Annotated in this window: 114 protein-coding genes, 1 tRNA gene and 1 pseudogene (2 of these 116 only partly in view); 55 read left to right on the forward strand and 61 right to left on the reverse strand. The window is 53.8% G+C overall.

Features of this window, described 5'->3' with window-relative positions; all coding sequences use genetic code 11:
- From ACHZBS_RS15430 to ACHZBS_RS15440, 3 genes are all read left to right on the forward strand, one after another.
- Positions 1–1,709, forward strand: the 3' portion of a protein-coding gene (locus tag ACHZBS_RS15430) for an ATP-binding cassette domain-containing protein (RefSeq protein WP_319407413.1). It extends 397 nt beyond the left edge of the window; 1,709 of the gene's 2,106 nt are visible here — the last part of the coding sequence; its start codon lies off the left edge, out of view; the stop codon is at positions 1,707–1,709.
- Positions 1,710–1,928: 219 nt separating this feature from the next.
- Positions 1,929–3,101 carry an ABC transporter substrate-binding protein gene (locus ACHZBS_RS15435; RefSeq protein WP_319407414.1) on the forward strand — a complete coding sequence of 391 codons (1,173 nt, stop codon included), beginning with the start codon at positions 1,929–1,931 and terminating at the stop codon, positions 3,099–3,101.
- A gap of 238 nt (positions 3,102–3,339) precedes the next feature.
- Positions 3,340–4,119 (forward strand): SPOR domain-containing protein, encoded by a 780-nt coding sequence (locus ACHZBS_RS15440; protein ID WP_319407415.1) that lies wholly within the window; start codon positions 3,340–3,342, stop codon positions 4,117–4,119.
- A 54-nt stretch (positions 4,120–4,173) separates the two neighbouring features.
- Here ACHZBS_RS15440 and ACHZBS_RS15445 read toward each other — a convergent pair whose 3' ends face one another.
- The 3 genes from ACHZBS_RS15445 to ACHZBS_RS15455 are packed head-to-tail and all read right to left on the reverse strand — an operon-like array spanning position 4,174 to position 6,761.
- Positions 4,174–5,064: an amino acid ABC transporter permease gene (locus ACHZBS_RS15445; protein WP_319407416.1), complete on the reverse strand. Its 891-nt coding sequence runs from the start codon at positions 5,062–5,064 to the stop codon at positions 4,174–4,176.
- Positions 5,061–5,885 carry a transporter substrate-binding domain-containing protein gene (locus ACHZBS_RS15450; RefSeq protein ID WP_319407417.1) on the reverse strand — a complete coding sequence of 275 codons (825 nt, stop codon included), beginning with the start codon at positions 5,883–5,885 and terminating at the stop codon, positions 5,061–5,063. The genes ACHZBS_RS15445 and ACHZBS_RS15450 overlap by 4 nt, the downstream gene beginning before the upstream one ends.
- A gap of 54 nt (positions 5,886–5,939) precedes the next feature.
- Positions 5,940–6,761: an amino acid ABC transporter permease gene (locus ACHZBS_RS15455; protein WP_319407418.1), complete on the reverse strand. Its 822-nt coding sequence runs from the start codon at positions 6,759–6,761 to the stop codon at positions 5,940–5,942.
- Between the two features lie 519 nt (positions 6,762–7,280).
- Here ACHZBS_RS15455 and ACHZBS_RS15460 point away from each other — a divergent pair.
- Positions 7,281–7,643 carry a DVU0772 family protein gene (locus ACHZBS_RS15460; RefSeq protein ID WP_319407419.1) on the forward strand — a complete coding sequence of 121 codons (363 nt, stop codon included), beginning with the start codon at positions 7,281–7,283 and terminating at the stop codon, positions 7,641–7,643.
- A gap of 264 nt (positions 7,644–7,907) precedes the next feature.
- On the opposite strand, the gene ACHZBS_RS15465 is transcribed toward ACHZBS_RS15460, so the two are convergent.
- Complete coding sequence (locus tag ACHZBS_RS15465) at positions 7,908–8,111, reverse strand: DUF2892 domain-containing protein (protein ID WP_319407420.1); 204 nt, start codon at positions 8,109–8,111, stop codon at positions 7,908–7,910.
- 264 nt (positions 8,112–8,375) lie between these two features.
- Here ACHZBS_RS15465 and ACHZBS_RS15470 point away from each other — a divergent pair, with 264 nt between their 5' ends.
- The 3 genes from ACHZBS_RS15470 to ACHZBS_RS15480 all read left to right on the forward strand — a co-directional run bounded on the left by ACHZBS_RS15470 (position 8,376) and on the right by ACHZBS_RS15480 (position 10,313).
- Positions 8,376–8,837 carry a ferritin family protein gene (locus ACHZBS_RS15470; protein WP_319407421.1) on the forward strand — a complete coding sequence of 154 codons (462 nt, stop codon included), beginning with the start codon at positions 8,376–8,378 and terminating at the stop codon, positions 8,835–8,837.
- A 97-nt stretch (positions 8,838–8,934) separates the two neighbouring features.
- A complete protein-coding gene (locus tag ACHZBS_RS15475; protein WP_319407422.1) occupies positions 8,935–9,747 on the forward strand; it encodes a ZIP family metal transporter in 813 nt (270 codons plus the stop codon).
- A 203-nt stretch (positions 9,748–9,950) separates the two neighbouring features.
- On the forward strand, positions 9,951–10,313 hold the full coding sequence (locus ACHZBS_RS15480) for a universal stress protein (protein ID WP_319407423.1): 363 nt from the start codon (positions 9,951–9,953) through the stop codon (positions 10,311–10,313).
- Here the strand turns inward: ACHZBS_RS15480 and ACHZBS_RS15485 are convergent.
- The 6 genes from ACHZBS_RS15485 to ACHZBS_RS15510 form a co-directional block, all read right to left on the reverse strand.
- On the reverse strand, positions 10,291–11,205 hold the full coding sequence (locus ACHZBS_RS15485; RefSeq protein ID WP_319407424.1) for an aminoglycoside phosphotransferase family protein: 915 nt from the start codon (positions 11,203–11,205) through the stop codon (positions 10,291–10,293). The two genes, ACHZBS_RS15480 and ACHZBS_RS15485, sit on opposite strands and share 23 nt — an antisense overlap.
- 144 nt (positions 11,206–11,349) lie before the next feature.
- The gene (locus tag ACHZBS_RS15490; protein WP_319407425.1) at positions 11,350–11,895 is read right to left on the reverse strand and encodes an acyl-CoA thioesterase; all 546 of its coding nucleotides are present in this window, start codon (positions 11,893–11,895) and stop codon (positions 11,350–11,352) included.
- Positions 11,895–13,502, reverse strand: coding sequence for an FAD-dependent oxidoreductase (locus ACHZBS_RS15495; protein WP_319407426.1), 1,608 nt, complete (start codon positions 13,500–13,502; stop codon positions 11,895–11,897). Before ACHZBS_RS15495 ends, ACHZBS_RS15490 begins: the two co-directional genes overlap by 1 nt.
- A 16-nt stretch (positions 13,503–13,518) precedes the next feature.
- Positions 13,519–14,205 carry a rubredoxin-like domain-containing protein gene (locus ACHZBS_RS15500; protein WP_319407427.1) on the reverse strand — a complete coding sequence of 229 codons (687 nt, stop codon included), beginning with the start codon at positions 14,203–14,205 and terminating at the stop codon, positions 13,519–13,521.
- Positions 14,206–14,250: 45 nt separating this feature from the next.
- The gene (locus tag ACHZBS_RS15505; RefSeq protein WP_319407428.1) at positions 14,251–15,429 is read right to left on the reverse strand and encodes a citrate/2-methylcitrate synthase; all 1,179 of its coding nucleotides are present in this window, start codon (positions 15,427–15,429) and stop codon (positions 14,251–14,253) included.
- 290 nt (positions 15,430–15,719) lie between these two features.
- Entirely contained in the window at positions 15,720–16,145 is a 426-nt protein-coding gene (locus ACHZBS_RS15510; RefSeq protein WP_394707995.1) for a transcriptional repressor, read from the reverse strand.
- 401 nt (positions 16,146–16,546) lie between these two features.
- On the opposite strand from ACHZBS_RS15510, the gene ACHZBS_RS15515 reads away from it, so the two are divergent.
- Genes ACHZBS_RS15515 through nqrF form a run of 6 tightly spaced genes read left to right on the forward strand, consistent with a single transcriptional unit; the run spans position 16,547 to position 22,393 of the window.
- A complete protein-coding gene (locus tag ACHZBS_RS15515) occupies positions 16,547–17,890 on the forward strand; it encodes a 4Fe-4S dicluster domain-containing protein (RefSeq protein ID WP_319407430.1) in 1,344 nt (447 codons plus the stop codon).
- A gap of 51 nt (positions 17,891–17,941) precedes the next feature.
- A complete protein-coding gene (locus ACHZBS_RS15520; protein WP_319407431.1) occupies positions 17,942–19,138 on the forward strand; it encodes an NADH:ubiquinone reductase (Na(+)-transporting) subunit B in 1,197 nt (398 codons plus the stop codon).
- The gene (locus ACHZBS_RS15525) at positions 19,131–19,841 is read left to right on the forward strand and encodes an FMN-binding protein (RefSeq protein ID WP_319407432.1); all 711 of its coding nucleotides are present in this window, start codon (positions 19,131–19,133) and stop codon (positions 19,839–19,841) included. Before ACHZBS_RS15520 ends, ACHZBS_RS15525 begins: the two co-directional genes overlap by 8 nt.
- Before the next feature lie 39 nt (positions 19,842–19,880).
- Positions 19,881–20,498: an NADH:ubiquinone reductase (Na(+)-transporting) subunit D gene (locus ACHZBS_RS15530; protein WP_319407433.1), complete on the forward strand. Its 618-nt coding sequence runs from the start codon at positions 19,881–19,883 to the stop codon at positions 20,496–20,498.
- 35 nt (positions 20,499–20,533) lie between these two features.
- Entirely contained in the window at positions 20,534–21,142 is a 609-nt protein-coding gene (nqrE, locus tag ACHZBS_RS15535) for an NADH:ubiquinone reductase (Na(+)-transporting) subunit E (protein WP_319407434.1), read from the forward strand.
- 27 nt (positions 21,143–21,169) lie between these two features.
- Positions 21,170–22,393: an NADH:ubiquinone reductase (Na(+)-transporting) subunit F gene (gene nqrF / locus ACHZBS_RS15540; RefSeq protein WP_319407435.1), complete on the forward strand. Its 1,224-nt coding sequence runs from the start codon at positions 21,170–21,172 to the stop codon at positions 22,391–22,393.
- Between the two features lie 24 nt (positions 22,394–22,417).
- Here nqrF and ACHZBS_RS15545 read toward each other — a convergent pair whose 3' ends face one another.
- The 3 genes from ACHZBS_RS15545 to ACHZBS_RS15555 form a co-directional block, all read right to left on the reverse strand.
- Positions 22,418–24,364 carry an aldehyde dehydrogenase family protein gene (locus tag ACHZBS_RS15545; RefSeq protein ID WP_319407436.1) on the reverse strand — a complete coding sequence of 649 codons (1,947 nt, stop codon included), beginning with the start codon at positions 24,362–24,364 and terminating at the stop codon, positions 22,418–22,420.
- Positions 24,361–25,773 (reverse strand): GMC family oxidoreductase, encoded by a 1,413-nt coding sequence (locus tag ACHZBS_RS15550; RefSeq protein WP_319407437.1) that lies wholly within the window; start codon positions 25,771–25,773, stop codon positions 24,361–24,363. The genes ACHZBS_RS15545 and ACHZBS_RS15550 overlap by 4 nt, the downstream gene beginning before the upstream one ends.
- A gap of 112 nt (positions 25,774–25,885) precedes the next feature.
- Positions 25,886–27,109, reverse strand: coding sequence for an alanine racemase (locus ACHZBS_RS15555; protein ID WP_319407438.1), 1,224 nt, complete (start codon positions 27,107–27,109; stop codon positions 25,886–25,888).
- Positions 27,110–27,497: 388 nt separating this feature from the next.
- On the opposite strand from ACHZBS_RS15555, the gene ACHZBS_RS15560 reads away from it, so the two are divergent.
- Positions 27,498–28,160 carry a TetR/AcrR family transcriptional regulator gene (locus tag ACHZBS_RS15560; RefSeq protein WP_319407439.1) on the forward strand — a complete coding sequence of 221 codons (663 nt, stop codon included), beginning with the start codon at positions 27,498–27,500 and terminating at the stop codon, positions 28,158–28,160.
- 26 nt (positions 28,161–28,186) lie between these two features.
- Here the strand turns inward: ACHZBS_RS15560 and ACHZBS_RS15565 are convergent, their stop codons facing one another.
- Together ACHZBS_RS15565 and ACHZBS_RS15570 are read right to left on the reverse strand one after the other, a co-directional pair.
- A complete protein-coding gene (locus tag ACHZBS_RS15565) occupies positions 28,187–28,519 on the reverse strand; it encodes a ferredoxin-thioredoxin reductase catalytic domain-containing protein (RefSeq protein ID WP_319407440.1) in 333 nt (110 codons plus the stop codon).
- Positions 28,519–28,773 (reverse strand): glutaredoxin family protein, encoded by a 255-nt coding sequence (locus ACHZBS_RS15570; RefSeq protein ID WP_319407441.1) that lies wholly within the window; start codon positions 28,771–28,773, stop codon positions 28,519–28,521. Before ACHZBS_RS15570 ends, ACHZBS_RS15565 begins: the two co-directional genes overlap by 1 nt.
- Before the next feature lie 547 nt (positions 28,774–29,320).
- Between ACHZBS_RS15570 and cooS the strand changes: the two genes are divergently transcribed.
- Positions 29,321–31,294, forward strand: a complete 1,974-nt coding sequence (cooS, locus tag ACHZBS_RS15575; protein WP_319407442.1) for an anaerobic carbon-monoxide dehydrogenase catalytic subunit — start codon at positions 29,321–29,323, stop codon at positions 31,292–31,294.
- Positions 31,295–31,384: 90 nt separating this feature from the next.
- Here the strand turns inward: cooS and ACHZBS_RS15580 are convergent, their stop codons facing one another.
- From ACHZBS_RS15580 to ACHZBS_RS15600, 5 genes are all read right to left on the reverse strand, one after another.
- Entirely contained in the window at positions 31,385–32,734 is a 1,350-nt protein-coding gene (locus tag ACHZBS_RS15580; RefSeq protein ID WP_319407443.1) for a sigma 54-interacting transcriptional regulator, read from the reverse strand.
- 225 nt (positions 32,735–32,959) lie between these two features.
- A complete protein-coding gene (locus tag ACHZBS_RS15585; protein WP_319407444.1) occupies positions 32,960–33,772 on the reverse strand; it encodes a TIGR02757 family protein in 813 nt (270 codons plus the stop codon).
- A complete protein-coding gene (locus ACHZBS_RS15590; protein WP_319407445.1) occupies positions 33,760–34,560 on the reverse strand; it encodes a 4Fe-4S dicluster domain-containing protein in 801 nt (266 codons plus the stop codon). The genes ACHZBS_RS15585 and ACHZBS_RS15590 overlap by 13 nt, the downstream gene beginning before the upstream one ends.
- A gap of 120 nt (positions 34,561–34,680) precedes the next feature.
- On the reverse strand, positions 34,681–35,748 hold the full coding sequence (locus ACHZBS_RS15595; protein WP_319407446.1) for a molybdopterin-binding protein: 1,068 nt from the start codon (positions 35,746–35,748) through the stop codon (positions 34,681–34,683).
- A gap of 30 nt (positions 35,749–35,778) precedes the next feature.
- Entirely contained in the window at positions 35,779–36,390 is a 612-nt protein-coding gene (locus ACHZBS_RS15600; protein ID WP_319407333.1) for an FmdE family protein, read from the reverse strand.
- Positions 36,391–36,817: 427 nt separating this feature from the next.
- Here ACHZBS_RS15600 and ACHZBS_RS15605 point away from each other — a divergent pair, with 427 nt between their 5' ends.
- From ACHZBS_RS15605 to ACHZBS_RS15615, 3 genes are all read left to right on the forward strand, one after another.
- Complete coding sequence (locus ACHZBS_RS15605; protein WP_319407447.1) at positions 36,818–38,239, forward strand: cytochrome c biogenesis protein ResB; 1,422 nt, start codon at positions 36,818–36,820, stop codon at positions 38,237–38,239.
- Between the two features lie 52 nt (positions 38,240–38,291).
- Positions 38,292–39,131, forward strand: coding sequence for a c-type cytochrome biogenesis protein CcsB (gene ccsB, locus ACHZBS_RS15610; RefSeq protein WP_319407448.1), 840 nt, complete (start codon positions 38,292–38,294; stop codon positions 39,129–39,131).
- 170 nt (positions 39,132–39,301) lie between these two features.
- Positions 39,302–39,760, forward strand: coding sequence for an AsnC family transcriptional regulator (locus ACHZBS_RS15615; RefSeq protein ID WP_319407449.1), 459 nt, complete (start codon positions 39,302–39,304; stop codon positions 39,758–39,760).
- Between the two features lie 41 nt (positions 39,761–39,801).
- Here ACHZBS_RS15615 and ACHZBS_RS15620 read toward each other — a convergent pair whose 3' ends face one another.
- Positions 39,802–40,206, reverse strand: coding sequence for a response regulator (locus tag ACHZBS_RS15620; protein ID WP_319407450.1), 405 nt, complete (start codon positions 40,204–40,206; stop codon positions 39,802–39,804).
- Positions 40,207–40,430: 224 nt separating this feature from the next.
- Positions 40,431–41,174, reverse strand: coding sequence for a DNA/RNA nuclease SfsA (sfsA, locus tag ACHZBS_RS15625; RefSeq protein ID WP_319407451.1), 744 nt, complete (start codon positions 41,172–41,174; stop codon positions 40,431–40,433).
- A gap of 246 nt (positions 41,175–41,420) precedes the next feature.
- Between sfsA and ACHZBS_RS15630 the strand changes: the two genes are divergently transcribed.
- Positions 41,421–43,115, forward strand: a complete 1,695-nt coding sequence (locus ACHZBS_RS15630; RefSeq protein WP_319407452.1) for an acyl-CoA dehydrogenase — start codon at positions 41,421–41,423, stop codon at positions 43,113–43,115.
- 241 nt (positions 43,116–43,356) lie between these two features.
- Here the strand turns inward: ACHZBS_RS15630 and ACHZBS_RS15635 are convergent, their stop codons facing one another.
- Positions 43,357–43,773 (reverse strand): YkgJ family cysteine cluster protein, encoded by a 417-nt coding sequence (locus tag ACHZBS_RS15635; protein ID WP_319407453.1) that lies wholly within the window; start codon positions 43,771–43,773, stop codon positions 43,357–43,359.
- A 216-nt stretch (positions 43,774–43,989) separates the two neighbouring features.
- Positions 43,990–44,502, reverse strand: a complete 513-nt coding sequence (locus tag ACHZBS_RS15640; RefSeq protein ID WP_319407454.1) for a periplasmic heavy metal sensor — start codon at positions 44,500–44,502, stop codon at positions 43,990–43,992.
- A gap of 595 nt (positions 44,503–45,097) precedes the next feature.
- On the opposite strand from ACHZBS_RS15640, the gene ACHZBS_RS15645 reads away from it, so the two are divergent.
- From ACHZBS_RS15645 to nadA, 8 genes are all read left to right on the forward strand, one after another.
- Positions 45,098–46,006: a hypothetical protein gene (locus ACHZBS_RS15645; RefSeq protein ID WP_394707996.1), complete on the forward strand. Its 909-nt coding sequence runs from the start codon at positions 45,098–45,100 to the stop codon at positions 46,004–46,006.
- The gene (locus ACHZBS_RS15650; RefSeq protein ID WP_319407456.1) at positions 45,958–46,764 is read left to right on the forward strand and encodes an ATP-binding protein; all 807 of its coding nucleotides are present in this window, start codon (positions 45,958–45,960) and stop codon (positions 46,762–46,764) included. The genes ACHZBS_RS15645 and ACHZBS_RS15650 overlap by 49 nt, the downstream gene beginning before the upstream one ends.
- Positions 46,764–48,131, forward strand: coding sequence for a sigma-54 dependent transcriptional regulator (locus ACHZBS_RS15655; protein WP_319407457.1), 1,368 nt, complete (start codon positions 46,764–46,766; stop codon positions 48,129–48,131). Before ACHZBS_RS15650 ends, ACHZBS_RS15655 begins: the two co-directional genes overlap by 1 nt.
- A gap of 270 nt (positions 48,132–48,401) precedes the next feature.
- Complete coding sequence (locus ACHZBS_RS15660; protein WP_319407458.1) at positions 48,402–50,489, forward strand: response regulator; 2,088 nt, start codon at positions 48,402–48,404, stop codon at positions 50,487–50,489.
- Positions 50,486–50,803, forward strand: a complete 318-nt coding sequence (locus tag ACHZBS_RS15665) for an Hpt domain-containing protein (RefSeq protein ID WP_319407459.1) — start codon at positions 50,486–50,488, stop codon at positions 50,801–50,803. The genes ACHZBS_RS15660 and ACHZBS_RS15665 overlap by 4 nt, the downstream gene beginning before the upstream one ends.
- A gap of 89 nt (positions 50,804–50,892) precedes the next feature.
- Complete coding sequence (locus tag ACHZBS_RS15670) at positions 50,893–51,810, forward strand: hypothetical protein (protein WP_319407460.1); 918 nt, start codon at positions 50,893–50,895, stop codon at positions 51,808–51,810.
- A 105-nt stretch (positions 51,811–51,915) separates the two neighbouring features.
- Positions 51,916–52,608, forward strand: a complete 693-nt coding sequence (locus ACHZBS_RS15675) for an outer membrane lipoprotein carrier protein LolA (RefSeq protein ID WP_319407461.1) — start codon at positions 51,916–51,918, stop codon at positions 52,606–52,608.
- Positions 52,609–52,618: 10 nt separating this feature from the next.
- A complete protein-coding gene (nadA, locus tag ACHZBS_RS15680) occupies positions 52,619–53,515 on the forward strand; it encodes a quinolinate synthase NadA (protein ID WP_319407462.1) in 897 nt (298 codons plus the stop codon).
- A 158-nt stretch (positions 53,516–53,673) separates the two neighbouring features.
- Here the strand turns inward: nadA and ACHZBS_RS15685 are convergent, their stop codons facing one another.
- From ACHZBS_RS15685 to radA, 3 genes are all read right to left on the reverse strand, one after another.
- On the reverse strand, positions 53,674–54,417 hold the full coding sequence (locus tag ACHZBS_RS15685) for a YebC/PmpR family DNA-binding transcriptional regulator (RefSeq protein ID WP_319407463.1): 744 nt from the start codon (positions 54,415–54,417) through the stop codon (positions 53,674–53,676).
- Positions 54,418–54,475: 58 nt separating this feature from the next.
- The gene (locus tag ACHZBS_RS15690; protein WP_319407464.1) at positions 54,476–55,078 is read right to left on the reverse strand and encodes an RlmE family RNA methyltransferase; all 603 of its coding nucleotides are present in this window, start codon (positions 55,076–55,078) and stop codon (positions 54,476–54,478) included.
- A 164-nt stretch (positions 55,079–55,242) separates the two neighbouring features.
- Positions 55,243–56,607, reverse strand: coding sequence for a DNA repair protein RadA (radA, locus tag ACHZBS_RS15695; protein ID WP_319407465.1), 1,365 nt, complete (start codon positions 56,605–56,607; stop codon positions 55,243–55,245).
- Positions 56,608–56,747: 140 nt separating this feature from the next.
- On the opposite strand from radA, the gene ACHZBS_RS15700 reads away from it, so the two are divergent.
- The 4 genes from ACHZBS_RS15700 to ACHZBS_RS15715 all read left to right on the forward strand — a co-directional run bounded on the left by ACHZBS_RS15700 (position 56,748) and on the right by ACHZBS_RS15715 (position 58,914).
- Positions 56,748–57,539: a histidinol-phosphatase HisJ family protein gene (locus ACHZBS_RS15700; RefSeq protein ID WP_319407466.1), complete on the forward strand. Its 792-nt coding sequence runs from the start codon at positions 56,748–56,750 to the stop codon at positions 57,537–57,539.
- 82 nt (positions 57,540–57,621) lie between these two features.
- Complete coding sequence (locus ACHZBS_RS15705; RefSeq protein WP_319407467.1) at positions 57,622–58,515, forward strand: lytic murein transglycosylase; 894 nt, start codon at positions 57,622–57,624, stop codon at positions 58,513–58,515.
- A 6-nt stretch (positions 58,516–58,521) separates the two neighbouring features.
- Positions 58,522–58,740: a PLDc N-terminal domain-containing protein gene (locus ACHZBS_RS15710; RefSeq protein ID WP_319407468.1), complete on the forward strand. Its 219-nt coding sequence runs from the start codon at positions 58,522–58,524 to the stop codon at positions 58,738–58,740.
- 99 nt (positions 58,741–58,839) lie between these two features.
- A tRNA-Glu gene (locus tag ACHZBS_RS15715) sits at positions 58,840–58,914 on the forward strand.
- A 111-nt stretch (positions 58,915–59,025) separates the two neighbouring features.
- Here ACHZBS_RS15715 and ACHZBS_RS15720 read toward each other — a convergent pair.
- The 4 genes from ACHZBS_RS15720 to ACHZBS_RS15735 all read right to left on the reverse strand — a co-directional run bounded on the left by ACHZBS_RS15720 (position 59,026) and on the right by ACHZBS_RS15735 (position 63,174).
- Positions 59,026–60,276, reverse strand: a complete 1,251-nt coding sequence (locus ACHZBS_RS15720) for a site-specific integrase (RefSeq protein ID WP_319407469.1) — start codon at positions 60,274–60,276, stop codon at positions 59,026–59,028.
- 358 nt (positions 60,277–60,634) lie between these two features.
- The gene (locus tag ACHZBS_RS15725) at positions 60,635–62,311 is read right to left on the reverse strand and encodes a bifunctional DNA primase/polymerase (protein WP_319407470.1); all 1,677 of its coding nucleotides are present in this window, start codon (positions 62,309–62,311) and stop codon (positions 60,635–60,637) included.
- Positions 62,312–62,436: 125 nt separating this feature from the next.
- On the reverse strand, positions 62,437–62,634 hold the full coding sequence (locus tag ACHZBS_RS15730; RefSeq protein WP_319407471.1) for a helix-turn-helix transcriptional regulator: 198 nt from the start codon (positions 62,632–62,634) through the stop codon (positions 62,437–62,439).
- Positions 62,635–62,688: 54 nt separating this feature from the next.
- Positions 62,689–63,174, reverse strand: coding sequence for a MerR family transcriptional regulator (locus ACHZBS_RS15735; RefSeq protein WP_319407472.1), 486 nt, complete (start codon positions 63,172–63,174; stop codon positions 62,689–62,691).
- Positions 63,175–63,539: 365 nt separating this feature from the next.
- Here ACHZBS_RS15735 and ACHZBS_RS15740 point away from each other — a divergent pair, with 365 nt between their 5' ends.
- The 3 genes from ACHZBS_RS15740 to ACHZBS_RS15750 are packed head-to-tail and all read left to right on the forward strand — an operon-like array spanning position 63,540 to position 66,146.
- A complete protein-coding gene (locus ACHZBS_RS15740; RefSeq protein ID WP_394707997.1) occupies positions 63,540–63,824 on the forward strand; it encodes a type II toxin-antitoxin system HigB family toxin in 285 nt (94 codons plus the stop codon).
- A gap of 10 nt (positions 63,825–63,834) precedes the next feature.
- Positions 63,835–65,043: an ImmA/IrrE family metallo-endopeptidase gene (locus ACHZBS_RS15745; protein ID WP_319407473.1), complete on the forward strand. Its 1,209-nt coding sequence runs from the start codon at positions 63,835–63,837 to the stop codon at positions 65,041–65,043.
- An 8-nt stretch (positions 65,044–65,051) separates the two neighbouring features.
- A complete protein-coding gene (locus tag ACHZBS_RS15750) occupies positions 65,052–66,146 on the forward strand; it encodes a beta family protein (RefSeq protein WP_319407474.1) in 1,095 nt (364 codons plus the stop codon).
- Here the strand turns inward: ACHZBS_RS15750 and ACHZBS_RS15755 are convergent.
- Together ACHZBS_RS15755 and ACHZBS_RS15760 are read right to left on the reverse strand one after the other, a co-directional pair.
- The gene (locus ACHZBS_RS15755; RefSeq protein ID WP_319407475.1) at positions 66,103–66,684 is read right to left on the reverse strand and encodes a sce7726 family protein; all 582 of its coding nucleotides are present in this window, start codon (positions 66,682–66,684) and stop codon (positions 66,103–66,105) included. The genes ACHZBS_RS15750 and ACHZBS_RS15755 overlap by 44 nt on opposite strands.
- 498 nt (positions 66,685–67,182) lie before the next feature.
- The gene (locus ACHZBS_RS15760) at positions 67,183–67,515 is read right to left on the reverse strand and encodes a hypothetical protein (RefSeq protein WP_319407476.1); all 333 of its coding nucleotides are present in this window, start codon (positions 67,513–67,515) and stop codon (positions 67,183–67,185) included.
- A 162-nt stretch (positions 67,516–67,677) separates the two neighbouring features.
- Between ACHZBS_RS15760 and ACHZBS_RS15765 the strand changes: the two genes are divergently transcribed.
- Entirely contained in the window at positions 67,678–67,857 is a 180-nt protein-coding gene (locus tag ACHZBS_RS15765; protein ID WP_319409090.1) for a hypothetical protein, read from the forward strand.
- On the opposite strand, the gene ACHZBS_RS15770 is transcribed toward ACHZBS_RS15765, so the two are convergent.
- The gene (locus tag ACHZBS_RS15770; RefSeq protein ID WP_319407477.1) at positions 67,818–69,119 is read right to left on the reverse strand and encodes an N-acetylmuramoyl-L-alanine amidase; all 1,302 of its coding nucleotides are present in this window, start codon (positions 69,117–69,119) and stop codon (positions 67,818–67,820) included. The genes ACHZBS_RS15765 and ACHZBS_RS15770 overlap by 40 nt on opposite strands.
- Before the next feature lie 464 nt (positions 69,120–69,583).
- Between ACHZBS_RS15770 and ACHZBS_RS15775 the strand changes: the two genes are divergently transcribed.
- From ACHZBS_RS15775 to ACHZBS_RS15785, 3 genes are all read left to right on the forward strand, one after another.
- Complete coding sequence (locus tag ACHZBS_RS15775; RefSeq protein ID WP_319407478.1) at positions 69,584–69,823, forward strand: hypothetical protein; 240 nt, start codon at positions 69,584–69,586, stop codon at positions 69,821–69,823.
- A gap of 1,439 nt (positions 69,824–71,262) precedes the next feature.
- A complete protein-coding gene (locus ACHZBS_RS15780) occupies positions 71,263–72,144 on the forward strand; it encodes an alpha/beta hydrolase (protein WP_319407479.1) in 882 nt (293 codons plus the stop codon).
- Positions 72,145–72,205: 61 nt separating this feature from the next.
- Positions 72,206–72,628 carry a YbhB/YbcL family Raf kinase inhibitor-like protein gene (locus tag ACHZBS_RS15785; RefSeq protein WP_319407480.1) on the forward strand — a complete coding sequence of 141 codons (423 nt, stop codon included), beginning with the start codon at positions 72,206–72,208 and terminating at the stop codon, positions 72,626–72,628.
- A gap of 51 nt (positions 72,629–72,679) precedes the next feature.
- On the opposite strand, the gene ACHZBS_RS15790 is transcribed toward ACHZBS_RS15785, so the two are convergent.
- The 3 genes from ACHZBS_RS15790 to ACHZBS_RS15800 form a co-directional block, all read right to left on the reverse strand.
- Positions 72,680–73,333: a TetR/AcrR family transcriptional regulator gene (locus ACHZBS_RS15790; RefSeq protein WP_319407481.1), complete on the reverse strand. Its 654-nt coding sequence runs from the start codon at positions 73,331–73,333 to the stop codon at positions 72,680–72,682.
- 528 nt (positions 73,334–73,861) lie between these two features.
- Entirely contained in the window at positions 73,862–74,188 is a 327-nt protein-coding gene (locus ACHZBS_RS15795) for a PilZ domain-containing protein (RefSeq protein WP_319407482.1), read from the reverse strand.
- A complete protein-coding gene (locus tag ACHZBS_RS15800; protein WP_319407483.1) occupies positions 74,185–74,469 on the reverse strand; it encodes an integration host factor subunit alpha in 285 nt (94 codons plus the stop codon). The genes ACHZBS_RS15795 and ACHZBS_RS15800 overlap by 4 nt, the downstream gene beginning before the upstream one ends.
- A gap of 229 nt (positions 74,470–74,698) precedes the next feature.
- Between ACHZBS_RS15800 and ACHZBS_RS15805 the strand changes: the two genes are divergently transcribed.
- The 7 genes and pseudogenes from ACHZBS_RS15805 to ACHZBS_RS15835 all read left to right on the forward strand — a co-directional run bounded on the left by ACHZBS_RS15805 (position 74,699) and on the right by ACHZBS_RS15835 (position 80,026).
- The gene (locus tag ACHZBS_RS15805; RefSeq protein WP_319407484.1) at positions 74,699–75,115 is read left to right on the forward strand and encodes an HNH endonuclease; all 417 of its coding nucleotides are present in this window, start codon (positions 74,699–74,701) and stop codon (positions 75,113–75,115) included.
- A 207-nt stretch (positions 75,116–75,322) separates the two neighbouring features.
- Positions 75,323–77,071 carry a transposase gene (locus tag ACHZBS_RS15810; RefSeq protein ID WP_319404994.1) on the forward strand — a complete coding sequence of 583 codons (1,749 nt, stop codon included), beginning with the start codon at positions 75,323–75,325 and terminating at the stop codon, positions 77,069–77,071.
- A gap of 57 nt (positions 77,072–77,128) precedes the next feature.
- Entirely contained in the window at positions 77,129–77,827 is a 699-nt protein-coding gene (locus ACHZBS_RS15815; protein ID WP_319407485.1) for a methyltransferase domain-containing protein, read from the forward strand.
- A gap of 77 nt (positions 77,828–77,904) precedes the next feature.
- Positions 77,905–78,117, forward strand: coding sequence for a hypothetical protein (locus ACHZBS_RS15820; protein ID WP_319407486.1), 213 nt, complete (start codon positions 77,905–77,907; stop codon positions 78,115–78,117).
- Between the two features lie 187 nt (positions 78,118–78,304).
- Entirely contained in the window at positions 78,305–78,862 is a 558-nt protein-coding gene (locus tag ACHZBS_RS15825) for a hypothetical protein (protein ID WP_319407487.1), read from the forward strand.
- Positions 78,863–78,996: 134 nt separating this feature from the next.
- Positions 78,997–79,182, forward strand: a pseudogene (locus ACHZBS_RS15830) (histidine kinase dimerization/phospho-acceptor domain-containing protein); the annotation flags it as partial.
- Between the two features lie 271 nt (positions 79,183–79,453).
- Positions 79,454–80,026 (forward strand): ATP-binding protein, encoded by a 573-nt coding sequence (locus ACHZBS_RS15835; RefSeq protein ID WP_319407488.1) that lies wholly within the window; start codon positions 79,454–79,456, stop codon positions 80,024–80,026.
- 128 nt (positions 80,027–80,154) lie between these two features.
- Here the strand turns inward: ACHZBS_RS15835 and murJ are convergent, their stop codons facing one another.
- Both murJ and ACHZBS_RS15845 read right to left on the reverse strand, forming a co-directional pair.
- Positions 80,155–81,717, reverse strand: a complete 1,563-nt coding sequence (gene murJ, locus ACHZBS_RS15840) for a murein biosynthesis integral membrane protein MurJ (RefSeq protein WP_319407489.1) — start codon at positions 81,715–81,717, stop codon at positions 80,155–80,157.
- A 527-nt stretch (positions 81,718–82,244) separates the two neighbouring features.
- Positions 82,245–82,586 carry a hypothetical protein gene (locus ACHZBS_RS15845; protein ID WP_319407490.1) on the reverse strand — a complete coding sequence of 114 codons (342 nt, stop codon included), beginning with the start codon at positions 82,584–82,586 and terminating at the stop codon, positions 82,245–82,247.
- 161 nt (positions 82,587–82,747) lie between these two features.
- On the opposite strand from ACHZBS_RS15845, the gene ACHZBS_RS15850 reads away from it, so the two are divergent.
- Positions 82,748–82,987, forward strand: a complete 240-nt coding sequence (locus ACHZBS_RS15850) for a hypothetical protein (protein WP_319407491.1) — start codon at positions 82,748–82,750, stop codon at positions 82,985–82,987.
- 95 nt (positions 82,988–83,082) lie between these two features.
- Here ACHZBS_RS15850 and ACHZBS_RS15855 read toward each other — a convergent pair whose 3' ends face one another.
- From ACHZBS_RS15855 to ACHZBS_RS15865, 3 genes are all read right to left on the reverse strand, one after another.
- A complete protein-coding gene (locus ACHZBS_RS15855; RefSeq protein ID WP_394707998.1) occupies positions 83,083–83,193 on the reverse strand; it encodes a hypothetical protein in 111 nt (36 codons plus the stop codon).
- 161 nt (positions 83,194–83,354) lie between these two features.
- Positions 83,355–83,696 carry a hypothetical protein gene (locus tag ACHZBS_RS15860; protein ID WP_319407492.1) on the reverse strand — a complete coding sequence of 114 codons (342 nt, stop codon included), beginning with the start codon at positions 83,694–83,696 and terminating at the stop codon, positions 83,355–83,357.
- Positions 83,697–84,153: 457 nt separating this feature from the next.
- The gene (locus tag ACHZBS_RS15865; protein ID WP_319407493.1) at positions 84,154–84,417 is read right to left on the reverse strand and encodes a hypothetical protein; all 264 of its coding nucleotides are present in this window, start codon (positions 84,415–84,417) and stop codon (positions 84,154–84,156) included.
- Between the two features lie 222 nt (positions 84,418–84,639).
- Between ACHZBS_RS15865 and ACHZBS_RS15870 the strand changes: the two genes are divergently transcribed.
- On the forward strand, positions 84,640–85,338 hold the full coding sequence (locus ACHZBS_RS15870; RefSeq protein WP_319407494.1) for a spermidine synthase: 699 nt from the start codon (positions 84,640–84,642) through the stop codon (positions 85,336–85,338).
- 180 nt (positions 85,339–85,518) lie between these two features.
- Here ACHZBS_RS15870 and ACHZBS_RS15875 read toward each other — a convergent pair whose 3' ends face one another.
- The 3 genes from ACHZBS_RS15875 to ACHZBS_RS15885 all read right to left on the reverse strand — a co-directional run bounded on the left by ACHZBS_RS15875 (position 85,519) and on the right by ACHZBS_RS15885 (position 88,015).
- Positions 85,519–85,728 carry a hypothetical protein gene (locus ACHZBS_RS15875; RefSeq protein WP_319407495.1) on the reverse strand — a complete coding sequence of 70 codons (210 nt, stop codon included), beginning with the start codon at positions 85,726–85,728 and terminating at the stop codon, positions 85,519–85,521.
- Between the two features lie 112 nt (positions 85,729–85,840).
- Positions 85,841–86,929: a P1 family peptidase gene (locus tag ACHZBS_RS15880; RefSeq protein ID WP_319407496.1), complete on the reverse strand. Its 1,089-nt coding sequence runs from the start codon at positions 86,927–86,929 to the stop codon at positions 85,841–85,843.
- 63 nt (positions 86,930–86,992) lie between these two features.
- Positions 86,993–88,015, reverse strand: coding sequence for a type II asparaginase (locus tag ACHZBS_RS15885; protein ID WP_319407497.1), 1,023 nt, complete (start codon positions 88,013–88,015; stop codon positions 86,993–86,995).
- 624 nt (positions 88,016–88,639) lie between these two features.
- Between ACHZBS_RS15885 and ACHZBS_RS15890 the strand changes: the two genes are divergently transcribed.
- On the forward strand, positions 88,640–91,252 hold the full coding sequence (locus ACHZBS_RS15890; RefSeq protein WP_319407498.1) for a DUF1566 domain-containing protein: 2,613 nt from the start codon (positions 88,640–88,642) through the stop codon (positions 91,250–91,252).
- 175 nt (positions 91,253–91,427) lie between these two features.
- Positions 91,428–91,916, forward strand: coding sequence for a cytochrome c3 family protein (locus tag ACHZBS_RS15895; RefSeq protein ID WP_319407499.1), 489 nt, complete (start codon positions 91,428–91,430; stop codon positions 91,914–91,916).
- A gap of 80 nt (positions 91,917–91,996) precedes the next feature.
- Here ACHZBS_RS15895 and ACHZBS_RS15900 read toward each other — a convergent pair whose 3' ends face one another.
- The 5 genes from ACHZBS_RS15900 to ACHZBS_RS15920 all read right to left on the reverse strand — a co-directional run bounded on the left by ACHZBS_RS15900 (position 91,997) and on the right by ACHZBS_RS15920 (position 98,569).
- The gene (locus ACHZBS_RS15900) at positions 91,997–92,686 is read right to left on the reverse strand and encodes a DUF554 domain-containing protein (RefSeq protein WP_319407500.1); all 690 of its coding nucleotides are present in this window, start codon (positions 92,684–92,686) and stop codon (positions 91,997–91,999) included.
- Between the two features lie 265 nt (positions 92,687–92,951).
- Positions 92,952–93,587 carry a TetR/AcrR family transcriptional regulator gene (locus tag ACHZBS_RS15905; RefSeq protein WP_319407501.1) on the reverse strand — a complete coding sequence of 212 codons (636 nt, stop codon included), beginning with the start codon at positions 93,585–93,587 and terminating at the stop codon, positions 92,952–92,954.
- Between the two features lie 310 nt (positions 93,588–93,897).
- Complete coding sequence (locus tag ACHZBS_RS15910) at positions 93,898–95,883, reverse strand: RNB domain-containing ribonuclease (protein WP_319407502.1); 1,986 nt, start codon at positions 95,881–95,883, stop codon at positions 93,898–93,900.
- 159 nt (positions 95,884–96,042) lie between these two features.
- Positions 96,043–96,312 (reverse strand): HU family DNA-binding protein, encoded by a 270-nt coding sequence (locus ACHZBS_RS15915; protein WP_319407503.1) that lies wholly within the window; start codon positions 96,310–96,312, stop codon positions 96,043–96,045.
- Between the two features lie 388 nt (positions 96,313–96,700).
- The gene (locus ACHZBS_RS15920) at positions 96,701–98,569 is read right to left on the reverse strand and encodes a FapA family protein (protein ID WP_319407504.1); all 1,869 of its coding nucleotides are present in this window, start codon (positions 98,567–98,569) and stop codon (positions 96,701–96,703) included.
- A 529-nt stretch (positions 98,570–99,098) separates the two neighbouring features.
- Here ACHZBS_RS15920 and ACHZBS_RS15925 point away from each other — a divergent pair.
- Positions 99,099–99,383, forward strand: coding sequence for a hypothetical protein (locus tag ACHZBS_RS15925; RefSeq protein WP_319407505.1), 285 nt, complete (start codon positions 99,099–99,101; stop codon positions 99,381–99,383).
- A gap of 39 nt (positions 99,384–99,422) precedes the next feature.
- Here the strand turns inward: ACHZBS_RS15925 and ACHZBS_RS15930 are convergent, their stop codons facing one another.
- Together ACHZBS_RS15930 and ACHZBS_RS15935 are read right to left on the reverse strand one after the other, a co-directional pair.
- Positions 99,423–99,962: a gamma carbonic anhydrase family protein gene (locus tag ACHZBS_RS15930; protein WP_319407506.1), complete on the reverse strand. Its 540-nt coding sequence runs from the start codon at positions 99,960–99,962 to the stop codon at positions 99,423–99,425.
- A gap of 69 nt (positions 99,963–100,031) precedes the next feature.
- Positions 100,032–100,439 (reverse strand): NFACT RNA binding domain-containing protein, encoded by a 408-nt coding sequence (locus ACHZBS_RS15935; protein ID WP_319407507.1) that lies wholly within the window; start codon positions 100,437–100,439, stop codon positions 100,032–100,034.
- A gap of 195 nt (positions 100,440–100,634) precedes the next feature.
- Between ACHZBS_RS15935 and ACHZBS_RS15940 the strand changes: the two genes are divergently transcribed.
- Positions 100,635–101,366, forward strand: a complete 732-nt coding sequence (locus ACHZBS_RS15940; protein WP_319407508.1) for a hypothetical protein — start codon at positions 100,635–100,637, stop codon at positions 101,364–101,366.
- Between the two features lie 83 nt (positions 101,367–101,449).
- Here the strand turns inward: ACHZBS_RS15940 and ACHZBS_RS15945 are convergent, their stop codons facing one another.
- Genes ACHZBS_RS15945 through ACHZBS_RS15960 form a run of 4 tightly spaced genes read right to left on the reverse strand, consistent with a single transcriptional unit; the run spans position 101,450 to position 104,139 of the window.
- Positions 101,450–102,445: an ABC transporter substrate-binding protein gene (locus ACHZBS_RS15945; RefSeq protein WP_319407509.1), complete on the reverse strand. Its 996-nt coding sequence runs from the start codon at positions 102,443–102,445 to the stop codon at positions 101,450–101,452.
- 27 nt (positions 102,446–102,472) lie between these two features.
- Positions 102,473–103,222 (reverse strand): ABC transporter permease subunit, encoded by a 750-nt coding sequence (locus tag ACHZBS_RS15950; protein ID WP_319407510.1) that lies wholly within the window; start codon positions 103,220–103,222, stop codon positions 102,473–102,475.
- Entirely contained in the window at positions 103,212–103,982 is a 771-nt protein-coding gene (locus tag ACHZBS_RS15955; RefSeq protein ID WP_319407511.1) for an ABC transporter ATP-binding protein, read from the reverse strand. The genes ACHZBS_RS15950 and ACHZBS_RS15955 overlap by 11 nt, the downstream gene beginning before the upstream one ends.
- A gap of 22 nt (positions 103,983–104,004) precedes the next feature.
- On the reverse strand, positions 104,005–104,139 hold the full coding sequence (locus ACHZBS_RS15960; protein WP_394707999.1) for a hypothetical protein: 135 nt from the start codon (positions 104,137–104,139) through the stop codon (positions 104,005–104,007).
- Between ACHZBS_RS15960 and ACHZBS_RS15965 the strand changes: the two genes are divergently transcribed.
- The 4 genes from ACHZBS_RS15965 to ACHZBS_RS15980 are packed head-to-tail and all read left to right on the forward strand — an operon-like array spanning position 104,140 to position 108,357.
- Positions 104,140–106,911 carry a YdbH domain-containing protein gene (locus ACHZBS_RS15965; RefSeq protein ID WP_319407512.1) on the forward strand — a complete coding sequence of 924 codons (2,772 nt, stop codon included), beginning with the start codon at positions 104,140–104,142 and terminating at the stop codon, positions 106,909–106,911.
- Positions 106,912–106,926: 15 nt separating this feature from the next.
- Complete coding sequence (locus tag ACHZBS_RS15970; RefSeq protein ID WP_319407513.1) at positions 106,927–107,139, forward strand: hypothetical protein; 213 nt, start codon at positions 106,927–106,929, stop codon at positions 107,137–107,139.
- A gap of 46 nt (positions 107,140–107,185) precedes the next feature.
- Positions 107,186–107,557, forward strand: coding sequence for a YdbL family protein (locus tag ACHZBS_RS15975; protein WP_319407514.1), 372 nt, complete (start codon positions 107,186–107,188; stop codon positions 107,555–107,557).
- Positions 107,542–108,357, forward strand: a complete 816-nt coding sequence (locus tag ACHZBS_RS15980; RefSeq protein WP_319407515.1) for an alpha/beta hydrolase — start codon at positions 107,542–107,544, stop codon at positions 108,355–108,357. Before ACHZBS_RS15975 ends, ACHZBS_RS15980 begins: the two co-directional genes overlap by 16 nt.
- 71 nt (positions 108,358–108,428) lie before the next feature.
- Here ACHZBS_RS15980 and ACHZBS_RS15985 read toward each other — a convergent pair whose 3' ends face one another.
- From ACHZBS_RS15985 to ACHZBS_RS16005, 5 genes are all read right to left on the reverse strand, one after another.
- Entirely contained in the window at positions 108,429–108,722 is a 294-nt protein-coding gene (locus tag ACHZBS_RS15985; RefSeq protein ID WP_319407516.1) for a hypothetical protein, read from the reverse strand.
- A 117-nt stretch (positions 108,723–108,839) separates the two neighbouring features.
- The gene (locus ACHZBS_RS15990; protein WP_319407517.1) at positions 108,840–109,493 is read right to left on the reverse strand and encodes a lactate utilization protein; all 654 of its coding nucleotides are present in this window, start codon (positions 109,491–109,493) and stop codon (positions 108,840–108,842) included.
- Positions 109,494–109,951: 458 nt separating this feature from the next.
- Complete coding sequence (locus ACHZBS_RS15995) at positions 109,952–110,320, reverse strand: STAS domain-containing protein (protein ID WP_319407518.1); 369 nt, start codon at positions 110,318–110,320, stop codon at positions 109,952–109,954.
- An 18-nt stretch (positions 110,321–110,338) separates the two neighbouring features.
- Positions 110,339–112,405, reverse strand: a complete 2,067-nt coding sequence (locus tag ACHZBS_RS16000) for a SpoIIE family protein phosphatase (protein ID WP_319409091.1) — start codon at positions 112,403–112,405, stop codon at positions 110,339–110,341.
- A gap of 79 nt (positions 112,406–112,484) precedes the next feature.
- Positions 112,485–112,988 carry the 3' portion of a transporter substrate-binding domain-containing protein gene (locus ACHZBS_RS16005; protein ID WP_319407519.1) on the reverse strand. 261 nt of this gene lie beyond the right edge of the window, so 504 of the gene's 765 nt are visible here — the last part of the coding sequence; the start codon falls outside the window, past its right edge; its stop codon occupies positions 112,485–112,487.

Here is a 112,988-nt window from a genome sequence, read left to right on the forward strand (position 1 = left end):
GCCGGGACCAGGCGGCAGGGACCCTGTCCGGCGGCGAGCAGCAGATGCTGGCCATGGGGCGAGCACTGATGGCCCGGCCGCGACTGCTGCTGCTGGATGAACCCAGCCTGGGCCTTGCCCCTTTGATCACCGATGAGATCTTTGCGATCATCCACCAGCTGTCGCGTTCCGGCGTGACCATCCTGCTGGTGGAGCAGAATGCCGCCCGAGCGCTGTCGGCCTCCCATAAGGCTTTTCTGATGGCCGGCGGACGCATCGTTCAGCAAGGAAGCAGCCAGGATCTGCTCGTCGACCCAAGGCTGCGCGCCGCCTTCCTGGGCGCCGCCAGCGAAGAGAAACCAGCGGCCAGCCGGCTGGGGGCAGCCGGTCTGACCAACATCCGTTTGGAGAAACCCGACATGCATCGACACACTTTTATGCCCGATTTCCCCGATGACCAGGCATTGGCCGCCCACCAGCTCAACGGGCTGCGGTGGACCGTCCGCCACGCCTTTGAAGGCTCCAGTTTCTACCGCCAGCGCCTGGAAGCGGCAGGGGTCACCCCCGCGTCCATCCGGAGCCTTGACGATCTCAGGCGGATGCCGTTTACCACCGCCGACGATCTGCGCGAGTTTTATCCGTTTCCCCTGCGAGCGGTTCCCTTTGAGCAGATCGTGCGTATACACGCCAGTTCGGGCACCACCGGTAAGCGCAAGATCATCGGCTACACCCAGAAAGACCTGGACGACTGGATTCATTTTTTTGCGCGCTGCTATGAAATGGCCGGCGTTACCCCCCTGGACCGGGTGCAGATTGCCGTGGGCTACGGCATCTGGACGGCCGGCATGGGCTTTCAGCTGGGATGCGAGAAGGTCGGTGCCATGGCTGTTCCGGTAGGGCCGGGCAATATCGATATGCACCTCCAGTTCATGCAGGATGTCCGCTCGACGGTTTTTTGCAGCACGGCCTCCATGGCCCTGCTCATGGCCGAGGAGATTCATCGTCGCGGCATCGCCGATAAAATCAACATCCGCAAAATCATTTACGGTTCCGAGCGCAGCTCACGATCCATGCGTCGCAAGATATCCGAACTCTTCGGCGGCGCCGAGCTCTTCGACATCACCGGCCTCACCGAACTATACGGCCCCGGCACCGGCATCGAGTGTGCCGATCATGACTGCATCCATTACTGGGGAGATTACTACATTATGGAAATCATCGACCCGGAAACGCTTCAGCCCATGCCGGACGGCGAGTGGGGGGAAATGGTGGTCACCTCCTTGTGTAAGGAAGCGGCGCCGTTGATCCGCTACCGGACCCGGGACATCACCCGCATCATCCCCGGCAAATGTACCTGCGGCTCGGTCATGCCCCGCCACTCCCGCATCAAGGGCCGCAGCGACGACACCATTAAATTCCGGGGCGTCAACATCTACCCCTCCACCATCGATACCATTCTCTCGGCGATTCCGGGACTGGGCTCCGAATACCAGATTGTCCTGACCCGCGACAGCTCATCCGGGAAGGATTCCATGAAACTGGTCATCGAAAGGGGGCAGGCCGTGGATGCCGGCCGGACGGCGGAGCTGGTTCATGAAACCATCTACCAGGTAAAAAGGCAGTTGCTGGTATCCATCGATGTCGAACTGGTGGATTATGGCGAGCTGCCTCGCACGGAGCGTAAGAGCCAGCGGGTGTTTGACAGCCGAATCACGGACGAAATCGTTTGATGTTTATTCATAACCGGTGTCTTACGGTCCATATCGGCGTCCTCCCATGTTTCAGATCTTCGCCGTAGCGCTGCTACGCCTCCGGTCTGAAACATGCTGCGGCCTTGATCTGAACCGTAATCCACCAATTCTGAACAAACATCAGTTTATACTGATTTTGGATTTTATCGGAGGCGCAAGGCCTTCTTAAACTGAATCACAATGGAAAAGGAGGAGAAGATGAAACGGATGACTCGACTGGCGGCTATAGTTGTTGCTTTGATGATGTTTTTTTTCGGGGGTAGCGCTGCTGCCAAGGATACGATCAAGATCGGTGCCTTTTTCGACCTGTCCGGTCCGGCGGCCTTCATCGGCACGCCCACCAAGCTGGTGGCCGATATGGTGGTGGATAAGATCAACAAGGAGGGCGGTGTCAACGGCACACCCATCGAGCTGATCGTCGGCGACACCGAGGGCGACCCGGCCAAGGCCGTCAACATCGCCAAAAAGTTTATCTACAAGGACAAGGTGGCCGCTATCATAGGTCCCACTCGCACCGGCACCGGCATGGCGGTCAAGAAGATCATTCATGAGGGCAAGATTCCGACCTTCATGACTGTGGGCGGCGACCCGGTGATCATGGGGGGAGAGAAACTGGGCCCCTTCGATTGGGTGTTCAAATCACCTCAGCGATCATCGGTGGCCGTGAAGCGCCTCTACATGTACCTGAAATACAAGGCTCTCACCAAAATCGCTCTGCTCACCGCATCGGACGGCTTCGGCAAGGACGGTGTGCGCTGGCTGACCACGCTGGCCCCCGACTTCGGCATCGAGGTGGTGGCCCAGGAAGCTTTCGGCCCCAAAGACACCGACATGACCGCCCAGTTGACCAACGTCAAAAACGCCGGGCCCCAGGCTATCGTGGTCTGGACGATCGGCCCGGCCGGATCCATCGTCTCTAAAAACAAGGCCCAGCTGGGCATCGACTTGCCCCTGTTCCAATGCCACGGCCTGCCCGATCCCAAATATATCGAACTGGCCGGCAAGGCCTCCGAAGGCGACCGTATGCCGGCCACCAAGTTGATGGTCGCGGATGCTCTGCCCGACAGCGATCCCCAGAAGCCGGTCATCAAGGAGTTCGTCCGGCTCTACACGGATGTCTACGGCTACGACAAGCAGTTTCCCATCAATACCCACTCCGGATATGCCTGGGACGCCATCATGATCGTGGCCAACGCCATGAAAAAGGCCGGTATCAAGGCTAACGATCTGCGGGCGGCCATTGAGCAGACCAAAGGTTATGTGGGTGTCTCCGGCGTATATAATCTCACTCCGGAAGACCACAATGGCCTGGATGTGGATTCCATGGTAATCGTCCAGGTCCAGGACGGAAAATTCGTGATGGCGGAGTAGTCGTCGCCATTAGGCGTGTAATTCAAACCGGGCGACCCTACGTGGACGTCCGGTTCTACTTGAGACCAACCGGATGATGGCGATCCGCACCATTCTTGCCTTTTCGGCTGCCGGTGGTCGTTGATTGCCCCAAGGCTGCGTGGGGTGTTCGTGGTTGACCCGCCCTGCATGCGTTTGCATCGGTGCAGGCGACGATTTGATGACGGGTTACCTACTGGATCTATAGGAGGTGTCGGCGTTGAAACGAGCGCATTTTCTAAAAAACCAAAGGGGCTCGATGGTGTGGGTGGAATTGATCATCCTGATTGTGGTGATCGTCCTTGCCGTGGTCGCGATTCAGTTTTTCCCGAGACCTCCGGCACCGGCGCCACCACCTGCCGTGGTCAGAGTTAAAATACCGCCCATGCCGGTTCCCAAGGCCGATCCGATACCCCAGATGCCGCAACCACCAGCCACCGAATCAGAAGTCATTGCATCCTTATTGAATGATGATAAAGTGCCGGCGCCTATACCTGCGGGTGATCCTGAAGCCGCCCCTCCGGGCCAGGCGCCGACAGGGCAGGCATTAACTGAAGATGCACAAATAGGGCACGCGACACCATCGGATAAGGCCGCAACCACGGTTGAGAAGCCGGGACCGGAAGACCTTTCGGTGAATGAGGAGCAATCCGTAACCGTTGATCCAACTGGCGACGCTGATGTGGAGGAGGCAGCCCCAACTGCGGACATGCCGGTGGCGAAACCCTCGCCGGCCGGAACGGTCACAGAAAACGAGACTCGATTCACCATCCAGGTTGGAGCCTATCGCACCAAGGCGTATGCGGAAAACAACGCCGCAGAATTGAAACGGCTTGGTTACCCCTCCTTGATCGTCAAATTGATGGATGAGAACGTGAAACTCTTGTATTTGGTTCGCTTTGGCCGTTTTCAGACCCGCGAAGAAGCGGTCGCGGCGGCGGACGCATTTAAGGAGAAGGAGAAGATACCGGCGGTTGTCGTTCGTGCGAAAGCCCTTTAGAATACCCTATGGTAATTGATCATTCGAAATCGGATGGCCTGCGATTCTCTTTTTTCATACCGCCCGTGTCTCTTTCTTCAGATGCCACTCGAACCGCTCCACCAGCAAAGAGCAGATCAGGCAAAGCACGAAGTAGATGGCCAGGATGGTGATCCATACCTCGAAGGTGAGGAAGGTGGCGGCCATCAGTTCCATGCCCTGGAAGGTCAGTTCCTGGATGGAGATCACCGAGACGATGGCCGAATCCTTGATGGTGGAGATGAACTGGCCGGCCAGGGGCGGCATGATCCGCCGCAAGGCCTGGGGAAAGATGATGTGGCGCAGCTGCTGGGCCCGGCTGAAGCCCAGGCCGGATGAGGCCTCCCACTGGCCCTTGTTGATGGACTGGATGCCCGCGCGGATGATTTCGGTGATGTAGGCGCCTTCGTAAACCGCCAGAGCCACGGTGCCGGAGATGAACATCGGCACGCGGGAGGGTTCGGCCATGAGCAGGCGCAGGATCCCGGTTAGGGGGCCGCCGTCCATGAGTGTTGCCCGGCTGATGCCGATGGCGGGCAGGAGGCGGTCCCCGATAAAATAGTAGAATATGAAGATCCACACCAATACCGGAATATTGCGGATCAACTCCACGTAACCGGTCCCGATCATGCGGCGGTAGCGGCTGCAGCTGGTTCTGAACAGCCCCATGACCGTGCCGATGATCATGGCCAGCAGGGTGGCCCAGATGCTCAACCGCAGGGTAACCATTACTCCCTGGAGGATCAGGCCGGGTACCCAGCGGCCGCTTTCGGCATCCAGGCGCAGCAGGTACTGGGGAATGGCCGGCCAGTTCCATCGGTATTGGGCCTGCACGGTGGTATGATAGAGCAGCCACACCACGGCGGCCCCGATCCCGGTCAACAGGATCAGGTCCGTGGCGGTGATTCTGATCTTTTTTCCGATCACTGGAGTTGAGATTCCCAGTCTTTGGTTTCAAACCAGTAGGTCTTGCGTTCTTTCAGCCAGCCTTCGGCATCCACGTAACCGATCCAGTTGTTGAAATAATTCAAGGTATCCACATCACCCTTTTTCACGGCAAATCCGATGGGCTCCCGCGTAAATGTGCCCTGGATGGGCAGAAAGAGCTTGTCCGGGTATTTGATGGCCTGGAAGGCCGGTGTGGGGGCCGAGCCGACCACGGCGTGCACACGGCCGTTGATGACCTCCTGGTAGGCCTGGGCCTCGTCGTCGAACATGCGAATTTCCGCGTTGGGCAGGTATTTCTTGGTGGCGGTGACCGCGGTGGACCCCAGGCGGGCCGCAATGATGACGCCGGGCTTGTTGAACGCCTCGATGCCCGTCATGCCGGCGGCCATCTTCTTGCTGGCCACTATGGACATTCCCGTAAAATCATAAGGATTGGTGAAGTTGACCTTCAGGTTCCGGCTGGGCAGGATGCCCATGCCGCCGATGATGACGTCGAACTTGCCGGTAAGCAGCGCCGGGATGATGCCGGACCACTTGGTGGGAACGAATTCGATCTTGACGCCCATATCTTCGGCCAGGCGTGTGGCCACGTCGATTTCAAAACCGATCAGTTTTCCGGTTTTGTCCTTCATGGCCCAGGGCACGAAGGTGGACATGCCCACTCGCAGCACCCCGCGCTGGATCACCTGCTCCACAACACTGTCCTGGCTTTCGGCGGCATTTGCGCCGGGGAGGCCGGCCAGGGTGAAAACCAGAACGGTCAGGAAAATCATTCGGGTCACACGTGTCACGATTTTCATACTTACGCTCCTTTCCTTAATTGAAAATGATTTTCAGGGTCACACCCAAACATCTCAACCTGTCAGCGCCAGCCGTTTTTCCATGGCCTGGGCGGCCAGTGACAGGGACAGGGTCAATATCAGGTAGATGGCCGCGATGGTAAACCAGAGTTCGAAAACCAGATAGGTCTCCGCGATGATCTCCTGGCCCTTCATCGTCAGATCGTAGATAGCGATGGTGCTGACCAGCGCGGAGTCTTTGATCAGGGAGACGGCCTGGCTGACCAGCGGCGGGGTCATGTGCCGAAGGGCCTGGGGCAGCACCACCTGCCGGTAGGTGTGCAGCCGGCCCAGGCCGATGCTTTTGGCTGCTTCCCATTGGCCCTGGGGAATGGCCAGGATGCCGGCGCGGATGATTTCCGAGGCATACGCCCCTTCGAACAGGCTCAGCGCCAGAACCGCCGAGGCAAAGCGGCTGAGATCCACCATGGGCGAAAATACGAAGTAGATAAAAAACAGCTGGACCAGCAGGGGGGTGTTGCGGATTAACTCCAGGTAGGCCCGGGCAATGGCCCGGGCAGCAAAGGATCCGGATAAGCGGCAGACCGCCGTGATCAGGCCGAGCAGGCTGGAGAAAACCAGCGAGACGGCAGAAACCTTCAGCGTTACTATCAGCCCCTTGAGCAGGGGACCGGCCAGAAAATGGCCTTGCGAAAAGGTGTACAGATAACGAGGTACCCGGTACCACTGCCAATTGTAACCCAATCCCGCACCGCTTGCATAGACGAACCAGACGAGCAGGCCGGCGGTGACCATCACCCGAAACCAGTCGAAGGCGACTTGCTTCCAGCTATGTCGGGAACTGTCGTCCGGAATGAGGAAATCACAAGCGTTCATGGAATAATTAAAAACTCAATGCGTCGAACGGATGATGGCTTTTGAGGCGGTCAACGAAAGCCTTCCGGCTTCTGTCTCTTCTCACCTCGGATACTGAGCCGTGTGAATTGGTTTTGTTTGATTTGCCAATTAAAATGCACCATTTTTCGCAAAATGCAAGCTTTAGCGGGGGATGGATTATGAATGTATGCCAAAAAAGGTATCATTAGCCCGCATCTTGAAGAATGTGCTTCATGTATTATTATTAATTGATACATAAATGTATCGCTATGTGGCATGTGGACATTAAGGCTGTCGGCCTTGTCAGGGGCCTTATGCCGATTGCGGTCCCCAGAAACCGTGCGGGATGAATCGTAACTATCATTAAAAATTGATGTATTTTCTGTTTTTGGCGATCATTTCAACGTGCGGGCGGGATTGGCATGTTTCTGGCTGTTATATCTGCCAAATGGACGGATAGTAACAATCCTTAATCCCACCGGCCGGATGCCGGGTAAAAAAACCACCAGGAGTACAGACATGATGAACCTTGAGGAAATCAAAAGCAATTCGGATCTGGTCAATTCGATCGACTGGGAAATGACCCCTGAAGAGGCGGTTCGCCTTTACCTGGAGTGGGGAAACAACTGGGCTCGGGGTAATTACGTGATCCGCTCGAAAGATGATGTGTCCCACTATTTTGTGGTCAATACCTGGAAAGATGAGCCGGTGATTTATTTTATCCGCCGGAACAGTGACGAAGCGGTGGAACTGGCTAAGATCAAGATGCCCGGAGACCTAAAAAAACGTTACCTGCATTCTCAAGGCAGGCACAAAGGCGTGTGGGCCCTGGAAGGCGAGGTCAAATCCTGGCTCAAAAAAAAGCTCGACGTGCATTCGTAAGGGGTGTCGAAAAACGTTGCGCGCGCGGGCAATACACTACTAAACCCGGCACAATGGCGCAGTTAATGTTTGCCCCATGAATCTTTTTAGCCGTATACCAGCGCCCAAAAGCCTCTCAGGCCTGTGAAGAGAGTTATTCTTTTTCTGAGGCCGGTATTTTTTTCCAAGAACACCGGTTTTTTTTATGGCAGCACCTAAAACCGCCGCCGTCCTGTCCCGGAATACATCAACAATAAATCGAGATATCGTGAATTGCCTTTGCTTTTAATCGAAGGCTTTGCCCGGTTTTATTCCCAAGGGTTTAAGGATTTTCACCAGCGGGCAGAAGCCGGTGAAACTGGACTGCAGGAGATTGGCCCCCACAAAAGCGGTGAACCACAGCCAGTAGGCACTATGAATTTGAGACAACAATAATGATATTAAAATCATCGCCCCTGCAACAGCCAATACAACGCGGTCAATGGTCACGGTTAACCTCCAATCGGTTTTCGAGTATTTGTTTGTGGGCTAAAGAGATCCGGAAGCATCGAACTGTTACAATTTTTTTGTAGCACGCCGTTTCCCCAATAATCGCTCAACGCAGGATAAAAAACAATGGCATGTTAGTTGCTTTTTTAGTATGTCTATCGGTAACTGCCGATTGGGTTGAGTCAGTTTTCCGCGCATGAAAGATGTCACCCGGGTATTTGTTCTCGTTCCATCGATTACCATTTTCCGTATCAAGGGGGTAACATGAATTTCAATTCCTTCGAAGAGATCCTCGATTTTGCCATCGAAAATGAGAAACGGGCGGTCAGTTTCTACCAGAAACTGGTGGATAAGGAAACTTTTCCGGCATCCAAACAAACTCTTGCCGAGTTTGTTGAAGAGGAGAGGAAGCACCAGGCGCTCCTGGAAGAGTTCAAAAAAGGCAACCGGACCGTGGTGGAGTACAAATACGTATGGATTCCGGATATCAAGCGCAGCGACTACATTGTTGACATGGAGTACGAGCCGGGGATGGACTTTGCTGAAATTCTCCGGCTGGCCATGAAGCGCGAGGAAAAGGCCCTGCGCCTTTACAATGCACTGGCCACAAAAACCGACGACGCGGCGTGCATCAAGCTGTTTAAAATGCTGGCCCAGGAAGAGGCCAAGCATAAGCAGACGTTCGAGACCTTATACGACGACCACATGGCGGCCTTGGGGGATTGATGTCAACGGCGCCTCATCGCGGGATGCCGTCGTGGGCCTGCGGCAAAACCGAGATGGGTGTTTGCCGGACGGTATGCCAGCGTTTCGGAGAATCGATATGATTGACTATATCTCCCGGTTCAACCCCATTACCCAGGCTTTGCTGGCCACCCTGTTCACCTGGGGGGTGACTTCCCTGGGTGCCGGCATCGTGGTGTTTACCAAGCGGGTCAGCCCGCTGCTGATGGATACCTCTTTAGGGTTTGCCGGCGGAGTGATGATTGCCGCCAGTTACTGGTCCCTGCTGGCCCCTTCCATCGAGATGGCCGAGGAGGCCGGCACGATCCCGTGGCTGCCGGCAGCCGTCGGCTTTTTAGGCGGTGCCCTGTTTATGCGCCTGGTGGACATGGTGCTGCCTCACCTGCACCTGGGGCTTCCCACCAGCGAGGCCGAGGGGCCTAAAACCTCCTGGCAACGGTCGACCCTGCTGGTGCTGGCCATCACCCTGCACAATATCCCGGAAGGTTTGGCGGTCGGCGTTGCGTTTGGCGCCGTGGCATCCGGTGTGGGTTCGGCCACGGTGGGCGCCGCCGTCGCCCTGGCCATCGGCATCGGTCTTCAGAATTTCCCCGAAGGTATGGCGGTGTCCCTTCCCCTGAGACGAGAGGGCATGTCCAGGAGCAAAGCCCTTTGGTATGGCCAGTTGTCCGGCATGGTGGAACCGGTGGCCGGTGTGTTGGGGGCGGCGGCGGTGATGTTCTTCTACCCGATGCTTCCCTATGCCCTGGCATTTGCCGCCGGAGCCATGATTTTCGTGGTGATCGAAGAGGTGATTCCCGAATCCCAGCGGGGCAATAACGGAGACATCGCCAGCATGGGTACCGTGCTGGGTTTTACCACCATGATGGTTCTGGATGTGGCTCTGGGTTGAAGTGAGCTTCAATTCCGTATGATTCGAAACCCGCCGGTGGATCGGCGATGACACCTGAATAGGAGTGACAATATGCTGCCTCAAATCAAAAATATTCTCTATGCCACCGATATGTCTGAAAATGCACGCTACGCATACAATTACGCCGCCAGCCTGGACAGCAATACGGTGCGCGTATTACCATTCTGCATGTCATCGAGAAGTTGTCTGCAGAAACCTTTCTCCAGATTCAGGGATACGTGGGCGAAGAGAAATGGAAAAAGCTTCAGGAGGAAAAGCAGGCCGACTTCATTTCCACCCTTAAGGGCCGGCTGAACAACTTCTGTGATGAAATCAGCAGCGAGGTGGATGCCTGCACCTTTCAGGTGGACAAGATTCTCGTGAAAGAGGGCATTGCTGCCGACGAGATTCTTCATCAGGCCGAACTTAACGATGCAGACCTCATCGTTATGGGCACTCGGGGTTTTGGCATGTTTAAGGAAGCACTCATGGGCGGCACGGCGCGCCGGGTGGTGAGAAGAAGCACCATTCCGGTGATGGTGATCAGGCTGCCCGAGAAAGGATAGATTTCAGATCCTGCCGGTGCTCCAGTAGAAGGGACATATAGTCGGCTTCCAGTCGGATCATCGGCTGGTCATTTTTGCGCATCCATTCGCTGAGCCAGGCAAAGCGGATGGCCAGCACCAGGTCATGCAGCGTGTTCCAGCTCTCATGGGAAAAGATTTCCGCTTCTCTCAGCCGGCTGATCAGCCGGCGTGCGAAAGGACCGGCCAGGCTCTGCGGATGTTCCATTCCCAGGCATCCCAACAGGTTGGCCAGATCATAGGCTTCCGGTTTGATACCGCAGAATTCCCAGTCGATGACCGCCCGGATAGACCGTTTACCCCAGATGATGTTGATGGGGTGAAGGTCTCCATGGCAGAAACGGATGGGGAGACGGTCACGCTCGGGAAAGAACCGTTTTTCCAGATGATCCATGAAAGGGCGATAGCGTTCGGCGACTGTTTGATTGCGTTGAGAAAGCGTGGCAAAAAGGTCTCGGATATAGGCGCAAATAGAAAAGGGCGGCGTATTGAAAACCGCAGGATTTCGAGAGCTGATGGCATGGAGACCAATGAGAAATCCTGCGACCGCATCACCCCGCCAGCCGTCCATGACATAGGCGGGCCGATCCAGAACCACACCTCCCACATAAGGGCACAACTGCCACAGGCCATGGGCGATCAAGGGGATGAATTCTCCGTGGACATCCGGCAGGTAGAAACCCGCCTGCTGAAGCCCTTGGTCTGACAGCTCCTTGAGGACGCCGGCGATCCGACGCTTGCGGCCGTAGATTATCGAGGGGATCTTTTCCAGAACAAACAGTTGGCTGTCGGCAGTCTCCACGACACTTCGCCAGACGGTGCGTTCCGGACTGCCGGCAAGGGGAAGATCAGGCCGAAAACTGACGACGCTCATTTTCCATTGCCGGGAGACTGCCGCCAACAGGTCCGTTTCATTCAGCTGAGGTTGCAAAGGAGCTGATGAATCGCGTTTGGTTGATCTTTTACTATTTCGGAATCACCCGCCGATCTATCAGTGGCATGGTGTTCGTCTAATCGATTATTCCTGAGGTGCATGGCAGGCTTCCGGGTCGGTTCGGCAGGAGGTTTCGCGGGTTTTTTCAGCCAGGCGCACCCGGCGCCGGGCCTGAGCCTGACGGTTGCGTCGCTGTTCTTCATCGGTTTCCAGCATCAATGGGGGCACCGGCCGGGGGCGGAACTGGTCGTCCAGGGCCACAAAGGTCAGGTAGGCGGACGCCGTATGGCGGACTTCGCCGGTTTTCAGGTCTTCGGTCTCCACGCGCACCCCCACCTCCATCGATGTGCTGCCCACCAGGTTCAGGCTGGCCTTGAGACTGAGTAGATTGCCGATAAAGGCCGGGTTGTGAAAATCCAGACGGTCGATGGACGCGGTGACCACGTTGCAGCGGGTGTGCCGCAGGGCCACCACCCCGGCGGCGTCATCGATGTGCTTCATAACCACGCCGCCGTGGACGATGCCTGCCGGGTTGGCATCCTGGGGCTGCATCATGTGTGACATGGTCACCCGGCTTTCTCCTGCGGTTTTGGGCGGGTACGGGACGCCGTTTTTCGAACACCCGGTCATTATTTTTTCCAGTATGGATTGATGATGTCTTCGAAAATGGCCAGGGCCGCTTCGGAACCATAGCCCGCGGCGGTGACGATCTGTTTGAAGCCGCCAGCCACATCTCCGGCCACATAGATGCCCGGGACGTTGGTTCTAAACTCCTTGTGTTTGATGTAGCCTTCCTCGGAGAGTTCCAGCCCCACTTTTTTGGCCAGTTCCACGGCCGGATCGTAACCGATGGCCAAAAAGACGCCGTCGGCCGGTTTGGTGGCCGTCTCACCGGTGGTGTTGTTCAGCAGTACCACCTCCGTGACCCGGTTTTCTCCCCGGATCTCCTTGACCTCGGTGTTGAAGAGGATGGGGATGTTGCTGTCGATCAGTTTTTGAACCAGCACTTCCTGGGCTTTGAGGCGGTCCTGCCGGTGGACCAGGGTAACGGCCACGCCCATGTTGTGCAGGTGCAGGGCCTCGGTGGCGGCACTGTTGCCGCCGCCTACCATGAAGACCCGTTTGCCCTTGAACAGCGGCCCGTCACAGGTGGCGCAGTAGCTGACCCCGCGGCCGGAGAAGCGCTCTTCTCCCGGCACTCCCAGATGCCGGTGGGAGGCGCCGGTGGCGATGAGCACGGCCCGGGTTTTGAATTTTCTCCGTGAGGTCTGGACAATGTGCGGTTCGCCGGGGATGATGTCCACCACCTCTTCGCCGGGGAAGATCTGCACATATTCCAGGGCATGGGTGACCATGATGTCCACCAGGGTCTTGCCGCCCACCTCCTTCATGCCGGGGTAGTTTTCCACCACGGGGGTCAGGGCCACCTGTCCGCCCAGGACACCCTTTTCCACGACCACGGATTTCAGGCCGCTGCGGGCTGCATAGATACCGGCGGTGAGTCCGGCAGGACCGCCGCCGATGATCACCAGCTGGCACTCCACCTCCTCCGCGTCACTCTCGGGGATGAAGATGGTCTGCTGCTCCATCTTATCCAGGGAGGCCATGAACAGCTCTTCGGTCTGGGCGCCCAGGGCGGTGAGCACATCGTTGGCAAAGGTCTGGGGTACCGAGTGGGCCCCGTACTGATCGGCCAGTTCGGCGTTGGCCTGAATATCGATGATCTCCAGGGAAATCATCTCCGGTCTGGCCACAGCGGCCTTGAGGGCATTCAATGCCTGCTGGGGGCAGTAGGGGCAGGATGCGCTGACGAAGACTTTCAGATGGCGGGGCTGATCTATTTTTTTCAGTACACCCATGGCCGCCTCGTTCAGGTCGCTCTTGCCGGTGCCGATGCGCAGCAGGACTTCCAGGAATATTCGACCTTCTTCGCCTAATGGTGCGCCCAGCCAGCGGACATGGTAGCGTCCCGGGTCGAAGACCAGGGTGGGCGAGTGATCGATGCCCATCTCTTGAGCCTTCTTATGGTTCAGGTCGAATTCCCGCAGAACGATCTTATCGGTCAATTGCCGGAAAAAACGCAGTGCCTGGCGGGCGGCATCGTTGAAGACGTCGTTTTTCCCTACCTGGGTGAACAGAAAAATGGGTATTTCATGTTTAAGGCCGCTGAGAATACGGGTCAGCTCCATCTGGACCTGCTGCATCTGTGATTCGTCGATATCATGTGCCTGACTCATGGTGTAAATCTCCTTATCAGTCTCTGAAAACCAGCTTGCCGCCGTACCAGCCGGCGGTACTTGCCGCTCCCAGCATAATAAGGTTGATCATGAAAAAGGCAACCCGGGACGGCTGGGGGGTGGTGATCACCGCCGGGTTGACCAGCAACCAGATGAACAGAAACCAGGCGGTGACCGTGACGATGATGCCGCAGGCGATCTTTACGATAAAGACATCGGTGATGGCGCCGTTGAAGCGGTTCTGCCAGTCCACCCAGCCGGAAAACAGCACCAGCGGCATGGAAAGGGCTACCACACCCAGGTTGTACGTGGCCGCGCTGGCCATGCCTTTGATGCTGAACAGGGCCGACAGGAAAATGAACAGGATGGATACGGGCAGCAGGCCGTTGGGGATATGGACGGTTATGGGATGCCCGTGGAACCTGGTCATCATGTCGAACAGCCCGCGGTAGCGCGAATCCTTGAATGGGGAAACGGGTTCGGGTTCGGCAGGTGCAGCCGCTGCCGCCGGTTCGGATATTTCCGGGAAATCCGCCGCCGATCGGGTTTCGGGCGTTGCGGGTGGAGCCGGCTTCGGCGCCGGGGCCTCTGGTTCGGTGACGTCGATGAATTTACTTTTGGGGGCCCCGCAGACCGGACATTTCTCAGGGGGTTCATCGCCGGTGTGAATGTAGCCGCAGACTGTGCATTTCCATTTTTTCATCTTGAGTGTCAAGCCTCTCTTTAGCCTTGGGTGAATGTGGGGGTGTTATCGCTGATCCATGGGAACGAACGCGCATTCGTCGGGTCCGCAGTAGTCGCCGACATAGTCGGACTCCGGTCGGTACAAGGTGGGTTTGGCCGCGGCTCCGCCGAACTGCTCTTCGATCACATGGGCCGACCATCCGGCGATCCGGGAGATGGCGAAGATGGGAGAAAACAGATCAACGGCGATACCCATATAATAGTATAGGGAGGCGCTGTAAAAATCGACATTGACGAAAATGTCCTTGCCTTTTTTCTTCTTGAAGGCGGCTTTGCCCTTGACCTCCAGTGCCTTGGACAGATCGTACCAGCGGGTGTCTCCGGACCGTTTCCCAAGGGAGAGGGACATGGGTTCGAGGATGCGCGCCCGGGGGTCGTCGACCTGGTAGACGGCATGGCCCAGCCCCATGATCACACCGCCGGTGTCGAGGATGTTGGCGACGTAATCGTCGACTTTGTCCACTTCGCCGATTTCCAGCAGCATCTGCATTACCCGCGTGTTGGCGCCTCCGTGAAGGGGGCCGGAGAGGGAGCCGACGGCGGCGGCTACCGCCGCGTAAAGGTGGGCCTTGGTTGAGGCCACTTCCCGCGCGGCAAAGGTGGATGCATTGAAGGAGTGTTCGGCGTGGAGCACCAGGCCCGTGTCCATAAAGCCGGCCAACTCGTCATCGGGCACCTCACCGTTGAGCATGTAAAGGAAATTGGCCGCCTGGTTCAGGCCCGGGTCCGGGGCGATGGGGTCCTTCCCGTTGCGAATCCGGTCCCAGGCCGCCACGACGGTGGCGAACCGGGCAATCAGGCGCACGGCCATGCGGGTCGCGCTGTCGATGTCTGTCCGGCGGAGGTCGGGGTCATAGTTCGCCATCATGGGGACGGCGGCCTGGAGCACATCCATGGGGAGCGCATTTTTGGGCATGGCTTTCATGGCGGAAAGAATTTCATCGGGAACCGCCCGCTGGTCGGCGATCTGTCGTTTGAAGCCCGACAGTTCCTCCTGGTTGGGAAGCCGCTCGAACAGCAGCAGGTAGGCCACCTCCTCGAATGAGATTTTACCGGCCAGTTCCTTGACCCGGTATCCCCGGTAGACCAGCTTGCCTTCTGCACCCTTGACATCGCTGATCTTCGTACTGGCGATGGTTACGCCCCTTAATCCTGTGTTGACAACTGGTTTGCATGCTTCCATGGGTCACCTCTTTTAGGTCTGGGGTGAAAGAATAATTATTACGGAGTGTCGGGCCGGATATTCTCAGATGGGAGATTCAAATTACATGCCAGGGACGATGTCGGTCGTTGCCCGCCGGCCTCTCTCTTATAAGATCCTTTTTCGGCGGGATCGGCGGGTGTTGCAGGCGTTATCTTTGCCTTCCGCACCGGAATCTGATGTCAAACTTGTCTCATGTTTCTGTTGATACAGGACTGTATCTTAGTACAACTGTTTGGAATAAAAAAGATAATTTGAGCCGTGGATCCGAACTAACTGGCCGCTTGTCGCCGGTTCTGTTGCCGGGAGCACTGGGGGCACAGTCCGGTGAATTCCAGATTGTGGCCGATGATTTCATAGACCGTGGTGCCGTAGAGATCATCCTCCAGTTCGTTGAGCGGTGCGATGGGTGCATCGTCAACACGGCCGCAGCCGACGCATCGGATATGGTAATGCTTTTTAGGAATGCCGTCGTAGCGTTTCATGGCGCCGGAGAGCTCCAACCGCTGGATTTCACCCAATTCGCAAAGCACATCGAGGTTTCGATAAATGGTGCCCAGGCTGATTCGGGGCAGCCGTTTTCGTACTCGTTCGTAAATTTCATCTGCGGCCGGATGGTCGTTGGTTCTGCGGATCTCTTCCAGAATGACCCGTCGCTGTCGAGTCATTCTTGTCTTTTTATCCAATTCCACGCCCATGATCTCCAAAATAAGGTCTGATCTTTTCCTAAGATGAAATCGAGCATATGTCAAGGGGAGCCGTTCTCCTGTGCCACGTGATCGCATGCCACTCTTCCACTTTTTGATTCAGACCCGGGAGGGACTGCCGGCTTGCAGAACCGTGTAAATCATGTCAAAATAAATATTCAGGTTTTTACAGGATAACCCGGAACACTGTAGGACGCCATCCTCATGGAGGCGCCGTTACGGTATGAATTTTGCTGTCGGTTGTATGTTCGATATGTGCGCGACCATCGGACGATGGTGGATAAATTAGTGTCAAGGATCCTGAATCTGCACTGAATTCTTTACCCCAACTACCGAGCTGACCGGATAAATTTTCAAATTTGCACCCTGTGTGCCCTAACCAAGGTTAAGCGATGAACGCCATACGCCTGAAAAAGGGGTTTTCGATCCGAATTGCCGGAGCCCCCGGACGGCAACTGCACCTGCTGGATACGCCCCATCATGTGGGCATGATTCCCGAACACATCCCTTTTATCAAACCCCGGCTGCTGGTTGAAGAGGGCGATCCGGTGGCCGTCGGCACCCCCCTTTTCGAAGACAAACGCAATACCCGCATCCGTTTTCTTTCTCCCGGCGGGGGGCAGGTGACGCGCATCGCGTTCGGTCCACGGCGGATTATCCGGGAGATCATGATCACGTTGGACAAGAATGAACCCTATGAAGCCTTTGATGTGCCTACGGTCGAACAACTGGATGAAATGCCGCGGCAGGCATTGGTGGACAACCTGCTTAACGGCGGGATGTGGCCGTTTTTCAAAGCGCTGCCCTTCATGGATCTGGCCGACCCCGACACGGTCCCGCCGGCCATCATTGTGCGCTTGGGGGACGACGAGCCCTTTGGACCGGACCCGGTGGTATACCTTAAAGACCGGGAAGACCAGTTCAGCCTCGGCATCGATTTGCTCAACAAACTGTGCGACCGGGTGGTGATCAACCTGACCGGTGACGAAGCGGCCGTCTCATCTTTGCCCGACCCGTCCGTCATTCATCGGTTTACAGGCTGCTATCCGTCGGGCAACCCCAGTGTGCAGCTTTACCGGATACGGACCGGACCGGAGCAGAACCGATCCTGGTTCATCGACGGCCAGGATGTGATTCTGCTGGGCGACTATTTCCGGACCGGCCGCTATCCCGTGCAGCGCATCATGACGGTGGGCGGGAGTCTTGCACCCGCCGCCGTGCATGTATCGACCCGGACGGGTGTGCCTTTGCGGCACCTATGCAGCCATGGTCCTGCCGGCAAACCGGCCGCCCGATATATCACGGGGGGTGTGTTCACCGGGTTTGCCGGCAGTCCCGACAGCTTCATGGGGTTTTACCAGAACGCCCTGAACCTGGTCGACGACGGTGACCGGGAGGAATTTTTCGGCTTCATCCGGCCGGGCGCCCTCAAACCCAGCTACTCCACGGCGTTTCTGTCCGCCTTTCATCGCAAGCCCTTCCCCATGGATTGCGGGCAGCACGGGGAGGTGCGGGCCTGCGTCAACTGCGGCACCTGCGCCACCATCTGCCCGGTGGACATCCTGCCCCAGTTCACCATGAAATGCCTGGTGGCCGACGAGGTGGAAGAGGCCCTGGCTCATGGCCTGCTCGACTGCGCCGAATGCGGGCTGTGCACCTATGCCTGTCCGTCGAAGATCCAGCTGCGAGACGTGTTTCGATCGGCCAAAGCCCAATATTACAAGGAGATCGCCTGATCCCCGCCACCCTGATACGGGCGATGACGACCTGCTGCCAGAGAATGGAAAATGATGAAAGCCCTCAAACGCCTGTTTAACACCACCCGGCCGTACTTTGAATCCGGTGGACGGCTGGAAAAACTGCACCCCCTGTTCGATGCCATCGAAACGGTCGCCTTTGCACCGGCGCTGACCACCACGGCCGACGCCCACGTGCGGGACAGCCTGGACCTCAAGCGATTCATGACTTTCGTGATCATTTCCCTGATGCCGCCCTTTTTCTATGGCATTTACAACACCGGTTACCAGTCCGGACTGGCATCGGGTCTGGATCCGGGGATGGTCCCGGTGATGATGCGGGGGGCGTGGGTGGTGCTGCCCATGCTCATGGTTTCTTATGCCGTCGGACTGTTCTGGGAACTTCTTTTCGCCTCGGTGCGGGGCCACCATATCAGTGAGGGTTTCCTGGTGACCGGCCTGCTCTTTCCCATGACCCTGCCGCCCACCACCCCCTTGTGGCAAGTGGCTGCGGGGATCTCCTTCGGCGTGGTGATCGGTAAGGAGATTTTCGGCGGCACAGGAAGGAATATCCTCAACCCGGCGCTGACCGGCCGGGCTTTCCTCTTTTTCGCCTATCCGGCCAATATGTCCGGTGACCGGGTCTGGACCGTGGTCCAGCAGACCGGTCAGCAGGCCGTGGATGCGCTGACAGCAGCCACCCCCCTGGCCCTGGCGCCCCTGGCGGCCTCCGGAGGGTCGGTGGCCCGCATTCTCACTGATGCCGGCTATACATTCCAGCGGCTGTTCATCGGAAATCTTCCGGGCAGTGTGGGCGAAACCTCGGCCCTGATGATTCTGCTGGGAGCCATTTTTCTGGTGCTGACCGGAGTGGGCAACTACCGGATCATGGTAGGCGGCATCCTCGGTGTGCTGGCCGTGGCGTATCCGGGGTATCTGATCAATCTGTCCTCCGGCGGAGAGGCAGCCCGCATGTTCTCCGTGCATCCGGCCTGGCACCTGGTCATGGGCGGCTTTGCCTTCGGTATTGTGTACATGGCCACGGATCCGGTGTCGGCGCCAGGTATGAACCTCTCCCGGTGGATCTACGGATTTGCCATCGGGGCGCTGACCGTGATGATCCGGGTGTTCAACCCGGCTTACCCGGAAGGGGTGATGCTGGCCATCTTGTTTATGAACCTCTTTGCCCCGCTGATCGACCATTTCGTTATCAAGGCGCGGTTGAGAAAAAGGGTGCCCAATGTCTGATCAATTGAAATCCATCGCTTTTACCGTCGCGATCGCCCTGGTGTGCAGCCTGCTGCTCACCGGCGCCGCCACCGGGCTCAAGGATCGGAAATTGCGCAATGTGGCCGTGGATCGGGAGAAAAACATATTGAAGGCCGTGGGACTCCTTAATCCGGATCAGCCTCAGACAGTTGCCCAGATCGAGCAGCTCTATCAGGAAAAGATCCGCTGCTATGCCATGAACGGCGCCGGCCGGATCGTGGCTGGCGATTCGGTTACAGACGGCTTGCCGGTCTGCTTCTACGTCAAGGGCAACCAGCCGGCCGCCTACATCCTGCCGGTGGATTCCCGCGGTCTGTGGGGCAAGATCCACGGCTACATGGCCATCGAAAGCGACGGCAAGACCGTGGCCGGCTTTTCCGTATACAGCCACAACGAGACGCCCGGACTGGGAGGCGAGATTGAAAAACCCTGGTTTCAGAAGAACTTCGTGGGCAAACAGATCGTGGATGGGGCGGGAAAATTTGCCGCCGTGGGTATCGCCAAGGGGAAGGTGGCCGACGCCATTCCGGCGGATCGCCAGGCCAACTATGTGGACGGCATCTCCGGCGCCACGCTCACCGGTAAATATTTAACCGGCGGTTTGAAGGATGTCCTGTCGGAATACGAGCCGTTGTCCAAGCAGTTCCGCACCGGCCGGGTGGTTCTGCCAGCGGGCAGCTGATAAACTAATAAGCCTATACCCTTAATTGGATCCATTGCCATGAAATTGACCCAATCGCCGACATTCAAGGCCTTTGCCGAACCGGTGGTCAAGAACAACCCGGTGTTCATTCAGAGTCTGGGCATCTGTTCGGCCCTGGCTGTTACGGTGCAGCTGAATACCGCCATCGTCATGGCCCTGGCCATGACCTTCGTCACGGCCTTTTCCAGCCTGACCATTTCAGCCATGCGCCACGTGATTCCTAGGAACGTGCGCATGATCGTGGAACTTTCAGTGATCGCCTCGCTGGTGATTCTTGCCGACGAGGTGCTGCGGGCGTTTTTTTACGATATCAGCAAACAGCTCTCCGTGTTTGTAGGGCTTATCATTACCAACTGCATCGTCATGGGGCGTGCGGAAACCTTTGCATTGGGCAACCCCCCGGTAAAATCCTTCATGGATGGGCTGGGCAACGGCGCCGGATACGGATCGGTGCTGGTGACCGTGGCCTTTATCCGCGAGCTTTTCGGTGCCGGCAAACTCTTCGGGTTTTCCGTGGTTCCGCAGGTTTTTTACGACCATGGATACATGAACATGGGCTTCATGCAGCTGGCACCGGCGGCGTTTATCATTATCGGTCTGCTGGTGTGGCTGCAGAAAAGCCTGATGAGAAGATAATTTTTACGGTCGGATGCGGCCGGGGAATGACACGTATGGAAAATCTGATCGGCCTGTTTCTCAATTCGGTATTCGTGGGCAACATCCTGCTCTCCTATTTTCTGGGGATGTGCTCTTTTGTGGCGGTATCCAAGAACATGGACACGGCCATCGGGCTGGGTTTTGCCGTGGTGTTCGTGCTCTCCATCACCGCCCCGGTGAACTGGCTGGTCTTCCACTTCCTGCTTTCGCCCGGGGCGCTGCGCTGGGTCGGCCTGGAAACCGTTGACTTGAGCTTTTTAAAATTCATCACCTTTATCGCCGTGATTGCCGCCATCGTGCAGATGGTCGAGATGGTGATCGATCGCTATTCACCGGCGCTTTACATGGCATTGGGCGTGTTCTTGCCGCTGATTGCGGTCAACTGCGCCATCTTAGGCGCGTCGCTCTTTATGGTGGAGCGCGACTACACCTTTATCGAAACGGTGGTTTTCGGTTTCGGCTCCGGTGTGGGCTGGCTCATGGCTATTGTTTCCATGGCTGCCATTCGCATCAAGATGCGCTACGCCAATGTTCCTGAAGGGCTGGAAGGATTCGGCATCACCATGATCATGACCGGACTGATGGCCATGGGATTCATGCTGTTTTCGGGAATCACCCTGTGAGAGCCAGTTTGTAAGAAGGAGAGACCGTTGATATATCTTACCGCAACCACTGTTTTTCTCGCAGTGATTCTCATCCTTGTGGGGCTGCTGCTTTTTGTTGAGGGCAGGGTGGTCCAGAAGGGGAACAACCGGGTCATCATCAACGACGACGAGGAAAAGAGCATCGATGCGCCGTCGGGCAGGACGCTTCTGTCCGCGCTGTCGGCCAACGGCATCTTTATCCCCTCCGGCTGCGGCGGCGGCGGAGCGTGCGGCATGTGCAAGTGCAAGGTGGAGGAGGGCTCAAGGGGGGTGCTGCCCACCGAACTGGCCCATCTGTCCCGCAAGGAGAGAAAAGACAATATCCGCCTGGCCTGTCAGATGAAGGTCAAGGAGGACCTGAAGATCCGCATCCCCGATGAGATCTTATCCGTGAAAAAATATACGGCCACGGTGGTTTCCAACGAGAACGTGGCCACCTTCATCAAGGACCTGGTGTTGGAACTGAATGATGATGAACACCTGAATTTCACGGCCGGGGCCTACATCCAGATCGACATCCCGCAATACGAGATCCCGTTCGAGCATTTCCGGATCCGGGTGGCCGAACGTTACCGGCCCGACTGGGATCGATTCAATCTGTGGGGGCTGCGGGGCAAGAATCTGGAGCCGGTGTTCCGGGCTTATTCGCTGGCCAATCCGCCATTGGAAGATACCCGGCTGCGTTTCACCATCCGCATCGCCACCCCGCCGCCGGGAGCGAAGGACCTGCCGCCGGGGACCGGTTCCACCTACATCTTCGACCTCAAACCCGGGGATAAGGTGACCCTGAGCGGGCCGTTCGGTGAGTTTGCCGTCAAGGATACCGACCGGGAGATGTGCTTCGTGGGTGGCGGCGCCGGGATGGCGCCCCTGCGCAGCCAGATCCTTGACCAACTTCTGGGAGTGAAAACCGACCGCAGGTTGTCATTCTGGTACGGCGCCCGCTCCAAACTGGAACTGTTCTTCGATCAGGAGTTCAAGGGGCTGGCCGAAAAACACCCCAATTTTTCCTATCACGTGGCCCTGTCCAACCCCATGCCCGAGGACCAATGGGAGGGGATGACCGGTTACATCCACCAGCGCCTGCATGACACGTATCTGGCCACGCACAAGGACCCCACGGAGATCGAATATTACCTGTGCGGGCCGCCCATGATGGTTCAGGCCGTCGAAGACATGCTGGACAGCCTGGGGGTGGATCCGGAGATGATCGCCTACGATAAGTTCTAATGATCCGGCATCCGTGGCGGCGGGCTATTCCTTTTTTCCGAGTTTCTTGACGTATCCCTCCAGTTTGAGCCCACTGACGGCGGCTTTGATTAATGACCATATCCCCGGTGAGTAGATATTGGTGGTCAATTCGGTGAACAGCTGAAACTTGCGTCGGGTGTAGGGGAACCAGTTTGCCTCCATCTTGCCGCTGTTTTTGTCTACGAGGATCGATTTGATGTTGGCAAAACAGTAAAATCCGAATTCTCCTTTGTACCGTCCGATGCCGCTTTTCTTGGACCCGCCGAAAGGCAGGGCGTGGTTGCCTTCGGTGAGCATGACGTTGTTGATGGAGACGTTGCCCGTCACGATGGCCCGGGCCACCCGGTCCGCCCGCTGCCGATCCGCCGACCAGACGCTGGCGGACAGGCCGAAGTCATCGCTGTTGGCCAGCCGGACGGCTTCGGCTTCATCGTGAAAAGCGAAGATGGGCAGGACCGGGCCGAAGATCTCCTCCCGATTGAGCAGCATATCGTCGCTGCTGTCTTCCACCAGGATCGGCGGGATGGCCGCCGAAGCGCCGTCCCACTCCCCGCCGGTCAGCAGGGTCGCCCCTTTTTCCCGGGCATCTTCGATCTGCCTGGCAATCACTTTAACCTGGGCACTCGTGGTCATGGGGCCGATGTCCGACCCCCCGTCGCTGTCGGTTCCCCGAGTCAATTTTAGTGTTTCGCGCACCAGGATGGCCTTGAACGCCTCGTAGATGCCGTCCTGAACATAGAGCTTCTCCACGGAGGTGCAGGACTGGCCGGTATTGGTGAAGGCGCCCCAGATGGCTCCGGCCGCCGCCCGCTCTAAATTGGCGTCCTCAAAAACGATCATGGGGTCTTTTCCCCCCATTTCCAGTTCCACCGGAATCAGCTGCTCCGCCGCCTGCGCCATGATCTGGCGGCCGGCTCGCTGGCTGCCGATGAAGAAGATCTTGTCCGGGCGCCGGTCGATGAGCATCCGGCCCAAATTCCTCCCGGGACCATATACCACCTGGACCCAGGCGGGATCGAAACCGGTTTGTGCGAGCAGTTCTTCCACCAGCCCTTTTAGCGGGGTGGCGCTGGAGGGTTTGTAAATGATCGCATTGCCCACCGCGAAGGCAAGGGTGATGGGAACGATGGCCTGATAGAAGGGATAGTTCCAGGGAGAGATGATCAGCGTGGTGCCCACCGGCTCGAAGTAAATTTTCGACTGCTTGCCCATCAGGGCGAATGGGGTGGGCACCTTCCGGTCCTTGAGTACCTTGAGGGCATTTTTCTCCAGATAATCCAGATGGTCCAGCGTGCCGAAAATTTCGGCTGTCAGGGCATCGGTCCGTGATTTGCCGGTATCCGCCTGGATACGATCCAGAATTTCGGCCTGACGGGCGATGATGATTGCCTTCAGCCGGGTGATGAATTCCAGCCGCTTCTTCACGCCCCAGGACAGAATCTCGGGCTGAGCCTGCCGGGCGCGGGCAAATATCCTTGCGACATCCGGTTCCTCGGGATTCTCGTAAGCGATATCCGGTTGTGGGTTTTCCGACGGTGCATCATCATGGGCCATGACCAGCCGTGCGTTCCATCCGATAATGTCGAATACCTTCTTGCCCTGGTATTCTTCACCGGTCAGGTTGGAGTAATAAAGGCTCATGACCATGCCCCTGACGCCGAGGTCGATGGTTCTCAAGGCGCTGCCCAGAAAGCCGGGAGCCAGTGAGTTTTTCGCGCAGGCGGTCATCAGGAGCCGGATCAGCCATGTGGGGGAAAATCGGAAGAGTGTTAGGAGCAGCCGCAATCCGCCTAAATCATCGCTGGTCAGGCTTGACGCCATGCAGTCCACATGGTCGATGCATCCGGTACGGGAAAAGGACGGGGAGACATCCGTGCCGGGCAGGATCACATCGCCCGCCTTGATCAGTCCGCGAAGCTGTTGCGGGTTGAAGTATTTTGATATTTTCATCGGTTGGCATCCTTTAACAATTGTGCAGCCGCCTTCTTGGAAAGGGCCATAATGGTCAGTGATGGGTTGATGCCCGGAGCGTTGGGGAAGATGCTGGAGTCTGCGCAAAAGATGTTTTTAAATCCGTGGAGGCAAAAGTCGGGATCCACGACCGAGCGGTTCGGGTCCGTTCCCATGCCGCACCCGCCCATCAGATGCAGGCCGATGCCCATGGTGCCGTGGATTACTTCCTTGGCCCCGGTGGCATTAAAGATTTCATCGATGACGGTCAGCCCTTTGTGATAGCGTATCAGATCTTCCTTGTTTTGCCGTTTGACGATGATTGTCTTGCCCTTGCGGTTGACCCTGATGCGGCCGGGCTGGGTATCCCGGGTGCACACCTCGATGCAGGCGAAATGGGACAGCCGCTCCATGGTCCGGTGATGCCGCCGGCCGAATCCGCTGAGGAGCAATGCGATGGCCGCCGGGCCGGCGTAAACGTTCTCCAGTTTGAAGCCGTTTTTCCTGAAACCCGCATCATCTGACTTGAAGGCCTGAAATGCGCCCAGATGAGACATGACCGGTTGGTCGTAGACACCGAAGTTCATGTACTGGGGGTGACAGAAGAAGTTATGGCCCACGGCGGGCAGTCGTTTGCCCAAACCTGAATTCAGCAGTAAACGGCTGTTGCCGATAGCCCCGGAGGCCAGGACCAGGTTGCGGGCCCGGTAGGTGGTGACGCCGCCGTCGGGTGTCTGGCAGGTGACGCTGATTGCGTTGGCTGACGAATCGATTTTCAGGGCTTCGGTTTCCGCCCGCAGTTCGAGCCCCAGTTCCAACGCTTTTTTCAGAACGGTTTCCGGGGTGCTCTGCTTACTTCCGATGCGGCAGCCGTTGAGACATTCGATGCAACAATTGCCTGCCTCGTAATTGCAATCTTTTTGTGCCCGCCGTAGAGGGGCCAGCTGGTATCCCAGGCGCTGAAAGCCCTGTTCGAAAATGTCCGCGTTGCGGTTCCGGTACTCGCTGGGGATGGTCTGGATGGCAATTTCCGCTTCGGCTTTTTCGTACCAGGGCACCATGGCTTTCTCATTGAAGTCGTCGACCCCCGAGTCCCTGCGCCAGCTGTCAAAGGCATCCTCGTCAAACCGGTCCACCAGAGCCTGGTTGACTATGGATCCGCCGCCCACCACCTTAGGGCGCAAAAACACCAGCCTGGCGTCCGTACCCAGTTCCAGTCCTCCTGACCAGTAGAGTTGGGCGGTACCATCCAGGTCATTGCGGGGATAGGTTTTGCGGGTGTATTGTTTGCCCGCCTCGACCATCAGGCATCTGGCGCCGGCCCGGCAGAGTTCATGGGCGATAAAGGGGCCCGAGATTCCGGCGCCGACAAGGATATAGTCATAAAAAGGTGAGTGAGTGGGGGTCACGATGGGGTCCTCCGGGTATTAAAAAAGGGTTCAAGGGCTCAAGGGTTTACGTTTCGACCCTCCAATGGTTTAATTTGCCGTATTCCTCTTGCCGGTGGATAAGCCTGCTCGATTAAAGAAAGGCAAAGCCCTGTCCCCGGTACGTTTTGACCCTGTCAACAATCTTTTTATCTTTGACCAGGAGCAGATGATTGAACCGCTCGCACAGCTCGCCGGCTTTGGCGTGCTGAAAAAAGACAGGATCGCCGATGTCGAACGGCGGGGCGCCGGCGGGCAGTTTCAAGGGCGTCTGCACCTCGCCGGCACCTTCAATGCCGATATATCTCAGTCCTGGAGGCATCACCGGCCAAGGCAGTTTATTCCGGCCGATTTCACCGGAGGCCACGTAGCCCCCGCCCAGGCAAGTGACCATTCCCGGCGCCGGCGTACGGACTACCTGGAGGGCGAAAAAGGCCGCCGGCTGAAAGGCAACCTCCTGGAAATGCCGGAACAAGCCGGGTGCGAAAAAGGCCGAACCCGCGGTGACTTCCGTTACGGAACTGTCCATGGCCGTTGCTTTTAAGCTGCCGCTGCCGCCGCCGTTGACGATGTCGATGGCACTGCCTGACGCCTTGAGGGCATGAATAATGCCTTTCCGCCGCGCCATCAATTCCGCCATGGAGCGTTGCTTCACTTTGCGCAGCAGGGCGTTTTTCAGCCGCTGGCCGGGGACGCTGTCGTTTACCGAGGCAATCTGCGCTTCGTACCCCATGACGGCCGTGATTTTGACGCCCTCAAGACCGGCCCCCCGGCGGGCCAGTTGGACGGCCTGGTCGGCCTGGCGCAGCGGGCTTCGTCGGACCCCAAGGTGGATGGCATGGCCGACAGGGCGGAAGGACATGTCGATCTCCAGACAGGCTTGCAGAACCACTCCCGAACGCCGACCGGCCTCTGCGAGGCATCGCAGGTGCTCCAGGGAGTCTACCACCAGAGATATTTGGATCCCTTTTCGAGTGACTTCCGCCATCAGATCCATGTCAGACGGTTGGACGGTGGGATAGGCCACGATAATGTCGTCGAAACCGTGGTCGGCCAGAAAGGCGCCCTCTTCGACGGTGAAGGCCAAGATTCCCTTGAAGGTACTGCCGCCCTTTTCAAATACCCGTCGAATCAGATCCAGGCAGCGGATGGATTTCGAGGCCACCCGGATGGTTTTGCCGCTTCGTTTCTGGGTGCCGGCTACATAGGCCACGTTGGCGTCAAAGCAGTCAAGGTCGACCCATGCGAGCGGCAGGCGCTGGCCTTTGATGAGGTTGCGATAGAAAAGATAGTCACGGGTGGGATTCCCGGTCATCATTCATTCTCCTGATAGAAGGATCGATTTTCTATGGCAGAGCTTTAAAAAAATAACCGAAGCGGTAGTTTATCCGGCGAAACCCGTATTCAGGCGATTTCCGGATACCGGATCCGGTCCGGCAGAACCGCGGTCGAACTCATTACGACCGCATAAAATTAAATGAATCGAAATGGAAAGTGATTGCTCACTCACTGTAACTACTTTGAAATGTTTCCAGCAGGTTGTCAAGAAAAAATTCACACCGAACTCAGGTTGACGATATCAAACGCTTGACTTCATGCGGGTGAGTGAGTAGTCATTCACCAATAGATCGTTGAATTAGGTGGCTATTTATTTAACCGGGTTTTCGGTTGCGCTACCAATGGGTAAACAGGACCGTCGGCGAATCATGGAAAAATACCACAAAGAGACGTTTTCGCGGATTCCCGCGGAAAAGCAACTGCGAATTCTGGATACGGCGGTGGCCGAATTTGCCGCCAAAGGATTTCCCGGCGCCAATATCAACGTGATTGCCAAAAAGGCCGGGATCAGCATCGGGGCCATGTATAAATACTTCGGTTCCAAGGAAGATCTCTTTCTCACGATCATTGAGCGGGCCCACGGCTTGCTGGAAGGGGTGCTGGACGACATCGAGCGGTCACCGGGCGATATTTTTGATAAAATTGAAAAAATGGTGCGGGCCGCCCAGACATACGCCAGAAAATTTCCTGAACTGCACCAGATCTATCTGGACATGACCTCCGAGGGCCTGTCCCACATGTCCAGGAAACTGTCCGGAAAGATGGAAAGTATTTCGGCGCAATTCTACGAAACCTTGATCCAACACGCAATGGCGCAGGGAACCATTGACGGCCGGTTAAACCCGCGCGTGACCGCGTTGTGCATCGACAACCTGATCCTCATGCTTCAGTTTTCCTACACGTCGGACTATTTTAAGGAGCGGATGAAACTTTTTCTCGGATCCGATGCACTGACCGACGACGAGAAAATCGTCCGTGGCGTCATGGGCTTTATCAGGGGAGGACTGCTGGCGCAGAGCCGGCTGATATGATCTCATACCGGCTGGCTCGCCAGGCGTTAGAAAAACATTTTTTCAGGCGGCCGTCGTTCGGGCACGTATTCCTGCTCAATTTTTCCTTCGTTCCATTCTTTGGAAACGTAGAGGTTGCAGTAGCATGAGCCAAATTCGGCCACATCGGGCTGCCGGTAATCGCAGGGGCAGATGATGTCCCGGTCATTGTCCCGGTTGCCGGAGGCCAGTCTGCAGGGGCAGACCATGTAGCCGTAGCGGTCTCTGTTTACCAGCAACGCCTCAAGCAGTTCCATTACCCGCTCATGGTTGTTGCTGAAATAATATCCTTTTGGCTCCTGGACCTTTTTCAGTTTTTCGTAAAGTTCACCGGCATCCATCACAATCCCAGCGCCTCCTTGATTTTATCTTCCTTGTAGCCGACGATGACATCGTCACCGATGATAACGGTGGGAAATGAACATCGGGGGTTGAATTTTTTCACATCGGCAAGAATAGCCTTACGTTCATCGCCATCCAAGAGATCCACATCAACGAATTCATATTTGACCGTGCATTCGTCCAGAAGACGTTTGGTGGATTTGCAATGGCTGCATGTGCTCAGCGAGAAGACCTTCACAGGCTTGTCAGTCATGGTCGTTTCCTTTCCATGGATAAGGGGGTGAATGTGCTTATCGTCCCCGGTTCCATCAACAAATAGCAAGGGTGAAAAGCCTTACATTAAAGATCCGACGGAGGGTGGTCAAGGGAAATCACTCAAACCGGACCACAATATTGCCATCGGTTATTGGCGAGTCTTCCATGATCGAGCAGGCTCGTCACGGCCGAACCGCATCGGGCGGGCCAATTCCAGGGTGGTCAATAGCCTTTTCCCGAACATTTTTTTTAAAATATAAAAAGATGACTCATTGATTCATGACACCCCGCCATGGGCAATTTTTCCTTTCAACGTTTTAAAGGCAAAAAAATGAATCAGTGCTTGACAGGCGATCAAATATTATTTATTGCAAACAGTAATCATTCCTGTTAAGAATGATAAGAATGTCAGTGCACCTGAATCGCTGTTTACCACAACTTGATTTCACAGGATACATGCGTTTCCTTAATTTACATGCCAATGAGGCGTTCATAATAACCGTGATCGAATAACCCACACGTAATCTTTCCACGAAGGAGGGAACATGGTCGAGAAGAAAGCAATCACAACCAAGAAGGAATTTGAAATCAAGGACTTTACAATCTGCGAGGCCACTCAGCAGATGCTTGAAAAGGCGCGCCGTGACGGCGTGGAAACGGCATTTGACAGAGCCGCCAATATGAAAGCCTGCCCCATCGGGGCGGATTCAGCCTGTTGTAAAAACTGTTCCATGGGACCCTGCCGGCTCAATTCAAAAGATCCCTACGGCAAGGTCGGGGTCTGTGGTGCCACCATCGATACGATTCAGGCCCGCAATTTTGCCCGCATGGTGGCAACGGGCGCGGCGGCCCATACGGATCATGGCATGGCCATGGTGGATCTTTTCCGTGAGGTCGTCAACGGTCATATCACGGAGTACCGGATTAAGGATGTCGGCAAACTTGAAGCCGTCGCCCAATCCATTGGCATTGAGACCGAGAATCGCAGCGTGAAGGAAATCGCCACCGACCTATACAAAGAGTTGGAACGAACCTATACCCAAGTAGAAGGAGAGATCCCCTTTGCCAAACGTGTGCCTGAAAAAACCCTGGAAACCTGGAGAAAGCTCGGTATTGTTCCACGGGGCGCCATGCGGGAAATCATGGAGTTGATGCATCGCACGCATATCGGTGTGGATCAGCACTACGAGAATATTACCAAACAGAGCAGCCGCACCGCGCTGGCGGATGGATGGGGTGGATCCATGGTGGCAACGGAGATTTCCGACATCCTTTTCGGGACTCCCACCCCGGTCGCGGTGGATGTCAACATGGGCGTTCTCAAAGAAGACCACGTCAATGTTATCATTCACGGTCATGAGCCTAACATGTTTGAATCCATGCTGGTCTCTGTCAATGAACCCACCCTTGTTCAGGCGGCCAAGGAGGCGGGTGCCCAAGGGATCAATCTCGTGGGAATGTGTTGTTCAGGTGCCGAGATGATGTCACGGCACGGCGTGCCCCATGCCGGCAACTTCATGTCCACAGAGGCGATCCTGGTGACCGGGGCTGTCGACGTCATGTGTGTGGACATTCAATGCATCAAGCAAGGGCTGGTGAGCGTAGCCGACTGCTACGGTACGCCGCTGATTACCACCAACACCCGGGCCCATATCGAAGGGGCCACCCATATCGAATTTAACGATCATGATCCTCAAAAATGTACCGATGATGTGGTTATCAAAGCGATCAACCGGTTCAAAAACCGGTCAAAGGCAATTGAAATTCCCAATATTCGCAATACGGGAATTCACGGGTTCTCCCATGAATACATCAATTACATGCTGGGTGGGTCGTTTAGGGGCTCTTATACCCCGTTGAACGAAAATATCATCAACGGCCGCATTCGTGGCGTGGCCGGTGTCGTGGGCTGTACCAACCCGAGAATTAAGCAGGATTGGGCCCATGTGGAACTGGTTAAGGAACTCATCAAGAATGATGTCCTCGTGCTTCAGACCGGATGTTCCCAAATCTCCCTGGCAAAAGAAGGCTTGTGCACGCCCGAGGCGTCCTACCTGGCCGGACCGGGATTGAGGGAAGTGTGTGAAACCGTCGGAATGCCGCCGGTTCTTGGCATGGGATCCTGTGTGGACAACAGCCGAATCCTTATCGCGGCTTCCGAAATGGTAAGGGTGGGTGGACTCGGCACGAGTATCGCCGACTTGCCGGCCGTCGGTGCCGCTCCGGAATGGATGAGCGAAAAAGCCATATCCATTGGTCAATATTTCGTCGCTTCCGGTGTTTTTACCGTGTTCGGCGTTACCTTCCCGATCGTCAAGGAGACTAAATTCCACAAGCTGCTGTTCGAAGGTCTCGAGCAGCAGGGACTGGGCAAGTGGGGGTTTAGTGCCGATCCTTACGAGATGGCCAAGATGATGATTGCTCACATCGACAAGAAGCGCAAAGCCCTGGGTATCGACAAGGCCAGAGAGCGCGTACTCATGGATATGTCCGACCGGCGAGAAATCGAAGCCGCTTAACGGTCAATCCCATTTGAAACCAGAAAACGGGGCTCGATATCGAGCCCCGTTTTTCATGGCAGCAGATAGCTTTTCAGGGGCGCGGCGGGATTAATCGCCGGTTCGTCCATGGGGATGATCCCCCAGAAACCGGTACAAGGTGGCACGGCCGACTCCCAGAATTTTTGCGGCCCGGGCCTTGTTGCCGCCTGTCTTCGTCAGCGCCGCCTCGACCCTCTCCGCGTCCAGTTTTCGCTGCGGACCCCGTTTTGGCTTTTCGAATATGATATCCTTCAGCTCCAGGGGCAGGTCTTCGGGTCGGATCACCTTTCCCTTGCAGCGAACAATGGCGAATTGAACGGCGTTTTGAAGCTCCCTCACGTTTCCCGGCCAGGCATAATCCATAAGCATGTTCAGGGCTTCCTGTGAAATACGGGCTGGCCGCTGTCCTTGGAACACCGGTGCTTTGGACAAAAAATGGTCCACCAGCAGGGGGATGTCGGATTTGCGTTCGCGGATGGGCGGGATGTGGATGGGAATGACGTTGAGACGGTAGAACAGGTCTTCCCGAAAGCTTCCCTTTTTTACCTCCTTTTTGAGATCCTTGTTGGTGGCGCTGACTACGCGCACATCTACCGATACGGTTTTTTCGCCACCGACTTTCTCGAAAGTGCCTTCCTGGAGAAATCGTAGCAATTTGACTTGAAGCAACTTGGGCAGTTCGGCAATTTCATCCAGAAGGATGGTACCCTTGTTGGCCAGTTCGAATCGGCCTTTTTTGTCCCGGATAGCACCGGAAAAGGCTCCTTTGACATGGCCGAACAGTTCGCTTTCAATCAGGCCCTCGGGCAGTGCGCCGCAGTTGATGGGCACAAACGGGTTGCCGGCGCGTAGGCTTTCGCTGTGAATGGCATTGGCCACCAGTTCCTTGCCGGTGCCGGTTTCGCCGAAGATGTGGACGGGGTAGTCGTAGCCGGAAACATCCTTGATCTGCCGGAACACCTCGACCATCTTGCTGTCGCAGCCGATAATGTTGGAAAATCCTGTCATTTCCTTGGCTTTGACTCTCAGTTCGAAAAGGTCCGTGACATCCCGGAAGGTCGCCAGCACCCCGACTTCCCTGTCGTTTTCATCGCGCATCATGGTGGCCGTCATTTCAAGCCGGCGCGGGTCCCCACCACGGGTGATGATGTTGATCGGATACTCGGCGGTATCGAGAAAGATTGGCTGGTTGCCGCAAAAGGAACATCGGCTGCCGCAAAAGGGCCCGCCCAGGGCTTCATGGCAATCTTTGCCGACGACATCTTCCCGGCGATATCCAGTGATCTCTTCGGCCCGTTTGTTGAAGTAAAAAATGCGCCGACTCAAGTCATGGGCGATGATGCCATCTTTCATATTATCCAGAATCCGTTCCAGGTTTTTCGGATTGGACAATATGTTGTCGATAGTCAGCGCGCTCATTTTCGCTCTAAATTAAGTCTGAGAAAAGAAATACGGGAAATCGAAGTGGCGCCCGCCTATGGCCGGGCTTCCTGCGATAAGCGAGCGTAAGATAGCACCAATGGTCGAAATGTTCAACCAAAATGGGATGGAGCAACACGCGACAGTCGGAGGTAACGCCTATAAAAGAGAGAGGAGACGATTTGTCGACAGGCAGTGACGCCAGGCTAATAGATCCAGGTGCGGTCAAGGTTGCCGGCGGGGCAGACTGTCCATATTCAGGTCCGAACGGATGCCCAGACGGGTCAGGGAGAAGTCGAACCGGACAGGATCCTCGGCGCAGATGGCCTTGAACCCGGCAGTGACCTCAAGGGCGGTGCGCATGTCAGCCTGAAGTCGATGGGTAAAGCCGAGGCGGCGGCCGACGGTGTGCATGTGGGTATCCAGCGGAACGATGAGCTCGGACGGGGCCACGCACCGCCACCCGCCGGGATCTACACGATCCGCACGGACCATCCAGCGCAGATAGAGATGCAGACGTTTGCAGGCGCTGGTTTTGCCGGGATCCGGCAGCAGGTGCCCGGGACTGCGGCGGCCGCGGGTCAGCTGACCGAAAAAATGGGCCAGGGCAGGAAGCAGATTTTTCCGATCCGGCGTCAGGCCGGCGGCGAGACCCTTTTCCAGGCTGCCGAACTGCCGCACCACCCGGCCCGCACCATACAGCAGGACCGCCATCTGGTCTCCGTCCGCAAAGCGATGCCGGAAGCCGGAGAAGGTCTGCTGCATGGTTTTCAGTGTGCTGCGAGTGATGAAGCGGTGCGGAGACGGTCCGATTTTTTCAAGAACCGCCGATACGCTTTTCAGGATCTGAACCACCCGGCCATAGGCCAGGCACGATGCCACCAGGCCGACGATCTCCCGCTCCTGCACATCCTCCCAGGCATAGAGGAACTCAAGCGGGTCCGGGTGGACATAATCGCGTTGATGATATTGCCGGTAGACCTGTTCCAGAATTTCCGCCAAGGCCCGTCGACTTATGCCGGATGTCAAACCGACCATTTTTTTGAGAACTCGTCGATATCCGCATCGGTGAGCAACTGAGCAAAGCGCTGACCCCGGGTGCTGTGTGCTTTGTAGAATGCCAGAAAATCGCCGATCATGCGAACTACGGTTTCCGGGTCGTGAATGCCCGGCAGTTCCCTGGCCAGACGAGGATGGCGGCCCAGCTTTCCGCCGATCAGCACCCGGTAGCCTTTTTTACCCGTTTTCAGCGTATCGGTGGGACAGACGGCTATGCAGCTGCCGCAGTGGACGCAGCGCTTATCGTCGATGGCGGTGGCTTCGCCGGATTCAGACAGCACCATTGCATCTTCCTTGCAGGCACTGGCGCAGGCACCACAGCTGCTGCAGGGGATCTCCGTGAACGCGGGCGTTGCCGCACCGAGGATGCCCACATCTTTGATCTGGGGCTGGGAGCAGGCATTGGGGCAGTCGGCGATGCTGATGCGAAATTCATGGTGAAACTTCAGATCGCCCTGTACCCGTGACCTTAAAAATCCCAGCAGGTCGGCATCGGCCATGATCCGTTCAATCTTTTCCACCAGTTCCTCGCTGGCCATTGTCCGATGGGGGCATCCGCTGCTGCCGAAGCAGGCATCCACCTGGTAACCGTTGACCTCGCGGCTCATTTTCTTGAGGTAGTGGGCCTGGGTGGCTTTGACATCGGAGAGGGTCACGCCGGTTTTGCCGTTTTCGGCGGCTTCCTTTTCCACCCGCGTGCGAACTTTTTTCCGAACGAAAAAAGGCACCTTTTTTAAGGCTGCTTCGGCTTCGTCAGTCCATTTCATAATCGATGAGTCTCCTGTACCCATCCTCCAACTGCAGCCATAGCAGCGCGGCGTCACGAGAATGCGGTGATGCGAGAACACTTCCCCGGGCCGCCGGATGTGGTTCTTGGAAAAACAGGATCAGCCGGTTTTTCCCATCGGGCATGCCGGATAACGGCATACGGTGCAGTTCAGGCACAACCCGCCGACGGCGAAGCGGGCCAGGTCCCGTTCATCGAGCCTTTCACCGGCCAGCAGCCGGGGCAGCACCAGATCGAAAATGGTGATCTGGTGGTACAGCCCGCAGGCCGGGATGCCCACGATGGGCATCTCCTTTTTGTAGGCCAGCTGGAACATGGCGCCGGGCAGCACCGCCGCCCCGTAGTGAAGCGTGTCCACCCCGGCCAGGCGGATGCCGTGGCGGGTGACGTCGTCCGGGTCCACCGACATGCCGCCGGTGGTGATGATCATGTCCGTATCGGCCGCGGCAAAGCGGCGAATCGTGTCGGCGATCCGTTCGGGGTCGTCGGGCAGGATCGCGGTTTCCTGCAGGGTTGCCCCGAAGGCGGAAAGCTTTTTTTCGACGATGGCCTCGAAGCGGTCTTCGATCAGCCCGTCATAGACTTCGCTGCCGGTGACCACCAGGCGGACGATTTTACGATGGTAAGCCTTGACGCTGAAAAGGGGGCCCCGCGCTGTGGCCAGGGCCACCGCCCGGTCCAGGACCTGCCGTTCGATCACCAGGGGAATGGCCCGGGTACCGGCCACGATCTGGCCTTGGGATACGGGCACGTTGTCGTGCATGGCGGCGCACATGACGTCGGGGATCAGATTGAAATCCACCAGGGCACCGGTGTCGATTTTCAGCAATCCGGTGTAGGCGGCCTTCAGCTGAAGCTTGCCTTCGCTGGGCTGCCGGCCGAAGGTAATGCCGGGGCCGGCCAGGGCCGTGGCCAGCTCCACCACGGCATCGTCCTCGTGGACCTGGTCCCCATTCAGGTCGAGGACGTACAGGTGCCGCTTGCCCAGCCGCATGAGCCGGCAGACGTCCTGCTCCCGGACCTTGTGTCCGCGCCGAAAAGACGGGCCTTTGAACTCGCCCGGGCGAATCTCCGTGATGTCATGCGCCAGGCGTGTGCCGACGGCTTCTTCAACGTTGATCTTGGTCATGCCGCCATTGGACTGGCGGGCGTGGTGGGACTGGCACATGGTCGATGTCCTTTGCGATAGCGGTCGATGTTAAGCGATTTTCAGATGGGTATGGCCTTCCAGCGGCCGATAATAGGTTCCGTAAGCGCAGGGGCGGCAGAGTATCCGGTCTCCCACCAGCACCTCCTTTTTGTCCCGGACCATGGCCCCGCACGACGCGCAGCGGATCTTGAAGCGGGAGGGGCCGGGCATATCGTGGATGGGCACATCCACCCAGACCGGCATGACGGTGAACAGGACGTCATCGGCCATGTTTATATAGGCATCGAGTTGCTGCCGCCGGACATCGTCGATGCCCGGCGCGTAAACATGGGCCAGGTCCCGGGAGGACTCGGTGGAGACGATGCGGAAAGCCTTGCCGGTTTCCAGGTTGACGAAGGTGGCGGCCATGATGCCGTTGTCCACGAATTTGAGCGAGCGGCGGCCCAGCCTGGCGCCGGTGACGTAGGCGATGGCATCGGCGGCGCAGCGGTCGATCTCCACATAAACGATGAGTTTTTTAATCTGGGGCAGCTGGCTGGGATCGTCCAGACCGATAAGACTGCACCCCAGCATGGCCATGCGCACCCCCACCACCTGGCCGGGACACAGGTGGCCGTGAGACCGGGCCGAACCTTCCAGCAGGGTGTTGAAATCGTCCATAACCATTCTCCGATTTTTGATTATGTCTGCTTTAACATAGCCGGAGGCCAAATAAAACCTTTTTAACTGCCGGATGTCAATATTCGGAACATTTGATTCAGGTCAATGGTCAGGTGTTACGGAAAGGATATTCTGAAAACCGGTGATCGGGTCGCCGTTGACCATTATCAGGGTGTAGGAACATATGCCCAGTATGTAAGTTTGCACTTTTTTAACCTGACATTTTCTGTCAAAATAGCATTCCGGTTCACGGGTGACGCTTTACATTGCCGGTTAAGGGAATTATTTTTCCGATTAGACTTAAAACAGGCCTGCCAATAGCCGGAAGTCGGTCCTTGTCCGTCGTTTTCTTTGAAACCGATGGCGGTCGACCCGATGCAGGCGGCACCCGGCCCGATTTATTGTTGTCCATCAGGAGGAGTCTTTTTTGAAGAACGCGAACCCGCTGTGGAAATTTTTCTGTTCCGTCAAGCTGACTATTGTACTGCTGCTCTCTCTGGCACTCACCTCCATCATCGGCACCGTCATTCCTCAGAATGAAAGTCCGGATGCTTATCTTCATGCCTACGGGGCCTTTCGATACCAACTGCTCAGCACCCTGGGTATTTTGGATATGTACCATTCCTGGTGGTTCCAGGGTCTGCTTTTGCTGTTGACCATCAATATCGTGGTTTGTTCCATCGAGAGGCTCAGTGGCAGTTGGAAGCTGATTTTTACCCGGAGTCCCAAAGTTCGTCCCGAACGGTTTACCAGTCGATCGGACGCCCGGACGCTGACCGACAAACGGAATGCCGAGGAACTGGTTGCGGTCTATGAGCCGATTGTTGCCCGCCGGTACCGTTATTGTAAGGTTACCCGCTCGAATGAAGGGGCGGTAATTTATGGTGAAAAGGGCCGACTGTCGCGTTTGGGCGTCTATATCGTTCATCTGAGCGTGATTTTATTGCTTATCGGCGGCTTGGTGGGATCTTTTTTCGGCTTCGCGGGATATGTCAATATCGCCGAAGGAGAAGCCACGGATACCATCCGCATCCGCAATACGGGGCAGATTCACCGCCTGGATTTTCAAATCCGGTGCGATGACTTCAACCTGACCCTATACGACACCGGGGCACCCAAGGAATACCGATCCGCCTTGACCCTTTTGGAAGGCGGCCAGGTGGTGAAACAGAAAGATATCATCGTCAATGATCCCCTGCGCTATCGGGGCATCAATATTTTTCAGTCCAGCTACGGAAAGCTGCCTCCCGAAAAGATTCCCCGGCAAGAAACCCCGGCCCCGGGGCCGGCGGAGGCCTATACCCTCAATTTCACCAGCCGTGCGTCGGGGATGAGCTACACCCTGACGGCCAAGGTGGGCATCCCCGTGAATATCCCCGAAGGATTGGGCAAGTTTATCCTCATGGCTTTTGAAGCCGATGCGACCTTTCGCGGGATGGACGTCGGGGCGGCCCTCAAAGGAATTCTCACCCCTGCTGAGGGGGAACCGGCGGAAGTGCTGCTGCCCCTGAAGTTTGCCAATTTCGACAAAATGCGAGGTGGCGATGTGATCGTCTCTGTGGCCAATCAGCCGCAGGAAAAATTTGCGCCCCAGCAGTCCGCCGAAGAGCGTTATTACACGGGCCTGCAGGTGACCCGCGATCCCGGTGTGTGGATGGTCTATACCGGATTTATCTTGATGATCGCCGGCTGTTTCGTGACCTTTTACCTGTCCCACCAGCAGGTGTGCATTGTGGTCGAACAGCTTCGCAAAAATAGCCGGGTGACATTTGCCGGCACCACCAACCGGAACAAACTGGCCATGAAGAATACCATCGAGAAGATTTTCACAGCCATGACCGAGAGTTGATCCCACTGGCCGCTAATGGCTTTTTGATTGAAAAAGGAGTTCAACATTGCCCATGAGCAGTTCACAGTTACTCTCCATTTCGACCTTTGTTTTTGCCCTGGCCGCATTTTTTTATGTGGCGGCGCTGATTTTTAAAACGCCCCGATTGACCCTGCCGGCGCGCTGGGCTGTTGTGGCGGCGGTGGTGACCACCACAGGGGGAGTCCTGCTGCGCTGGGTGGAGTCCTACCAAATGGGAATCGGGCACGCCCCGTTGTCCAACCTCTACGAGTCCCTGGTTTTTTTTGCCTGGACTGCAGGTGTGATTTATCTCTTTGTCGAGTTAAAATACAAAAACGCGCTGATCGGAGCCTTTGTTACGCCGATTGCCTTCCTGGCCATGGCGTACGCGTCCATGTCACCCAATATTAGCGACCGTATCCAACCCCTGGTGCCGGCCCTGAAAAGCAACTGGCTTATCGCTCATGTGGCTGCCTGCTTTTTTGGTTATGCTGCATTTGCCGTCGCATTCGGGATGAGTATCATGTATTTGATCAAGGCGAGTGATCCGGAGAAAGTTAAGGGGATTATCGGCCATATCCCCAGACTGGATGTATTGGATGAACTCACCCACCGGATGGTGCTGTTCGGTTTCCTCTTTCTCACCGTCGGGATTATCACCGGCGCGGTGTGGGCCAACTCGGCCTGGGGCACTTACTGGTCCTGGGATCCCAAGGAGACCTGGTCCCTGATCACCTGGTTTGTCTATGCGACATTGCTGCACGCGCGCCTTATGCGCGGCTGGGAGGGAAAGCAGATCGCCTATCTATCTATTCTGGGGTTTTCGGCAGTGCTGTTCACCTATTTCGGCGTCAATTTGCTGCCGGGGTTGCACAGCTATGGAAAGGTATAGTGCGATTCTATCCAGAGATGGCATCTGGCGGCCCAGGCCGGCGTTCTCGCGCTTTCGCGATCCTCGACGTAGCACTGCTACGCCTGCGGTCGCGAAAACTCTGCGGCCTTGGCCTGAACCACAATCTACCATCTCTGAATAGAAACGATTGGTGAAGGGAAGGCGTTGGTATGGCCATAGAGATTGACAAGTTGGACAAAACGATTCTCAATCGCATTCAGACCCGATTCCCATTGGCCCCTCGGCCCTTCGAATCCATTGCTCAGGAGCTGGGCACGACGGAGACAGAGGTGTTGAACCGGGTGGCCCGGCTTAAGGAAATGGGTATTATCCGGCGGATCGGCGGAAATTTTGTGCCGGGAAAGGTGGGATTCGTGAGTACTCTGTGTACGGCCCAGGTACCCGAAGAGAAAGTAGAGTTATTTACCCAAACGGTGAATACATTTTCCGGGGTGACCCACAATTACCTTCGGGAAAATTCATTCAACGTGTGGTTCACGTTTATCGCGCCTTCCATGGATGTGATCCGAAACAACCTGGCTAGGATTGCCGAAAAAACAGGGGTCAAGCGGATCCTCAACCTGCCCGCCACGCATGTCTTCAAGATCAAAGCGAAGTTTGATCTTTAGCGGCCTTCGCGATTCCGTCTTCGGTCGGCTAGTGGGATCGATTATGAACCGCCGTTGAGAATGCGTTGAATCTTGGTGGAGAGGTCGGCAATCTGGTAGGGTTTCTGGATGACTGAACTGGGCTGCGTGTCGCCGAATTGGCGGGTCACCTGGTCGGCGGCCAGCCCGCTGGCAATGATGATCGGCAGTTTGGGGCTTAGCGTCCGCAACTGCTTGAAAGCCGCCTGGCCGTCCATGCCGGGCATGGTCAGATCCAGGACCACACATCCAATGGATTCCCGATGCCGGACGTATTGATCCAGTGCCTCCTCACCGCTTTCAGCGGTAATAACCTTATGTCCCAGTCGCTGGAGAATGGCTTTGCCCACCTCCAGCACCATCTTTTCGTCATCAACCAGGAGCACTTGGTGGCCAAGCATTGAATTGCCGCAGGCATCGATAGTCATCGCTACGTCCTCATTCTTGTTTTCAGCACCCGCGCCGCCGTTGGGGCGACCGATGACGAAACATTTACGGATCGGGTTGCATGGCGATCTTTCAAAATTCTATTTCTACCTATCATAATAGGGTAAAAGATGAAGGAATTCAAACCTATTTTTTTCTGCGGTCTGCCTTGGCAGGTGGCCAAGGCCGTGGGCGAGGGGTGTGAGGCCGGTCTCAATGCTGCCGACTATTCCAAGAAACTTAAATCATAGGGTACCCGATCATTCAGCCGGATGTCCTTGAGATCGATGGCGACGTCATATACTATGATTTCGACGCCATTTTGCGATGCCTGACGCAGCTTTTTCCCGTATTCGGGATCGATTGGGTCGGCGGGGGCAAACGATCGGGCATCCATGCGCTGAATCAGAAAAAACATGGCACATCGACAACCGGCGGCCGCCAGATCCTGCAGTTCCATCAGATGCTTCTGGCCCCGCACGGTAACGGCATCGGGAAAGGTGGCCACGCCGTCGGTCACCAGGGTGCAGTTTTTAACCTCCACATAACAGGGGCGACGATCCGGTGACGCCAGAAGGATGTCGATCCGCGAATTTCTTCCGGCTTTCACTTCCCGTCTTACCGATTCATACCCGTTCAATTCCGCCACATCGCCCGATGCAATGGCATGGGCGGCGAGCCGGTTGGGCACCTGGGTATTGACGCCCACCAGCGAGTCGGGCATGTGGATCAGTTCCCAGTTATACTTGAGTTTTCGTTTAGGGTTGTCGTGAAAGGAGAGGTAGACCGGCCGGCCGGGCTGACAGCAGGCTTTCATGCTTCCTGAATTGGGGCAGTGGGCGGTAACGGTTTCCCCGTTCTCCAGCCGGACATCCGCCAGAAAACGCTTGTAGCGTCGGAGCAATGTGCCGGGGATCAATTCCGGCCAGGGAATAATGCCCTTCCTGATATGATTCTTGGCCTGCGTCATTGATCGCCTTTTGCTTGATTTTACGGGGAAGCGACTGAATCGTATCCATCCGCAACCGGCCATTTCCAGATAGTCACTAAATAGCAGAAGGCGAACTCCTTGACCAGGAATCCATTGACAGAACCTGTTTCTGTGGGATAGGGGGGCCTATGTTAACGTTGCCAACATAACCGGCATGCCTTGGCCGGGAGAACATCCGCACAGATTAACAGGTGCGGTAATATAAAGATGCGAGGAGGGTTTTCCATGCTGTTCAATCCGAAAAAAGCGACGTTCGACCATCTGGATGTGCGATCCAGGCAAATCATGCAGAAGACCATCGATTTTTTTGAAACCAAGGGAAAGAAAAAGCTCAAGCAGGACGACCACGAGCGGGTCTGGTATGACGATTTTCTCCAGTTCATCAAAAATGAAGGCATCTTTTCCAGCCTGCTGACCCCATCCCCATACGGCGGCGAGGGCTGCCGGTGGGACACGTTTCGCAACATGGATTTCAACGAAATCCTCGGTTTTTACAGCCTGGCTTATTGGTACACCTGGCAGGTGTCCATTCTGGGTCTGGGGCCCATCTGGATGGGAAAAAACGAAGCGGTCAAGCAAAAGACGGCGCGGCTGCTGGAAGACGGCGGAATTTTCGCCTTCGGGCTTTCTGAAAAAGAGCACGGGGCTGATCTGTATGCCAGCGACATGGCCCTGACCCCCATGGGCGACGGCCAGTACCGGGCCGATGGCGGAAAATATTACATCGGCAACGGCAACGAAGCCGCGCTGGTTTCCACATTTGCCAAAAATTCGGAAACCGATGAATACGCCTTCTTCGTGGTGGATTCCAAACATGAAAACTACGAATGCGTGCAGAATGTGGTCAACTCGCAGATGTACGTTTCCGAATACGCCCTGCATGGCTATCCCCTGACGGACGGCGACATCCTGACAACCGGCAGCGACGCCTGGGATTCCTCCCTGAACACCATCAATGTGGGCAAGTACAATCTGGGCTGGGCGTCCATCGGTATCTGCACCCACGCCTTTTACGAAGCCATCGACCACGCGGCCGGCCGCTATCTGTTCAAGCATTATGTCACCGATTTTCCCCACATCCGCCAGCTGTTTGTGGACGCCTACGCCCGGCTGTGCGCCATGCGCATGTTTGCCTCGCGCGCGGCGGACTACATGCGCAGCGCGTCGGCCGACGACCGGCGCTATCTGCTTTACAACCCCATGGTGAAAATGAAGGTGACCACCCAAGGCGAGGAGGTGATCAACCTGTTGTGGGACGTGATCGCGGCCAAGGGCTTTGAAAAGGACACCTACTTCGAGATGGCGGCCCGGGACATTCGCGCCCTGCCTAAACTGGAGGGCACTGTTCACGTGAACATGGCCCTTATCGTCAAGTTCATGGCCAACTATTTCTTCAACCCCGGTCAGTTCCCGGAGATCGGAAAGGTCGACGCGGCGGTCAATGACGATTTCCTGTTCAACCAGGGTCCCACCCGGGGATTGGGAAAAATCCAGTTCCACGACTTCAATATTGCTTACAACAGTCTAAGTCTTCCCAATATCAGCGTGTTCAAGGAGCAGATTTCCCTGTTGCTGGAACTGCTGACCACTGCCGCCCCGGATAAGGAACAGATCAAGGACATCGATTTTCTCCTTAACCTGGGAGAGCTGTTCACTCTGGTGGCCTACGGCCAGCTGCTCATCGAAAAGGCCCGGATCGATGCCGTGGAGGACGACCTGATGGACCAGATCTTCGATTTCATGGTCCGTGATTTTTCCAAGTTCGCCCTTCAACTCTTCAGCAAGAGCAGCAGTACCGCCAAGCAGATGGACGTTTGCAAGCGGATGATTAAAAAACCGACGGTGAATCCGGAGCGGTTCAACCGGATCTGGGAAAAGCATGTTTACGCCCTTAAAGGGGCCTACCGAATGAACGACTAAAACACGATCTAAAAAATAGTCTAAGTGCCCATGGCTGCGTTAATCAACGGCGAAAAATGCTCACATACTAAGTGTATGCTCCGCTTTTTCGTCGTTGATTGCCTTGCCCTGAACACAGATCCTTATTTTTAAGATCATGTTTTCGAAAATAGCTATCATTTTTAAAACCAGATTTTATATTTCGCGATTCAATCAATTAAACCGCTTTTCACCATTTACGCAAATGGGTGACCGGCGGTTTTTACATGTTTTTTTTCAGGACATTCAGAATGTCGGCCTTGGTAAAGAGGTGGCCCGTGCCGATGCCCGGGCACTGGCTGCATATTTTTATCCATCGGGCTTCGGAGCGCAGGTTGGCAAACCAGAAGGGAAAGGTTCTGCACTGGTTCGGTCGGACAGGATAGATCCGGCAGCCGTCTTCAAAAAACAGGCATCGGCCGTCTCCGGCTTCCTTGATGCTGTGTCCATTTCCCCAAGAATAAAGAAAAGTTTCGACGACCGCTGATACCGGCATGTTTAGATATTCGGCAATGTCGGCAATCTCACTTTCATTGACCCGAACGATACCGGGATCGCCGGTGCAACAGTCACCGCAGCGCCGGCATTTAAAGCGGATGCCTTCATCGAAGAAATAAGAACGCTGGTCCAAACCTGTCATGATACGGGTTCATCCTCCATTTGACAGTTGTTAAGCTGCATTGGCCCCATATCAGATTTACTTGCTGGAAGACAGGTTAAAGAATGGTCAGGAAGTGATGGGTGGATTAGCGGCCTCTGGTCAGATAGCGTTGAGCAGCGTGTTGCGGGGTGACGGAGAAAAAAATGCGCCGGGCGAATGACACCCGGCGCACTGTTGGACTGATGACAGATACGTCTATTGGTTAGGGCAGTTGCCGGGTCCGTATCCCATCCCCTGGCCCATTCCATAGTGGCCCATGCCCCGGCCGTCCATCATGAATCCTCTGCCGGCATCGGGATTGATCTTACGCATGGCCATGATGTGGCTCAGGCGTTTTTGGTCCAGCCGCCCCTGCAGTGCGGAGACCTCTTCCTGCAAGGCCGAGGCTTTGTTCAAATCCGGCTGGCTTTTGGCCATTTCAGCTCTCAATTCCAGCCTTTTGGCATACAGATCCTGCCGTTCAATCTTGGTGGCATCGAAAAAGGCCTGGCGCTCAGTCTCCATCTTCTCACGCTGATCCGGCGTGAGGTTCGCGTTCATTTGCCCATAGGCGCAGCCGCCCCGGCGACTATGGTTGCCGTAGCCTCCATATCCCCGCTCATCGTCCTGATTTCCCATTCCTTTGCCCGCGAAGGCGGTTGCCCCCACGGCCATGACGGCGACGGCGGCCAGACTGACAATTACGGTTCGCATGCTGTTGGTTTTCATGATGATCTCCTTTCAGGTTTAAAAAATGTTGGGTTTGTCGAATGCTTATCTGCTCTTTCGTTTTCGACAACCCCCATGAGCAAAGCCGATGCCAAATCTATTTGATTTTTGGCGAGGAAAATCGTAACCTTTTAAATCTAATAACTAAAAATTTATTTTTAATTCTTTGCCGGATTGGCTGCCGGGACCCGCTTAGAGTCAGGGTGGATCGATACTATCCAGGTTGGATCGTCGATCCGGGTAAAATTGATCCAGTTGCTATCGGCAAGGTTTGAACCTGTCGGGTGATGAAAACGAACGGCCCGGTCTCCGAAGGCATTGAATAAGGGCCTTTGCAAGAAATAATTGCCCATATCGCTTGTCTTTGGGCCCGTCTGCCGCGCTACTTCCACCGGCACATATCCGCATATGCACCAGCTGATGCGCCTGGCAGACGAACCCGAATCCATCCCAATCGTGCGCAATTATTTATAGGCGTGACCTTAACCTGGCAGTCTTTTTGTATTCAAGGGTCGGGATGATGACGGACAAACACAAATTCAGAGTGTTCCTTTCGGGCTTTTCGCCATGGATTATCCTTGGCGCGGTTCTGGTCATGCTCCCTATCGTGGCCTTGATGACGCTCGAGACCATCAACCGCCAAAAGCAGCAGAGCATTCGGCTGATGATGGAAAAGGGCGCTGCCCTGATCAGATCGTTTGAAGCCGGAACGCGCATGGGCATGCGCGGGGGGCACGGCAGCGGGTTCAAGCTGCAGCGGCTGCTCGTCGAAACCGCGGCCCAGCCGGACATTGCCTACCTGCTGGTGGTCGACATCGACGGCACGATTATTGCCCATAGCCGGATGGATCGGGTGGGAAGCCGTTATGGCCTCGATCTGGATTTTAAATCGGTTTATGCGTCCGGTGAACTGGCCTGGCGACGAATCGTTTCGGTGGACGGTGAGACGGTTTTCGAGATCTTTGGGAAGTTTGCCCCATTGGCCAAACGATCGAATCGCCCACTGCATGGCCACATGATGCATATGACGGACATTCCGCCTTCCGAGCGGGAGGCCCCGCCCATGGTGATTTTCGTCGGATTTCGAACCGATGCCGTCGATGCCGCCCATGCCGCCGATCTGCGGCATACCGGCGTGATGGCTATCGTGCTGCTGCTGGTGGGGTGTGCCGGCGTGATGCTGCTTTTCCTGACCCAGAACTACCGGTCCACGCGTGCTTCTCTGGCACGGGAAAAGGTTTTTTCCGACAATCTGGTGTCCCGCATGCCCATCGGTCTGGTAGCTGCGGACCAGGACAGTCGGGTGACCGCCGTGAACTCCGTTGCGGAAGCCATACTGGGAATCCGTGCAGTGGATGTGACTGGTTTGGCTGTCGGAGATGTCATCCCGGCGATACTGGCAGATACATTATCCGCGGTACCGACAGTCTGGTGGAAAGGGAACTGCTTTGCCCCGTGGCCGACGGCCGTCGCATCCCCATGGACGTCAGCGCCGCCAACCTGACCGATGAAAACGGTGAATGTTTCGGTCAGGTGATCCTGTTCAAGGATCTCACGGAGCTTCGTGCGCTTCGCCAGGAACTGGAACGGCATCGGCGCCTGGCGTCGGTGGGTCGCCTAGCCGCCGGTGTGGCCCACGAGATCCGCAACCCCTTGAGTTCGATCAAGGGCTTTGCCACTTATTTCAAGGAAAAATACCGGGAGAGCAATCGGGATCAGGAGATCGCCGGCATCATGATTCAGGAGGTGGACCGGCTCAACCGGGTGGTGGGCCATTTGCTGGAATTTTCCCGCCCCATCCGGCTTCATTTTCAACAGGTGGCGCTGAAGCCGTTTTTCCAGGACGCATTCAGGGTCATGGACCGTCAGAGCGGTGAAGCCGGTGTCACCATGACCCTGGACATGCCCGATAACAGCCTTTTCGCGGTAATGGACGCCGACAAGATGAACCAGGTGATGCTCAATCTTTTCCTGAATGCCCTGGACGCCATGACGGATGGCGGGCGGTTGACGGTTCGGGTGTCCGGCAGCGCTGAAAGCGGCATCCGTATTCAGGTCATCGACAGCGGTGCGGGTATCGATCCCAAGGACCAGCCCCATATTTTCGAACCCTATTTCTCCACCAAAAAAACCGGGACCGGACTGGGGCTGGCCATTGTTCATAACATTGTCAAGGCCCACCAAGGTGACATCCTGGTGGACAGCCGGCCCGGTGAGGGCACCACCGTCCAGATTACGCTGCCGGCGGCAAAGGAGGTATAATGGTTGAAAAATGCCGGGTACTGGTCGTCGATGACGATTTTGCCCATCGGACCATGCTGCGCACCCTGTTGGGAGACTGGGGATATGCCATCGTGGATGCAGACGACGGAGAGGCGGCCATCGCCGTCGTTCAGGCCCAACCCGTGGACCTTGTGCTGATGGATATCCGTATGGTCCGCGTTTCCGGCATTGAGGCATTGGAACAGATCAAAGTCATTAACCCGGCTATCCCCATTGTGCTGATGACCGCTTACGCCTCCGTGGAGATGGCGGTGGATGCGCTGAAAAAGGGTGCCTACGACTATCTGATCAAACCCCTGGATTTCGACAAACTCCGGTTGACCCTGGATCGGGCCCTGGAGCATATCCGTCTTAAAGCCGAGAACCGTCACCTCAAACAGCTGCTGGCGAACGGCATTCAATCCCCGGATATCATCGGCAGCAGTCCGGCCATGGTTCGCCTGATGGAGACCGTGGCCCAGGTCGCCGTCTCCGAAGCCACGGTGATGGTGACCGGTGAATCGGGAACGGGTAAGGAACTGGTGGCCGCGGCCATTCACCACAACAGCCCGAGAAAGGCGGGCCCCTTTGTCAAAGTCAACTGCGCCGCCATCACCGAGACCCTGCTGGAGTCGGAGCTTTTCGGCCATGAAAAAGGTGCATTCACCGGAGCGGATCGCCGTAAGGAGGGGCGGTTTGTCCAGGCCGACGGGGGCAGCCTGTTTCTGGACGAAGTGGGCGAGATGCCCGTTTCCATGCAGGTGAAGCTGCTGCGTGTGCTGCAGGAGCGGGAACTGACCCGGGTGGGTGGGGAGCAGGTAATCCCCGTGGATGTCCGGCTCATCGTTGCCACCAACCAGGACCTGGCGCGGATGGTCAATGCCGGTACCTTCAGGGAGGACCTTTACTATCGACTGAATGTGGTGGAATTGAAAACCCCGCCGCTGAGGGAACGCCGGGAGGATATTCCGCTGCTGGCCTCGCATTTTCTTTTGCGGTTTGCCGAAAAAAATCGCAAAGCGGTGGATCGGTTCTCCCCCCGAGCCATGGATCTGCTGATCCGATACCCGTGGCCGGGAAATGTGCGTGAACTGATGAACACCATCGAACGGGCCGTGGTGCTGGCCCGATCTTCCTGTCTGGACGAGAGTGCCTTTGCCGCCCTGGTCCAAGGCCCGCCGGAAGTCGGTGTGGGTTTTTCAGATGGCGGTTTTCCTGCGGACGTTCCTCTGGAACATATCGAGCGGGAAGCCATTGTCAATACCCTGGCATCGGCCAACGGAAACAAGAGCGAAGCGGCCAGACGGTTGGGCATCACCCGCAAGACGTTGCGGGAAAAGTTGAAAAAATACAACCTGCCCCTTTAAATGGCAAAAACGGCATCCACCCGATGCCTCCAGGAAATGATTTCTGATTTTCGACCCGTTTTGCAGCGCTGCACCCAGTTTTAAAGATCCGCCACCCGCGCCTGGAAAAGCTAAAGTCCCATTTTTGCATGCCGATATAGATCTCACCGGTTGAACTTGAACTCAATTTGATTTCAACCCATTTGTACCATAGCAAATCAGCGCCGTCCGATTGGTGGACAGATACCCCCGGCGGCATAACCAATACCCCATGGCAAGCAACGCCTGAAGATGGGAATGACCCCGATGTCCAGCGCCGCGACGATCCTTGAACTGGTAAAGAAAAACAAGGTTCTGGAAGAAGAAAACAAGCGCTACCGCAAAGCCCAAGCGGCGATTCGCGGAAGTGAAGAACGCTTCCGGCTGATTTCGGAAACCATTCACTTCGGCGTGTTCGAAATCGATCATAAAGGCAGCTGCCTTTATACCAATACTAGTTACCAGGAAATTTTCGGACTTAGTCTGGTGGACAGTTTAACCCGGGACTGGCGAGAGGTTCTGTCCGCCGATGACCGCGAAGCGGTATCCCAAAAATGGGAACATGCCCTGGCGCAGATGGACACCTTTTCAATGGATTGCCGGATTGTCCGTCCCGACGGCACCCTCAAATGGGTGCATGTCCACTCGGAACCCGTGTTTTCCGATGCCGGCGGTCGCTATACCGGAACCGTGGAGGACATTACCGAGCGCAAGCTGGCCGAAGAGGAACTTAAAAAGGCCAAGGAGGCCGCCGAGGCCGCCAATATGGCCAAGAGTCAATTTCTGGCCAATATGAGCCATGAGATCCGTACCCCTATGAACGGGGTCATCGGATTTACCGACCTTTTGCTGGATACCGAACTCAACGATGTTCAGGTGGATTATACCCAGACCATTAAACGCAGCGGTATTGCGCTGCTCTCTTTGATCAACGATATCCTCGACTTTTCCAAAATCGAATCCGGCGAACTCGATTTCGAAGCGATCACCTTCGATCCGGAGCTTCTGGCATACGATGTCTGCGATCTGGTCAGGCCGAAAATTGGCAACAGCCCAGTGGAACTTTTATGCCGGATCGATGACCACGTGCCGGCCATGGTCAAGGGAGACCCTTTGCGGTTCCGCCAGGTCATCACCAACCTATTGGGCAATGCACCGAAATTCACTGAAACCGGAGAGATTGAACTGTCCCTGCGGCTGGCGGAAGAGACGTCGGATGCCGTCAAACTGCACGCCGCCATCCGGGACACCGGCATCGGTATTCCCGAAGACAAGCAGGCGGTCATTTTCGAACCGTTTCAGCAGGCAGACGGGTCCACCACCCGCAAATACGGCGGCACCGGACTGGGGCTGTCCATCTGCAAACAGATTTCCAACCTGATGGGCGGGGACGTGTGGGTGGAAAGTCGCCCCGGGGAAGGCAGCACCTTTAATTTTACCGCCTGGCTGGCCAAATGCGAAGATAAGCAGGCCCACCGGTTGGTGCCGATTTCCTTCAAGGGGCGTCGCGTGCTGGTGGTGGATGACAATGTCGCCAATGCCCAGATTCTTCAGCAGGTGTTGAGTGCCGCCGGCATGACAGTGGTCCTCGTTTACCGGGGAAATGACGTGCTCCCGGTCCTGCGGACGGCCATGGAAGAAGGGATCCCTTTCGATCTGTGCATCTCGGATATCCGCATGCCGGACACCGACGGATACGCGGTGGCCGCTGGGATCCGTTCGCTGGATGCTCCCTTGTCGCAGATCCCTCTGATCGCGCTTTCCAGTACGCTGGAACGGGATGCCCAGCGCTGTGAAAAGGCAGGGTTCAACGGTTTTTTGAGCAAGCCCGTCCGCCGGGAGAAACTGTTCCAGATGATGGGGCGGGTGCTTCGGGACCGGGATGGGCAAACCGGTGACCCGACCGGCCATATAGAGAAAATTCACACCCAGTATTCGGTAAGGGAGGACCTCAAGCATTCGGTGCGGATTCTTCTGGCGGAGGATAACCTGGTCAATCAGAAGCTGGCCAAACTCATGCTGGGTAAGGCAGGGTACCAGGTGGAGGTGGCCGACAATGGCAAACACGCCGTAGAAAAGTACACAGCCGCCCCGGATGCCTTCGACCTGATCTTCATGGATGTGCAGATGCCGGAGATGGACGGCAAGGAAGCCACGCAGCTCATCCGGCAAAAAGGGTTTGAACGCGTGCCCATCATCGCCATGACGGCTCATGCCATGAAAGGCGACCGCGAAATGTGTCTGGAAGCCGGTATGAACGATTACCTCACCAAACCCATCAAGAGGGAGGCGGTGTTTGCGATTATCGAAAAAAATGTTTTCAATAAGGAGGCTGCATGAATTTGAAGGAGTTAGCAGAACGGATCGGTCTGGAAGAAGATGAATACCGCGAACTGGTCGATCTGTTTCTGGAAACAGGCATGGCGGATTTTGACCGTCTCAAGGGAGCCTTCGATGCAGGGGATGCCCGGCAGGTGGCCCGCAGCGCCCATACCATCAACGGCGCTGCCGGCAACATGGGAATTATGAATGTCCACGAAGTGGCCAAACGAATCGAGCTGGCTGCCGCTGAAAACCAGCTGGATTCTGTGTCCGATGAAGTGGGCGTCCTCAAAGGGCTTTTCGATGAGATTGCCGGGATCGTCCATCCATGACCGTCTTGTGGCGCATGCCCGGGGTTTTCGCCGGGGATGCGCCCATCCACCTCCTGTCCCTTTTTCTGCGAACCTGATATGCTTCGACGATGAGCGACGCCACCAGCGAAAATAAGCGCCATCTCCTTGCCCGGATCATCGAGGCGCTGGAAAATGGGGGAGGCCTCACCGATGCCATTCTCGACTACATCGATGCCGCCCTTTTTTCTCCTGAACCCGATCGGCTGGCATCGTTTTTAACCGATGATGCGAACAGCGAACGGGACAGCCTGCTGGACCTGATCTTTTTTCCGGATCAGGCCGCCCAGATGAACCTGGAACCGCTGCTGGAAGCGGCCCGATATTCGGTTGAGGATAAAATCAAATTGCATGACCGTTTGATGGCCCGGGCGGTTCATGCCCGGGTCAACCTGCCTGACGGCAGAAAGCTGGTCAGCCTCCTGGTGCCCGACTTTATCAAGTCCCAGTACCTGGAGCGGTTGAACATTGCCTGGCAGATGGATCCCCAGGTGGCGACGGCCATCGAAAAGTGCTTGCCTGCGGCGCTTGGGCCCATTGTCAAGGTGCGGCTCAGAAATGCCGGCATCGGCACGGGGTCCGGTCATGGGGTTTTCCTGTGCCGCTTCTTCGAAAGAATGGCGGACAGCCATCCCGATTATCTGGCCTGCCTGGACCTGGCCCTGTCAATTCTGCAGACCGTCGATGACGGCGTCGACGTTTACGACCGGCTGGTCGAACACAAACGTTCCCTCTTTCGCAGCCTGCAGCAGGCCAGGCGGTTCGAAACCCTGCTGGGCCAGTCCAACATGGAAACCCTCATGCTTCAGGGTGTGCGCGCCCCCCATGTCTCGCCCAATACCCTGATGCAGCACATGCGCCGGGTCGATCTGATTTGCTTCGGAATCTTCGGAAAAACCGAAGCCATCGATATGCCCATTGAAGAACCGGTCCGGCAGGTGTCGGATCTGGATACGGCCGAGGCGGCCGTACAATTGCTGATGTGCTGAAGCGCCGCACGCCGCTATATTTACAAACCCGATTAAATGAGATACTCAGGTCTTCTCCTGACAGGTGCCGGACGGGTGCCATATCAAGGATTGGAAAGGGGAGATATGAAAAATTTGAGAACCGACGGACGGAAATCCATCCTTATCGTTATCCCCACGATAATGCTGGCGATCGCTTGGAGTCTGGCTCAGCCGTTGCCGGCGTCAGCAGGCGACAAGACGATCGACACGATTATCGCCGGGGTGGAGGCCCGCTACAATGTCCCCGGGTTTACGGCGGACTTCGAGCAGGAATCCATCCTCAAGGCCATGGCGGTGACCGACACGGCTTCGGGCAGGCTGATGGTCCGGCAACCGGGGAAAATGCGCTGGGAGTATCTGGTGCCGGACCCCCAGACCATCATCACCGACGGCAATGACTTGTGGATTTACCGGCCCCAGGAAAACCAGGTGCTGGTGGGGAAAGCCCCGTCATTTTTCGGTGAGGGCAAGGGCGCCGGTTTTCTTTCCAATATCAAGACGGTCCGGAAAAGTTTCCAGCTATCCCTGGAGCCGGCCGAAGATGCAACCCATTACCGCCTCAAGCTGCTGCCCAACAAATCCTCGGTGGATCTGATGGCGGTCGAGCTGGATATTGCCAAAAAGACCTTCAACCTGGTCCGGATTACCACCTTCAACGTATACGGGGACGAAACCCGCATCGAACTGAAAAATGTCAACTTCAACGACCCGCCCCCGGAGGAGCTTTTCCGTTTCAGCGTGCCGGAAGGGGCGGATGTATTGAAGATGAACCCGTGAGGATCCAATCATGTTAGCGAAAATCAGAAAGCTGCTTAAGCAAAGAAATGCCATCATGCTGGCTCACAACTATCAGCCCCCCGAGATTCAGGAAATGGCCGACCTGTGCGGGGATTCGCTGGAGCTCAGCATCCGGGCCGCCGACACCGATGCGGAGATGATTGTTTTTTGCGGGGTCCACTTCATGGCGGAAACCGCTTCGATCCTTTCCCCGGACAAAACCGTGTTGTTGCCGCGCGCCGATGCCGGCTGCCCCATGGCCGACATGATTACCCCCGCCGCGCTGAGCGGGCGTCTCCGGACGATACCGGAGATGCCCGTGGTGACCTACGTGAACTCATCGGCCGCCGTCAAGGCTCTGTCCACCATCTGCTGCACCTCGGCCAATGCCATTGACGTGGTCAACAGCCTGGATGCCGATCAACTTCTCATGACCCCGGATCGAAACCTGGCCCGCAACACAGCCCGGCATTCGACCAAGAAGATCCACCTGTGGGACGGGTGCTGCCCCATTCACGACCGGCTGACCGTGGCGGATGTCGAGGCGGCCAGGGCCGCCCACCCGGACGCCGTGTTCATGGCCCACCCCGAATGCCGCCCCGAAGTGGTGGAAATAGCGGATGCGGCCCTGAGTACCTCGGGAATGATCCGGTTTGCTGCCGAATCCGATGCCACTGAATTCATTGTGGGAACGGAGGTGGGGCTGCTCTACCCGCTGGTGCAGAAAACTCCCGGAAAGAAATTCTATCCGGCATCGGAGAAGATGGTCTGCCCGGACATGAAAAAGATCACGCCTCAGGATATCCTGGCCTGCCTGGAGGACCTGTCCGGCCAGGTAAAGGTCCCCGAGGATATCCGTGTCCCGGCGCTGGCCGCGGTGACCCGGATGATCGATCTGTCGCGGTAACGGGAGGAGACTGAAGGCGGCAGGGATGCAGGGGGCTGGAACGGGTAACGGCCGGGTTCGAGCGTCCAGCGCCGAAGCCTTCCGGCACGAAATAAAAACGGCCGGCAACCGCATCGTCAGCGGCGCCGGCCGTTTTGTTTTTGTGCGGTATGGCTTCGTTACATGGCATCTACCATGTCGTCGGGAATGTCGGCGTTGGTGTAGACTCTCTGGACATCGTCGCAGTCGTCCATGGCATCCATCAGTTTGAGCATGCGTTCGGCCTCTTTTCCCTCCAGCGGGCTCATGTTCTGGGGCAGCATGGTCACCTCGGCGTCGCTGAAAGGGATGCCCGCCCCCTCGAGGGCTTCCTTGACCGTTTCGAAATCTTCGGGTGCGGTGATAACTTCGAAGCTGTCGTCTTCTTCGCGGACATCCTCGGCACCGGCGTCCAAGGCGATTTCCATGAGCTTTTCTTCGCTGACGGCGGCTTTGTCCACATTGAAGTAGCCCTTGTTGTCGAACATCCAGGCCACGCATCCGTTTTCGCCCATATTGCCGCCGTATTTATTGAAGATGTGACGGATTTCGGCCACGGCACGGTTCTTGTTGTCCGTCAGGGACTCGACCAGGATGGCGGCGCCGCCAGGGCCGTAGCCTTCATAGGAGTTCTCCTCGTAGCTGACCCCTTCCAGTTCGCCGGTGCCTTTTTTGATGGCTCGCTCGATGTTGTCCTTGGGCATGTTTTCAACCTTGGCTGCGGCTACGGCAGTGCGCAGTCGGGGGTTGGCGTCCAGATCGCCCCCGCCCGTCCGGGCGGCCACGGTAATTTCCTTGATCAATTTGGTGAAGACCTTCCCCCGCTTGGCGTCCTGAGCGCCTTTGCGGTGTTTGATGGAAGACCACTTATTATGTCCTGACATGCAAACCTCCTGTTATTTTTTAATGGACCGGTAAAAAGTCCCGATTTTTACGGAACTATCATTTTTTCCCCAGCCCGATGACAAATACCTCGCGGCTGGCTTTTCGTGTACTTTGGGGCCGAAATGCCGCCTGACGGTCAAAACGGCGTTTCACGCCTTCGGTTAAGGTTTTGAAATCACTTCCCTGGAAAATCTTGCAGACGAAGCTGCCCCCGGGAACCAGGGTCTTTTCGGCAATATCCAGGGCCGCTTCGCATAGGCCCATGGACCGGGCTTCGTCAACATGCCGGTTGCCCGTGGTGGCCGGCGCCATGTCACTGAGTACCACATCGAAGCGGGTTTGTCCCAATCTGGCCAGGTGCCCTTCGATATCGGCCACGTCACCCGTGATAACGGTCACCTGGTCCGGCAACCCGATGGTGACCGGCATCAGGTCGATACCCACCAGCCGACCGTCCGGGCCGATCGTCTGGGCGGCAAACTGAAGCCATGACCCCGGCGCGCATCCCAGGTCCAGCACCCGTGCGCCCCGTTTGAGAATCCGGACCTTTTTCTGGATTTCCTGGAGCTTGTAAACCGATCGGGCCGCGAAGTTGTCCTTCTGGGCCTGGCGGGTGTAGTGATCCGCCCACGGGTTCTTTTTTCGATTGGTTCGCTTCATATCTTTTCGCCCATTTCAAGTCAAGTCAAACCATGAGCGTGAGAGGAACTCAATACCCAATATAATGAGTGTGTTGTCATTTCGTTTGGCGTTCAGGATCGTACCCGGTCTTCGAGGAGCCGATGTACTCGTTTCCATCGGCCGGGTTTGAATGCAAAGTGGCTTCAGAACAGCAGTTCAACGGCTGCGGCCACGGTGTCGACCCCTTCCAGAGTGACGTCCTTGGGTCGCCGCAGCCGCTTCAGGCTGCCCGCCGGGGCGACGATCCGGGTGAAGCCCATCTTCCGGGCCTCGGAGATGCGGATGTCCACATTGCCCACAGCTCTTACTTCGCCGGCCAGTCCGACTTCGCCGACCACCATGGTGTCTTTGCGAATGGGCCGGTCCAAGAAACTGGAGGCGACGGCCGAGACGATGCCCATGTCTATAGCCGGTTCCATGATTTTCACGCCGCCGGCCACATTCATGAAAATGTCGTGGCCCATCAGATGCATGCCCAGCTGCTTTTCCATCACGGCTACGAGAAGGGCCACCCGGTTATGGTCGAGGCCCAGGATCGTGCGCCGGGGGGTGCCGAAGCTGGTGCTCGACACCAGGGCCTGAAGCTCCACCAGGATGGGGCGGGTTCCTTCCATGCTGGCCGCCACCACCGATCCGGGGGCGTTTTCCGGCCGTTCGGACAGGAACACGGCCGACGGGTTGGCGACCTCCCGCAACCCGCTCTCTTTCATTTCGAAGACGCCGATTTCGTTGGTGGAGCCGAAGCGGTTTTTTACCGCCCGCAGGATGCGGAAGATGTGGTTGCGGTCTCCTTCGAAGTAGAGCACGGTATCTACCATGTGTTCCAGCAGTCGGGGGCCTGCAATGGCGCCTTCCTTGGTCACATGGCCCACCAGGAAGGTGGGGATGCCCGTGCGCTTGGCCATGAGCATCAGCCGCATGGTGGACTCGCGAACCTGGCTCACGCTGCCCGGGGCCGATGTGATCTCCGGGCTGAACACCGTCTGGATCGAATCGACCACCAGCACATCCGGCTGTTCGCTTTCCACCATGGCCATGATTGCATCGATGTCGATCTCCGACACCACCAGCAGGCGAGGAGATACGGTTTTCAGCCGGCGGCTGCGCAGGCGCAACTGGCGTACCGATTCCTCACCGGAAACATACAGTACCTTGCGGCCACTGCCGGCGATGCCGTGCAGGACCTGGAGCATGATCGTGGATTTGCCGATGCCCGGGTCGCCGCCGATCAACACCAGGGTGCCGGCCACCAACCCGCCGCCCAGCACCCGGTCGAATTCCTCGATGCCGGTGGACATCCGTTCTTCATCGATGATTTCGACGGCGTCGATGGGAACCGGGCAGTTGCCTTTTTCCGCCATTATTTTACTGCCGGCGGCTGCCTTTCGCCGCACCTCTTCGGCAAAGGTGTCCCAGGCGCCGCATTCGGTGCACCGGCCCATCCACTTGGCGGATTCATACCCGCAGGACTGGCAGACAAACAGGGTTTTTGCATTTTTTGGTGCCATGATTATTTTCAGTGCCTACAATAGTTTTGTTTTGGCTGGATATCAGGCTCCCAGCGGGGCCAGTCACTACCGGTTCTGGATTTGACAAGGCGGTGGGCTGCATGTCAATTAATGACGATAAAGGAGCATCCGTTCAACCCATGATTGACTACCACGTCCATACCAGCCTTTGCAACCACGCTACCGGCACCATGGAACAGTATGTCCGGGCGGCGGTGGTCAGGGGGATTGCCACCATCTGTTTCCTGGACCATCTGACGTTCCAGGAGGCGGGGCGCAATAACGCCATGTTTCCGAGGGAGGTGCCCATGTACGTGAATGAGGCCCGCCGGCTGGAACGGTACTACCGGGAGCAGATCAGCGTCCGAGTTGGCTTGGAGATCGACTTTTCACCTCGCCATGTGGACCGGTGCATCGAAATCGTGAATACCTTCGATCTCGATGTGGTGGGCAGCTCCGTCCATTTTCTCGAGGGCGAAGACGTTGTAACCCGGCACTCAGCCTGGGCCCGCGGCGAAATCAGTCCCGACGAGGTCTACCCGAAGTATATTGGTGTCCTGGAATCAATGCTGGATTATGATTACTTTGATGTGATATGTCATCTGGATCTTCCAAAAAAGTACAACCAACGCCCATCTCTGACTGCGATAAAAGGATTTTTGGGTGTTTTGGAAAAAATCCGGGAAAAGGACCTGACCGTGGAATTGAACACCAGCGGGTTTCACTATCCCGTGAAAGAGGCCTTCCCATCACCGGAGTTGCTGGGCCGCTGTGTACAGCTTCAGATTCCCGTGGTCGTCGGTTCCGACGCCCATACCCCCGAAACGGTGGGCAGGGATTTCGACCGGGCCCGGGACTTGCTCATCGAAGCCGGCTACCGGCATCTGACCGGTTTCTCTCATCGGCAGCGGGAAGCCGTTCCGCTTCAGTAAAGCCGGATCATTCCCCTATTTTTTTCGCCTTTAAGGGAGGGGGGGTGAAAGCGCCAGATTCACTTTAAGGAGACGAATGCTCATGCTCGACGATATTCCGACACCTCCACCCGGACGGCTCAAGCGATACGGCATGACTATCCTGATCTTGCTGCTGGCGGGATGGTTGGTCCCTGCAGATGCCGCCGATTCTTCGAAGCCCTTTGACGCTCTCGAAAAACGACTGATTGCAGACGGCTTCGACAGTGCCCGTATCAAGGCCATTTTTTCCAGTCCCGATGTCTCCTTTGAAGAGGGCGGTGTCAGCGCCTATTTCATGCACAACGAGGCCAATCTGAACTACAAGCAGTTTATCCGCATTTGGAATATCGCAGCGGCAAAAAAATACATGAAGACGCACCAGGAGGCCCTATCATTTGCCGAGAAGACCTTCGAGGTCGACAAGGAAGTAATCACCGCCATCATTCTGGTGGAGACCAAGCTGGGCACCTATGTGGGCAACAAATCGGTGATCAACACCCTGGCCACTTTGTCCGCCATGACCGACGATAAGCCCCGCCAGACAATCTGGGATAACCTGCCGGACGACGACAGAAGAATGTCCCGCAAAGAATTTGAAAAAAAAGCGGATCAGAAGGCGAGCTGGGCTTACCGTGAACTCAAAGCCTTTTTAACCTACACGGAAAAGGAGGGCATGGATCCCACCGCCATCAAGGGATCATACGCCGGCGCCATGGGGATCTCACAGTTCATGCCCAGCAATATCGCCCTCTATGGCCAAGACGGCAACGCCGACGGCCAGGTGGACCTGTTTGTCCATGCCGACGCCATCTCCAGCATCGCCAGCTACCTGAAGCATTATGGATGGAAACCGGGGCTCGCCCGGGAGCAGGCCTTCAAGGTGGTCTACCATTACAACCACAGCAAGTATTATGTGGACACCATCCTCGATATTGCGGATAAATTGAAAGGCTGATCCATCATGAGCACCGGCATGATCATTGTGCTTACCGGGGTTGCGTTTTTCCTGTTGACCTGCGTAGCGCTTTTGGATATCGCCCGCAAGGATTTCGGTGGTATCCAATTTAAGGCCCTGTGGGCCTTCGTCGTGGCCCTGGTGCCTTTCATCGGCGTGATGGTTTATTTCCTGTTCGGGTTCAGGAAGGGCAAACGGTCTGCGGCCGACCTACCGGCAGATTGAAACGAAAGTCCCTGTTCAAGCCATTCAAGGCTTTCCCGGCAGCAAATACTGTTTGACAAATATAGGTCTTTTCTATATTGAAGCCTCTGTTTTTAATACGGTCCCATCGTCTAGTGGTTAGGACGTCGGCCTCTCACGCCGGTAACCCGGGTTCGAATCCCGGTGGGATCACCACAAAAAAATTAAATAATTACAATTATTTAATTCATAAAGGCAACGTTGAGTTTCCCCATTGTGTCCACGATTGTGACCAACAATGGCGAAGCCGAGCGTTGCCTTTTTCATTTAGTGACTCCCCGCATACAGGTTTTCGAGGGCGCTACCGTCTTGCCGGGTTAGGTTCGGGATATAACGTCCATAGGTGCGATAAACCATCGAAGTATCAACGTGACCGAGAGTGCGGGCCACCCATTCAGGCGATTCTCCGGCTGCCAGAGCCCAGGAGGCGAACGTATGACGGGTTTCATACATGCGCCGATGGGTAAGGCTGCTTTTCTTAATGGCCTTTTCCCAGTGCGTGTAAAGCGTGAACCGGTTCATCGGGTTGCCCTCGGTATTCACAAACACATAGTCGCTGCCGAAATCCGCTGTTGCTTTGTGCTGATGCTCAAGAACTCGCTTCATTGACGGCCGCAGTTCGATAATGCGCTGACTCTCCTCTGTCTTCAGATCTGTTTTTTCCAGGCCGGCCACACGGCTGAGCTCTACATGTAAAAAGTCCCCATCCAATGCAGACCATTTTAGCGCCACCTGTTCAGAGGGCCTCAGTCCGGTTAGCACAGCGAAATCAAAATAGGGACGATACCAGGGCGGCAAGTGCTTCAGGAGCAACTCCCATTTTTTGGTGGTGAATGGCCTGACGCGAAATTTCGCCACCCGGGGCAGTTTGAGGTTGCCGAATGGGTCATGAAATGCCGCCCAAACGTGTTCGTCAACCGCATCCCTGACAATCACCCGGATCGGGATCATGATGTTGCGGATACGCTTGGCTGACAGCGGTTTGCCAAGTCGATTGCGTTTTGCCTGGAGGTGGGCGATGAACTTTTTCATTTCAACGGACGTGATTTCGCTAAACGGCATTTTTTCAAAGTAGGGCAGGGCATGGCCATTTAAGATGTCCGTGTAATCTCGGATTTTGCTTTGGCTCATTCCTGGCTCCATGGCCTGCCACCACTTTTTGGCGTATTCTCCAAAGGTGATGTCGGAAGGCCCCTTGGTAAATGCTCGCCCCTCCAGAACTGAAAAATTATCTTTCTTGTTGCTGTGAGGAAATCGCTTTGCATACTCAAAGACGCCGTTTTCAATTTCGGCAATCACGAGGTCTAATTGTTTTCTAACCTTTTTACGGTTGAATGATGTGTCCTCTAACCCTGAAGGTTCTCTGGCTCTTTGACCAAGATACCGAAAGTCCACCCACAATTTGCCACTACGAACGTAAACAGATCCTTTTTTTCTCGATTTAGATCGGATTCGATCTTTCGGTTTAACGCTTGTTTCGCGGTGTCGAGCTAAGTCGATGATATTATTTAGTTTCATCGAATTCTCCTTCCCGCTCTTTCGTTCACCTCCTTTCAGTTCGGATGTCACGTTATCATTGAACATCGTGTATCACCCCAGAAAAAGAAGTGTCAATTCGAGAATTCAGATCCTGATAAGCCCGATTGATTGAGAATTCTCTTTGCAATGATTTCGGTTTTGGACTGTAGATTTGCCATAAAGCCATGCCTCAACAGCAGACCACACAAAAAGGATCTTTCTGGATGTCGGTTTGACATAGTGGATATTGCGTTGGAATACACCGCTGGAAACGTGGTTCCTGATTGATCCTGGAGCCATCTTAATGCGTTCACTCAGTTCCTTTGTCGTCAGATATTGTTCCATCGGATCTCCATGATTAGGCTTTGTGCCAGTTTTTCTGAAGGATGAAATTACAGCCTTTGACCACTTTGAAGGTCACCTGTTTCCCGTTTGGGTTTTCTGATGATTTCCAATTTTTCGCTTTTACGATCTTGAGCTTCCCGGGTGACATGGCAAGATAAAGGCGAGGCTTCTCCAATCCGCGAAAACCGCCCAGGCCGGTATCAACCCCTGCATTTTTTTGAAGGGCAATGATAGCAATAGCGCCTTTTAGTTTCTTGTGGATTTCCGCTAAGCGGCCACCCACTTCATAGAAGTTTTCATGCATTTCAAGAAAATCGATGATATTAATTTTCCCTTTTCCGGCTTTGATCACATCAGCGAAATTGCCAGATCGTTCCCAGGCCTTGAATTTCCATTGGTGCAGCAATGTATCTTCAAATAGGGCGAGCCGTTTCTTGAGTTCGCTGGACCCCATCTCGCTATTGAAATAATGGACTTCAGCGCGGTTCATATTGGATCGGATGATATTTAAAAGAAGTCCGGTTTTCCCGGCATTGGGCTCGCCGGCAATCAAGATGATATTGCCGGGCATGGTTTCAACCATTTGGTGTAAATTAAAGGGGAGCCAGAGGTCAGTTGTTTCGGTATTGGCGTTGAGGAAATCCATTGATTCGCATTCTGTCTCAACCCTTCGATAAACTCCGGCTTGTGTACCTGTACGTTCAATCAAACCGTCCTTAACGAGACGGCTTAAAACGACGCCAGCCTTTTTTTTCTCATCGCGTGTTGTCAGATGTTGACACTGGTAGATGAATGTTGTCGTTATGTTGCCGGATGTTGACAGGATGAGGTCACGAATCTCTTGGGTGAGGTTCCTCTCGCGATTTTCTGATCGGTTTAGTGCGGATTGGATTTTGGCTTGGATTTCTTTTTCTGGGAATGGTGGCGAACAGTGAGACCCAAAAAAATGCATGTATTCTTGGATGTTTGCGATAGGCATGCTGCTTTTTACTAGATTGTTCGCAAGGTGAAAAAGGGCCTCATCACGGCCACCCTTCGCGAATAGGATGTTGTCAAATGTTGACATTTGTTGACCATTGTTGACAAAACCATTGGTGTCGCTCCTCCTCTCCCCCCTACAACCCTCTTTTAAATGCATATTATCTTTTATATGCTCGCTTGGGCTCGAGTTTTGGCAATGGCTCCCATTTTTTAACACACTGAATAAACTCTCTGGCATTTCGGTTGGTTCGACTTCATGCAAATCAAGATTTTTTAACCAGGAATAAGCAATGCCATTCTTTCCGCAGCTGCCAGGAGCGACAACATATCCGCCATCGGTCCTGACGTCACAATCAGTTATCGTCCTGGCTCTGTTAACCAAGCCTTTTTTGTAGCTGAAATAATAATGCCAACCGCCTGACGGAGTGTTTACAACTGGCGTCAATAGGTTTTCTGGTAGGTAGTTGTTTAATGTGTCATGACCGGTTTGGCTATCTACATCAACGACCATGATGCCTGATATGGAACCGGTAACAATTCCGATATTAGCATGGGGCCATTTATCCCACCATTGGCGGATTTGACTTTGACTGGCTTTTTTATCTTGATACGCCTGCCACCGGATTAAAGGCTTTTTGTCGTGTTTGACAGGAATAATGGAAAATCCTTTTTCCAGGTACCACAAGGCTATGTTGACTAAATTCTTCATGTGAATTGCCTTTTACAAACCAGTTCTAAACAAAATTTTATCGACCAATATACTTGTAAATTTACAGTAGGGTAGCTGTGAAAGGATGTCTGCAACCGTTATTAATAACGAATTAATCATTTTTATTACCTGTTATCTTTTGTTTTGAAGATGGCAATGCTGCAATCCAATTCCTTTTTCCAAACCCCTGTTTCTTCTGGACTGAGATACCGCCTTCCGCAAACCACCTGGGAAACCTTGGATTCATGACAACCGACCTGTTGAGCAAAGTCAGCCTGGCTCGGGAATTTTTTAAGAATTGCCATTTTTAGTCTGAGATTCATAACGCCTCCTTTTATTATATTATATATCTTATACAATATCGTGGGTAAAAAAAGCTACTCTTCAAGCGCAGCGTCAATCTGGCTTTTAATACGCGAAAGATTAACAATGTGTACAAAATCGCTATCGGAGTTTTCGGTCAACCTTATTTGGAGCTCATCTTTGTATACTAGCTTGGTTCGAGAGAAGTTATTTTCAGTCCATCCTTTTTCAGTTACAATGAAATATGGCTCTGTTCGAAGTTTCTTAACGTCTTGCGGTTGGCCTGCACTACGTAGGGCATTAATAATCAAGGGCTGCTTCTGCACGTCCCATACAATGTAAGATGCCTCTTGTCGGGTAATTCCGTTTTCAACGAGCCCTTGGAAGGTTTTTATGAAATAGAGGTCTAATTTGCTAAAATAGCGTTTGATCCCACGTCCAACCTTCTCCTCTGACGAGGGCTTTATGAAGCCACGCTTAATCCAATCTTGCAGGCGCTCCATTTTAATACCGATAATTTTTACAACATCAAAAGTAGTGTAAAGTTGGTCTAATTCCATAATTGACCCTTTCTGAGTGTATAGTATTGTATACATAATATGATATGTCAAGAATAAATAATTTAACACAGAAAATAATTAATTAATGAATTATTTCATAATGTTATTTTATTGAAATGAAAAACTTATAAACAAAGCATTAGAAATTTGTCTGGGAGATCCCTGAGTAATTCAATTAGAAAGGATAAATATATCTAATAATTTTCTGAACATAAACTTGATCGATCTAAATATTGTTGCTATTTCAAAGAATTACCGCAATTTTATCAGAGAGCAAAAAAGTTCATAAATTGGGAACTTTTAACTTGATCCCAATTTGGGAACATGCTATTAATTGTCCATGTTGAACTTAAGAGGCCAGAAGATTGCGAATCGTCGGAATACAGAAAATTTACAAGTTCATTCAAAAACACACTGACTCTAAAGATTGGTTAGAGGCATGGATAGCGGAATCAAGAAATGATGATTGGAATAGCCCAAATGACGTCAAAGCGCGGTACAGCACAGTAAGCATTCTTGATGGTAACAGGCTAATTTTCAACGTAAAAGGTAATAATTATAGGATGGAAGTTCAAGTGTCCTATAATTCCAAGGTCGTAGTAATCAAACGGCTTGGTACCCATGCAGAGTACGAACGTTGGAATAAATAAGGAATGCAATATGAAACCGCGAGTTATTAAAAATAATAAAGATTACGAAGAAGCTTTGCAAAAAATTGAAAGTTTGGTGGTTGCTGATCCTTTACCTGGAACGGAAGAGGCAGAGCTTTTAGATTTGCTATCTATCCTCGTAGAAAAATATGAGAGTGAGAATTTTCCTATAGATCTTCCTGACCCTATTGAGGCAATCAAATTTAGGATGAACGAACAGGGTCTAAAACAAAAAGATTTAATTCCAATTATAGGAAGTAAAAGCAAAGTATCCGAAATTCTTTCTGGAAAACGACAATTGACTATATCAATGATTCGCTCTTTAAACGAGGAACTTGGAATACCAGTTGATGTATTGCTTCAGGAGCCCAATAAGAAAAATCAATCTATTTTCGAATTCAGCTGGGATAAAGTTCCAGTGAAGGAAATGATTAATAAAGGTTGGATAACTGTAAAGAAATCAGAAATTAAAAAAAATTATAAAAACATACTATATGATTTTTTTAAACCTTTGGATGGAGATGACTTTATTCAAGTTTTTTGCCGGAGGACGTTTGTTGAGAGATCAGGAAAATCTATTGATAGGCATGCATTACTTGCGTGGGTTGGCCGTGTTTTAAACAGGGAGAAAGAATTAGAACTACCGCCATATAAGAGTGGTACTGTTACTGATGAATTCATAAAAGAAACTTTAAATTTTAGCTTATCTGAAAAGGGACCATTGCAAGCACAAAAGTTTCTACATGAAAATGGAGTTGCATTGATAATAGAGCCACATTTAGCAAGAACACACCTTGATGGTGCTGCTATGCTATCAAAAACGGAACGACCTGTCATCGGCCTCACACTACGTTATGATCGAATTGATAACTATTGGTTCAATCTAATCCATGAATTGGTTCATGTTAGTAGGCATTTAAAAACAAATGAGGAAAGTTTTATTGATGATCTAGATTCAGGCCCAGGAAAAGATCCTCGCGAAAAGGAAGCAGACATTCTTGCAAGTGAAATAATTATTCCGAGAAGAATATGGAAAAGAAGTGATGCATATAGAAAACGTACACCTGATGCAATTAATGAATTGTCATTGAAATTGAAAATCCATCCAGCAATTGTTGCCGGCAGAATTAGGCATGACGCTAGAAATTTTTATATATTGAGCCAAATGGTTGGAAATGGAATGGTTCGAAAACTTTTCACTGATGCCATTTGGGATTGAGAGGGAAAATGTTTGGTTCAAAACATTATGTTCCGATTCTAAAAGGGAAAGACGGAGAATTCCGGGCTCTTTCTAAACTTAATCCCAATACTCTTGTTGGCTTTACACCATTTATTGATGTACCGAGAAGAGATGTTGATCCAAAAACAGGAATACCCAAACTAGAGGTCGAAGAATATCTAAGGAGAAAGGCTGAAAAAATCAGTAAAAATTGGAGGAAAGACAGACCTGTTTTCGTAGATGTCTTCGATATTGATTTAGAATTAGAAACCACAAATGGTACTTACTTTTTAGAGTATTTATATTCATGTTTAAGAAGGTGCGGTGTTCAATCAATACCTGTAATTGGGTTAGATAGAATAGGCGAGAGAAGATATGTAAACGCAATTAGGAAAATATTATCCAAAGATAAACGCGGATTATGCATTAGGCTTTTAGAGGAAGATATTGAGATGCCTTCAACCTCATTTTCTGACATATTTGATCTGTTAACTGATTTAAAAGAACCAATTCAAAACGTACATTTGCTGATGGATTTTCGGAGCATCTTCAATAAAAATATTAGAGACGTTGCTGATACAGCAGCTAATTTTTTAAATAAAGTCAGAACCCCATCAGAATGGGCTACTATAACTCTTTCTGCTTCGGGTTTCCCTGAGAATTTAGGCTGCGTATCCTGCAGATCGGTAAAGGCAATACCGAGGGTCGAATGGGATTTACGGACTTTTTTAATGGCCAAAAAAAATATTATTCCTAGATTCCCAACTTTTTCTGATTACGCGATTTGCCATCCAGATCTTCTGGATTATGATCCGAGGTTTAATCCAAGCGCTGCAATCAGGTACACAATTGATAATGATTGGTTAATAGTAAAGGCCGGTAGCTTGAAAAAGTCTGGATTCTCACAATTTAGGCAACTTTCGGAAAATCTTCGTAAAAGACCAGAATTTTATGGAGCAAAATTTAGTTGGGGGGATAAATTTATCGATAAATGTGCAGATAACAAGAGCGGAACAGGAAATTTAACAACATGGCGGCAGGTAGGAACAAATCATCATATCACGTTGGTTGTAGGGCAGATCGCCAATTCTCCCGTGATTTAAGGATTTCCCTAACCAATTCTAGCAGTTCTTCTGTTTGTAGACTCGTAACAAGTTTATTCCAAATTTCTGATCTAGGCTTGTTTGAAAAGCCTCGATGTAGGTCTCGATCTTTGAGTGCACTGAGAGCTTCATCACGCCAAATGAGTTGTACAACTGCGGATGGATCTAATCCTGGGTTGGAATTGGCCTTTCTATTTACCCTTAATTTTATTTTGTTTGATATATTCGTTGCCAGTGTTACCCCCCACCATCGCGGAATTATCTTGACTGCTTGATCAAAGTGTTTTGACCCAACAACGAGGGTAACGCGGTCTAACGTCTTATTATATATTTCAATTTGTCCGGGTAAACGTTTAAGTGTGTCCTGATCGCTTTTAATTTCGAGGCCATGAATAGACCCATTAACCACTGCTACATCGATCCGCGCATCGCCCTGACAAAGCCCAAGCTCCTCAATAATCATCGTCTCTGAATCATTTAGATATTTTTGATTTAGCTCCGTGAGAACTGATTTCCTAATATCGATGTCTTTGGTCATTGTTATTCGGAAAAATACTTTGATTTAAGGGTGTTATGTTTGTCGGTTAGGTTTTTTATTAAAGCAGAAATCACTGATATGGTCAATCGTTTTATGGTTTCCACAGCCAGGATACTCGGTTCCAACAAAACATCTTCCTCGTACCTGAGACTAATTATACCAGGAGGTTGTGACAGATGAGGTCACACCCTAAAAAATTTTTTTAAGAAGTTTATAGAATTGCCCATCGTGGATTGAAACCTGCCTAAATGAAAAATGTGACCAAAATTGTGTCCAAACATCGATATTTGCAATTATTTCTAATGATAATCAGTGACATCCGAACTGAAGTTGATGGTGACGAAAAAGCTAATAATTATGTAATTTTAAGTCATGTTTATACATCAGTAATCATCTGTAATAATTGTTAAAAACATGGGTTCGAATCCCGGTGGGATCACCAAAAAAATCTATAGGTTGAAAAACCTGCTAAATGCCGCTTGGGGAGTTGCCGGCTCCTCAGACGGCTTTTTTGTTTTCGGGGGCTTTTTCCGTCGACCCGAATGGCAATATTTTTGGATTCGTCGGTTTCAGATCTTCAAGCGCCTCCCGAACCCTTTCCATTCCAATGCTTCTCAAATAGCGTTCCGTGGTGTTCGGACTCTTGTGCCTCAGGATTTGCTGGATGACGCCCACTTCATATCCCAGCTTGAACAGAATGGACGCCGAGAAGTGAAGCGCCCGTGTCCGGGGCTGTCTGCAGCACCCGGGCAACATTGTAACAGTGTCGGTCAAATTCGTGAACCGTTTCGCTTTCTGCCGGCAACAGGACATTACCCATTGAAATTTCATTGTGTGAGGCATCCATGGACTCGGTACGATTGGCCGTGACCGTCAATTCTCGTTCGTTCCACGGTGCCATTGCGGTGCGGTTCAATACGAAACCTGTACGGATAGCCCGTGGACGTCAAGATCTGCCATTGCCCGGCCTGCCAGAAACTGCACTGTGCACCGATGCAGCGGGCTGCCATCTTTCACAAGCATGACGTAAGGACCACCGCTGGAATTGAGCATATGCGGCTCTCCAACAGCGAACGCCAGAAGTATGAGCAAACCCTTCCGTGCGAAGTCAGCTGCGGGCACTGCGGTATGGGTTACAAAGCTGCGGGAACAAAGACGAGCGTGCCGGCCTGAAGGCGGCTGAAATCCTCGATCCTGCTGCCGCCCAAAAGCTCTTTGGAAGGCAGGTAGTAGATGGTTTGGGGATCCTTGAATCTGGCGCCGGCGATGCGGTAAGCCGACCGGTCCTTGCTCACCGGGAAGGGCCCATTGTAACCGATAATCAGGCGGGTGCTCACCGGCAGATCGTCCCAGTCGGATATCATCGATCCATTCTTGATCCGTCCGGAGGGAAGGAAATAGATGGTGGTGTGATGATTGTAGGATCTGCCCGCCAAGGACCACGCCGTGATGCCGTCGGCAATGGTTTTCACGGGCCCGTCGTCCTTCAATTCGGCCAGGCTGCCGCTTTGGTTGAGAAGGACAACCGTTTTGGCCGGGATGCGGTTCCATCCGACCTGTTCGGTGATCTGATCGCCGGTGAATACCCGGCCGTCCGGGAATTGATATACCGTCGCGCTGCTGTCAAAGTCCTCTCCGGCGATCAACCAGGCGGTGTTGTGTTTGGAGATGAGGTTGGTTTCCTCGACCGCGCTGGCTATAGCCCGGGGGCCGGGGCTGTAGAACACTTCCGCCAGCTGAGCGTCGGCCACGAGCCGCCCGGCGCGTACGTCAGGGTCGTAATGCCAGGTGGGCCCCAAGCCTGCTTTGGCCCTGTCGAAATTCTTGGCGCAGCGTTTGCGACCGCGATGGTCGCGCTTGTGCCAGCGATTGGGCCGGCCGAAGGCGACCTGGCTGTGGGTCAGCACCGCCCGGTCGTCCAGACCGTATGCGTCCTGCAGGATGCGGAGCAACAGGCCGATTGATCGATATTGCTTGTCGGTGATGGGTGCGTAATGGTAGCCGACCAGTTCGATGCCGATAGACATCTGGCTGAGATCGGACCGGCCGTCCCACATGCTGGTGCCGGCGTGGTCGGCAGTCCACTTCTTGTCCAGGATGCGGTAGGTGCTTCCGTCGCGGGCAATCACATAGTGCGTATGGCCGCCGTCGGTACGCCGGCCGTTGCGAAACTGCTTGCCCTTTGAAACGACGCGCAACGTGGTGTCGAGGCCGAGTTCCGATGTGTGGACGATGAGGTAGCGGGTATACTTACGTTCGATCTTCTTGTATTCGGGGTTCAGCCGCGGTCGGTAATCGATGATCGTACGCTGAAACCGGTCGCGCTCCGCCATTGAAAAAGCAGTCAAGGGGGACGGCGCAGTCAGGCCGATGGCGAGGCAGCAAAGCGCAGCCAGCAGTAACCGTTTTCTAAAATCCAAGCGCAACCATTGCATAGCCACGCATCTATACGAACCGACCGACCCGGTTGTCAACCTTCGTCATTAGGGACATGTTGTTTCAATGGGGATGTTTCTTGATCGGAAGGGACGGAATCTTGCTGTTCCCCCCGGTTATCGTCTAAAACCTTGGGGATTCAGGGACGGGCAAGATTTTATGCGTTCCAGTAAAAAAGGGATTCGGTGTCATTCTTTACAAATTGTTCAAATAGCAGAATAGTGTGGATCAGAATGGGTGCAGCAGGAATTCGGGGCGGCTCTCATCACAAAATAAAGACATTGCTTATCGTTTGGGAGATAGCTTCGTCAAGATCTGCCTGGCGGATCAAATATGATTTTCAGTGACATCCGAACCGAAAGCCATGGCGGCGAAAAAGCCAATAATTATGTCATTTTAAGTCATGTTAAAACATTAGTAACCATTTGTAAAAATAATCAAAAACCTGGTTTCGAACCCCACTGTGATCACCAAAGAAAATCAAGGGGCTATTCGCATTAACGATTTGCCCCTTTTTCCTTGGTTGCGGCTGGTTGCGGTCATTATCTTGGTCATCCAGCCCATCTACTTTGCTCTTGTTCCTGCCTGGAATCCAGTGGTAGCCTATCAGCGTAAACAGGTTTTACAGGCCAAAGGCATCGATAGGGGTTCCGTGGCCCGATATATTGGCGATATTTTAAACGTCGAGAAAAAGCGGATCTGAGCAACAGGCAAAAACCGGTTGACAGTATAAGCCTCAAGTCTCTTTTGTTACTGGTGCGTTGACCTGCTTGGCGTGCGCATGTCATCGTTTGCCGGCAATTGGGACTGTCGTTTACACCTGTCAGCCAAGCTGAGGGGAATAATGGGGACGGGGGAATAATGGGGACGTCTATGCTTTCATACTTCTCCTATCGATCAGTTCGAATCGGGAAACAATGGGGTCGCATCTTAACTATTAATTGTTGAAGGTAAAAAACAGGTTCTGGTTTGAGGGCAGCGGGTCGTCTATTAACTCATAAATAAACATTTCAAACCGTCCAGAGGAAAACTTATCAGCTCTTAAACGCTTACTATCCCGTTAAGGCAAGGTTTCAGACATGAGAAAATGCACCGGAAACAACACCCAGGAATGGGGACCCGAGGCAATTTTCGATGTTACATGCAGGAATTGCGGAAACCCGGTAGAATTTTTCAAGGATGAAATCACCCGGTATTGTCCCCATTGCCGGCAGACCGTTTACAATGACCGGAAAGATTATGGCTGCGGGCAGTGGTGTTCGGCTGCGTCATCCCATACGAGAAATTTTTGCCCTAAATTCAAGAGATCCAAAGACCGGTTTCTCGGCCACTTCACCGCATGAGGGAGCCGGGGCCGCTGTTTACAAATTATACAAACTATCTCGATGTAGGGGAGGATCATTATTTTTGGATATAGATACGGATTGATATCTTGACAAGATCGAACATGCTTTCTATAAGCAAAAGTACAACTGACCGGAAACAGCCTGACTGCATTACAAAAATGCTTTCTTTCCTCTAACTAACACAAGCAATCCATAAATAACCAAGGCCAAGAAGGCACGCGGGCAAAAGTCCGTTCACTTCCTGGCCTTTTCTATCTTGGGATCTCGATTGAGGCAGACCGTACCATCGTTTGCCAATTTTCAGCAACACGACTGAAATTTTAAGTTTTTTCCAACCTGCCCACTATTTGCGCCCAGGCGAAAAGAGGGAACATTGAATAATATTCTGGAAAAACGCATTTCTTCGCGTCATCTTGTCGAGGGGCCGATAACCCTGCATTTTAACATTGGGACACCCGAGGAGATCCGTGCCAATGTAATCAATTGCAGCGAAGAAGGCATTTGCTTTTTTTCAAGGAAACGGCTTAGCCGTGGTGTTACATTTTTATTCAAATCCCTGAATTGTAAATACTTATGTTCTTGCAGGGACAGAAAGGAATGCCTTTTGCGGTCCATCAGTTTCATCACTGTCAAGTGGTGCAGGGAAGAATCGCAAGATGGCGCGCCCGTCTTCATAACGGGAGCTGCATATACGGAGACTCAATGATATGGCATGATGAAAGGGATACATACGAAAGTTTCCGATGGTTCCGGTTTCCCTATGTGGCGGCCGGACTGAAACAGGGAGATGAAAGATATGTTGAAACAAATTCAAGCCGGCGTTCTCGAGGTCGCTTATTTCGAAGATGGCCCGTCAACCGGCACGCCGGTGGTGTTACTGCACGGATTTCCCTATGACGTGCACGCGTATGACCAGGTGCGGCCGTTTTTGGCTTTCGAGGGATGCCGGGTCATCACCCCTTATCTGCGCGGATATGGGCCTACCCGGTTTCTCTCCGCGGATACCCCACGTTCCGGCCAGCAGGCGGCGCTTGCCCACGATCTGCTCGCGCTCCTGGATGCGCTGGAAATTCCAAGCGCCGTACTTGTCGGGTATGACTGGGGCGGACGCGCCGCGTGCATCGTGGCCGCGCTATGGCCGGATCGGGTGCGCGCTCTCGCATCGGTCGGCGGCTATAATATCCAGGACATTCCGGGCGCTGCCATCCCTCAGAGGCCCGAGGACGAATATCGCTACTGGTATCAGTATTATTTTCATACAGAACGCGGCCGGACAGGCCTGGCCAAGTACCGTCGCGAGTTCTGCCGGCTCCTATGGCGGCTGTGGTCGCCCACATGGAAATTTTCCGATGAGACTTTTGACCGGACGGTAGTATCCTTCGACAACCCGGATTTCGTTGACGTGGTCATCCATTCCTACCGGCATCGTTATGGACTGATGCCGGGGGATCCGTCTGTGGAAGGAACCGAACAGCTCCTGATCCTGCAGCCGGCAATCTCCGTGCCGTCAATCGCCATTGATGGCGGCGACGATGGCGTTGCCCTTTCGGGAGGCTCTGCCCGGCATCATCGTTTCTTCACAGGCAAGTATGAACGTCTGGTAATTCCCGATGTTGGCCACAACCCGCCCCAGGAAGCGCCACGGGATTTTGCCGACGCCGTTTTGTCGCTGATATGAGAAGAGAAACATCGGGGTCAGGTCTCCACATTTGACATTAGGGTGCAAAAATAACAGCCTTATGAAAATCACCTTATTCCTATTACTATCAACCCTGCCATTGCTGATTTTCTGTACTTGCACCAACGACCACAAAAACGCCGCCCAAATGACCGTGGATTTCGAATGGGAGCAGATCGATAAAGGTTCCCAGGAGAATCCGGAAATCCGGCTGACCGGTGTCCCAGAAGGCGCCAAACGCTTTCTTGTCAGCATGGTCGACCTCAACCTCAAAGGGTTCGATCATGGCAGCGGGTACGCGGACAATGACGGTTCCGGCATCATCGCCCGGGGTGCCCTAAAGGGTAACTATAACGGGCCTGATCCCCCTTTCCCCGATATGAAACACAGTTATGAAATCAGCGTGATGGCGCTGGATGATAAAGGAAATGTGATCGGTTTTGGCAAAAATGCGAAGGTATTTCTTTTCTATGATACGAAATAGGATCAATAAATTCTATATGATATCTGAGATAGCTACAATACCGATCCGACCTTATTTCTGAACGCGATCATATTTTGGTGACTGTAGACCTCTGATAAAGATTTCAAAGGCCAACCCAAAGTTTGTTCGAACAAGGTCCTCGCTATCATTGAGGACCTTTTTAGTTTCTTCTCTCAAGATTACCCCTGAAAAAATACCCCAGAGGATATCGGCCAGAGCTATAGGATGGTAATTGGTTATGGCGTCTTCATTCATGCCTTTCTTCAGAATCCCTACTATTTTACTGAGATTTTTTCTGGCCAGGTCCTTAATTTCTGCCAGCAGTTCAAGGGAGATATGATGCAAGATTTCACTGGACTGGAGGCTAAACATGTTAATAAGAACCGGCGCGTCAAAATCGTATACATCCAGCAAGGCATTTTTAAGGCTTTCCAATCTTTCATCGGAGGATGAATTTGCCTCTTTGTTTATATGCTCCAACCGGATCAACAGATATTGAAGAATCCTTATCGAAAGTGAGGCGTACAGCTCTTCTTTATTTTTGAAATAAAGGTAAAGGGTTCCGGCACTCAATTCTGCTTCCTTGGCAATATCCTCCATTGTTGCGCGCCCGTACCCCTTTTCTATAATCACTCGCCTGGCCGCAATCATAATCTGCTGACGGCGCCTGTCTTTCTCCCGTTCTTTTCGTTGCTGGATTCCCATGGGCTCCTCAATTTACGACGATCAGGTTAATGGAATTCAAATTATTTTGTGACCTGGTTGTGATCTTCCAAAAGCAATATCTTAGGTTTCCAATCGACGAATATCTATAATTTGCAGGTTTCATTCTCCGTGGCCGCCACCACAACGAAATCAGGTGCAGCAGAATATTTAAGGTAAGCGATGGTCTTAATTCGGTCAATGATCGAATTTTTCTCCTCGGCGTTAATTTCGCCTTTGCCAACATTTTGCCGAGAATTTTGGTGATATAGGCGAGCCTCTTTCAGTCAAATTTGATCCTAACGTCGCTGTTGCACGCCGCCTTTTCTCCGGCGTCCACGGCGTTCATGTTCAACAGTTTGGGTTCGGTAATCACGGCTCATTTTCTTTTGGGTGAGAGAGCAACACAGGGTCATAAATGGAACAAAAAATGATTTTCCAGTGATCACACTTCCAAAATATATGGGATGTACGGATTATTCTCGGAGAAGAGAGTCCTTCAATCGGTTATCCTGGATGTATGTTTATGATTTATCGATCGATCTCATGGACTATTTCCGGGGGTTGGCCGTCTTTAGATTCCAAGGCATCAATGCGCTCATCGAAGGCCACTGCGAACCCGTCGGAATCAACGCGAACCACCTTTCCGGCTACCTGAACGGTATTGTCAAATTGAAACAACGGGAATTCGAGTTTGATCGATTGCCCGTCGGCAATCTTCCGGGTTGTCCTGATTAACAGGCCATCAGCACCGATGTTTTTGATCACATCCCGGTGAGTTCCCTCTTTGACGGTATACTCGGCGACAATGTAGGCAGTGCGGCGTGAATGTCTGGGGCGATTCGGTTTGAGAGTCATTTCCCATTCACCTTCCCCCGCAACATTCCGGAGCATTTGAACGTCACCACCCGTCTTGCCGGCAGGATTGCATCTTCACCCGTGGCTGGATTCCGGCCTTTTCGCTCATTCTTGTCTTTCACGGAAAATTTCCCGAACCCGGAAACCAAGACATCGTCACCGGATGACAGGGTGGATTTGATGATCTCAAGAAGGGATTCAGTAATCTCAACGGATTTGTTTTTGGGAAAGCCAAGCTGGGTCTGAAGCTGTCCAATGATGTCGTGTTTCGTCAAGGCCATGGGTGGAACTCCGTTTCAGTAATGGTCGAAGGGGGTAGGTTGATACATTCCATTGATCGCACCAATCCCTTGTTGTGTCAAGGAGTTGGTATCCCTTGACAATCTTAATTTTTGGAGATATGTCCCAGAATACCTACCCAAATGAATAGCCCGAACATCGAACCTTTAAAAATTAAAACCACATCTGCCATGCGTAAAAAGATAATCCTACTGATACGGGAGCGGGAGCATGAAACTCAAAAGGGTAAAAGATCCGGGTTTAAACCAACAGCTTTCAGGCGTTGATGCGGCCATTGCGGGCATAATGTTGCCCGAGGAGGTGCCAGACGGCCTTGTTTGCTGGGAGGGTGCGAAAAGTACGATCTGTGTAAATAAATATGAAAGAGATCCGAAAGCGAAATCTCAGTGTGTCCAAATTCATGGTCTGGATTGCAAAGTCTGCGGCGTCAATTTCGAGGAGATCTATGGATGGATAGGGAAGTATTATATCCATGTTCACCAATTAATACCAATAACCTCGATTAATGAATCCTACCAAATAGATCCTCTGAAAGACCTTGTACCTGTGTGCCCAAATTGTCATGCAATGCTCCACGAACGGAATCCACCTTTCACAGTAGACGAATTGAAGGAATTGATGCCGTGATCTGTCCCTTCTGCCGACAATCCGAGATATGCAACGCCGTCCCACGGTTCAGTGTTGGGCGTCTTATCAATATTGATGGACCGGTAAAAACTCTTATCAACCTATCCAACTGAAAATATTGTTAAAATACAAAAACAGACATTGCCTTCTCCAACCTGATATGATATGAAATGTATCATATTTACAGCACGTTAACATGGAGAAGACATGATTCGTATTAAGAACCACAAACAACGACAACTGTTCGATCCGTGGCGTCATTTAAGTCCAAAACGGCGTAAAATGCTTGAGGAGGACTGGCCAGGTCTTTTTCGGGAACATCTGCTGGAGGAACTTCCCGTCGATCAGATGCTGCCGCATTTTACGGATGGCATCGGAAGACCCAGCAAGGAACTATACACCGTGCTGGGTGTGCTTCTTCTCCAGCAGACCATGGATCTGACCGACAAGGCCGCCATCGAACAGCTTGCATTCAATATCCAGTGGCATTACGCCCTTAACATCCCGGAAGAGAGCGATGATGCCAAAACCATCAGTGAAAAGACCCTTTACTCAATGCGCCAGGTGATGATCGATAATCATCTTGACGAGACCATGTTTGATGCCATCGCCGACAAACTGGCCGTGGTGTTCGGTGTCGATACCAAAGACCAGCGCATCGATTCGGTGCACATCAAATCCAATATGCGCAGGCTCGGACGGATCAGTATTTTCAGCCAGACGATCTTTAAATTTCTGGTCAACCTCAAACGCCATCATCGGATGCTTTTCGATGCCATCGATGAGAAGGTCATCGCGCGCTATTGGGGGAAAAAAGCCCTGGCCGCCTTTTCCATGATCAAGCCATCAGGATCCGAGAAGACACTGAAAACCGTCAGCACCGACTTGTTCGATCTCATCGAGCAGTTCAAGGATCAGCCACAGGTTTGTTCCATGCACAGCTACAAACTGATGCAACGGGTGCTGGCCGAGCAGTGTAGCCTGAGCAGCGATACTGACGGCAGCAAGGTGACCGTCAAAAAGCCCGCCGATATACCGGCTGATTCGTTACAGAACCCCTCGGACCCGGATGCTACCTACAGTGGACACAAGGGGCAGGGATATCAGGTTCAGGTCATGGAGACTTTTGACCGCGGTGAAGACAACGCCGAGAAGCAGCAGCGGTTGAATCTGATCACCCACGTGAATGTACAAACGGCCTGTGAGCACGACGCCCACGCGTTGGCCCCAGCCATCGCTGACACCCGGGTGCGGGGTGTTGGCCCCAAGAAATTGCTGGCCGACACGCTTTACGGCAGTGACACCAATGATCGGATTGCCCAAGTAGCAACGGTTGAACTGGTTGCCCCGACGCATAAGGGCCGCAGTAAAGAAGATCTGTTGAGCCAATTTCGTTTCAACAAAAAAGGCCTGGTTACCCAATGCCCTGCCGGATATCGTCCAGAGAATACGTCACCAAAAACGAAACGATCCAACTTCGGCGCCGGTTTTGACCTGCAACGCTGTCTGGCCTGCCCCATGTTGCCCCAATGTCCGGTAAAGCCCGGCAAGAAGAAGGCGTATCTTCGCTACAGCGAAAAGCGCTACCGTCTGGCAAAACGGCGAGCGCTGGAAGCCAGTGCAGCGTTCATTGATGACTATCGCTGGCGGGCCGGCGTGGAAGCAACCATGAGTGAGTTCGATCGACGAACCGGAGTAAAGAAACTCAGGGTCCGGGGGATGCCGGCCGTGCGGTTTTACGCCAGAATGAAGGCCACCGGCTTAAACATCCTTCGCGCAGGAGCCGCCCGCAAGGCCAGAAGAAAGGCCTGGGCGGCCAATGGTGCCTATATTGGCCATGTGGATACCTTTATCCATGCTGTCAAAGAGCGAATCCAACGATTTATAGAAGATCTTGGATCTGTTTTTCTCAATCCGACTCAGGCCGCCGATAGTTATCGAAATATGGCGGCGTGAGTTTTTACGGGTCCATCAATATTATTCGTCAAGACTTTATCCTCCTATAGCTGCCCGATGCTCAATCCGACAAGGATTGAAATCACCGCCCAAACCAAGGCCTTTATTGGCGGCGCAAAAGGAACAATTGCTGTGATCATTGCTACGAATTCAGGATATCAAAAGAAAGCAGGCACTCCTTGTAGAGGGAAATTTACAGAAGGCCTTCTGGACTGCGAACAGATATTTCGGACACTGAATATAAAGCCCGGGCTGACTATACTTGATGCAGGTTGCGGCAATGGGTATATGTCTAAACGGTTTTCAAATCAGGTTGCCCCCTCCGGGAAAGTGTATGCGATAGACCGTGATCAATACTTTATAAAAAGCCTCCACAATGAAACCCGGGAAACCCATATCGTAGCCATGCAGGCAGATATAACCGGGCCAACGCTGCTAAATGAATCATCCGTTGATATTATTTACATATCGACCGTGGTACACATCTTTTCCAAACCGCAAATGCAGGGCTTTTTACGAGAAGTCAAACGTCTTTTGAAGCTAGATGCGTTATTGGCGATCGTTGAAATTGAAAAAAAAGAGACTCCGTTTGGCCCGCCCTTGAAACAAAGATATTCGGCTGAAGAGTTAAAGGAAATAGTTCCACTTGTGCCGATAGATACGGTAAAGGTGGGAGAACACTTTTACATGCAGATTTTCCAAAACAAAGAGAATCAGGAAACAACCAGGATATGTTATCGCGCCAAGAATCTGTGACGGGAAGATAACGGCCCACGCGGAATTGTTCTGAAACTGCATCTCATTCTGGATGGTAAGCTGCCGAGGAAATAGACGTGACCGTGGACAATATTGTGCTTCAGTCGGCCGGTTCATTATCCGTTGCCTTACTGGCGCTGGTAATGGTGATTTTCCAATCTATCTTACTCTTCAAAAAGAATAGATTCATTCTTTATGGTTGGAGCATGGGAATTTCCTTTTCGGCGATGCTCTACGCCATTGGAATATTTTTCGAATACAATTCCCCGCCAGGACCGGTTAATCAATGAGCAGGTCGGCTGGAATGGACGGTGATTGTTCTCTTGATTTTTATACGGATTTACATTTGCCAACTTTAAAATTGATGCCAAACGCTATCACCACGTTGCCGGTTTATTCCATCTTATCCTGCTGTTTCTGATCTGGCGGACCGACCTCCTGGTAGCTGATCGATTTGTCACCCGCCACTTCCTGGGATTGGCACAGCCCTATTTTGAACCTGCGTTAGGCCCACTTGGGCTCTACTTTGTTCTGTACGGTTTCTCGGCAAGCCTGTGTGCGGTTGTGATATGGCTTCGACACAGAGATTCTTGCAAGCGCTATAAACTATCTTTTCTTTCAGGAATTGTACTCTGGACGCTGCTTGGCTTCCATGACGGCATGGTCGCTCTCGGTATGACGGCATTCCAGTACCTTATGGAATATGAATTTCTTGCTTTCTCAGTTATTGTGCTGTGGATTGTTTCAGACAGGTTTTATGCAATGTTGTCGGAAGATAAGTATCGCACGGTTACAAAGTTTCTTAATGAGGGCATCCTCGTGGTTCAGAACGGAATAGCAGTCTTTGAAAATCCTGCCTGTCAGTCTCTGATTGGCCAATCGGTTATTGGTTGTAAGGTTGAAGACTTCTCAGCCAAGATCGCCAAAAACGATAAAGAAACCTTTTTGCGGTTTTACGATTCGTTAATGAATTCCGGAAATCCTGAAAAATCGACCACCGTGCGTATCGAAAAGGACGATGGAAAGGAATCGTAATTGAAATCAACGCTAACGCGATTCACTATAAGGGCGGTACCGCTTTTCTGGCAGTCTTGAGGGACATATCGGACCGTATTCGCGAGGAGAAAGCACGCAAGGAAAATGAGGAAAAGGTTGCCCGTCTGAAAAAAATGGAATCTCTTGGATTGCTAGCCGGCGGTGTTGCTCATGATCTGAACAATGTGTTTTCGGGAATCGTTAGTTATCCCGAGCTGATTCTCATGGACTTGCCTGAAGATAGCAAGCTTAGACAGCCGATCCTCACGATCCAGGAGTCCGGGCAGCGGGCGGCAGCCATCGTCAGTGAATTGCTTACCGTCGCCAGGGGTGCGGCCATTGAAAAAGAGGTGATGAATCTCAACCGGATCGTAGAAGCCTACGTGAGATCCCCGGAGTACAAGAAGCTATTGATGTTCCATCCGAAGGTCAGGGTAGAAACGGACCTGGAAACCCAACTGCTCAATATCAAAGGGTCTCCCATGCATTTTTGGCAAGGCCCTCATGAATCTGGTATCCAACGGCGCATAGGCGATCGAAGGCCGTGGACGGGTTGTCGTTTCAACGGCAAACCGTTATTTGGACCGCCCCGTGAAAGGCTATGGAACCATTTCCGAGGGAGAATATGCTGTTTTGACTGTGTTGGACAATGGCCCGGGAATGGAACAGGAAACGATCGATCGGATTTTCGAACCCTTTTATACAAAAAGGGTCATGGGCCGAAGCGGCACCGGCCTTGGCCTGACATTGGTATGGAATGTAATCCAGGACCACGGCGCCTATATCGACATAATCAGCAATGACCAGGGTACATGCTTTGAAATCTATTGCCATACCACCCGTGAGATGCCTGCAGGCAGGGTATACTCACTTCAAATGAATAACCTTTTTGGGCAAGGTGAACGAGTCCTTGTTGTTGACGATGTTAAAAGCCAGCGGGAAATCACCTGTCAAATTCTGGATAAGTTGGGTTATTCAACTGATTCCGTATCGTCCGGTGAAGCGGCAATTGAATATGTCAGGAAACATGGCGGCGTTGATCTGTTACTTCTCGATATGGTCATGGACCCCGGGATAAACGGTCGAGAAACCTATGATCAAATAAAAGAAATCCATCCTGATCAAAAAGCGATCATTTTTAAGCGGCTTCGCCGAAACCGATGAGGTCAAAAAGGCACTCAAAGCGGGCGCCGTCAGATATATTAAAAAACCCCTTGTTATTAAAGAGTTGGGGCAAGCCATAAAAGGCGTGTTATATTGAACCAATGAAAATGGTGCGATTGAACCTCATTTTATTCGTCACTGGTTTTTCCGGATAATTTCAAAGATGCGGCGCGACTGAACACATATTGGATAGCCTCGATTTTAAAGATCCAGCCCCACAATCCGGTTAAAATAATAAAGACCCCCGAAACGATGCTGATCACTGCCAGGTTGGTAATCAGGGTCTGGCTGCTGCCGAGGCTTATTTGAAGCGCGCCGTGCACCAGCCAGAGTATTGCGCCGATAACCAGTGCGCCAAGGGCCGAATTCAGATAGGCACGATAAACGCCGATGGCGGCCTTATTGTTGCTGCGCCGGTTCCAGACTGAAAACAGAAAAAGGGTCTGGAGGATGGCGGAGGCTGAGATAGCCAGCCCAACCCCGGCAACGCCCATCATTTTCAACCCGACCCAGTATATCGGCAGGCTCAGAACCACGGCAATCGTACCAAAAACCGCCGGTAAAAGGGTGTTTTGAGTTGCATAAAAACCGCGATTGACCACGGTTTGGGAGATAAAGGCAATCGCCCCGACCATCAGACAGGACAACGTCAAGGCCGTCATTTTCGTATCTTCAGGGGAAAATTGACCCCGCTCAAAAAGCACGTAGACGATTTCATGCCTAAGCACGGCGACCAAAATGGATACGGGGATGACGATGGATAGATAGCGCAATATTTTGTTGATGATATCATTCAACTCTGACAGACGCCCCTGAACGGCCAACTGCGCCATATAGGGATAGGAGGCTACTCCCACGGCCTGTCCGAAGAAGCCGACCAGCATCAGCATGACACGCATGGCATAATCGATCCATGCAATGGCTCCCGCAGACAGGAAGCTGCCGAAGAATTTTGAAAACAGCTCCGTCGAGAACACCATGGTGAGTCCGACCATCAGGGGTAGGGTCAATATGACATAGCGCCTGATGTCCGGGTGGGTGAAGTCAATGACGGGCCGGAATTTTATGCCAATTCGAAAGGCACCGATAATTTGGATCACAAAGCTGCCTATCATTGCACCCGCCAGCGCGCCCCAGCAAAAACCTTCCACACCCAACCGGCGGCCGAGCAACCACCCGCCGGAAATGATGCCAAGATTGTAAATCAAAGGTGCCAGGGCCGGAAATAAAAAGCGCTTCTTTGCATATTGCACCGCCATCAGCATCCCCCCGGCGAAGAAGAAGAATTGGGCCGGCAGGGTAATACGGGTCATTTTTACGGCCAGAGCGATAAATTGAGGGTCCTGGCGTCCCGGGGCCAATAAGGGTACCACGATGGGGGCCACTACCATTCCCATCACGATAAGCACAATGAGAAGGGCGCCAAATACTGTCGAGATATTTGAAAAGGTTCGCCATCCATGGTTTTCCTCCCCGTCGGCCAGATAACGGGAGAAAATGGGAATGAAGGTGACCGATAAAAATCCGCTGGCCAGAATGTGATTGAGTATTTCGGGCAACACGAAAGCGACGCGATAGGCATCGACTTCCGTTCCGGCGCCTGCCAACGCGGCAAGCACCATCTCTCTGGCGATGCCGGTGACGCGGCTCAGGAAAATGCTGGCCATCATGATAATGGTGGCTATACCCATTTTACTGAACTCACCTGACTTGAGATGATTCATTTTAACCCTTTGGCTGAAAGATCCGCCGATTTAGAGGGGATATGCCCCGAGGAAACAGCTGCTTGTCCCCTGCTGCGCTGCAAGATACCCCTTCAGGTACCAATTCTTCCACTTTATCTCAATCGAATTGATTCACTCTGCACACTGCCATGAAAACGAAATGGGGTTGATCCGATCTCTTTAATTTGCCATATTGACAAATATTTTGAATTATAAGATAGTTTTTTATCCGATCTGAATGCGCTTTTCTGCTAAAGCCGGTTTCAATTCATCGCTAAAGCTGCATCTAATCCTACATTATTACGGTAAATTCTCTTTTTTAAGAACGGCCAAGACGTTCTTTTTTTCGATTTCATTGGTGTTAATATTAATTATCCAAAATGATAAGAAAAAATGCCATTAAACCGTAAAAAGGAAAACTTGCTTAAATATTTTTGGAAAGAAATTTTGGCGAGTTGATAAAGCAAGAAAAAAACGAAAGCCTTAAGACGAATTTAAAGGTTTTTGAAAATGCCGAACCTCATTTTCAATATCCGGCAGGCTAAAATATCTTGAATGGGGGGGCTGATATGAAACGAGTTGTTTTCGTAATGATTGCATTGTTTTTTCTTTTCCCCCGATTTGTCGAAGCGATTGACTGTCGGGTGCTTGCCGTTACTGAGTCCTATGGCATAGGTGGCAGCGTTGACTATGCCGCCGTGGCGGTCACATGCCCAGATAACGGTGAGGGTGTCGGGTTTTATCACTACGCCGGGGGATATCAATGGGAGATCGGTGATTTGATCACCATTGACGCCATCCGGGTGGGAGAGATGATTCCCGTGGAAGTGGTCCATCCTGGGGAATCTAATGCCGAATCACGATATATTAACATTTATAGGATATGGGATTTTAACATAAAGGGTGATTAATTATAATACGTTGCGGATTGATAGAGCGTGAAAAAATACGGTTTCTGCCGGACATCCAACAAAAAAACGTGTAGGGAGGTTGGCTTATGAACGAAAATAGTACGATTCCGGAAACCGCCGTGGATCCTGTTTGCGGCAAGACCTTCGATCCGCGCAAGATCCAATTTACCTCCACGGATGAGAAAGGCACTCATTTTTTCTGCTCGGACGTGTGCCGGCGCCGATTCGAGGATGCGGACACTAAAACGAAAAAGGGGTTCTGGGCGAGATATACCGATCGTCTGAAAAAAACCCACTGCACGCAGACACCCCCCGAGTGCCGGTGATCGGCTGGATGAGTAAAGGGAAATAGGGGACGCCAAATCGCGTTATCCCACGAGAGGATGGGGGAAACGCATACTCCACGCCTATCACGAATGGATCACTCAGGCCGCCGGTTAATATCCCCATCATAGGTAAGACCGGCGCCCAATCCGATGAACATGACATTGTCACCGGACTTCAGTATGCCTCTCTTCAACAGCTCGTCCAAAGCGATCGTTGATGCCTCCAGAACCGGAACCGACGTGCTCAGGTCATCACCTGCTTTGACCCACTACCTTGTGTCTATCCAGAAACGATCTGTTTACCAGATATTCAAGAAACAGAAATTCTGAGTGGATGTTCACGAATCCCGAAGCCGGGGGGCTGGGGTTATTCCTGCGGCAGAATTTTAAGCTGTTCGGCCAGCGTCCAGAAATACAACGTGACTGGCTGGGCGTTTTCATCCAGTATGCTCAATTTAACCTTGGCGATGTTTTCGTCAAAGGCCACCACTTCGACCCGGACATCCCTCGGCGAAAGAAAGACTTTTTCGGAATTCAGTAGCTTCCGTGCCGCGGCGCGGTTTTGGCTATTAATAAAATTCTGATATTCCTTGATCGACGATTGAAACGCCGAGACGAACGAGTATGCAGGGATGACAGCCGCTTGGTTGGCAAAGACCGGCATTTCGGAAAGAATCAGGGTGGCAAGAAAAAAAATGGCGATTTTCATGGTCATTGATAACACTCCCATTTTCCCGCAATAAGACCCTTGTGTGTTTACGCGGAATGTTGAATTGGCTGGATGAATATATCGGCATTTTCGATGAAATATAAAGGAGCGATCCTGATAATTGGTTTGCTGCCGTTCCAGATAGGAAATTCCCTATACCCATAGGGCCGCTGCCGGTTTCAGCCAATTGCACCCCACTGATCCGGTCGACACTCCGGAGGCGTATCGAAAAAATTGGTGGATTGAAATCAAGCTGACTGCCCGCTGATGGGGGCGGGAAACCGCGATATACCACCGGCCGACCATTCCTTTGGAATTTCAGGGTAATTCTTGGCGATTCCAAAGTCGTGCTGTCCCTTGCAAGAGAGCGTTTTGTTCGCAGCGATGAACGCAAATGGCCTGGATGTGGGAAAGCAATCGCCGGGGACAGTTGCCCCCGGCGATTGAAGTTGACATCTTACTGGAGGAATCTATTCAGCTTGCAGAATTCTCCCTGCATTTCTAAAAGTTTACCCTGCATTAGCGTACCAATGACGGCCAGCCGGCCATGCACATTGCCGGATTTATCCAGTATCCTGTCGATTTCCGCTTGGTAGACCCGCAGGTGAGGGTGACGCTCCAGATAGCGTTCGCGATTTGCCAGAGCCTCCTGTAGGCGTCTGTTTGACGTGGCGGGCCGCTGGCATGGCGCGTGGTGGCCTTTATTGAGATGATTTTGCATGCCTCCACCTCCGATAGGTTGAATCCACTTATTTTTCAGTGTCAGCTTATATTATCTTAAACACTATTCAGATCGTGGTCCACCGCTTACCGTCCGGATTTGAAAAATTTTTTCTTAATTAAGAACGCCATTGACAGGTATCGGTGGGGATTTAAGATGGCCATCGCGTGTAATTTCGAGTATGGAAGGTCGAGTAAAACCTGCAGAAAGGTGATCAAACCTATGGCGCGTCCCTGGCAAACCATTGAACAGATTTCCACCGAAGAGGGCCTCCTTGAGCTGCGAAAGCGCGGGGAGCGCGATTTTCTAATTACTGTGGGTGGCCACGTGTTGATGAACAGCATGGTCAATCGCTCCGAGGTGGCCCTGGGGCAGCTCGCCTGCGGGCACCTGAAGCAATCGATCCGGCCGCTGGTGCTGGTAGGGGGGCTGGGCATGGGCTTTACGCTCAAGGCGGTACTCGACATCCTGCCAGCCACGGGGCGCATTGTGGTGGCCGAATTAAATCCGGTGGTGCTGGCGTGGTGCCGGGGGCCTCTGGCGGCGCTGACGAACCATGCCGTGGCAGACGAACGGGTCAACGTTGAAATTGCCGATGTCGCCCAATTGATCCGCCGCTATGCGAAAGCGGATATGCTGGAAAAATTCGATGCCGTCATCCTGGATCTGTATACCGGTCCCTATGTCCGCAGCCACAAACGCGACGATCCGCTCTACGGAAGCATCGCCATCAAAACGACCCGGGCGGCCCTCAAGCCGGGCGGGGTCTTCGCCGTGTGGGGTGAAGATTACGACGCCGGATTTGCCAAGCGCCTGGCAGCGGCCGGCTTTGTGTCATCCCGTCACCGGTCGGGTCGGGGCGGGTCCGGGCATGTGGTTTACCTGGGTAGGAAAAAAACGGGAGCATTTAGGGTGGTTTAATTGGGTAATTCGGTTTTTGGAAAGCCCGGGTTGCCTGCCGCGTGTCCCGAGATGTCGCAAGCGGGTGGAAGAAGTTTACCGATATTGATAGGCTTGATATTGCACCGCTGATATCCTGGTCTTATCATTATCTTGAAACCCTGCAGAGCAGGGAACCACGGGTAACTGAAGGTTATTCATCTACCCTCCTCCCAGGGCAAGCCTGGATACGGGTTTGCCCGCCTTATTTATCACGTCGACATGATCAGCCCTGATTGCGTCAAGGATTTGAACAATCGAAGCGGTGGTGGTGACGCTAAGCTGGGCCCGGCTGAATTGTGCAAACCAGACGATCGATAAAAAAATCAGGGCGGTTACCAAAGCGAACAGCCGCTTGTCGGTTTTTTCCATTGGGTGTCTCCACAATATTCGCAATCTTTTCGAATAAAGCCATACAAGTTTTATGCCATTTTGATTATCCAGACAAGGGAGGGTTCAAGCGGTCTTGCGGGTGTGTTTCCCCTCAAGCCGTTTTCCCGGCACCGCCGCCCAACATGTCCAGCACCCGGTCCAACGGGATGGCTTCGCCGACAAATCCATTATTTCCATTGATGGTCGCGGCGGTGAACAGCGAGTTCAGGATGGCCTCTTCCGTCGCTTCGATGGCCGCCTGGAAGAGCGGCGAAATCAATTCATTGGGCAGATTCGCAATAGCAGACAGGGCTTGGCGCCGTTCCGGGGTGCGGCGAACGTCATCTGCCACGGAAAAGGCGATGGCATAGTCCCCGGACCCGTTGACGAACGAAGCGCCGGTGCGCGCCAGACCGAACAGGGCGCGCCGGGCCAGCCGCGACAGGTTCCGATCCGACAGGGGAGCATCGGTTGCCAGAATGATCATGATCGAGCCGTCTGCATCCCCACGGCTTAACACGTCCTTGAGATAATACCGGCCCAGGGCCCGGCCTACCGGTACGCCCAGGATTTGGAGGACACCGCCGAAATTGGACTGCACCAGCACGCCCACCGAATATCCTCCCAGGAGATTCGGAATGACCCGCGAACTGGTGCCGATGCCTCCTTTCCAGCCGAAGGCCATGGTCCCGGTGCCCGCTCCCACGCTTCCCTCGTCGACTGGTCCGCCGGTCGCCTCATCGATTGCCCGGCGAAACATGTCGGGCGTCAGTACACGATATCGAATGTTGTTCAACCGGCCGTCATTGGTTTCGCCCACCACCGGGTTGACGGTTGTCACCGCCTCATTTCCAGGAAGCGCCAGCACCCAGTCGAGAATGGCCTCGGCAGCCCGGGGCACGCACAGGGTGTTGGTCAGCACGATGGGTGTTTCGATCTCACCCAGTTCGCGGATCTGGGTGCTTCCCGTCAATTTGCCATACCCGTTGCCGACGGCAATGCCGGCCGGCACTTTGCGTTGGTAGACGTTTTCCCGATGCGGCAGAATCGCCGTAGCTCCGGTGCGTATATCGTCTCCTTCGATCACGGTGACGTGCCCGACCTCGACGGGATGCACGTCGGTGATGGCATTGAGCGGCCCTGTTGGCAAAATGCCGGGGGCAATGCCCAGTTCCCTGGCTCGTTTTCTCACGGATTCCATATGTACTCGATTCAGGAGCGGCGGTCTGACCTTTTTCTGCAAGCGATCGGGCCGACCGGCGGATCAGTAATCATAAAACAGCTGCTGGATTTCACCTAAACTGCGCTTTTTCAACAGCGCCAGCATCAGCAGGATGCGGGCCTTGGCCGGGTTGTGTTCGTCAGAGGCGATAAAGTGCATACGATCATCATCGATCTCCACGTTTCGACCCACTTTTCCGGTGGGTACGCGCGAACTGCGGACGATAAATATGCCCTTTTGGGCTGCCCGGGCAGCGCGTTGGATGGTTGCCGCGTTCATGTTGCCATTGCCATCGCCGGCAATCACAAGTCCCCTGGCACCTCTTTCCATGGAACCGTCGATGAGGTCGGCCGGCATATCGGCACAGGCGTAAATGATATCCACGCGGGGCAGCGATGTGATCCCTTCCACGGAGAATTGACTTTTATGGGTGTGTTTACGAAACGGCCTGCGGAAATACTCGGTTTTACCGTAATTGACTGTTCCGATCAGGCCATTGATGGGAGAAATGAAGGTCTCCACTGAGGTCGTATTGGTTTTGGTCAGCGAATGAGCACCATGGATCCGATCATTCATCACCACGAGCGTGCCGCGCCCGACGGCATCCGGATCGGCGGCGACGGCAACGGCATTGTAAAGATTGAGCGGCCCATCGGCACTGACAGCGGTGGATGGGCGCATGGCCCCGGTCATGACTACCGGCTTTTTGCTTTTTACGGTAAGGTTGAGAAAATGGGCGGTTTCTTCCATGGTGTCCGTCCCGTGAGTGACGACCACGCCGTCGACTTCATCGGTACCCAACAGGGTATTGATCCGGTTGGCCAGTGCGATCATGATGGCAAAGGTGATGTCCTGGGATCCCACATTGGCCACCTGCTCGCCGCGGACGCGGGCAATAGCGGTCATACCGGGCACCGCACCGATCATGGCATCGACGGTCACCCGGCCTGACGTGTAGCCTGCCTGGGTCGCGGATTCGGCCGAACCGGCGATGGTGCCGCCCGTGGCGAGAATCATCACACGGGGAAGTTGGTCCGGTCGGGGCCGGATTCTCTTTGCTTGCATGGATTTGCCCTGCCGTGTTCCGATATGTGGTTGTTTGCGGGCCATTCGATTTATTGAAATTATTCGTAACACCAATAGGTTAGTCGATTCGAACAGTATAGGCGATCCACGGAAAACCTCAAGGGAAAAATCGCGTTGAGGGCCATTATTCTCCGGTGGTCTGCCGGTATGCGAAGCAGAAGGGGGCCTTGTCCGTGAAAATATCCAGTTTACGCGGTCCCTCGAGAAAAGCCAGGGATCGGTCAAAGTGGCCTTTTTCGCGGATCTATCGTTTTGTGCCGCCAATCCCTCGAGGCTGATTTGAAAATAAAGGGGTCGGTCAATTTTCAGGAGTCGCTGCATGTGGTCGGTTCACCGGTTGCGGATACCGGTTTTTGGGTTCAGGTGGGTCCGACGAGGGGAACGGCCGGGAAAGATGAGTGACGGCAATCTTGTCTTTGACAAGATTCATTGCCATCTGCTATAGATTATTGGAAAAATCAGCTCCGCGGGGGCTTGTTTACTTCTTTATTCAGATCCGGGGTCGTTTGTTGACAACGTTTCGACAGGCAATGAGCGGGTAGCCTTTCGTTGATATCCGGCCATCGGTACGATACCTTTTTAAAATAGAGGATGCGACAACCCATGGGGGTACCGCTGATCGAAGAAATGTTGACCGGCGACGGTAAGGAAATCCGGGATATTGCCAATAACGAGGCGATATTGGTCGGGTTTTTGACACTGGCAAAAGGTGTCGATGATCTGCCGGATATGAGCATTCGGTTCTATGAGGAGTCGCGGAGCCTCTATCAGGTGACTGCCAAGGGGCATTCTCTAGAGGAACTGGTGGAGATCCTGTCCTCGTTTTTCGGCAAACCGGCCAAAGCCCCCGGTAAAGGTCTTCCCGTCTCTCTCCGATTCGACCCTACGGTGAAATATCTGGGCGGCATCCGCAAAGATCAGGCCCTTTTCCTGAAAAAACTGAAAACGGGTTCCTTCTACGGTGCTCTGTGGCCCTGGCGGCAGGACCCGCGCAAGATCGAAGTCCTCCTGGGGTTCTTCTCATCCAGCATGAGCGATGAGGATTACAACCAGCTGGCAACCCTGGTTCAAAAGTTTTTAAGCAAAAAAAAGATTGAAACCATTTCCGACGTGGGTGGGCAGATCCACGGCATCAGCCTTCCTTCGTTTCTTCAGATGTCGGAAATGGAAGGTGCGACCTATTCCCTTAAGGTGACCAGCGGTAACCGCAGCGGCTATCTCTATCTTGATGGCGGCAGCCTTATCGCGGCGCAGTATGAGGGGCAGACCGGCAACGACGCCGCCTACCGGATCATCAGCTGGGACAATGCCGCCATTCAGATTGAAGCGGCGGACCCCGACCGCGTTAGAGAAATCCACGATCCGCTCATGAGCGTGATGATGGAGAGCCTGAAAATCAAAGACGAGGCCGGTGATCAGCCGCCGCCGGCCTCCCCCGATCGGCAGTCCCCGGTACCCCCTCCCAAACCTAAAAAAGAACCTCCGGCGGATCAACCGAAAAAAAGAAAAGAAACTCAACCGGTAAATAAGCCCCTTAAAAAAGCCTCGCCGCCGGTTCAGCAGGCGTCCTCCGCAAAAGCGGTAATTCCTCCGCTCCCACCGGAGCCGCCCGTTGCCCAGCCTTTTGAAAAAGCGACCGATCGATCGGTGGGCAAACAGGGCCAGATGGGAAGGACCGGAAAACTGCTCATCGTCTTGGGAGTGGTAATTCTTTTCGCTGTAGGGATTACCGTCGGTGGAAAGCTGCTCAAAAGCAGACAGACCAATCGCCGGTACGACCAGTTGATTGCTGACCTTGCGGTCACCAACGCGCTTGACGCCCAGATTGTGATGCTGATGCAATACCTCAAAGATTATCCTGAGGATGCCCATCGGTCGGAACTGGAGGCCCGGCTGAATGATGCCAACGCCGAAATTGAAAAGCGGGACTATGAAAAAACCATTCTGGCTGTCAATGGCCTGGTGGTTGACGAGAATTACGAGAAAAAGGCACTTTCCCTGTATACCGCCTTTTTAAGAAAGTTCCCCCAAAGCCCCTACGCCAAGCAGATCAATGAAGCCATTGACGGCATTCGGAATCTGCTGGGGACCGCCCATTTTGAGGATCTGAAGAAGGTTGATACCACCGATTTTCTTGAGCGTTACGCTGCCTACCGGGATTATCTGGAGCAGTTTCCGCAAGGTGCGGAGCGAGAGGCCGTGGAACGGATGATCATCGATCTGGCCCAAGAATATTACGGGGCCATCGAGAAACAGACCGCCACTTGCGATGCCCGGGGAAATTGGGACGACTGCATCGCCCAATGCGACCGGTTCCTGTCTGCTTTCACCGATGGGGCTTCGGCGGATAAGGTCCGGATGCTGCGCGGCGTGCTTCAGGACAAAAAGGATGTCGTGGAACTGGAAGGCAAGGCGGCTCTGGCGGCTGAGGATTATGCCAAAGCCAAAAAGATCTATGTCGATTATCTCGAAGAACGGCCGGACACCTCCCAAAAAGAGGTTATCGTTCAACGTATCAACGCATTGAATGCCGATTCCGCCAAGCAGGTGGCCTGGGAAAAAACAGCGGCCTACGCTTCCAATCCGGCTAACGACATAGTCAGCCGGATCCAGCGGTTGGACAGGTATATGGAGAGCCAGGCATCGGGTCCTTATGCCATGCTGGCCAAAACGCTGAGGGCGCAGCTCGACCCGGAACTTCAGGAAGCCATTCGCGCCCAGCGGGCAGAAGCGGCACGGCGCGAGGCGTTGGCCCGGCAGCAGGCTGAGCAGGCCCGACGGGCCGAAGAGGCCCAGCGGATTCAGCGGCTCCGGGATCAGGTGGCCAGGCAGTTGCGTCCCGTGGCGAGCCGCTTCGTGGACCACCGGGATGGTACGGTTACCGACCATGTCACCGGGCTAACCTGGTGCCTGCTGGATTCTCATCTGGATCTGGGAAAATGCATCCCCTTTCAAGCAGCCAAAGCATACGTGCAGGGATTGACCACCGGCGGCCATTCGGACTGGCGTCTTCCCACGGCCGGCGAACTGGCCGCACTCTATAAAAACAGTCCTTTTTTCCCCGGTACCGGTGCCGCGTGGTACTGGACGTCCGAAACCTTTGCAAGAGGATATCACCGGGTGGTGGATGTGGTGACGACCGTGCCGGAAACCGTGTTCGAGCGGACTTCAAAAACCGAGGATAGTTGCGGTGCTGTTCGCGCAGTGCGCAGATAAATAGGTTTTTTTGCCGATCCTTGCAAACGGCATGCAACCGGAGCAACAGGGATGGACGCGGATGCCGGTGAGGACGCCGGGCAATTATTCATTGAAAAATTTTCTATTTGGGTTTATATCTGCTTCGTTTTTCACTGATTAAAGCCCAAGCTAAGAATTGAGGAGGGGGAAGCGTATGCGTAGCCAATCGTATGTGGTGGCGTTTGTGGGGGTGGTGTTGCTCATCGGTATTGTTGCCTGTGCCTCGTTGGGAATCGCCATCGCCGGGGATGAAGAGATGTGTGTTCCCATGGGGATCATCACCCTGGAACCGCCGGATTCGGTGGAGGCCAAGCGGTCCGCCGTGGAGTTCCAGCATAGTCGTCATTTTGTCAAAGCCTGCAATGCCTGCCACCACACCTGGGAATTCACGGAGCCCATTACCGGATGCATGACCGCCGGTTGCCACGATCTGGATACCCTGCCCAGAAAAGAAGATTCCAAGGCCATTGATAAGGACCAGGCCTTCCGATTCTATAAAAACGCATACCATGGTAAGTGCATCGGATGTCACAAAACCATGAAACAGGAAATTCAGCAGATGGCCACCACCCTTGCCGGAATTGATGGCAAACTCCCGACCACCGGTCCCACCGGCTGCATCGAGTGCCATCCGAAAGAATAGGTTTGCGTTCGATGCGTTCTCCCTGTTTGATGCAACACCACAAAAACCCCGTCCTATGGCGGGGTTTTTTAATATCCCTTTCATCGAAAGAGTTGGAGCACCATGTAGTAGATCAGCGGCAGGAAAATGGCCGGGAGCATGTTGCCGACCTTTAAATGGGCCAGTTGTAGCATGTTTATACCGATGGCGGCAATCAGCAGCCCGCCTACCCCTGACATCTGGGCGATCACACTGGAAGTGAGAACTGGCCTGAGCAGCGATGCTCCCAGGGTGATTGCACCCTGATAAATCAATACCGGTGCGGCAGAAAAGATTACGCCGCTTCCGAATGTCGAGGCGAAGACCACCGATGTGATGCCGTCCAGTAGCGACTTGGCAAACAGAGTCTCATGGTTGCCTGCCAGCCCGCTTTCCAGTGATCCCACAATGGCCATGGACCCCACACAAAAAACCAGGCTGGCCGTTACTAATCCTTTTGAAAAACCCCCATCGGTCGACCGGTTGAAATGTTTTTCGGCATAGGCACCCAGCGCTTCGATGCGGTCCTCGATCCGCATGGCCTCCCCCAGCAGGCTACCGACGACCATGCAGATAATGATTCCGAGAAGATCTGTTGCATTTAACGCGGAACGGATTCCGATGAGAATGACGGACAGGCCGATGGCCTGCATGATGGTCATTTTGTAGCGGTCCTTAATGCCTTTTTTGAGGAGGAGGCCAAACACCCCGCCTGCCATTATTGCCGCTGCATTCACTATGGTGCCGATCATGGCTCGCTCGCTTGCCCTCGGGGATTGAGAAAACTCATCCGTCCGAAAGTATGCAAGCCGGCAACAGGTGCCGGCTTGTCTGGAAAGTATGGAATGGATTGACCGTCGGTAAGAGGAAAATGGGTTTATCGTTTTAGCAACCTGTCGAAGATTATTGCGTTTGGCGAACCCGTGTTATCCTTCGGCTAAAGATGCTCAATTGCCGGACAAGAATTCCTTTTCCCTCCAAATTTTGCCTTTGCTCGTGATGGTTTCCAACACCCGCTTAGAGCGGTTTCCGGATTCCCCGTTCAAAAAGTTCGAAGGCCGTGGCCAGGGTGGATTTCAGGTAATCCTTGTCAGAACTGATAATCTTTTTGCTGGCTTCCCACAATACAACACCGGAGAACATGGACCAAAAGATGTCGGCCAGGGCCACGGGATGTCGATCAACATAGATGCCTGTTGCCATCCCTTCTTCAAAAATCTTGGCGATAGCGCCAATGGATTTCTGGGACAATTCCTTAATTTCCTCCAGCAACGATTCGGACAGGTTTTTCAGGGTTTCGCTGGATTGAAGGTGAAACATGTTGATGATAATCAGCGGGTCGAATTCATAGACGTCATACATGGCTTCCATGAGCGCGCTCAGCTTCTGATCGGGGGAAAGGGTCGTCTCCTTGTTGACGTGGGTGACCCGGATGTGGAGGTATTGGAGAATTCGCAGCGACAGTGAGGCGTAAAGCTCCTCTTTGTTCTTGAAGTAGAGATAGAGGGTGCCCGGGCTCAGTTCCGCCTCTTTGGCAATATCCTCCATGGTCGCCTTGTTGAATCCCTTTTCCGAAAACACCCGTTTTGCTGCAACGATAATCTGCTGCCGCCGCCGTTCCTTTTCTCGCTCTTTTCGTTCCTGAATACCCATGATGCAATGGCTTCCTGAATGTTATTTATTTAGAAAACGTCTCTATAGTGAATAATCTTTCGAGGGTCAAGGGAAAACTCCCGAATTTTCTCAGGTCCCTGCTTAAGCTGTTTGATGGCTAGAAGCGATGGCGTTAGCCAGTAGCAAAACTCCAAAAAATAAGTCCTTAAGGGAAATAGTCAAGAGGTGCGAAAGGTGATAGGCCGGGTGGAAACGGGGGCCGATAATGTGGACTTGTCGGTAAGGAAAGAAACGGGAGGCAATGGGGTCCTCACCCGTCCATTAAGGGATCGCGGTCAGCGCTTGGCGGCTATCCCATGAATACGGAAAGGGTATTGTTGCGTGCGTTGACATGCTGGATAGTGACCTGCACCAGATCCTCGGGTTTCAGGTCGATGCCGCTGGACTGGGGCAGGGGGCATTCGATCATGTAGGCCTTGAGCAGGATGGAATAGGCATTTCTCCGCCGCTGCAGTACAATGGCCTCTTCTTTGCCGCCGATTCGTCCTTCCAGGTGTTTGAGCAGCCAGTAGCGGTTTCTGCGAAACTGAATTCTTCCCACATCGGCCATGGGCTGAGCCAGTTGCCCGATAATTTCATCGATCTCCTTTTCGGTGTAGGCTTTTTCAAGGCCCAGTACCGCCCGGAGCTGGCGCTGGGTGACCAGATCGAAATACTTCCTGATGGGCGAGGTGGCGGTTACATAGGCATCTAGGCCCAGCCCGCAGTGATGATCCGGCGCGGACCGCAGAACAAACCGATTGAGCAGTTTGCGCTGCATCCAGTTTTGGAAAAGGGAGCCGGTGCCGTTTTTAAGAATGCGGTCCTTGGGTTTTGGTTGCGATCTGAAAATGGCCGGCGTGTTGTTCTCTACAAGAAAACGGGCCGACAGCCAGTTGGACAGGATCATCATCTCGGCGATCATCAATCGGCCCGGACTTTCACGGTTTATCCGATTGACCACGGGAGAGCCAGATTCATCCAGCCAGATGTTGATTTCCGGAAGGGTGATCTGGATGGCGCCCTGGCTAAGGCGTTTTTCCCTGAATCGGGTGGCAATGGTGTAGAGGGTCGAGATGGCCTCGCCCTCTTCTGCACTGACATTTGCTTCGAAATAACTGAGTTGATGGTCGACGCGAATGATGGAGGGGAAAATGTCGTAACTGATGATGTCGCCGGACAGGTTGATTTTCACCATGGTGCTGATCGCCGGCCGGAGGTGATCCTTTTTCAGGCTCAATCGGTTCTCCGCCAGCAGTGGCGGTGCCATGGAGATCCGGTTGTCCGGCATATAGATGGAACTTCCGCGTGAGCGTGCCTCCAGGTCCAGCAGGTCCCCCTTTTTGATATGCTGGGCCACATCGGAGATATGGATTCCCACAAGAAAATGATCCTCCCGGGTTTCGATGCTCAGTGCATCATCGAAATCCAGGGTGGACTGACCATCGATGGTGATGGTCGTCAGGTGGGTAAGATCCACCCGGCCGCTGTCTTTGAACGTGTCCCCCGTAGCCGCTGGCACAGACTGGGCCTGCTCAAGGATCGACGGCGAAAAATCAGTGGGGATTTTGTATCGCAGCAGATCCACATTTTCATCCGGTTTCCACACGCCAACGGCCGCCAGATGGTTGAAGATGGCTTCAGATGATGTGAGATCGGCCTTTTTCATAATCGCCCGGACCGTTTCGTAATGGGGGCTTTCTTTTTCGAACAGGTAAAATGATTTAAATTTATCCGTCAGTTCCTGGTGGCAGGCCGGCGGCTGGGCGGTCGATCCCGACCGGACAGACTGGATCCATGCCGCACCGGCTTCAATGAGTCGATTCTTATGGGCGGCTTTTTGCTCTATTTCGATGATGGCGGCAACCTGTTCTTCCGTATGAGGTAGGAATCGGTCGGGCTTGAATTTGAAATAGCGCCGGCTTTTAAACAAGGCGCGGATTACTCCCGATTGGTGATCATCGTCCACCGCCTTTGGGAAACACAGGCCGACCATGGTTTCCAGATCGATCCATGTCTGTTCCTGGTTGAGGATTTCCCAGAGCGCTTCGATCTCGATTTCATCGGCAAGGGCATTGCGCTTGAGAGACAGTTCCCGCAGTGCTTCCACCAGACGGTTTCTGCCCGCAGACAGATCCAGACGCATGCTCCCCCGGTGGGAAAGCCGCTGGGCGGCCACTTTAACCTCTCGATTGTGCTCGGTCAACAGCCGGAGTCTCTGGTTACCGCTTTCCATTACAACCGTGCAGATGATTTTTTCATCGTCAATATATTCTACAATTTCACCTGATTCCATGGCTAATTGTATTAGCAACCCCCATGGTGAAAGTCAATGTGCGGATACCCTGTGGCGATCGTCATTCGGCTGCCTGAAAAGAAATAGTCTGCATCTGGGTTCAAAAAAAAAGGCAGGGCCAGCGGCCCTGCCTTTTGGGTGACGGATCGATGGAATTGATTATTTAACAGCGTCTTTCAGTGCTTTTGCCGGTACGAACTTGGGAACCATTCTGGCTTCAATCTTGATTTCTGCACCGGTCTGGGGATTGCGGCCGGTGCGGGCTTCACGCTTGGCGGTTTTGAAACTGCCAAAACCGGCGATCTGAATAGGCTCATTTTTTTTCAGGGCATCGGTGATAGCGGAAAAAACACCATCCACGACTTCCTGAGCCTGCTTTTTGGTAGAAACGATCTGGGCCACTTCGTTGATCAAATCACCTTTATTCATTGTTCATTCTCCTCCATATTAAAGTTTAACCATAAGGACCGTTAAGGTGGCCACCTATATCTGCAAATGCCTTATCCGTCAAGTGATTAAAGGTTCAGGGCGTGCCCCCGAACCGTCAGCCGTCCGTTGATCGGCAGGTATCAGGATCTTTCGTCTTTCATCAGGGCAAACCCAGGTGGATCCGCCAAAGGGGTGTTCCCTCAATCCGTCCCTGGGTCATTTCTTTGAATTAAAAATAATTACAATGTTTTTGAAGGGTTATCGGAATTGGCCCCGGTCGACTGGGAAACGTCATTTCCCGGCAAAGCAATTGCCGAAAGGAAAACAATACCCTGGGGAGGCCTTATTTCACGAATGGAATGACCGGACCAGAATAATAAATGGCGGTCTATCGAAAGGGAGTTAACTCAAAACGCCAGCGTTTAAGCCCGTCATGGTCCGGTTTGTCCGTTTCGACAATGGAAAGCCGCTTGAGATCTTCTTGAAGAACCATCGCACTGTGCGGACCGGTGATCGTGGTTCCTGAAAACACATTCCCTCCGATTTTGACCATCGCCACACCATGATTCATTTTCTGGTTTTCGGTGATGGTGTCCAGGCGCGCGTTCAATTCCTGGATTTTTGTGGCGCTTTCGGTGATTGCGGTCTCAGTAGCCGCGATTTCCTTGCCGATAGATTCATCCTCTTCCATGAGCTGTGCCACATCGTGGTCATAAGCATCCTGTCTGGCTTTCAATTCCGTGATGGTCATTTGAAGCTTTTCCGCGGCAGCGCCACCCTGTTTCAGCAGGCCGGCTTCGACTTTTTCCTGAAGACGCCGGTGCTGAACCATGCATTTGTCCTGCTCCTGGGCCACCTCGCCGAGGCGGGTATTGACCTGATCCGATCGGATTCTGAGGTTTTGAAGGAGCTTAGGCAGGTTTTCACGTTCTGCCTTGATTGCCTGGATTTCCCCTCGGATGGCATCGGCCTCTCTTTCCAGTTGCTGGTCAATACCGACGATCAATTCGCTGGATTTGGACGCTTTCGTACCGATGTCCATGGCGGTGATTCCCATGCGGGCGGAGATAGTGGAGGAGATGACGATTCCATCGTTGATCAGGCATCGGCCATTAGCTTCAATTTTTGACTCGATGATCTCTTTTTCCACGGCCATATCGCCAGCCAGGATGATGTCGGTATTGTGAATATGCCCGGCTTTCAGATTGCCGCCAGTTCGGATGGTGGCACCAAAAATACCATTCATCGCGGTGATATCACCGTCGATATCGATCTGGGCGTTGCGAATTTCGTTGGCGCGCAGGCTTCCCCCCTTCACCCGATATCCTTTCTCGACGGCACCGGTGACTTCAATATGTCCGTCAAATGTCACATGTCCGGTTCCCAGGGAAATATCGCCCTGGATATGAAGGGTCGGCATTACCGAAATTTCGCCGGTAACGGATAATTTGGGGATGCCGGATAACGTGGCGTGTACCCGCATACCATCCTCTGACCGCCGGGCGCCTTTTCCGCATTTGAACCGTTGCTCCCGCACTTTGGGAATGGGAATTTTTTTTCCGTATATATCCATGCCCTCTTTACCTTGCGGCCCCGGAATTTTCTCTGCCAGCAGCTCTCCCTCCTTGATCTGGGGCAGTTGTCCCCGTTCTTTCCAGTCCATTAGACCCTCTTCGGTCAATGTACCGATTTTTAGTGGGTCCGTATCAAAATGGTATTTTATCTGCGGTGGGGTATCCGGGATCGGATCGGTACCGGTTGCAATGGTCCATCGCTCACCGACGCCGGTGTCGCCATTTAAAAATGCCTTTATCCGGGCATCTTCCACGATGCCGTGGAGAATGCCTTCGGCGTGGAGCATGATCTTGACGTCACTGACGTCAAACTCCGTTACCGGTACCTTTCCATCGATATAGGCCGAGGCTGTCAGTTTGTCTTTGGAAACGCTTATATCCAGTGCGTTGCCTTCCTTTTTGGCGGATCGGGCGGGCTGGAGATTCTTGGGGGGGCTTTCGGGCGTTTTCCCGGATTCTGTTTTGCCGTCAATGTCCCGTTGCGTCTGAAGGATTTCGTTGCGCTCAGCGACTGAAATGGCGCCCATTTCAGTCAATATTTCACCGATGGGCATTTTTACCCCTGTCTTTTCGAAAATGCGCGATTGAACCACCAGGGCCTTGTCCACCTTTTCCTGGTCGACGAAATTCATTTCCACGGCAATAACGCCAAACCTGTTATCTTTACCTTGTTCACCGGTCATAAAAACCATTCCCATCGTTGCAGATAAACCCACACAGAATTCCCTGCTTCTGGCCTCGACTTCATGGTTAAAGGCCTCGACTGGAATTAGCATCGGATTTTTCGTTGAAAACTTTAGCTTAGAATGACATCGGGATGCCGGCAAGGGTTGGAAAGGTCCTTCATTATGACATGATTTTCATGGACACTGGGAATTCCATGCCACAATGAATGTCGGCAGTGAATGGTTTGAGTGAATCAGATGGTTTTTAACTACTTTATACAAAATGGAATTTTTTAAGTTTCTCATTTGTCATTCAAGCTGGCACCATCATTGCTAAGATGTCGCCTATGAAGCGGCATCCTGAATATGATTGGGTGTGCCTGTGGAAATTGTGCTGTCGATGGTTGCGGATCTGATATGGAATTGCCTGCGTTTAGCTTCCCGCCGCTTCAACACTTCCGGGGTGACGCGCCTGGCGTCCATTACTGGAATCTTTTTCTGGCAAACGGATGGTACCGCCGTCCGGCGGTGGAAAGGAAGACAACCGATGGCCATGAATTTCAAGATTTTCCAGCTTAAAAGCAAACATAGTGTCCACCTTACCCTCGACGGAGATTTCGACGGCACCTCCGCCCATGAACTGGTCAATACCCTGAAATCTTACGGACCGGAGGTTGAACAGGTGTATATTAATACAAACGGGTTAAGATCGATTCATCCCTTTGGTCAAATCGTCCTTCGCCGCAATCTTTCCGGCCTATGCGGCTGCTGCAGAAACCTGGTGTTCATCGGCGACCACGGCCGGCGTCTGTCCCGACCCTGGATTCAGTAAAAAATGGGCGGACTGGCCATCGGCGTGTCTTTTCCGGATTCACGCCTTTGGTGAGAAGGTCACCGGAATTAATCCCTGCTCGAGGTATTTAGCCGCGAGGTCGATGTAGATCTGCTTGCCGAACGCCCACAGTTCTTCGTCCTGATCGGAAACCGCCCGCACGACCTGGGCGGGGTTTCCCGCCGCCACCACCTTATCGGGGATTTTCTGGTTGAGTTTGACTACGCTGCCCTCCGCCACGATACTGCGTTCTCCCACCTGGCTGAAAATGCTGACCACCGCACCCATGCCGATTACGGCCAGATTGCCGATGGACCGGCCGTGGAGAATGGCACCGTGTCCCAGGGTTACCCGCCGACCAATGGACTGGGTGTCGCCGGGCGGCGCGTGAATAATGACTCCCTCCTCTACAGCGGTTCCATCACCGATGACAATGCGTCCGTAGTCGCCGCGGACAACGGCGCCATGGCCGATATAGCATTGGTCGCCAATGATGACATCCCCGATGACGTGGGCCAGTTCACTCACATAGGTTCCGGTTCCCACCTGCGGTTGCTTCCCGTCGAATTTATACAGCATCTGTGCCACCTTCTGAGTTTAAAATATTATCGGCCGCCGGAAAATAAATTATCCCGCGGGTCAGGGTTGTTAAGACGATTCGGGCAGCGTCGGCCGAACTTTAAAAATCCGTTCTTTGCGAATCTGCACGGTTCCGGGCTTGGCGCCACGGAGTTTGGTGACATGGCGGGCCAGGGTTCCGGAAACCGCCACAACACCACCGCCCCGGGCTTTACTGTGGTAGGCGGCAATGGCGGCGGCCTGGTTCAGGGTGCTCCGGTCCGGCATCTGGCCTTCGGCAGCCACCAGGACCACATGACTACCGGGCATGCCCCGTACATGGAACCACCAGTCGTTGGGACCGGCGACTTTCAAGCTGAGGCGGTCGTTGTCCGCATCGGTTTTCCCTGCCATCACCCGGTGGCCGCCGGGCAGCGTATACACCCACACGCGTGGCGGTTCGGGCCGATGCCTGCTGTTTTCAAGTCTGTCCGTCAAGGGTTCCTCCTTTGTCCGATCCATCCGTGCCATAGGGTAGGCCATCGGCGTGAGAAATTCAAAGCTTTTTCCTTGAGAATTGACTTGGCGAATGGAGGAGGATAGATTGGGACATGACCCAGCACAGGCGTATTGCTCAATATCCATTTTTAAAATTAAAGACAGCGCCATACCCTATGATCGGAATGAAGTTGTATGCTTAAACCTTTTTTGACCATTTTCCTGGCGATCATCCTGGTGACGGACGTTGGCACGGTTGGCGCCGATATAGTGATCCTCAAGTCGGGGGAGATGTTTGAGACCCGAAAGGCCTGGAAGGAAAACGGTGTCGTCAACTATTATAAAAATGGCCGAGTGGTCCGTGTCGATGAAAAAAAGGTGGAACGGCTGATTCAATCACCGGCGTCGGTTGAAGCCAATCCGCCCCCCGAGCAACGACCGGCCGCCGACCCCCCACCCTCCTCCGGCGTCCCTGCCGCCGACCAGTCACACCTGCCGCCATCGCCGGCAGATAGCGACACCGGGTTCCTCGACCTGAGATGGGGCCAGCCGTTGTCGCAGTTTGAAGGCCTGACGCTCGTGGGAAGTGATCCAGCCTACGGGGGGGTGCAGCAGTACATCAACAAGCAGCGGAAAAAGCGCTTCGGTCGAGCGAGTGTGGACAATATCTTCTACGGATTCTGGCAGGGTAGGCTCTACACCATTCTTGTGGAGACCAGCAATTATCTGGATTTCATGGACCTGAAGGCGGAAGCCTTGCGGCGTTATGGCGAAGGCAGGCAGGAAGGAGACCATGAAGAAACGGTCCGCTGGACGGGAAAGGGCTCCGACCGTCTGCTTTCCTACGACTATGACACGGACACGGGTTATTTGTGGATGCGTTCTCAGTCCCTGCACAAAAAGGTCAGGGGCAGCTATCCGGAATAGCACCCCATCCCTCATTTCACTAGCGGACTATGCCCTTGGCTGCCAGCGCATGAGCGACAGCCGGTTGGCTTCGATCAGGGAGACTATTGGGTTTTCAGCCGGTCGATGACGTTCACGGGACCGGGAATCAGCCGTTGCCGAATCATGATCTGCTCGGTCTGCTGCCATGCCGTGGAATCGATATGGCCGACGGGGATGCCGGGGTCGGGTTGGATCATCTGACGGGTGACGGTCAACTGGCGGCGCATGACCACTTCCGATGTATCACGATCGTATTGGGCGACTGCCTGGATAACCGCGGTTTCGTTGGCCGGGGCCATGGCTGCCTGCCATCCGGCCAGTAGTGTTCGGGTGAATCGCCCCACCGTTTCCGGATGTTGATCCATCATTTCTTGTGAGGTAACGACGCTGTTGGCCACGAATCGTACCCCGTGTTGGGACGGATCGAAGAACGCCACCCGTTCTCCCCCGGCGGCAAGCTTGTCCGATAAAAAGATACCCTGGGTATTGCGATAAACCGGCCAAACCGGCACCTGGTTTTCAAAAAATGGTGTGTAGTCGTATCGGACGCTGGCCAGGCGAACCTGATTTTCATTCATGCCGGCGGCGGCCAGCAGTGCCCGCATGATGGTTTCATCGTTGCCGCCGTAGGTGATGCCCACCGTCCGTCCCTCCAGGTCCTGGGTTCGTGTCAGGGAAAAGTTGTCCGCCCGATAGATCCACTGAAGGGGGTTGACCTGAAACAACTGGGCCAGCACGATTACCGACGCTCCTTTGGCCAGGGCCCGGATCACCTGGTCCGCCGAGGCCACGCCGAATTGGGCATACCCCAGTTCCAACTCCCGGAGGGCATCCCGCTCCGGGCCCCCTGCCTTGATTGCCACAGCCAGCCCTTCCCTTGAAAAAAAACCCTGATCCAGCGCAAATACGTCTCCGGCGGTGCTGGCATTGATCAGCCATTTCAGGCGGTAGACAACCTTTTCCTGAGCCAGAACCGGGTCGGCCGCCATCAGGCCATTGCCGACGACCAACAGCAGGAGCACGGCGGCCAGCCGGTGAATTGTCATGCGTAGTTTCATGGTTCGACCTCCCGTCAGTGTAAAAAACTACCCGGCCGCCCAGACTTTTTTCAAACCGGCCCCCAGCAGTTCCAAAATTCCCTGGTACAGGGAGAGGGTGATGCCGATGATAAACAGGGCCACCAGAATTTTGGCCAGATCGCTCTGGTAAAGGGCGATGCGGATGCTGTAACCGATGCCGGCATTGGCGGCGATGAATTCGGCCACGATGGTACCGGCCATGGCCAGGGTGGCGCTGCCCGAAATTACGGTGGTCAGCTTGTGCAAGTTTTCGAAGGCCCGGATTTTAACTTCGAGCTGCCATCGCAGCCGTCCCGTTACCCGATAGAAATGTTCAATATCCGTCACCGGTTCGCTCATGATGCCGATGACCGACAAAAGCAGCGGGAAATAGCAGATCATGGCGGCGATGAACAGCCGGGTCAGGAATCCGTCTCCCAGCAGAATGAACAGGATCGGCGCAATGGCCACGATGGGATAAGCCTGAACATTATACGCGGCCACCTTGATGAAGGAACCGAACCAGGTGGCCCGGCGACCGGCCACGCCGACGCCCAGGGCCATCATGATGGACAGAACCTGGCCGATGACCGCTACGGCAAAAGTATCCAGCACATCTCCCACATAACGGGAAAACTCCGCCTGACCCGTCTGCCAGACGCCTGCGGGTCCCGGGATCACGTAATCGGAAAGGTTCAGGACGATCTTGATCCCGAACAGCATGCCAATGCCCAACAGGTAGACGATGAAAAACTGGAAAATTCGTCTATGCAGCATTCATGATCTCCAGCATGGACCGTTCCATCGCCGCTTTGTCCAGGTATCGGTCTTCACGGTGGTCCTGCCCGCGGACGAGACGGGTCTGGGGCGATAGGTGCGCCCCGCGAAAGACGACGATCTGGTCGCAGAACCGGGACACCTCCACTACATTGTGGGAAATGTAGAGAAAACCGGATTCCGGGAAGGTCGATTTGATCGTGTAAAGTATGGCGTGCCGGGTAGGTTCATCCACATTGGCCAGGCTTTCGTCCATGATGAGGATCCCGAAATCCTGAAGCAGATATCGCAGCAGGTTTACGCGGTTGCACTGCCCCATGGAGAGCTGGGAAAAGCGCATGCCCATGAGGGTTGAGAGGCCGAAATGGTCAATCAGTTCGTCCCTGAGCAGTTGACGGCCCGGGGGGGTGGTCTTTTCCAGGTGCCGGCCCACCGGACTCCATCCGGGGAGCCGCTCCCGGTTGTGCGTATACAGGCAGGGCATATCGGCCATGGCCTGCACCCGCCCTGAGAAGGTGTCGATGTCGCCGGAAATAATTCTGGCAAGGGTGGTTTTACCGACGCCGGACGGCCCGAACAGGGCGTGAAAGCCCGGTTTGTCAATGGTTACCTCAAGGCCATCAAAAAGCGGGATTTCTGCACCCGGATATCGAAATGTGATGTCATGGCATGCGATCATCTTCTCACACGAAAAAGAATCCACCTTATCGTCTGGATTTACGGCCTTTTTGTTGACACCTATATATCTGTTCAATATCATTTAGAATTGAAATTTTCCAGCCCTATCCGTAATAGGGATTGAAACCCGCAACACAACCGGAACCGCCGTCGGGGCCGCTGACTGCTTCAGGCAGGCGGACGGTCTGGGGCATGAACGGGCGAGGGAACTGCTCTTCGCCCAGAGCAATGACTGCCAAATGAACGAACTCTCACCACGCAAATGGAATTGGCCGACCGTTGTACCGGTTCTGGTGACGGCGGCCGCCCTGGTGACGTGCCTGCTTTTGGCGGGCTATCTGGTCCTGCCGGCGCTGGTTACTGACCGGCTTCCCGTGGCGCAGATCCGGCGTCTGGGGTTTGCGGATTTCACGGGACGGGTTTCCAGGATCGGTCTGCACCAGACGGCGGCGGGGCCGCTTGTTTTCGGCCTTGCCGACCAACCGGCCCTTTCCATTGATTCCATCGTGCTTGACTATTCACCGGAGGAAGTGCGTCAAAAGAAAATTCGCAGTCTCCGCATCAGCGGGCTGACGGTGAATGCGACCCTGGGTCCGGATGGTATGGTATTTCCTGGATTGGATACAGGGGTACTAAAGAAGAATACCCTTGGGGGCAAAGCATCTTCAGACGCATCGTCATCACTCGCGGGCATATCGGTGGATAAGATCGAAATCCGCAGCGGCATGGTCAACCTGGCCTGGCGCAATGTGACTCATAAAATTCCCTTCGAAGCAGATATGAAATCGGATGGGCGAGGTATGATGAACCTGGATGCCCATGTGCGGCTGTTCCCCCGCGACCAGCTCCTGGCGGTGGCTGCGCAGGTGGATATTGAAAACCGGAAAGCGAAGGTGGGCCTTGATGCTAAAGCTATCGACCTGGATCGGTTCGCCGACCTGATTCATCTTCTTCCCGGACTGGATGCCACCGGTGACGTGACCGTTCAGACAAACGCCAGGGTGATGTTGACCCCCTTTGCCATCATGGGCGCGAATGTGGACCTGACCTGGCGCAGTGGCCGATTGACGTATGGGATAGTTAACATCGAACCGGGAGGGGATGAGGCCGCGGCCAGCCTGTCCGCCGTTACCGAGGACCTCGCAAGCTGGCAGATCGATACCGGGGGGCTGCGGCTACAGACACCGGTACCCCTGATCATGAACAGGCTATCGGCCACCGTGAATCTTGGTGAAGACATACGGGGCGTGACTGGCAATGTGGATATGACGGTGTTGCCCATCTCCGTTGAATCTTCGTTGCCGGTTACCATGAAATCCGGCGTGCCCGTGCCGGTGACCTTCGATGTCACCCGAAAGGCTACAGGCGAATGGACCGCCGGATTCCGCAGGGGCGAAAATAATCCGCCCACCCGATTGGATCCGTTGGATATCACCATTGCCGGCGCGAGCATTCATGGCGCTTCACCCCGCTTCAGCCTGACGGCAACAGGTGACGGGCAAAAGGGGGCCGCCGACTGGCAGCTGGGGCTGAATGCGCTCCGGGCAACCGCTGCCGGGACCATCGTCAACCTGCCATCGGCGGATGCGAGGGGACAGTTGCAGTTCAAGCGTGACCCCCATGGCCCTTCCTGGGTTGGCGATGCCCAGATACGGATTCCCAACCCGACAGTCGATGGCAGTGGCGTGGCCGCTAAAATCGACGCCTTGACCCTGTCCGCCCGGTTTCACCAGCAAGGAGGCGATGCGCCGGTTATCGATGCACGACTGCGTTTTTCCGACGGCCGGTTCCAGGATCGTAACAGCGGCCTGCACCTGTCGGGTGGGCGTCTGGACCTTCCCTTTCGTTCGGACCATAAGGCAACGGTCGATGATGGCACCTTCTCCATTGCGCGGATTGATTACCGCAACCAATTCCTGGGAAAAATCCAGGGGCGGATTGCTCAAAAGATGAACGCCTATGCATTCGCTGCCGCCTATGAAAGCGACCTGTTTCCCGGAATGACCGCGGCGTTCACTGGAAATATGGTGACCCGCGGACTCCACTTCGGGGATGCAGACGTCACCTTTCAGGTTTCACCCTATGAACTGCCGGCCGAAAGCGATCTGGGGCGTTTTATTCCGGCGATGAAAGGCGTGACCCTGTCCGGGACGATTTCGGCGAAGGGGAAGGCATCCCACTCTTTGAGAGGATTCAACGGCGATGTCGATGTCTCCATGAAGGGCGGCGAACTGGAGATGGCGGAAAAGAAAATAGCCGTGGCGGGCATCGACACGACCCTGCATTTTCCGGAACTGCCACGTATTCGCAGCGGTCCTGCCCAGCATATTGAGTTTTCCCGGGCCGCCATGGGCGGCATCGTGGTGGATGGGGGGTCATTCGATCTGCAGGTGGAATCGGGCAACACCCTGTTTATCGAGAAAGGCCGTCTGGACTGGTGCGGCGGCAAGGTGGATGCCCAGGCTCTGCGGATTGCGGCCGGCAAGCAGGACTACCAGGTGAGCCTTTACTGCCAGCGTTTGGGCTTGTCGCGCATCCTCGAACAGCTGGGGGCGGTGAACGCCAGGGGAAGCGGCACGGTAAACGGCATGATTCCCATCGCTTACACCAATGGCCGCATTCGTTTCGATGACGGGTTTCTTTTTTCCACCCCCGGGGAAACCGGACAGATTCAGTTGACCGGCACCGACATCCTCACCCGGGGAATTCCGGCGGGAACCCCCCAATTTGCCCAGGTGGAGCTGGCCCAGGCGGCGTTGAAGGACTATGCATATACCTGGGCCAAGCTTGGGTTGATGTCCGAGGGAGAGGATTTTGTCATGCGCCTCCAATTTGACGGCAAGCCAGCCAACCCCTTGCCGTTTATTTATAAAAAAGAGATCGGCGGCTTCATTCGCGTCGAAGCCGGTGCGCAGGGTTCGGTTTTCCAGGGCATCGGTCTGGACGTCAACCTGAGACTTCCCCTGAACCAGCTTTTGCAGTATAAGGATGTCGTCAACATGATTCAGTAGCCAAGGAGACCCGCTATGCTGAAAAAGGTTTTGTTGCCGGCGACGGCAATTGTCTGGTCCTTATGGGGCCTTTTATCCTGCGCCACTCACCATGAGGTGGAGGTGAAGCCGGTGGAAATTAAACCCATTCACATCACCATTGACGTCAACGTCAAAGTGGATCGGGCACTGGACGATTTCTTCGGCGATATTGACGAAACCGCCAAAGAGATCAAAAAAACCGAATGAGACCGGAGATAATCGGTGTTTTGTTGGCCATGAAAGGACTATTGAAATGAACCAGAAACGATATTTATGGTTTGTGGTGACGGTTGCCGCTGGTGTGTTTCTTTTTTCGTCGTTCGCATTGTGCGGTGATATCAAAGCGCGGATGAAAGACCGGCTGCCGAGAATCATCGAACTCAAGGCTGCCGGTATTATCGGGGAAAACAATCAGGGGTTTCTCGCCTTCATTGGCGGCAACAAGTCGGAACAGGCGCTGGTGGACGCGGAAAACCAGGACCGGCAGCTGGTATACGGTGCCATCGCCAAGCAGCAGGGAACGACTCCCGACGTGGTCGGTCGGCGTCGGGCGCTACAAATTGCCGACAATGCCAAACCCGGGGAGTGGCTCCAGAATTCAGGCGGCAAGTGGGTTCGGAAATAACCCGTCAGATCCGATCTGACATTCAATTGAGCACCGCCGGGGGCCGCCTGGAGGCCGCATGGATCGGTCCCGCGCCGGATAAAGCGCCCACCCTGGTATTTCTTCACGAGGGGCTGGGATGCGTGGCCCTGTGGCGAGATTTCCCGGCCCGGCTGGCCAAAATTACGGGTTGCGGGGCATTGGTCTACAGCCGCCTGGGATACGGGGGGTCCGCCCCCTGCCCGTTGCCGCGAGAGGTGGATTTCATGCACCACGAGGGATTGGTGGTGCTGCCCGAGGTCATTCGGCAAACCGGTGTTCGCGATCACCTTCTCGTCGGCCACTCCGACGGCGGCTCCATCGCCCTGATTCACGCCGGGGGCAGTCCTTTCCCGGGCCTGAAGGGGATTGTCACCCTGGCCGCCCATGTTTTTTATGAAGACCTCACCCGTCGAGCCATTGAAACCGCACGCGACCGCTACCTCAACGGGGATCTTAAAGCGCGCCTGTCCCCTTACCACGGGAAAAATACCGACTGCGCGTTCTGGGGCTGGAACGATGTCTGGCTTCATCCGGATTTCAGGCAGTGGACGATCGATGCCTTCCTGCCGGCCATTCATGTACCGGTATTGGCCATTCAGGGGAAAAAGGACCCATACGGATCGCAGCGCCAGATTGATGTCATCCGGGAGAAAACCGGGGGAACGGTGGCCGTTGAGGTGATTCCCGACTGCGGTCATGCACCGCATCTGGAAAAGGCCGATGCCGTGCTGACATCCATCTCAGCGTTTATGAAGCATCGGGTCAATGCAATCGATTGATATCCCATCGGGTTCCGTTCCATCTGGGTTCGACAGGTTGCAAGGCTTCGGTGGCGGGAAAAAAGCCGGTTTTACGGTACGGCAGGAAGACGCTCCAGCACTTTTCCCTCCTCATCCAGGACAAAAACGAAAAAGCCGTTTTCGACGGCATGGCGGGCAAGGTCTTCGTAGATGATGGCCTGCACTTCGTACTTCTTCTTTTTTTCCAGGTGCAGATGAAACATGGCCTGTTGAGCGGATTCCTTACTCAAAAAGGCCGGGATGAAGGAGATATCGTGTTCGCCGTCGGTCTGCCCGACGATCTGTTCGCTTGACCCGGTTTTCTGAATGGCTACATATAGCCAGGTGGTTGCTTCGATGGTCATGTCTATTGCTCCTTGCCCGGTTCGGTCCTTCCAGATAAAGCCGATTCTGTTTTCCGGCTCCCGGTGATTTTTTGGTTTCCTGTCCTCATGAAAACGACAATCGTTGCCGCATTGCTCTTAAAATCCCATGTCTTCGTTGATCAGAACGACTTTCACCCGGTGTTTGGGGAAACTCTTTTCCGTGATTGTCCAGGTGTTGCAGATGCGATCAGGGCTGCTGCAATTTTCACAGCGACCGGTTTTGCCGCAGGGACTTTTTTTGTCCAGCCGCATGACGTTCACGGGTGCCGCGAAGTTTTTGATTCGGGCAACGGCGGCTTCACGATCCGGCACGATCTTGTTCCGGCCAATGAAGATGAGCACCTGTTTGGGGCCAAAGGTCAGGGCTGCCACCCGATTGCCGATCATGTCCAGGTTGACCAGTTGGCCGCTTTCGGTGACGGCATTGGTGCCGGTGATGAACAGGTCAACCAGGAGCGATTCCCGCCGTCGCTGCATGCTCTGCTCCGGTGAGAGGCTTTTGTCGTAAGTGTCCAGCACCGCGTAGCGGGGGTCATTTTTCAGCGCTTCGTAAAGCCGTGTGCCGACAAAGGTCATGGATCCGCCCCAGGAGATGGTTTTCGGGGCAATGGCCGGAATAATCGTGTCGTAGGCCATTTTTTTAGCCAGGTCCTTGTTGTCGGCGATGTAGACATCGAAGTTGTTGGCTTCCAGCGCCTTTTTTATTTTCTGAAGCCGAAGTTGCCAGTAATTGTGGATGGGGTTGTCCATGAAGCTCTCCTCTGATGCAATTGCGTATGGTTTCGCCGGCGGTTGTTTTTGCCGGTTTTATCTTTCCGGGAAAACGATGTCAAGACGCACTGGATTTTGTGCCGGTCAGCGGCCTTTCGCTGATTTCATTCTACCGGCCGGCGCCATGTTCATGAAATGGGGCGGATGGATATCCTGGCGCAGGACTCCCGGATCTGAAAAACTTCTCACGATGGTTCGGATGTGTCGGGCAGGGAGATATGCCAGGTGGATAAACTTCTACTGACTCCATGGTAGAAGCGATATTTCAGAAGGTGTGAACGCGCCACCATTTGGCATTAATCATCATTGCCGGGACCGTCTGTGCTCAAAGGCTGGGCGGATCGGGTAATCCGTCCGGGGGCGGCCTACCGTTTTCTCGATGCGGATGCCGGAGCTGGGTCGATCGATAACTATCCGAAAACATAAATAAACCGGTATTATCCCGTTACCTGCCGCTGCATCCGATCCAGGTAGTCGTCCAGTTCTCCCATGGTGGAAAAGACCTGCTGGGATGGCAGGGCTTTAATGATGTCGAATACTTTTTGAATCTGGGGCTGCAGGTTCAGCAGTACCACCTTTCCGTTGTAACTCTTCATGGCTTTCTGCGCTTTGGCGATTACCCGTACGCCCATGCTGGAGATGTAGTCAAGCATTTCCATGTCGAACACCAGGGTGTGGGGTTTTTCCTGGAGCACCCTATCCACCCGATCTTCTAATATGGGGAAGGTACTGGTGTCCAGCCGGCCGGAAGGCGATAGCATATACACCCCGTCCATTTTCTGCTTCGAGGTTACCGATAAATTCATTTGGTTCTCCTTGTTGTGCTACCGATATCGCTTCTCCATTCGCATGATATTTTTACCCCGCTCACGACGGTATTCCATTTGGTCCATGAGGTTTTTAGCCAGGGTAATTCCCATCCCACCCTTGTCCCGCTCTTCCAGAGGTTTGTCCCGGCGGCCGATGTGGACATTCAAGGGGTTGAAGGGAATGCCTTCATCCTGCAGCGTCAGGATCAGGGAATCCCCTTCGATAACCAAGTGCAGGGTGATGTTGTGATCCAAGTCGTCACCGAACCCATAAAAGACGATATTGGAGAATATCTCCTCCATGGCCAGGGTGACGTCATGAACCACCACCGGCGGGCAGTCAACCGAATCGGCGATTTGGGTGATCGCGTCTATAATACGGCTCATTTCACGGATGTCATTTCTCAGCACGATGGTTTGGTGGGTTTCACTCACCCGGTTCGGCGAGAAATAGGACAGCGCCAGCAGCGTCATGTCATCATCCAGCGGGCGACTCCCGGTAAATTCCCGGATCTGGGACAAGATCGCCGTGACCCGTTCTTTGGGGGTGACGCCGGCGGTCAGGGAGACGGTGTTCATGAGGGACTCCTGCGTAAACAGACGGTTCTTGTCATCCTGTGCCTCGGTAATGCCATCGGTATACAACAGCAGGCCTTCTTTGTGCCGCAGTTGCACGGTGGCCTGCCTGTACTGAAAGGCGTCGTCCAGGCCGATGGCCGGACATTGTGCGTCGCCGAGAAGCACCGTGTTTCCTTTTCGGCCAATAAACAGCTGAGGATTATGGCCGGCGCAGGTATAGGTCAGGTTCCCGTTGTTAAGGTCCAGTACACCCAGGAAAACCGTTACGAAAGTGAGGGACGGATTGTTTCTGGATATTTCCCGGTTGACATCGGCCAGAATGTATTCCGGCTCCACCAACAGCCGTGCCGTGGCTTTGATCATGGTTTTGGTCATGGCCATGAACAGGGCTGCGGGCACTCCCTTGCCGGATACATCCCCGATGACAATACACAACGAGTTGCGATCGATGAAAAAAAAGTCGTAAAAATCTCCCCCCACCTCGCGGGCCGGCTCCAGGCTGGCGTAAATGTCGAATTCTTTTCTGTTGGGAGCTGCGGGGAAGTTGCCTGGCAACAATTGCAGCTGGATTTCCCGGGCCACCGCCAGTTCACTTTCGATCTTCTCTTTTTCTGCGATGGTGGTTTTCAAGTCTTCAGTCCGCAGTTTCACCTGCTTTCTGAGAAAGACATTCCCCACAATAATCAATCCCATGATGCCGGCAATGATGCCCAGTACCCATAAGGGACGCAGCCATAAGGGAAGTGTCACCTTTCGGACCCCTTGGGTCCACTGGTCCAGCGATTGGTAAAAGATCGAATTGGGGTTTTCCTTCAGCTGCTTCAGGTGGCGGTCCAAAGCGGTGATAACGGATGTGTTGCGGCCTTTGGCCACGGCGAACCGCAGATCGGTCGGCCTGAAACTGATCGGGCTCTGGCGTACCTTGAACCGTTTTTCATAGTAAACGCCGTAAAGCCGTGAAACAATGCCGGCGGAGACTTTTTTCTGATGGACCAAGGTCAAAACTGTTCTATAGTTGTCCACCAGAATAAATCGGGGGCGAATTTCGAATTTTCCCAGTATGGTTTCAAAAAATTGAAAATAGATGTCAGCCTCAACCACCGCCACGTCCTTGTCGTGGAAGTCAAGGATATCCGAGAAGGTGGCATCCGAACTGATATAGAGCTGTCCCCAGTTCGCAACGATAGTTTCCTCGCCGAAGGCAAATTTTTCTTCCAACTGTGCCGACATCGCCATACCCGGCAACAGATCGATGACGCCGGTTTCCAGGCGCCGGGTACATTGGGCATAGGAGCCTTGAAGGTATTGGATGTCCCATCCCTCTTTCCGGGCGATTTGGGTAAGAATGTCGACTGCGATACCCTTCACCTGGTTGTCCGAATCGGTGAAGATCAACGGTGTGTTGTCATGAAGGCCCACGATGATCCGTTGGTTCGCGGCAGATGCAGCCATCGCCGAAAACAGGCAAAGGATCAAGAGTAGAAAGAAAGATCGAATTCGCATTTCCACGGGGATAGTATTCTGTTTTTAAAAGACCTGCCCGTTTTTGCAAAAAGCGCCGGGTGCGCACTGGTGGGGATCTCTATCTTGCGTCAGCCATACTGTAAACCGCAAAAATCTGATCCAGTCTGCCACGGCTTCGCATCGATTCAACTTCCTGGTCAATCCGGGAGATCAATCCGGCGGCAGGCGATTTTTTGCTGATCAGAATGTGAAAACCGCTTTCACTGCCGACACCGTGAGTTTCAACGATCCTTTCGGAAAGGCCTTGCTCGGCTATCCGTGGTGCCGCCAGACTCTTTTCTTCAATGATCAGGTCTCCGCGCTTGGCAGCCAGCATGCGGTACATGCTGTCTACGGTGGTGGCATAGGCGACAGGGATGCCTATTCCCTGCACTTCTTTTTCCACCCATCCGTTGCCGAGGTAGGAAATAACCGTATATCCACCGCTATGGATGGCGCGCAATCCGTTGATCCGCTGAATGTCATTAATTTTTGGATGATCATGATAGGTATAGAGAATTCGGCGTTTGGTCCAGACCGGCCGGCTGTGGGTGACGGAGTATTCCAGCCGTTCCGCTGTGGG

This window comes from uncultured Desulfosarcina sp. (assembly GCF_963664155.2).
Classification (GTDB): Bacteria; Desulfobacterota; Desulfobacteria; order Desulfobacterales; family Desulfosarcinaceae; genus Desulfosarcina.

Excerpts from the sequence above, each read along its gene's own strand:
- ACHZBS_RS15435 (WP_319407414.1), top strand. The coding sequence starts at position 1,929 with ATGAAACGGATGACTCGACTGGCGGCTATAGTTGTTGCTTTGATGATG.
- ACHZBS_RS15450 (WP_319407417.1), bottom strand. The coding sequence starts at position 5,885 with ATGAAAATCGTGACACGTGTGACCCGAATGATTTTCCTGACCGTTCTG.
- ACHZBS_RS15455 (WP_319407418.1), bottom strand. The coding sequence starts at position 6,761 with ATGAACGCTTGTGATTTCCTCATTCCGGACGACAGTTCCCGACATAGC.
- ACHZBS_RS15460 (WP_319407419.1), top strand. The coding sequence starts at position 7,281 with ATGATGAACCTTGAGGAAATCAAAAGCAATTCGGATCTGGTCAATTCG.
- ACHZBS_RS15470 (WP_319407421.1), top strand. The coding sequence starts at position 8,376 with ATGAATTTCAATTCCTTCGAAGAGATCCTCGATTTTGCCATCGAAAAT.
- ACHZBS_RS15475 (WP_319407422.1), top strand. The coding sequence starts at position 8,935 with ATGATTGACTATATCTCCCGGTTCAACCCCATTACCCAGGCTTTGCTG.
- ACHZBS_RS15485 (WP_319407424.1), bottom strand. The coding sequence starts at position 11,205 with ATGAGCGTCGTCAGTTTTCGGCCTGATCTTCCCCTTGCCGGCAGTCCG.
- ACHZBS_RS15490 (WP_319407425.1), bottom strand. The coding sequence starts at position 11,895 with ATGACCGGGTGTTCGAAAAACGGCGTCCCGTACCCGCCCAAAACCGCA.
- ACHZBS_RS15495 (WP_319407426.1), bottom strand. The coding sequence starts at position 13,502 with ATGAGTCAGGCACATGATATCGACGAATCACAGATGCAGCAGGTCCAG.
- ACHZBS_RS15500 (WP_319407427.1), bottom strand. The coding sequence starts at position 14,205 with ATGAAAAAATGGAAATGCACAGTCTGCGGCTACATTCACACCGGCGAT.
- ACHZBS_RS15505 (WP_319407428.1), bottom strand. The coding sequence starts at position 15,429 with ATGGAAGCATGCAAACCAGTTGTCAACACAGGATTAAGGGGCGTAACC.
- ACHZBS_RS15510 (WP_394707995.1), bottom strand. The coding sequence starts at position 16,145 with ATGGGCGTGGAATTGGATAAAAAGACAAGAATGACTCGACAGCGACGG.
- ACHZBS_RS15515 (WP_319407430.1), top strand. The coding sequence starts at position 16,547 with ATGAACGCCATACGCCTGAAAAAGGGGTTTTCGATCCGAATTGCCGGA.
- ACHZBS_RS15520 (WP_319407431.1), top strand. The coding sequence starts at position 17,942 with ATGATGAAAGCCCTCAAACGCCTGTTTAACACCACCCGGCCGTACTTT.
- ACHZBS_RS15525 (WP_319407432.1), top strand. The coding sequence starts at position 19,131 with ATGTCTGATCAATTGAAATCCATCGCTTTTACCGTCGCGATCGCCCTG.
- ACHZBS_RS15530 (WP_319407433.1), top strand. The coding sequence starts at position 19,881 with ATGAAATTGACCCAATCGCCGACATTCAAGGCCTTTGCCGAACCGGTG.
- nqrE (WP_319407434.1), top strand. The coding sequence starts at position 20,534 with ATGGAAAATCTGATCGGCCTGTTTCTCAATTCGGTATTCGTGGGCAAC.
- ACHZBS_RS15545 (WP_319407436.1), bottom strand. The coding sequence starts at position 24,364 with ATGAAAATATCAAAATACTTCAACCCGCAACAGCTTCGCGGACTGATC.
- ACHZBS_RS15555 (WP_319407438.1), bottom strand. The coding sequence starts at position 27,109 with ATGATGACCGGGAATCCCACCCGTGACTATCTTTTCTATCGCAACCTC.
- ACHZBS_RS15560 (WP_319407439.1), top strand. The coding sequence starts at position 27,498 with ATGGAAAAATACCACAAAGAGACGTTTTCGCGGATTCCCGCGGAAAAG.
- ACHZBS_RS15565 (WP_319407440.1), bottom strand. The coding sequence starts at position 28,519 with ATGGATGCCGGTGAACTTTACGAAAAACTGAAAAAGGTCCAGGAGCCA.
- ACHZBS_RS15570 (WP_319407441.1), bottom strand. The coding sequence starts at position 28,773 with ATGACTGACAAGCCTGTGAAGGTCTTCTCGCTGAGCACATGCAGCCAT.
- cooS (WP_319407442.1), top strand. The coding sequence starts at position 29,321 with ATGGTCGAGAAGAAAGCAATCACAACCAAGAAGGAATTTGAAATCAAG.
- ACHZBS_RS15580 (WP_319407443.1), bottom strand. The coding sequence starts at position 32,734 with ATGAGCGCGCTGACTATCGACAACATATTGTCCAATCCGAAAAACCTG.
- ACHZBS_RS15585 (WP_319407444.1), bottom strand. The coding sequence starts at position 33,772 with ATGGTCGGTTTGACATCCGGCATAAGTCGACGGGCCTTGGCGGAAATT.
- ACHZBS_RS15590 (WP_319407445.1), bottom strand. The coding sequence starts at position 34,560 with ATGAAATGGACTGACGAAGCCGAAGCAGCCTTAAAAAAGGTGCCTTTT.
- ACHZBS_RS15595 (WP_319407446.1), bottom strand. The coding sequence starts at position 35,748 with ATGTGCCAGTCCCACCACGCCCGCCAGTCCAATGGCGGCATGACCAAG.
- ACHZBS_RS15600 (WP_319407333.1), bottom strand. The coding sequence starts at position 36,390 with ATGGACGATTTCAACACCCTGCTGGAAGGTTCGGCCCGGTCTCACGGC.
- ccsB (WP_319407448.1), top strand. The coding sequence starts at position 38,292 with ATGAGCAGTTCACAGTTACTCTCCATTTCGACCTTTGTTTTTGCCCTG.
- ACHZBS_RS15615 (WP_319407449.1), top strand. The coding sequence starts at position 39,302 with ATGGCCATAGAGATTGACAAGTTGGACAAAACGATTCTCAATCGCATT.
- ACHZBS_RS15620 (WP_319407450.1), bottom strand. The coding sequence starts at position 40,206 with ATGACTATCGATGCCTGCGGCAATTCAATGCTTGGCCACCAAGTGCTC.
- sfsA (WP_319407451.1), bottom strand. The coding sequence starts at position 41,174 with ATGACGCAGGCCAAGAATCATATCAGGAAGGGCATTATTCCCTGGCCG.
- ACHZBS_RS15630 (WP_319407452.1), top strand. The coding sequence starts at position 41,421 with ATGCTGTTCAATCCGAAAAAAGCGACGTTCGACCATCTGGATGTGCGA.
- ACHZBS_RS15635 (WP_319407453.1), bottom strand. The coding sequence starts at position 43,773 with ATGACAGGTTTGGACCAGCGTTCTTATTTCTTCGATGAAGGCATCCGC.
- ACHZBS_RS15640 (WP_319407454.1), bottom strand. The coding sequence starts at position 44,502 with ATGAAAACCAACAGCATGCGAACCGTAATTGTCAGTCTGGCCGCCGTC.
- ACHZBS_RS15645 (WP_394707996.1), top strand. The coding sequence starts at position 45,098 with ATGCTCCCTATCGTGGCCTTGATGACGCTCGAGACCATCAACCGCCAA.
- ACHZBS_RS15655 (WP_319407457.1), top strand. The coding sequence starts at position 46,764 with ATGGTTGAAAAATGCCGGGTACTGGTCGTCGATGACGATTTTGCCCAT.
- ACHZBS_RS15660 (WP_319407458.1), top strand. The coding sequence starts at position 48,402 with ATGGGAATGACCCCGATGTCCAGCGCCGCGACGATCCTTGAACTGGTA.
- ACHZBS_RS15665 (WP_319407459.1), top strand. The coding sequence starts at position 50,486 with ATGAATTTGAAGGAGTTAGCAGAACGGATCGGTCTGGAAGAAGATGAA.
- ACHZBS_RS15670 (WP_319407460.1), top strand. The coding sequence starts at position 50,893 with ATGAGCGACGCCACCAGCGAAAATAAGCGCCATCTCCTTGCCCGGATC.
- ACHZBS_RS15675 (WP_319407461.1), top strand. The coding sequence starts at position 51,916 with ATGAAAAATTTGAGAACCGACGGACGGAAATCCATCCTTATCGTTATC.
- nadA (WP_319407462.1), top strand. The coding sequence starts at position 52,619 with ATGTTAGCGAAAATCAGAAAGCTGCTTAAGCAAAGAAATGCCATCATG.
- ACHZBS_RS15685 (WP_319407463.1), bottom strand. The coding sequence starts at position 54,417 with ATGTCAGGACATAATAAGTGGTCTTCCATCAAACACCGCAAAGGCGCT.
- ACHZBS_RS15690 (WP_319407464.1), bottom strand. The coding sequence starts at position 55,078 with ATGAAGCGAACCAATCGAAAAAAGAACCCGTGGGCGGATCACTACACC.
- radA (WP_319407465.1), bottom strand. The coding sequence starts at position 56,607 with ATGGCACCAAAAAATGCAAAAACCCTGTTTGTCTGCCAGTCCTGCGGG.
- ACHZBS_RS15700 (WP_319407466.1), top strand. The coding sequence starts at position 56,748 with ATGATTGACTACCACGTCCATACCAGCCTTTGCAACCACGCTACCGGC.
- ACHZBS_RS15705 (WP_319407467.1), top strand. The coding sequence starts at position 57,622 with ATGCTCGACGATATTCCGACACCTCCACCCGGACGGCTCAAGCGATAC.
- ACHZBS_RS15710 (WP_319407468.1), top strand. The coding sequence starts at position 58,522 with ATGAGCACCGGCATGATCATTGTGCTTACCGGGGTTGCGTTTTTCCTG.
- ACHZBS_RS15720 (WP_319407469.1), bottom strand. The coding sequence starts at position 60,276 with ATGAAACTAAATAATATCATCGACTTAGCTCGACACCGCGAAACAAGC.
- ACHZBS_RS15725 (WP_319407470.1), bottom strand. The coding sequence starts at position 62,311 with ATGAAGAATTTAGTCAACATAGCCTTGTGGTACCTGGAAAAAGGATTT.
- ACHZBS_RS15730 (WP_319407471.1), bottom strand. The coding sequence starts at position 62,634 with ATGAATCTCAGACTAAAAATGGCAATTCTTAAAAAATTCCCGAGCCAG.
- ACHZBS_RS15735 (WP_319407472.1), bottom strand. The coding sequence starts at position 63,174 with ATGGAATTAGACCAACTTTACACTACTTTTGATGTTGTAAAAATTATC.
- ACHZBS_RS15745 (WP_319407473.1), top strand. The coding sequence starts at position 63,835 with ATGAAACCGCGAGTTATTAAAAATAATAAAGATTACGAAGAAGCTTTG.
- ACHZBS_RS15750 (WP_319407474.1), top strand. The coding sequence starts at position 65,052 with ATGTTTGGTTCAAAACATTATGTTCCGATTCTAAAAGGGAAAGACGGA.
- ACHZBS_RS15755 (WP_319407475.1), bottom strand. The coding sequence starts at position 66,684 with ATGACCAAAGACATCGATATTAGGAAATCAGTTCTCACGGAGCTAAAT.
- ACHZBS_RS15760 (WP_319407476.1), bottom strand. The coding sequence starts at position 67,515 with ATGAAATTTCAATGGGTAATGTCCTGTTGCCGGCAGAAAGCGAAACGG.
- ACHZBS_RS15765 (WP_319409090.1), top strand. The coding sequence starts at position 67,678 with ATGCAGCGGGCTGCCATCTTTCACAAGCATGACGTAAGGACCACCGCT.
- ACHZBS_RS15770 (WP_319407477.1), bottom strand. The coding sequence starts at position 69,119 with ATGCAATGGTTGCGCTTGGATTTTAGAAAACGGTTACTGCTGGCTGCG.
- ACHZBS_RS15780 (WP_319407479.1), top strand. The coding sequence starts at position 71,263 with ATGTTGAAACAAATTCAAGCCGGCGTTCTCGAGGTCGCTTATTTCGAA.
- ACHZBS_RS15785 (WP_319407480.1), top strand. The coding sequence starts at position 72,206 with ATGAAAATCACCTTATTCCTATTACTATCAACCCTGCCATTGCTGATT.
- ACHZBS_RS15790 (WP_319407481.1), bottom strand. The coding sequence starts at position 73,333 with ATGGGAATCCAGCAACGAAAAGAACGGGAGAAAGACAGGCGCCGTCAG.
- ACHZBS_RS15795 (WP_319407482.1), bottom strand. The coding sequence starts at position 74,188 with ATGACTCTCAAACCGAATCGCCCCAGACATTCACGCCGCACTGCCTAC.
- ACHZBS_RS15800 (WP_319407483.1), bottom strand. The coding sequence starts at position 74,469 with ATGGCCTTGACGAAACACGACATCATTGGACAGCTTCAGACCCAGCTT.
- ACHZBS_RS15805 (WP_319407484.1), top strand. The coding sequence starts at position 74,699 with ATGAAACTCAAAAGGGTAAAAGATCCGGGTTTAAACCAACAGCTTTCA.
- ACHZBS_RS15810 (WP_319404994.1), top strand. The coding sequence starts at position 75,323 with ATGATTCGTATTAAGAACCACAAACAACGACAACTGTTCGATCCGTGG.
- ACHZBS_RS15815 (WP_319407485.1), top strand. The coding sequence starts at position 77,129 with ATGCTCAATCCGACAAGGATTGAAATCACCGCCCAAACCAAGGCCTTT.
- murJ (WP_319407489.1), bottom strand. The coding sequence starts at position 81,717 with ATGGGTATAGCCACCATTATCATGATGGCCAGCATTTTCCTGAGCCGC.
- ACHZBS_RS15845 (WP_319407490.1), bottom strand. The coding sequence starts at position 82,586 with ATGGACCACTTCCACGGGAATCATCTCTCCCACCCGGATGGCGTCAAT.
- ACHZBS_RS15850 (WP_319407491.1), top strand. The coding sequence starts at position 82,748 with ATGAACGAAAATAGTACGATTCCGGAAACCGCCGTGGATCCTGTTTGC.
- ACHZBS_RS15860 (WP_319407492.1), bottom strand. The coding sequence starts at position 83,696 with ATGAAAATCGCCATTTTTTTTCTTGCCACCCTGATTCTTTCCGAAATG.
- ACHZBS_RS15865 (WP_319407493.1), bottom strand. The coding sequence starts at position 84,417 with ATGCAAAATCATCTCAATAAAGGCCACCACGCGCCATGCCAGCGGCCC.
- ACHZBS_RS15870 (WP_319407494.1), top strand. The coding sequence starts at position 84,640 with ATGGCGCGTCCCTGGCAAACCATTGAACAGATTTCCACCGAAGAGGGC.
- ACHZBS_RS15875 (WP_319407495.1), bottom strand. The coding sequence starts at position 85,728 with ATGGAAAAAACCGACAAGCGGCTGTTCGCTTTGGTAACCGCCCTGATT.
- ACHZBS_RS15880 (WP_319407496.1), bottom strand. The coding sequence starts at position 86,929 with ATGGAATCCGTGAGAAAACGAGCCAGGGAACTGGGCATTGCCCCCGGC.
- ACHZBS_RS15885 (WP_319407497.1), bottom strand. The coding sequence starts at position 88,015 with ATGCAAGCAAAGAGAATCCGGCCCCGACCGGACCAACTTCCCCGTGTG.
- ACHZBS_RS15890 (WP_319407498.1), top strand. The coding sequence starts at position 88,640 with ATGGGGGTACCGCTGATCGAAGAAATGTTGACCGGCGACGGTAAGGAA.
- ACHZBS_RS15895 (WP_319407499.1), top strand. The coding sequence starts at position 91,428 with ATGCGTAGCCAATCGTATGTGGTGGCGTTTGTGGGGGTGGTGTTGCTC.
- ACHZBS_RS15900 (WP_319407500.1), bottom strand. The coding sequence starts at position 92,686 with ATGATCGGCACCATAGTGAATGCAGCGGCAATAATGGCAGGCGGGGTG.
- ACHZBS_RS15905 (WP_319407501.1), bottom strand. The coding sequence starts at position 93,587 with ATGGGTATTCAGGAACGAAAAGAGCGAGAAAAGGAACGGCGGCGGCAG.
- ACHZBS_RS15910 (WP_319407502.1), bottom strand. The coding sequence starts at position 95,883 with ATGGAATCAGGTGAAATTGTAGAATATATTGACGATGAAAAAATCATC.
- ACHZBS_RS15915 (WP_319407503.1), bottom strand. The coding sequence starts at position 96,312 with ATGAATAAAGGTGATTTGATCAACGAAGTGGCCCAGATCGTTTCTACC.
- ACHZBS_RS15920 (WP_319407504.1), bottom strand. The coding sequence starts at position 98,569 with ATGACCGGTGAACAAGGTAAAGATAACAGGTTTGGCGTTATTGCCGTG.
- ACHZBS_RS15925 (WP_319407505.1), top strand. The coding sequence starts at position 99,099 with ATGGCCATGAATTTCAAGATTTTCCAGCTTAAAAGCAAACATAGTGTC.
- ACHZBS_RS15930 (WP_319407506.1), bottom strand. The coding sequence starts at position 99,962 with ATGCTGTATAAATTCGACGGGAAGCAACCGCAGGTGGGAACCGGAACC.
- ACHZBS_RS15940 (WP_319407508.1), top strand. The coding sequence starts at position 100,635 with ATGCTTAAACCTTTTTTGACCATTTTCCTGGCGATCATCCTGGTGACG.
- ACHZBS_RS15945 (WP_319407509.1), bottom strand. The coding sequence starts at position 102,445 with ATGAAACTACGCATGACAATTCACCGGCTGGCCGCCGTGCTCCTGCTG.
- ACHZBS_RS15950 (WP_319407510.1), bottom strand. The coding sequence starts at position 103,222 with ATGCTGCATAGACGAATTTTCCAGTTTTTCATCGTCTACCTGTTGGGC.
- ACHZBS_RS15955 (WP_319407511.1), bottom strand. The coding sequence starts at position 103,982 with ATGATATTGAACAGATATATAGGTGTCAACAAAAAGGCCGTAAATCCA.
- ACHZBS_RS15965 (WP_319407512.1), top strand. The coding sequence starts at position 104,140 with ATGAACGAACTCTCACCACGCAAATGGAATTGGCCGACCGTTGTACCG.
- ACHZBS_RS15970 (WP_319407513.1), top strand. The coding sequence starts at position 106,927 with ATGCTGAAAAAGGTTTTGTTGCCGGCGACGGCAATTGTCTGGTCCTTA.
- ACHZBS_RS15975 (WP_319407514.1), top strand. The coding sequence starts at position 107,186 with ATGAACCAGAAACGATATTTATGGTTTGTGGTGACGGTTGCCGCTGGT.
- ACHZBS_RS15985 (WP_319407516.1), bottom strand. The coding sequence starts at position 108,722 with ATGACCATCGAAGCAACCACCTGGCTATATGTAGCCATTCAGAAAACC.
- ACHZBS_RS15990 (WP_319407517.1), bottom strand. The coding sequence starts at position 109,493 with ATGGACAACCCCATCCACAATTACTGGCAACTTCGGCTTCAGAAAATA.
- ACHZBS_RS15995 (WP_319407518.1), bottom strand. The coding sequence starts at position 110,320 with ATGAATTTATCGGTAACCTCGAAGCAGAAAATGGACGGGGTGTATATG.
- ACHZBS_RS16000 (WP_319409091.1), bottom strand. The coding sequence starts at position 112,405 with ATGCGAATTCGATCTTTCTTTCTACTCTTGATCCTTTGCCTGTTTTCG.